This window comes from Bradyrhizobium sp. WSM4872 (assembly GCF_055811715.1).
The window spans coordinates 358,394-469,343 of record NZ_JBVVPT010000002.1 but is presented as its reverse complement, the minus strand read 5'-3'; the positions used below and the strand labels follow the sequence as shown (position 1 = coordinate 469,343).

Below are 110,950 nucleotides of genomic sequence, written 5' to 3'. Positions count from 1 at the left end.
CCCGCGCGCACACCAAGAAGAAGCTGAAATTCACCCTGCCCGGTCCGATGACCATCATCGACACGATTGCGGATCGCTACTATGGCGACCGCGTCAAGATGGCCTTTGCGTTCGCCGAACTCCTGAACGAGGAAGCCAAGGCGCTCCAGGCCGACGGCGTCGATCTCGTGCAATTCGACGAGCCCGCGTTCAACGTCTACATGGACGAGGTCAACGACTGGGGTATCAAGGCGCTGGAGCGCGCCGCGCACGGCCTGACCTGCGCCACCGCCGTGCATATCTGCTACGGCTACGGCATCAAGGCCAACACCGACTGGAAGGAAACGCTCGGCGCGCAATGGCGGCAGTACGAGCAGATCTTTCCCGCGATCGACGCCAGCCCGATCCAGCAGGTCGCGATCGAGTGCCGCAACTCGAAGGTGCCGCTCGACCTGCTCGCGCTGCTCAAGTCCAAGATCGTGCAGGCCGGCGTGATCGACGTCGCCAGCGACACGGTCGAGACCGCCGAGGATGTCGTGCAGGTGATCGACGCGGTGTCGAAATTCGTACCCAAGAGCAACATCATCGCCACCACCAATTGCGGCATGGCGCCGATGCGGCGCGAGATCGCCGAAGCCAAGCTGATGGCGCTTGGGGCCGGTGCCGCGCTGGCACGCGAGAAGCTGGGTTAAGGCGGTGGTCCGTCTGGCGTTCACCATTGCAGCGCTTGCAGCTTTCGCGCTGCCTGCGCATGCAGAGGATCGTTCCGTGCTTCTCAATTGCAAAGCAATCATGGAGCGTGCGTCGAAGGATGCGAATGCCGCGAGCGGAGCCGAGCTGACACGCTGCCGCCAAGTGATCCGCGAATGGGCGCTGCGCGATGCGCGCACGACAGTGGATGAAGACGGCAAGCCGCTGCGCTAGCTGCGCGCGGTCGGATGCAGCACAGGTTGATATCCAGCGATGATCGCGCGCAGCGTGGAAAGCGGCGTCAGCAACATCGGATGATCGAGAGCGCTCGGATGCGGGGCGTAGCCCGCGGGTGACCACGGCAGCGCCTTGCCCTGCGCGACGACGAAGCAGTCATCGCCCTGTTGCACCATCGCGCCATCCGGCAATTCCGCGAGTGGCATCGGCAACGCATGCAGCCGTTTCTTGCCACGATCGAGCCGTTCCCGATGCAGTACGGCGTCCATTGCCTTGGCGCTGATGCCGCGGGCACCGTTGCCCGTCTCCCATGCAACGCGGAAGCGCTTGGCATCGTCGCGACGGCAGAAGAAGCAGGGACGGTGGCCTGCGGCAAAGGCCGTGGCCTCGTCGAGGAAGAAGAGCTCGGTCCAGCTCCGCCGCGCCATCACCGGCCGGCGCCAACCGCGGAATTCGCACAGGCAAACGATCCAGGCCGGCGACGACCAGCGCTTTTTCAACAGCGTCTTGGTCGCGGGATCATGGATGATGCCGCGGTTGCCGGTGAACAGGCCGCGGTGCGGCGTGGCAACGATCTCGCCGGTCGGCGTGACGCGGTTTTGCAGGGGCATGGTCGCCTCCGCCCGTCATTGCGCGGAGCGAAGCGACGAAGCAATCCAGATTATTTCCGCGGACACATTTCTGGATTGCTTCGCTGCGCTCGCAATGACGGCGATGATCACGCCGCCCCGTCGCGCAGCGGAGGGTGATAGGACAGCGCGGTGTCCCAGGGGAAGAAGATCCAAGTGTCCTGCGAGACTTCCGTGATGAAGGTGTCGACCAGCGGACGCCCCTTCGGCTTGGCGTAGACCGTGGCGAAATGCGCGTCGGGCAGCATTGCGCGCACCAGCTTGCCGGTCTTGCCGGTATCCACGAGGTCGTCGACGATCAAAAGCCCCTTGCCGGTGCCGCCGCCGAGCTTCATCACGTCTTCGGAGATGCCCTTCAGCACTTTGAGGTCCCCCTGCTTGTCGTGGTCGTAGCTGGCGATGCAGACCGTATCGATCACGCGCACGCCAAGCTCGCGCGCCACGATCGCCGCCGGCACAAGGCCGCCGCGGGTGATCGCGATCACCGCATGAAATGGACCAACCTCGTTGAGCCGCCAGGTCAGTGCCCGGCAATCCCGGTGGAACTGGTCCCACGAGACCGGAAAGGGGCGGCCCGCCCGTTCTTCCGCGCTTAGTTCCGGTGCTTCACCAGCCATGGTCGTCTCCTGCTTCGTCTGCCGGCAGCTCGGTTGCTAACGGGTGATGTTCAATCCCGCCAGCATTTCCTTTACTGCCGCCATTGCGGCTGCGAGCTTGTCCGCATCGCGCGAGCGCACCACCAAATTGGTATTCGGCTTCTGCTCCTCGTCCATGAAAGGATAGCTGCCGATGATGGTGTCGGGATGTTGGGCGGCAATCGCCCGCAGCGGGCTGCCGATGTCGCCCTCCCGCGCGTTGGCGCGGACCGATTCGGAGAGCATGCGGACGCCCGATTTCAGCTTGGGCGAGACGATGTCCATCATCGCCTGCATGATCGAGGGCACGCCCGCCATCACGATGACATTGCCGATCTTGAAGCCGGGGGCGAGGATGGTCGCGCTCTGGATCAGCTCGGCACCATCGGGGATGCGGGCCATGCGCAGGCGGGCCTCGTTGAGGTCCTGCTCGCTCCAGCGCTCGCGGAAACGGGCGACCACCTCCGGGTGATGGTCGATGCCGACGCCGAACGCCTTGGCGACGCTGTCGGCGGTGATGTCGTCATGGGTCGGCCCGATGCCGCCTGTGGTGAAGACATAGGTGTAGCAATGCCGCAGTGCATCCAGCGCCGCAATGATGTCGGGCTCGTCGTCGGAGACGACCCGGACCTCCTTCAGGTCGATGCCGATATTGGTCAGGTATTCGGCGATGAAGCCGATGTTCTTGTCCTTGGTCCGGCCGGACAGGATTTCGTCCCCAATGACCAGAATGCCCGCCGTGACGATCTCGCTCATACCTCAAGTCCCTCACCTATCGGCCCGACTTTGCCGAGGTAACGCGTTGAAGTCACGCGGTTTTGCTGCCGAAATAAGCAGTCCTCAGCCATTTTTTCAGGCAAGCCGCCGGCCATCCCCGGCAAATGTCCTCTCCCCATGCTTATCGCGCTGGCCCGGCCCTTGCTACCGCATGAAAGTCATGCACTCTTGCCGCATGGCCAGGACGTTGCGGTCTTCACCAAGGCCTGGCGGCCTGTCGAATGGCGCAACGCCTTGCGGAGACAAGTCGGGATCTATGGCAGTCGCGTTTGATGAAATGAACATTCCCGGTGGGGACCTTCGCCCCGCCTATCAGGAGCTGGCGCGCTGGCTCAAGGAGACGCCTCCCGAGGCGCTCGAATATCGCCGCCAGGAGGCCGAGCTCCTGTTCCGCCGGATCGGCATCACCTTCGCCGTCTATGGCGAGGCCGAGTCCACCGAGCGCCTGATCCCCTTCGACGTGATCCCGCGGATCATGTCCGGCAAGGAATGGTCGCTGCTGGAGAAGGGCCTCAAGCAGCGCGTGCGCGCGCTCAACATGTTCCTGCGCGACATCTATCACGGCCGCGACATCCTCCGCGCCGAGATCGTGCCCGACGACCTGATCTTCCAGAACCCGGTCTTCCGTCCCGAGATGAATGGTCAGCAGGTGCCGCACGACGTCTACGTGCACATCGCCGGCATCGACATCGTCCGGGTCGATTCCGAGGACTTCATCGTGCTGGAGGACAATGCGCGCACGCCCTCGGGCGTGTCCTACATGCTGGAAAACCGCGAGATCATGATGCGGCTGTTTCCGGACCTGTTCGCCCGTCACAGGGTGGCGCCGGTCGAACGCTATCCGGACGAGCTGCTATCGGCCTTGCGCTCGGTGGCGCCGCAAAGCGCCTCCGGCGAGCCGACCGTCGCGTTGCTCACGCCGGGCGTCTACAACTCGGCCTATTACGAGCACTCCTTCCTCGCTGACAAGCTCGGTATCGAGCTGGTCGAGGGCCGCGATCTCATCGTCAAGAACAATGAAGTGTTCATGCGGACGACCGAGGGCGTGAAACGGGTCGACGTGATCTACCGCCGCGTCGACGACGACTACCTTGATCCCCTCACCTTCCGGCCCGACTCCGCGCTCGGGGTGCCCGGGCTGATGTCGGCCTATGCGGCCGGCAACATCACGCTCGCCAACGCCGTCGGCACCGGCATCGCCGACGACAAGGCGATCTACTCGTACATGCCAGATATCGTAAAATTCTACCTCGGCGAGGAGCCGATTCTGAAGAACGTGCAGACCTGGCGCTGCCGCGAGCCGAAGGATCTCGCCTATGTGCTGGATAATTTGAGCGAACTCGTCGTGAAGGAGGTTCACGGCTCCGGCGGCTACGGCATGCTGATCGGACCTGCCGCGACCAAGGCGACGATCGAAGCCTTCCGCGAAAAACTCAAGCGCGAGCCCGAAGGCTTCATTGCGCAGCCGACGCTGGCGCTCTCGACCTGCCCGACCTGCACGGCATCCGGCCTTGCGCCGCGCCACGTGGACCTGCGGCCGTTCGTGCTCACCGGCAGCAAGAGCACCACGATCGTGCCCGGCGGGTTGACACGCGTTGCCCTGAAGGAAGGCTCTCTGGTGGTGAATTCGAGCCAGGGCGGCGGCACCAAAGATACCTGGATCCTGGACGAGTAGAGAGATGCTGTCGCGTACCGCCGAAAACCTCTATTGGCTCGCCCGCTACGTCGAACGGGCCGAGTATCTCGCGCGCACCATCGATGCGACGCTGCGCGTCACCGCGCTTCCCGCCGCCTATATCGGCAAGACCAACGAATGGGACTCGGCGCTTTTGACCGCCGGCGTCGCCGCGAGCTTCTATCAGCAGTATGAAGAAGCCAACGAGCACAACGTCGTCGATTATCTCTCGTTCTCGGCTGACAATCCGTCGTCGATCAGGAATTGCATCGAGGCCGCGCGGCTGAATTCGCGCTCGGTGCGCACAGCGCTGACGAGCGAGATGTGGGACACCATCAACTCGGCCTGGATCGAATTGCAGGAGGTCTGGAGCAGAGGGACCTCCACGCGCGAGGACCTCGCAAAATTCCTGCGCTTCGTGCAGGAGACCTCGCTGCGCTTCGACGGCTCGGCCTACCGGACCATGTTGCGCAACGACGCCTACTGGTTCTCGCGGATGGGCCTGCATCTCGAACGCGCCGACAACACCGCGCGCATTCTCGACGTGAAATACCATGTGCTGCTGCCCGAAGAGGAGCACGTCGGCGGCCCGCTGGATTTCTACCAGTGGACCTCGATCCTGCGCTCGGTTTCGGCGCTGACAGCCTATCACTGGGTCTATCGCGAGACGCTGAAACCCTGGCTGATCGCGGATTTGCTCATCCTCAACGATTCGCTGCCGCGTTCGCTCGCAAGCTGCTACGGCAATCTGGTGCGCAATCTCGATCAGATCGGCGTCGCCTATGGCCGCCAGGGTCCGGCCCAGCGCCATGCCCGCGGCATCCGCAACCGGCTGGAACACAGCAATATGAACGACATTTTCCAGCATGGCGTGCATGAATTCATTCAGGAATTCATCTCGGACAATTCCAGGCTGGGCGAAATCATCACGAAGCAGTATTTGATCTGATGTCCCCCGGCTGATGAAAACGGGATATCGTCGTGGCCGGGCTTGTCCCGGCCATCCACGTTCTTGCTTTCTCGTGCGAAGAAGATCGTGGATGCCCGGGACAAGCCCGGGCATGACGAGCTTCTTCGCAGTAGGCAGTCGGGTCTAACCACTAACTTCACGGTCCACCATGCGCCTGCGAATCCTGCACACCACGACCTATCGCTACGAGCCGCAGGCCACGAGCGTGATCCAAATCCTGCGCATGACGCCCGGCAGCCATGACGGGCAATATGTGGCGGAGTGGCAGATCGATGTGTCCACCGACACCAAGCTCGACACCCACGAGGACGCGTTCGGCAACGTCACCCACGTGCTGTCCTGCGGACCGGTCGGCGATATCAAGATCACCGCCGAGGGGCTGATCGAGACCCACGACACCGGCGGCGTTCTGCGTGGCGCCGATGAACGCTTTCCGGCAGGGATGTTCTTGCGCGCCACCGACCTCACCACGGTCAATCCGGCGATGCATGCGGTCGCGCGCCAGCTGCGCAGCGAGGCCGAGAGCGACACGCTGGGCTTCCTGCATACGCTGATGACGCAAATCAGCGATCACATGACGTTCGACGAGGACCCGACCAACAGCGGCACGTCGGCGGCGGAAGCGTTCACGCTCAAGCGCGGCGTCTGCCAGGACTACGCGCACATCTTCATCGCCTGCGCCCGCAGCGGGGGCGTGCCGGCGCGCTTCGTCTCCGGCCACTTCCTGCGCTCCGACGGTACGGTGCAGCAGGACGCGGGCCATGCCTGGGCGGAGGCCCATGTCGACGGTCTCGGCTGGGTCGGCTTCGATCCCGCCAACAGCATCTGCGCCACCGACGCCCACGTCCGCGTCGCGATCGGGCTCGATTATCTCGGCGCAGCCCCCGTGCGCGGCACGCGCTATGGCGGCGGAGCGGAGACGCTGTCAGTGGCGGTCAAGGTCGAGCAGGCCGGCCGCGGCGGCCAGTCGCAATCGCAGTCCCAGCGGCAGAGCTGAACCGCGCCACGCAAGCCCCTCGCCCGCGCACTAGCTTCACCCTGCCGCCCCGCGGCAATCGGGGGTTGGAGCGGCCCTTGAAATTGGCTAGTAATTCCGCGCAAACGCGTTCGGGGACTGGAAATGACCTATTGTTGCGGAATTCTGGTTCGGGACGGTCTGGTGATGATCGCCGACACCCGCACCAATGCCGGCCTCGACAACGTCTCGACCTTCCGCAAGCTCCACATCTTCTCCAAGCCCGGCGACCGCATCATGGCGATCGCCAGCGCCGGCAACCTCGCCGTCAGCCAGTCGGTGCTCTCGACGCTGACCGAGGGCCTCGAAGACCCCAACACGGGTGAGATCGAGACGCTGATGAACGCGCCGACCATGTTCCAGGCCGCCCAGCGCATTGGCCGGGCGATCAGGGCCGTGCACGCGACCGAGGGCCCGGCGCTGAGGTCCGAGGACGTGTCGTTCGACGTCTCCTTCCTGTTCGGCGGCCAGATCAATGGCGCGCGCATGCGCCTGTTCATGGTCTATACCGCCGGCAATTTCATCGAATGCACCACCGACACACCCTATTTGCAGATCGGCGAGCACAAATACGGCAAGCCGGTGCTCGACCGCGCCATGCACTACGACGTCGAGCTCTACGAGGCGCTGAAGACCGGGCTGATCTCGATGGATTCGACCATGCGCTCGAATCTCGGCGTCGGCCTGCCGATCGACGTGCTGGTGGTGCGCGCCGACGCCTGCGAGGCCGATCTCAACCACCGCATCGAGGCGGGGGAGCCCTATTTCCACGATTTGCGCTCGCGCTGGTCGGCGGCCTTGCGCGCCGCGCATCAGAACATTCCGCGGCCGCCCTACAAGAACGAAAAAGAATCCAAAACCTGACAGCTCAAGAGAAAAGGCAGGAAACGATGAGTGAAGCGAAAAAGATCGCAGTGGTGACGGGCGCCGGCACCGGAGTCGGGCGCGCGGCTTCGCTGGCGCTGATGAACACAGGCTTCACCGTGGTGCTGGTCGGGCGCCGGCCGGACATGCTCGAGGAGACGGCCAAGCTCGGCCCCGCCGGAAAGAGCCTCTGCGTCACCGCCGACATGACCAAGCCGGACTCGATCGCCGCGCTGTTCGACAAGGTGAAGGCCACCTATGGCCGGCTCGACGTGCTCTTCAACAATGCCGGCATGGGCGCACCGCCGGTGAATTTCGAGGATCTCAGCCTCGAGCAGTGGCAGGCGGTGGTGAACACCAACCTCACCGGCCCGTTCCTGTGCACCCAGCACGCCTTCCGCATCATGAAGGACCAGAGCCCCCGCGGCGGCCGCATCATCAACAACGGCTCGATCTCGGCGCATGCGCCGCGGCCGTTCTCGGCGGCCTATACCTCGACCAAGCACGCCATTACCGGCCTCACCAAGGCGTCCAACCTCGACGGGCGCATGTACGACATCGCGGTCGGCCAGGTCGACATCGGCAACGCCGCAACGCCCATGACCGACCGCATGGTCAACGGTCCCGGCGTGCTGCAGCCCGACGGCACGTCGAAGCAGGAGCCGCGCATGGATGCGAAAGCGGTCGGCGATGCCGTCGCCTACATGGCCGGCCTGCCGCTCGATGCCAACGTGCTGACCATGACCGTCATGGCAACCAAGATGCCGTTCGTGGGACGGGGCTGAATCAAAAAACGTGAAAACAACCCCATGCACAGTAGGCGCCCTATTGATTCATCTACGGTATTTCGCAGTGGTCATTGCGCGCAAAGCTCTCTCCCTCTCCCCGTTCTCCTACGGGGAGAGGGTTGGGGTGAGGGGCTGTTTCAGCAATCACGGTAGCAACTAGACTCGCGGAGAGTCCCCCTCACCCGGAATCCACGCTACGCGCGAATTCCGGCCTCTCCCCGCAAGCGGGGAGAGGCGAAGAGTCCCTACTCCAAGCTCTCCACCCGCCGCAGGCTGGGAAACAGCTTCATCCACAACAGCGCCACCGCGACCGTGCAGACGCCGCCCAGCACGGCTGCCGGCATTGCGCCGAACAGTGCGGCGGCAACCCCGCTCTCGAACTGGCCGAGCTGGTTCGAGGCGTTGATAAAGAGGAAGTTCACCGCACCGACCCGGCCGCGCATCTCGTCGGGGGTCGCGAGCTGCACCAGCGAGAAGCGGATCACGACGCTGATCGTGTCGGCCGCGCCAAGAACGGCGAGCGCGAGCACCGACAGCCACATCCAGGACGACAAAGCGAACACGATCGTTGCGATGCCGAACACGATCACCGCCTGGAACATGCGCAGGCCCACATGCCGCGAGACGGCTTGACGTGCCAGCACCATGGTCATCAGCAGCGCGCCGACCGCGGGCGCGGCGCGCAGGATTCCGAGCCCCATCGGACCTGTCTGGAGGATGTCGCGGGCATAGATCGGCAACAGCGCGGTGACGCCGCCGAACAGCACCGCGAACAGATCGAGCGAGATGGTGCCGAGGATCGCCGGATTGCTGCGGATGAAACGGACGCCGGCGAAAATATTGTCGGCGCCCGCCATATTCTTGGCCATCGCCTGCGGGCGCGGGCGGATGAAGCCGGTCAGGATCATCCCGAAGATCCAGAACAGCAGCATCAGGACATAGGCAAGATGCGGCGCGATCGCATAGGCGAAGCCGCCGAGCGCCGGGCCGGTAATGGTCGCGATCTGCGCCGCACCGCTGGAGACGGCGGTGGCGCGCTGGAGCGAGCCCTGCGGCGCGATCGCCGGCAGCAGAGCCGCGGTGGTCGGGCTCTCGAACGCTCCGGCAATGCCGAGCACGAAGGTGGCCAGGAAAATCTGAACTTCGCTGACCACCCCGAGATAGGTGATAACGCCGAGATAGAGCGCGGTCGCGGCTTCCACGAGCTGGCAGAGCTGGACTACGCGCTTGCGCTCGTAGCGGTCGGCGGCATGGCCGGCGACGAACACCAGCAGCGCCGTGGGCAGGAATTGCACGAGGCCGACCATGCCGAGGTCGAAGGCCGAGCCGGTGAGATCGTAGATCTGCCAGCCGATCGCGACCGCCGCGATCTGGCTGGAGAAACGCGACAGGCTGCGCGAGAGCAGAAAGAACAGGAAGGCGCGATGGGAGAGGAGCGCGCGGGCACTGACCGGCGGGTTTCCCGACATTGGCTGGTCTGGCATCGCCTGTTCGGTCACGCTCGGCCTATCCGGCTCCTGATGTCGACGTGCTCCGCGTGGCTGACACGGACCTGCTTGTCAACAGCGGGACGCTCCGACAATCTCCCGGCATTGCGTTTGCAACGCAGGGGTGGCCATAATCATCGGGGTTTGGGGACATCATGCTGCGGCTGCAATCGGCACTCGGCGTTTTCGCATTGCTGTTGATCGCCTTGGTCCTGAGCGAGAACCGCCGCGCGGCCTCGCTGCGCCAGGCGGCGATCGGCCTCGTCGCCACCTTCGTCACCGCAATCGTTCTCCTGAAGGTGCCGGTCGTCGCGCGCGCCTTCGGTGCCATCAACGACGCCGTGGGCGCGATTTCGGCGGCCTCGCGCGCCGGCTCCTCCTTCGTGTTCGGCTATGTCGGCGGCGGTCCCCTGCCCTTCGACCTGAAAGCACCGGGTGCCGATTTCGTCCTGGCGTTCCAGGCGCTGCCGATCGTGCTGGTCATGAGCGTGCTGACGACGCTCTTGTTCTATTGGCGCGTGCTGCCGCCGATCGTGCGCGGCATGGCCTGGCTGCTGGAGCGGACGCTCGGCGTCGGCGGCGCGGTCGGGCTCTCGACCGCCGCTAACATCTTTCTCGGCATGGTCGAGGCGCCGCTGTTCGTGCGGCCTTATCTCGTGCAGATGACCCGCAGCGAGTTGTTCCTGGTGATGACCGGCGGCATGGCCGGCATCGCCGGCACGGTGCTGGTGCTGTATGCGACGCTCCTTGCTCCCCTCATTCCCGACGCAGCCGCGCATTTCGTCATCGCCTCGGTGCTGGGCGCGCCGGCCGCGATCCTGGTCAGCCTCATCATGGTGCCGGAGACATCCGACAAGCGCACCGGCGGCGCGCTGGAGGCTCCCGAGATGGAGGTCTCCGGCACCATGGACGCGATCGTGAAAGGGACCGGCGCGGGGATCGAACTGCTGATCAACATCGTCGCAATGCTGCTGGTGCTGGTGGCGCTGGTCTACCTCGTCAACGCCATTCTCGGCCTGCTGCCGGATATCGGCGGCGCCGCGATCTCGTTGCAGCGCCTGCTCGGCCTCGTGATGGCGCCGGTGTGCTGGCTGATGGGATTGCCGTGGGACCAGGCGATCACCGCCGGTAGCCTGATGGGCACGAAAACCGTGCTGAACGAGCTGATCGCCTATGTCGACTTCTCGAAGCTGCCGCCCGGCACGCTCGATCCGCGCTCGCGCCTGATCATGCTCTATGCGATGTGCGGCTTCGCCAATTTCGCCAGCCTCGGCATCATGATCGGCGGTCTCGGCGTGATGTCACCGGAACGGCGCGAGGAAATCAACGCGCTCGGGCTGAAGTCGATCGTGTCGGGGACGCTGACGACGTGTCTGATGGGAGCGGTGGTGGGGGCGCTGACCTAGGCGCAGTCAAAGGCGTGGTCGCCAATTGAGAAAACACTCAGTTCAGTTCGACTTGATGTGAGTGTTCGAATGATCCTTCAAGTAGTCACGGGCTACTTCATTGTAAGGATCCATTTGGATAACCGCTTGAAATTCCGCGAAAGCTTCATTCTGTCTCCCCACCGTATCTAGCGCCTTGGCGAGTCGAAGCCGCATCGCAACATTCTTCGGGTCCAGTCGGACGGCCTCTCGATATTCAACTATCGCTTCGTCATTTCTGTACAATTCCAACAAGGCATTGCCGAGATTGTTGTGGGCGCGGGCGCTATTTGGCTCAATTCTTATCGCTTGCTTGCTCTCCTCGACGGCGTCGAGGAAGTCTCCACCGGCCCCCAGCGCAATCGCCAGATTGTAATGAGCATTATAGTAGTTGGAGTCTATTCTAATCGACTCGCGATATTCGGCTATTGCTTCGTCTCGCTTTCCTGCCACGCGCAGAAGGATACCGAGATTATTGTGCGGAAGCGGATCATCCGGCTTTAGCCTTATCGCCTCGCGATATTCCCGCTCAGCCTCATTTGACTTGCCCAAATCTACCAGCGCAAGACCTAGTTGGTTGTGGGCGATCCAATAGCTTGGATCGAGATGAATTGCCCGTCTGAATTCTATAATTGCGTCAGCCGGTCTTCCAACTGCTCGCCTGATGTTGCCCAAGTTGACGTGAGCGGCAGCCAGTTTCCCATTGAGCTCGAGGGCCTTATCGAGCGCCTCTTCGGCTGCTTCAAATTCCTTGCGGAGCGTGAGGATGCTGCCCTTGAGGTTGTAGGACCAAGCAACGTTCTCGTCTTCTGGGGGCAAGCTAGAGATTATCCACTTTGCAAGGTCGAGCGCAGCATCGGGCTGCTTTTCTGCGAGCGAAACAGCGACAAGATACGGCTGTATCTTCCGCATCGCATCCGGAACGGCGGCTGAAAGCAGATCGTCGGGTTTTTCGGGATCGCCACCTTGCACGCTGTTGTAAATTTCCACTCCGTTCAACCTCAGGCGGAGCCAGAGCTGATCATGAATGATCGTGAACTCTCCACTTAACGATTGACTGCGAGTGCTCCGCAAAAGCGATCGCATAGAGGACATAACGGCATCGAGTGAAATTCCGACTGTTGGCACGACGATATTCGGCAATTCGGCGTGTAGAGCTACATCAGCCTGCCTCATTCGAGTGTTTGTCGATTTTGCAAATCTTGATAGCGCATCGCGAAAACGTTGCGCAGCGACGTCTTGCGAGTACCCGCGATCCGCCAGGACCTTGGGTACCGATATAGTTTCGATCACCGTGACGCGTTGGGTAAGACCATTATATGCGATCGTTGCAATGATCAGGCCGACCAGTGCCCACAGGCACCGTGCTACAAAGCTGGAGAAATTCTCGTAGATGAAATTGGCAGCCCACCATATGCAGCGCAAAGCAGTCGCACAGAGCCGACGTGCCAGGCTCGGCCATTTCCTAGGCTGAAGCAGGACGTGAAATATCTCTCTGAACGGTCTCTGTCGTGGAGCCGTCCCCGAAAAGGACCAAGACCGAAGGGAATCTCTCAGTCTTTCGGCCTGATCCGGCATCTCAAAACCCAATACTATCTATAATTGCAACCTGTATACCGACAATCAAATTGAGGCAATGGCCGATAAAATGCGGGCGACGCTAGCTAACGAACCCGCTGCTACAAACGCACGAGGCAACGTGAGACCCCACGTCATTAGCTCGGATAGAGCGCGGAGGTTGGGGTTCGCGCGCGCGAGAGTTCTTGCTCAGCCTCTTCTCCATCCCGGCGACGAAGGACCCATGTCACACCGGCGGATGCTCTAAACCAAAGCCGCAGCCACGGTGCGAAATGCCCTGACCGCGCGATCAATATCCGCATCATCGATATGGCGATGGGTCACACAACGCAAGCGATGCTTGCCCCAAGGCCTCGCCCTCAGGCCCGCCCTTTCGAGAGCCCCCGACCACACGGCGCTGTCGCGCCCGGAGAGAGAAACATCGACCTGCACGATATTCGTCTGCGGGATTGTCGCGCTGAGCTTTGGATGCATCCCGTTGAGCGCATCACTCAGGACTCGCGCGCGCCGGTGATCCTCCGCCAGACGCGGCCCCATGACCTGAACCGCCTCCAGGCCGGCCGCGGCCAGGACGCCGATCTGGCGCTGCGTGCCTCCCAGCATGCGGCGAAACCTGCGGCTGCTGTCGATCACTGCGCGTGGCCCGGCGAGCACGGCACCGGCGGGTGCGCTCAGGCCCTTCGAAAAACACAGAGAAACCGTGTCGCAATGTCTCGCAATTTCGGCCGGCGCCGTTTCAAGGGCGACGGCGGCGTTGAACAGCCGCGCGCCGTCGAGATGCACCGGGACACCGCGGGCCGAGGCCATGGCGTGCACGGCCTGCATATGATCCAGCGGCAATACGGCGCCGCTCGCGTTGTTGTGTGAGGTTTCCATTGCGACAAGAGCGGTCCCGAGCTTGAGCCCTTCGCCCTGCAGGGCATCCTCCAGCAAGTTCAGGTCCATTGCGCCGGCGGTGCCTGAAATTGCGAGGTAGAACTGCCCCGTAAACGTCGCCGCCCCTCGTTCCGAGGTGTACATATGGGCGTTCGATTCCAGCACGATCTGTTCGCTGCGTTGCGACTGCGCCAGCGTCGCCAGCAGATTGGCCATGGTACAGCTCGGCACAAACAGGCCGGCGTCCTTGCCCAACGCCGCAGCTGCGACGGCCTCCAGCTCCTGCACCGTGGGGTCACCGTCCAGCCCGTCATCGCCGAGCGGCGCCGAGGCCATGCGGGCATACATCGCCTCGGTCGGCTTGGTGACGGTATCGCTGCGCAGGTCGATGGGTGGCAACCCGGCGCCCGCCGGACTTGAACCGTGTTGATGTGCCATTGCGAGACCTCTAGAGCGCTTGTCGCGTCATTCGTAGACTGCCGGGTCGCCGGAATCGGTCGGGTTGGCCAGCGCTCGCTTGAGGGCGGCGCTCATCGGGAATTTCAGGTTGAGGCCATGCGGCGGGATCGGTGAATTGAAATATTTGTCGTAGAGCGCCGCAACCTGCCCGCTCTTCATCAGGTCGATCACGGCATCGTCGACCATCTTCTTGAAAGCAGGATCATCCTTGGGTTGGACGATACCATAGGGCGCCGTCTCGAGACTCTTGCTGCCGATCAGGAATTCATCGGGCGTTCTGGACGAGGCGACCGTGGCAAAGGCGAGACCGTCATCGTTGGCAGTACCGGCCACCCGGCCCGTCGACACCAACAAGAAGGTTTCGGCGGTGTCCTTCGCCGGCACCACCGTGATGCCGAGATTGTCCTTGGCGTTGATCAGCGTAATCACCTTGAAAGTCTGGCCGCCGGCCTGGGCGGCGATGGCCTTGCCGCGAAACGAAGCCGGGTCGTTGACATCGACCCCGCCATCCTTGCGCGCGACAAGGACGACCTGCGCAACGAAGGTGGTGGGAGCGAAGGCAACAAGTTTATGCCGCTCGACATTATTGGTCGTGTTGCCGCATTCGAGATCGATCGTGCCGTTGGCGAGCAGCTGAATACGTGTCGCTGAGGTTATGGGGTTGTAGCGAACCTCGAGCTTGGGAAGCTTGAGGGCCGTCTTGATCGCCTGCACCACCTGTTCACAGATTTCCACGGTGTAACCGATCGGCTTCTGGTTGCCGTCGAGATAGGCGAAGGGCACCGAGGTCTCGGGATACCCCAATGTGATCGAGCCGCTCTCACGGATCTTGTCCAGCCTGCCCGCACCCTGGGCCATGGCCTCGCTGGAAAGAAGAACACCAGCGACGGTCGCCGCGGCCAGTGCCTTGATCATCGTCGCTTTCATATGTCCCCTCTTGTCGCGAATGCCTGTGACGCCGTCCACGGGGCGGGTGAGCAACCCCAGGACGGCTCCGTGCGAACAGCTCCGTGCTCTGGACTATCGTCCAAAAGCCCGATCTGATGAAATTCCAGTTTCATACTCTCCTATACGGATTTGATATGGCCACCAGACGCATGGGCCTGAAGCATGTGGAGGCTTTTCGGGCGGTCTTCGTGACGGGATCGATGACGCAGGCGGCTCAGCGCATGCATACCTCGCAACCCCAGATCAGCCGCCTGATCGGACAGCTGGAAGCGATCACACAATTCCCCCTGTTCGATCGCAGTGGCGGCCGCCTCCGCCCGACGGTGGACGGATCGCGCTTTTTCCAGGAGGTCGAGAAGACTTTCATCGGCCTGGCGGGACTGGAGGCCAGCGCAGCCAGCATCCGCTCGTTCGGCATGGGTCGGTTAAGCGTTGCGGCGATGCCGCGCCTGGCCGGCGGGCTGCTGACACGCATCGCGGCTCGCTTCAAGGTGGACTATCCGCATGTGATGATCTCGATCCGATCCGGCACGGCGAGTGCCGTGCACGACTGGGTCAGTTCCGGGCTTTGCGACACCGCATTGGCAATGCTCTACGGCGAGGTTGCGGGGGTGCATGTCGAGCCGGTGCTCAAGACCCGTTGCGTCGCGATCATGCCGAAGGCGCATCGTCTTGCGCAGAAGAAAACGCTACGCCCTGCCGATTTCGCCGACGAGGCCTTCATCTCCTTCGCCACGGGGAGTCCACTCTACGATCGCATCGATACGATCTTCGCGCAGGCCAGCGTCACGCGCCGCATCGTTGCTGAGACCGATCTCGGCGCATCGGTCTGTGCCCTGGTCGCCGCGGGCCTCGGCATCAGCATTATCAACCCGATTGCCGCGCATGACGAAAGCTCTGGCGCGGCTCTGGTCACGCGCCCGTTCAACCCGGCTGTCCCCGTTACGATCGCACTGCTCTATCCACCTTATGCCGCGCGCGCCCGGTTGATCGATGCCTTCAGCGAATATGCTCGCAAGGTCATGAGCGCGGAACTGGGCTATCTCGAGCGGTAGCGGGGCGATCCGCCACCAAGCTTGTGTGAGGCTGGCGCCCCCGGAGCTCCGAGGGAGCGCAGCGCAATCGCGACAATCCTTCCATGTTAATCTCTTCAGGAGATTCGGGTGGACTTGATTCATGAGCAACAGCGCAGGCCAGCGGGCATTTCAAAATGCCCGGCTTCAGAAACGGCAAAAAGCCGAGGTGACGCCGTTGCTCGCGCGCGCCCTCCAGCTGCACAAGGCGGGACTTCTCCCCGAGGCCAAGACGGCCTATCGCGAACTCCTGGAGCTCGCGCCCAATCAATTCATCGCGCTGCATTTGCTGGGCGCTTTGGAGTCTGAAGCCAAAAACTATCAGCAAGCCCAGGTTCTGCTGAGCCGAGCGGTCGCCGTGGATCCGCGATCTGCCGAAGCTCATATGAGCCTGGGTGTCGCGCTCAACGGGCTAAAACGTCACAATGAGGCCCGCGAGAGCTATCGAAAAGCCCTCGCCTTGCGACCCAATTACGCCTTGGCCCTGTCCAATCTCGGCAACGCGAGCGCGGCCCTTGAACTTTACCAGGACGCCCTCGATAGCTACGACAAGGCGCTCGCAATCGACGGAGGACTTTCCGAAGCCCATAACGGCCGGGGTTGGGCGCTCTGCCGTGTGCGCGCCTACGACGAGGCCATCGCGAGCTTAAACCGCGCGCTATCGATCAAGCCCGACTATGCCTCGGCGCTGTCGACCCGCGCCGTTGCATTGCGGGAGCTTCAGCGATTTGACGAAGCCATGGCGGATTGCAATCGAGCAATCGAGCTTGCACCCGGCGACGCGAATGGGTGGCTCAGGCGGGCCAGTATCTTGCTCCTGACCCGGCAAGTTGCCGAAGCATTGTCCGATTGCGAGAAGGCTCTCGCGATCGATCCGGGCTTCTCTCAGGCCCACAGCCTGCTCGGCCAATGCCTCGCGGCACTTGGCCGGGTCGACGAAGCCCTCGCCAGTTTCGACAGAGCTCTCGACATCGAGCCTGATCAGAGCACGATCTCCAGCAAGATATTCACCCTCGATTTCATGGCCGACGCCAGCGTTGCGCAGCATCAGCAAGCGCGGCGTTTATGGTGGGAGCAGATCGGTGCGAAGATCGCTTCAGCAACGGCGGGGCCGCATGAGAACAGCCGCGATCCGGATCGCCGTCTGGTGCTGGGTTATGTCTCTTCGGATTTTCACACACATTCGGCGGCGTTCATTTTCAAGCCGGTCCTGCAGCACCATGATCGGGCACAGTTCGAGATCGTGTGTTACGCGTGTTCACCGAAAACGGATGCAACGACCCGCGAATTTCAGGGGATCGCCGATCGCTGGCGCGACGCTTCGCAATGGTCCGATGATCGCCTCGCCGCCCAGATCCGCGCCGATGGCGTCGATATCCTGATCGATCTGTCCGGCCATACCAGCGGAAACCGCCTCGGTGTGTTTGCGCGCAAGCCGGCACCAGTTCAGGTGCATGGCTGGGGCCACGGCACCGGCACCGGGCTGCCAACGATCGATTATCTGTTCTCGGACCCGGTCGCGATTCCTGTCGCGGTTCGGCATCTGTTTGCAGAGACCATCGTCGACCTGCCGTGCTTTGTGACGCTGGCGCCGCTGCCGGCCGGGATTGCGCGGGCGCCGACGCCGGCGATTGCGAACGGCTTCATCACATTCGGTGTCTTCAACCGCATCAGCAAGATTTCGAACGAGGCGGTGGGAGTCTGGTCCAGGATTCTCGAGCGGGTGCCGGGTTCGCGACTGCTGATCAAGGATACTGCGCTGGACGCTCAGCTGGTCCGCGACAATCTGCTGGCGCGGTTTGCGGCTTGCCGGTTGCCGGCCGAACGCGTCGATCTGCTCGGAGCCACGTCGCGAGACGAACATCTGGCAGCGTTCAATCGCGTCGATATTGGCCTCGACCCATTCCCGCAGAATGGCGGCGTCAGCACTTGGGAAGCCTTGCAGATGGGCGTGCCGGTAGTGGCGAAGCTCGGTCACAGTCTGCCGAGCCGTGCTGCCGGCTCCATCCTCGCCGCGCTGGGCCTGCCGGACTGGGTCGCGGAAAGCGATGAGGCCTATGTCGAGATCGCAGCCAGCCGTGGGGCCCAGATCGGCGACCTCGATAAGTTGCGCGGCGAACTGCCCGGACAGATCAGGGCTGCGGCCGCCGGCAACCCCGTCTCATACGCGCAAGCGGTTGACGATGCCTATCGCGCGATGTGGAAACGCTATTGCCACGGCGGTGGCTGATCTCCGCTTCGCCTACGCCTTCAACTCTACTGTCCTGAACTCCGCCGGCAGGATCACCTCCAGCAGCTCGACGTCGTCCGAATAGTCCAGGATCATGTGCTTGATCTTCGGCGGTTGGGTCCAGGCGCTGCCTTCTTTCATCAGCGTCTCGCCCTCTCCGTCCATATAGGTCTTCACCCAGCCCTTGAGCACGTAGACCATCTGGAATTCGACGTCGTGGAAGTGCAGCTTCGACACCTCGTCCGGATTGCAGGGGCCTTGCAGCCGGATCACGTGCGCCTGCGCGAGCCCGTGGCTCGCGGCGGCGATGCCGAGATCGCGATACTTCGCGTAGGTGCGCAGGCCGTCGGCCTTGAAGTCTTCCTCGCGGTGATGGCTGATGGCGATGCGCTGCTTGGGACGCGCCGGTTTCTTGACGGATGACTTTGCCGTTGTCGTGGGGGCTTTCACCTTCACCGCCTTGCGCGCCGAGGACCGTGCGGCGGGTTTGGCCCCGCTTCGCTTCTTCACCGCCGCCTGCGATGCGCTACGCGATTTTGCTTTCTTGGCCATGGGCGGTCTCCCCTGTCGTTATGGGGAGAGGCTAGCACAGAATGCGAAATCGCAGGGTGGGTTAGCGCTAACGTACCCACTTCTTTCCGCAACCGTTGCAGCATGCAGGGTTACGCTGACGCTAACCCACCCTACAGCACCGCGCTCGCCTTCAATGCAGCCGGAACACGCCGTCCACCGCCCGCAACTCGGCCGGCTTGATCAGCTTGGAATGCGCGACCGTGACCGAGAATAGCGGACCGTCGAGCTTCTTCTGCCAGAACGCCAGGAAATCCGTCAGCGCCGGAAATTTCGGAAACATGTCGTAGTTCTGCCAGACATAGGTCTGGAGCAGCGAGCGATGATCCGGCATCCGGTAGAGAATTTCGGCCGTCGTCAGCCCGTAACCCAGCACCTGTTTCCGGAAGTCGTCGGAAACAACCCCAACTCGCGAGACCATGCCAACCTCCTTTGCAGGAGCGCATATTCAAGGGATGGCTTTCCGGTACGCGCCCTACGAGCCACCCGGTGGAGATGCGCTCACATGAGTGAAATGTGACGCAAACTGACAATCCATCTCAAGCCCAAAAGTTTAACAAGCTGTTGAAATTCAATGCGTTAGCAGCAGATGCAGCTCCGTGCTAATACGGGCGCCGAGCGCGATTAACGATGGGAAGAGATTTTGGCAGGCGGCGCTTCCGAGTGCTATTTTTCTGCTACAAGCCCTTGCTCCCGCCAAAATCCTGCCTTATCTCAGCTGTGCCTGTGCTAGCACTCGCCGGCACAGACTGCTAACAATCCAAAATTCCCAACTCGTGCAAAAGCTTAGGAGAACTGCATGAATTTCCGTCCGCTTCACGACCGCGTCGTGGTCAAGCGCATCGACGCAGAAGAGAAGACCGCTGGCGGCATCATCATTCCCGACACGGCCAAGGAAAAGCCCTCGCAGGGCGAGATCGTCGCCGTGGGCCCGGGTGGCCGAGACGAAGCTGGCAAGCTGATCCCGATCGACCTGAAGGTCGGCGACCGCGTGCTGTTCGGCAAGTGGTCCGGCACCGAGGTCAAGATCGACAACGTCGACCTGCTGATCATGAAGGAAAGCGACATCATGGGCGTCCTCGACGTCCCCGCTTCCAAGAAGAAGGCGGCCTAAGAGCCCCTCTCTTATCCAGTTAAACACCTAAGGAAAAAATCCAGATGGCAGCTAAAGAAGTCAAATTCTCCGTCGATGCGCGCGACAAGATGCTTCGCGGCGTCGACATCCTCGCCAACGCGGTGAAGGTCACGCTCGGTCCGAAGGGCCGCAACGTCGTGCTCGACAAGTCGTTCGGCGCTCCCCGCATCACCAAGGACGGCGTCACCGTCGCCAAGGAGATCGAGCTCGAGGACAAGTTCGAGAACATGGGCGCGCAGATGGTGCGCGAAGTCGCTTCCAAGTCCGCTGACGCGGCCGGCGACGGCACCACCACCGCCACCGTGCTGGCCCAGGCGATCGTGCGCGAAGGCGCCAAGTCGGTTGCCGCCGGCATGAACCCGATGGATCTGAAGCGCGGTATCGACCTCGCGGTCGAAGCCGTCGTTGCGGACCTCGTCAAGAACTCCAAGAAGGTCACGTCGAACGACGAGATCGCCCAAGTCGGCACCATCTCGGCCAACGGTGACGCGGAGATCGGCAAGTTCCTCGCCGACGCCATGAAGAAGGTCGGCAACGAGGGTGTCATCACCGTCGAGGAAGCCAAGTCGCTCGAGACCGAGCTCGACGTCGTCGAGGGCATGCAGTTCGACCGCGGCTACATCTCGCCCTACTTCGTCACCAACGCCGACAAGATGCGCGTTGAGATGGACGACGCCTACATCCTGATCAACGAGAAGAAGCTCTCCTCGCTGAACGAGCTGCTGCCGCTGCTCGAGGCCGTGGTGCAGACCGGCAAGCCGCTGGTCATCGTCGCCGAGGACGTCGAAGGCGAAGCGCTTGCGACCCTGGTCGTGAACCGTCTCCGTGGCGGTCTGAAGGTCGCGGCCGTCAAGGCTCCGGGCTTCGGCGATCGCCGCAAGGCCATGCTGCAGGACATCGCGATCCTGACCGGCGGCCAGGCGATCTCGGAAGATCTCGGCATCAAGCTCGAGAACGTCACGCTCAACATGCTCGGTCGCGCCAAGAAGGTGATGATCGACAAGGAGAACACCACGATCGTCAACGGCGCCGGCAAGAAGGCCGACATCGAAGCGCGCGTGGCGCAGATCAAGGCGCAGATCGAGGAGACCACCTCGGACTACGACCGAGAGAAGCTCCAGGAGCGTCTTGCCAAGCTCGCTGGCGGCGTCGCGGTGATCCGCGTCGGCGGCGCGACCGAGGTCGAGGTGAAGGAGCGCAAGGATCGCGTTGATGACGCGATGCATGCGACCCGCGCGGCTGTGGAAGAAGGCATCGTCCCGGGCGGCGGCGTCGCCCTGCTCCGTGCCTCCGAGCAGCTCAAGGGCCTGCGCACCAAGAACGACGACCAGAAGACCGGCGTCGAGATCGTGCGCAAGGCGCTCTCCGCGCCCGCTCGCCAGATCGCGATCAACGCCGGTGAAGACGGCTCCGTGATCGTCGGCAAGGTCCTCGAGAACAAGTCGTACGCCTACGGCTTCGACTCCCAAACCGGCGAATATGTCGACCTCGTCAAGAAGGGTATCATCGACCCGACCAAGGTGGTCCGTACCGCGATCCAGAACGCAGCCTCGGTTGCGGCTCTCTTGATCACCACGGAAGCCATGGTCGCCGAGCTGCCCAAGAAGGGCGGCGCCGGTCCGGCGATGCCCCCGGGCGGCGGCATGGGCGGCATGGACTTCTGATCCAGCCATTCCGGCAAACGACAAAATGCGAAACCCCGGCAGCGATGCCGGGGTTTTTGTTTTTTGATGTTACACGTCAAAGTGGTAGATTGGTCTTTCCGGGGCGGCGCAAAGCGCCGAGCCCGGAATCCATTTCGCCACTTGCTCATGACCTACTACGTCTACCTCCTCGCCAGCCAGAAATACGGCACGCTCTACATCGGCGTGACGAACGACATTGTCCGCCGCATTCACGAGCATAAGAGCAAGGTCGTGGCGGGCTTCAGCAAGCGGTACGCCATCGATAGGCTGGTATGGTTCGAGATTTATGATGACCCCATCACCGCCATCGAACGCGAGAAGAAGTTGAAGAAGTGGCGGCGGGAGTGGAAAATTCGGCTTATCGAAGAACAAAATCCCGAGTGGATTGATCTGTATCCGCAAATTGCGACCTGAGATCGTGGATCAATGGATTCCGGGCTCGCGCCGAAGTGGGCGCGCCCCGGAATGACCGTGGGCCTCACCACACCTTCCCCAGCCGCTCCATGTGTGGTTCGCCCTCTTGGTCGAGCGACCAGAATATCCGCGTCACCTTGCCGACCAGATTGTCCATCGGCACGAATCCGATCGACGACATCACGCGGCTGTCGCTCGAGTTGTCGCGATTGTCGCCGAGCACGAAGAAGTGGCCCGGCGGCACGGTGTAGACGTCGGTGTTGTCGTAGTAGCCGTTGTCGACGCAGTCCTGCGTGACGTAGGAGGCGCCGTTCGGCAGCGTCTCGCGCCAGCGCTTGGCCTTCGCGCCGTCATCCGCGCCGCAGGTGGAGCCGGCAACCACCGCCTTCAGGGCAACGCGCGTCACCGGGCGGTCGTTGAGGATAAGTTGGCCCTGCCGCATCTGGATGCGATCACCGGGCAGCCCGACCACGCGCTTGACGTAGTCGACCGAGGTGTCCTTTGGCGTCCGGAACACGACGACGTCGCCATACTCGGGCTCAGTGGCCCGGACACGCCCGGAGATCCATGACGGCGCGAAAGGAAGCGAATAGCGGCCATAGCCATAGGCATATTTTGCGGCGAAGACGTAGTCGCCGACGACCAGCGTCGGCGTCATCGAGCCGGACGGGATGTTGAACGGCTGGAACAGGAAGATGCGAAACAGGAACGGCGGTGACCACAGCACCGGGATCAGAAGGATCAGGATGACGATCGCCTTCCATTCCCGCACTTTGGCCTGCGGGTGGATGGTTTCCTGAAGAGTGGTCATGCGCCTGCCCTGATCAAGCCCGTCGTCGCTGCGAGATTACGCAACCTTCGCGGGCGCGCAATCCCATAACTTGGTCGCGCCGCGCACGGATCGCGTTCACGCCGCAATCAGCCGCGCGCGAGATCGCTGAAGCAGCGGCGGATCCACTCGATGGTGAGCCGCGTCGCCGGATCCCGCTTGAGATGGTTCTGCACCAGCAGCCAGACGTCGCGGCGCCCAGGCAGCAGTGTGGCGCGCAGGCGGCGATCGCCGAGCAAGTCCGCGCAGACCTGCTCCGGCAACACGCCGGCGGCCTGATGCGCCCGGATCAGGTTATGGATGACGCGAACGTTGTCAGTGACGCAACGCGCGCGGGCTTTCTTCGTGCGCAGGAATTGCATCTCGGGAATGGCACCGAGTTCGTCCGGATAGGCGCACAGCACCGGCTCACCCTCGGTCGTCACAGGCTCGAAATAATACAGGCGGATGTCACCGAGCCTGGAGATCGCGAAGTCGCCCTTGTCGGGCTTGCGCAGCCGGATCGCGAGATCGGCTTCCCAGCGCGAGAACTTGACGTTCTCGCTCGAGGTGAGGAATTGCAGCGTCAGGCCGGGATTGGCGCGCAGGAAGTCGCTCGCGCGCGGCGACAGAACCTCCTCGGCGACCGTGTTGGTGGAGGCGATACGCAGACGTCCCACCGGGCCTGCCAGACTCTCGCCGACGCGACCGATCTCGGCGGCATGTGCGGCCATCGCCTCGACATGCGCCAGCACCGCCTCGCAATTCCGCGTCGGCCGGCGCTGGCCGTCCACCGCATCGAAAAGCGGCACGCCGAGATCGCGCTGGATGCGCGCGAGCCTGCGGCCGACGGTGGTCTCGTCGATGCGCAGCCGTGCGCTGGCGGCGGCATAGGTGCCCTCGTCCCTCACCGCGGCGATGATGCGCAGATCGTCCCAGTTCATGGCGATGAGCCTAGCAGGCACGGCGGGCTCCTGCAAATTTGCAGCCATATGCTGCAATAGTCCTGCGCATTGGCAGGCCATCGCCGCGCTACTGTCGCGCCATCCGATATTCCCCAGGAAGGCCTGCCCCGCATGACCGCCCCAAAAACCCTGCTTGAATTGTCCGGCGCCGATCTCACTCCGGCCAGGCTCGCCGATTGCTGCCTCGTCCTGATCGACATCCAGAACGAATATTGCGCCGGCCCGCTCGCCTTGCCGGATGCGGAGCCCGCGATTGCCGCCGCCGCGCGCCTGCTCGCCCGCGCGAGGGCGAGCGGCGCGGCGATCTTCCATATCGCGCACAAGGGACGTGCCGGCAGCCTGTTCGACCGCGACGCCGCGCGCGGCGCGATCGTCAGGAACGTGGCGCCGCTCGCCGGCGAAGCCGTGATCGAAAAGGCGCTGCCGAACGCTTTTGCCGGCACCGACCTGCAGGTTCGGCTGGCCGCAACCGGACGCACGAACATCGTGCTGGCCGGTTTCATGACCCATATGTGCATCAGCTCGAGCGCCCGCGCCGCGCTCGACCTCGGCCTGCGCACGACGATCGCAGCCGATGCCTGTGCCACACGCGATCTTCCCGACGGCCGCGGCGGAGCGCTCTCGGCAGGGACCATTCACGAGGTCGCCCTGGCCGAATTGTCGGACCGGTTTGCGATCATCGCGCAAACCGAGGCGCTGACCTGAAGGAGCGTGGGCGATGCTGCAACTCTATTTCTCCCCGATGGCCTGCTCGCTTGCGAGCCGCATCGCGCTGATGGAAGCGGGCCTCGACGCGCGCTATCATCCAGTCCATCTCCAGACCAAGCAGGTCGTCGACGACCACAGCGATTTTCGCGGAATTTCGCCGAAGGGTGCGGTGCCGGTCCTGGTGCTGGAGAATGGCGAACGGTTGACCGAAAGCGCGGCGGTGCTGCAATACATCGCCGATCTGAAGCCTGAGGCAGGCCTTGCACCCGCGTTCGGAGATCCCGACCGCTATCGGCTCCAGGAATGGCTGAGCTTCATCGGGGCCGAGATCCACAAGGCGTTCCTGTTTCCAACCTTCTGGTACAAGGACGACGCCTCGCTCGCCAAGCCGCGTGCAAGGATCGCGCAGACATTGTCGCTGCCTGCCACGCATCTGGCGGACCGCGAATTCCTCATCGGCAACGGCTTCACCGTGGCGGATGCCCACCTCACCTGGGCTTTGCTGCTGCTCCGTCCCGCGGGCGTCGACATCGGCCAATGGCCGTCGTTGTCGGCCTATCTCGCGCGCATGCAGGCGCGACCGGCCGTGCGGGACGCGATTGCGACCGAAATGGCCGTGCGCAAGACGATGGCGGCGAGCCCAGCGTGACAGGATGTCACGGCCGCGAAACCCGAGTGTTTTCTCTGGCAGGGCATTGATGTCGGCGCGGCATGCGCTAATCTGGAGGGATATTTTTCGACATTTCCTTGGAAGGCATTCATGCGTGCTCTTTCCAGATTTTGCCCGGCCGGACTTTGCCTCGCCCTCCTGGCCTGCTGGCTTTCCCTTGCGCCTGCATCGGCGGAAACGCGCGTCGCGCTGGTGATCGGCAACGGCGCCTATGCCAGTACGGCGCAGCTTCCCAATCCGTCTCACGACGCCGAAGACGTCGCCACCTCGCTCAAGCGCAGCGGCTTCGAGGTGCTCCAGGGCATCGACCTGCGCCAGGCCGACATGCAAGACCTGACCATCCGCTTCGCGCGCGCCGCGAGCAAAGCCGACGTCGCCATGTTTTACTACAGCGGCCATGCGATGCAGTACAACGGCGTGAACTATCTGATGCCCGTCGACGCCGTGCTGAGCGACGAAGCCGACCTGAAGCGCTTCGTGCGTGTCGACGACATCGTGAACGATCTGCAGCAGGCCAAGAACCTGCGCATCCTCATTCTCGATTCCTGCCGCGACAATCCGCTGGCCGAAACCTTGAAACGCTCCGCCGGCATGACGCGCGCCGCCTCGATCGGGCGGGGCCTGTCCAAAGTCGAAGCACCGCGCGGCACGATCGTGTCGTTCTCAACCCAGTCCGGGCAGACGGCGGCTGATGGCAACGGCCGCAACAGCCCCTATACGACGGCGTTCCTGAAGCACATCGAGGAGCCGCAGGAGATCGGCGAGGTCTTTCGCGACATCAGCAGCGACGTCTACGACAGTAGCGGCAAGACCCAGTTGCCGGAGCTGTCGCTGTCGATCATCGGCAAGTTCTATCTGAACGGACCGGTGTCGGTCACGGTGACACCAGCGGCGCCGCAAGCCGCCCCCCGGGCCGACCCTTGCGCGGCGGCAGAAGCGCACTGGAAGGCCGCGGACGGCATCGGCACGCTTGGTGCCTACGAGGACCATCTCACGAGATTTCCGAATTGCATCTTCGCCACGCTTGCCAAGGCCCGAATTGAAGGCCTGAAGCAGAAGGTGGCGCTCGCGCCGGCAACCGGCAATCCCCGTAGCACCAAGGACTTCGACGGCAATTGGGACGTGACGTTGAACTGCCCGCCGACCGGCAAGGCGCAGGGCTTCACCCGGGCCCTGTCGGCCACGGTTGCGAACGGCGTCTTTCATGCCGACGCCCAGAGCCAGGGCGCCGTCAACCGCCTGGAGATCGATGGCCAGATCCCCGCGGACGGCAAGACGACTTTGAGCGCGCGCGGAACGACGGGGGCGAGCACCTACACTCTCAACAACCTCGCGCCCGGCTCGCCCTACGCCTTTACGGTGGATGCGCAGTTCGATCGCACCCGCGGCACCGGCAAGCGCAACGAGGCACGCGCCTGCGGGCTGGTCTTCGTCAAACGCTGATCGTGAATCGTCCAGCGTTCACACGCCGGTCTGGCTGATGAACTTGGTGTTGAAGTAACCCTCCATCGCCTCGGTACCACCTTCCGAGCCGTAGCCGGAATCCTTGATGCCGCCGAACGGCACTTCGGGCAGCGCGAGACCAAAACTGTTGATCGACATCATGCCGGCTTCGATCGCCGAACCGATCGCGGCCGCCGTCTTGGCCGAGCTGGTGAAGGCGTAGGACGCCAGCCCAAAAGGCAGCCGGTTGGCCTCCTCGACCACCTCGTCGAAGGATGAGAAGCGCGAGATCAGCGCGAGGGGGCCGAACGGCTCCTCGTTCATGGCGCGTGCATCCTTCGGCACGTCGCTCACCACGGTCGGCTGGAAGAAATGGCCCTTGTTGCCGACGCGCTTGCCGCCGGTCTCGAGCTTTGCGCCTTTGCCGACGGCATCCTGCACCATGCCCTCGATGGCGGTGACGCGGCGCGGGTTGGCGAGCGAGCCCATTTTGGAGTCAGGATCGAGGCCGTTGCCGACCTTGAACGCCTTGGCGCTGTCGACAAAGGTGTCGACGAATTCACGGAACACGTCATCCTGCACCAGCATCCGCGTCGGCGAGATGCAAACCTGACCGGCATTGCGATATTTTGCTGCCGCCAGAATCTTGGCCGCCGATGCGACGTCGGCGTCCTTGAAAACGATCGCCGGCGCATGACCGCCGAGCTCCATGGTGGCACGCTTCATGTGCAGGCCCGCGAGCGCATTGAGCTGCTTGCCGACATGGGTCGAGCCGGTGAACGAAATCTTGCGGATCACCGGATGCGGAATGAGATATTCGGAGATCTCGGCAGGTACACCGTAGACCAGGTTGATGACGCCATCGGGCACGCCGGCATCCGCAAACGCGCGGATCAGTTGTGCGGGCGAGGCCGGCGTCTCCTCCGGGGCCTTGACGATGATCGAACAGCCGGCGCCGAGTGCGGCGGAAAGCTTGCGCACGACCTGATTGATCGGAAAATTCCAGGGCGTGAACGCCGCGACCGGGCCGACCGGCTCCTTGATCGCGAGCTGGTAGATGCCCGGACCGCGCGCGGGGATCAACCGGCCATAGGCGCGTTTGGCTTCTTCCGCAAACCACTCGATCACGTCGGCGGCGGCCATCGCCTCCATCTTGGCCTCGCCAAGAGTCTTGCCCTGCTCCATCGTGAGCAGCGGCGCGATCTCGTCATTGCGCTCGCGCATGATCGCGGCGGCCTTGCGCATGATCCGGCAGCGCTCGAAGGGAGCGACGTTTCGCCAGATCTTGAAGCCCGCACTGGCTGCGGCGAGTGCCTCGTCGAGGTCGGACCGTCCGGCATGGGCGACGGTGCCGATCACTTCTTCGGTCGCGGGATTGCGCACCTCGATCACCTTGCCCGAATGGGCCGGTCGCCATTTGCCGCCAATGAAAAGCTGGGTGTTCGAATAGGCCAACGGATTCTCCTTTAGGTCGAGCTGTGAACGGCACCGTGACAAATCGCGTCCGCCGCCTTTGTCATTTCCGGCCCGAGATAAGCGCGACAGCGCGGATCTGCGACGAGCGCGCCGAAATTCGCCACGGGTGTTACCCCGCCGCCGGCCACGAACAGGAATCGCCCGGCGATCTCGGCGAGGATGTCGAGGTGCCAGGCGGCCGTCGGGTGCATGCAGAGCACGACCAGCCGCCCCTCGTCGCGCAGCTTGCGGAAGAAATCGAGCATGAAGCCGATATAGCCGTCCTGCAGATTGAACTGCGGTTCATCGAACAGGTGAACCAGCGGCGTCCGGGTCGGCGAAGGCGCCAGGAAGGCGGAGGGAATGCGCTTGCGGAACCGCCTGACCTGATAGGACTGGTGATAGTGGATCGCGAGCCGGTCGCGCTCGCGATATTTGACGCCATGGATATCGGTGCCCGCGACCAGCACGCGCCCCGAGGTCGGCGCATTCGAGCCCGTCATCATCTCAAACAAGGTCGTCTTGCCTGCGCCATTCGGGCCGACGACACCGACGATATCAGGCTCGTCCAGCGACAGGTTTGCCTGCAGCGTGAATGACGGTCGGCGGATCACGCGGCCCCTTGTGTAGACCTTCCGAACGTCGTCGAGAACAAGCAGCGGTGCGGGCACTTATTGTACTCCCAGCAAGCGCTGACGAAGCCCGCGATCATCCCGCAAGGTCGCGGCCTCCCCGGTCCAGACGATCCGGCCGCGATCGATCACCGCGGCATGGTCTGCGACCGACAGCGCGATCTCGGCGTTTTGTTCCACGACCAGCGAGGCAATACCCTCATCCTTCATGCGCAGAATCGTCGCAAGCACGTCGCCGACGATTTTCGGCGCCAGTCCCTGGCTCGGCTCGTCGAACAGCACCAGTCCCGGCGAGCCGACCAGTGCGCGGGCGATCGCCACCATCTGCATTTCGCCGCCCGACAGGTTTTCGCAGTCGCGCTCCATGAGATATTCGAGCGGTGAGAAGATCGCAGCCGCCTCCTTGACGCTCCAGTGGCGAAAGCGCGTGCACTTTTGCGCGATCGACAGGTTGCGCGCGACCGTCAATGTTGGGCACAGCCGGCGGTCGTCGGGCACCCACCCGATGCCGGCGCGCGCAATCTCGTGGGTGGGATTGCTCGTGACGTCGTGACCGTCGAAGCAAACGGAGCCGCGGCGCGGACGCGTCAGCCCGAGAATCGAGCGGAGCATGGTCGTCTTGCCGGCGCCGTTGGGGCCGAGCAGCGCAAACACCTTGGCGTGCTCGATGGCGAGCGAAGCGCCGAACAGCGCCTGGGTCTCGCCGTAGAAGGTATCGATCGCGTCCACTTCGAGGATCATGCGAACTTTCCGAGATTGGAGCGCCGCACCCATTCGTTCTGCTGCAGTTCGTGTGGCGTTCCGCGCGCCACCACCTGGCCCCAATGGATGACCGAGATGCGGTCAGCCAACGAGAACAGGAACTCCATATCGTGCTCGATGGCGACGATGGTCAGCCGCCCCTTCAGGCGCGCAATCAGGGTTGCGAGCCGCTGCACCCCGTCGGAGCCGAGGCCGGAGGTCGGTTCGTCCAGGCACAGCACGCGCGGTGCCTGCGCCAGGGCGACCGCGATCTCCAGCGCGCGCCGGTCGCCATAAGACAGGTCCTTGGCGCGGATGTCGCCTTTGTCGACAAGCCCGACTGCCGCCAGCGCTTCGGAGGACTTCGCGCCAAACCGGTTGTCGCCCGCCGCGGCGTGCGCGACATCGTGGCCGCGGGCGCGAAACTCGGGCAAGCCCATCATGACGTTGTCACGCGCGGAGAATTCGTCGAACAGTGTCATGATCTGAAACGAGCGGGCGATGCCCTTAGCGGCGATGCGGTGCGGGCTGAGGCCCGTAACATCCTCGCCGGCGAGAAGGACTCGACCACGATTCGGTTTCACGCGGCCGGTGAGGACATTGAAGAATGTGGTCTTGCCGGCACCGTTCGGGCCCATCACACCGTGAAACTGGCCCTCCGCGACCGCGAGGTCGACGCTCTCCAGCACGACGCGATCGCCGAAGCGGACATGAACGGCCGCGGCCTCGATCATGTTCATCGTCCGCTCCCGAACAGCAGCCGCATCGCCGACGTACCCCTCTGCCGTAAGGCGCTAAGTGAGTGCAGCTGCACGGCAGCGGAGATCGCCCCGGCAATGCCTTCGGGACGGAACAGCACGATCGCGATGAACAGCAGACCAAAATAGAGCATCCAGGCATTGGTCAGCGCACCGATCACGTCTCGGGCGGTGAGGAAGAGAAATACGCCAATCACCGGGCCCCAGAAGCTGACGAGGCCACCGCCGACCAGCGTCATCATCACGACATAGCCGGATTGATGCAAGCTCATGACGTCGGGGAATGCGGCGAGCTGCGCCATGGCGAACAGTCCGCCGGCAAGACCCGAGACGGCGGCCGACAGGGCAAAGACCGCGACCTTGTAAAGCCATACGTTATAGCCGAGATGGCTCGCGCGAACCTCGCTCTGCCTGATCGCAGCGACCACGCGGCCATAGGGCGAATTCACCAGCCGCCACAATGCGGCGGTGCCGACCGCAAAAACCGCGAGCACGAAATAGTAGAACGCGACATTGTCGGTGAGATCGAAAGACACAAGCCCGAAATCGGCCGGCAACCGCTTGATCTTGAGAAGGCCGTCTTCGCCGCCGGTGATCCGGTGCGATTTGATCGCCAGTGTCCAGAAGATCTGGCCGAAGGCAATCGTCATGAAGGCATAATAGATGCCGCGCCTGTGCGAGATGAACAGCGCCACCAGCACGCCGGCGAGGCCCGCGACCGCGGCCGCGGCCATCAGACATATCCAGAGATTGGCAACGATTTCGAGCTGACAGAGACCGAACGCGTAGGCGCCGACGCCGAAATAGGCACCATGACCGAACGACGGGAGTCCGGCGGTGCCCAGCACCAGGTTGAACGCAAGCGCATAGAGGGACCAGATCAGGATCTCGATCCCCAGATAAGGGTAGAGCCCGACCCGCGTGATCCAGAGCGGCACCGTTGCAAGCACGAACCAAAGCACCAGCATCGTCGGCGTCACGAGGCGCGCGGCGTCGGGTAAAGATTTTGATCCCACAGTCATTCCCTTTAGGCCTCGAGCACGCTCTTCTTGCCCCACAGGCCGCGCGCGCGGAACGTCACGACGGCAACGAGCAAGATGTACATCGACAACAGCGACCATTCGGACGCGTAGGCGCCGGCGAGGCCGACACACAGTCCGACCAAGAGACCCGCCACGACCGCACCCCAAAAGCTGCCGACGCCACCGAGCACGATCACCAGGAACGCAGGAATGACCGCATCGACCCCCATATGCGGGCGAATGCCCCAGATCGGCGCGACGATGATGCCCGCGATCGCGGCCAGCATCGTGCCGAACACGAACACCAGCATCCGCAACCGCGACAGGTTGATGCCGAGCGCGCGGACGATCTCGCTGTCATGCGCGCCGGCCTTGACCGTCGCACCGAACGAGGTCTTTTCGATGAACAGCCAGACCAGGCCGATGATCCCGGCCGCGATGCCTGCCGCGTAGAAGCGATAGGTCGACCAGATCAGGTCGCCGAACAGGAAACCGCCATTGATGGCGGACGGCACCTGCAGCACGTAGTCGCGCGTGCCCCAGACCAGGCGGATCATCTCCTCGATCACCATCGCGGCGCCGAAGGTCAGGAGCAGCCCGTACAGCGGATCCTTGCCGTAAGTCCGCCGCATGCAGAGCTCGATCAGCATGCCGACCAGGCTCACGATCACGGGAGCAATGATCAACGTTGCCGCATAGCGCCAGCCGAGCGGCAGCGCGAGCCATGCTTTCGCAAGTTCCATTGGCAATGGAGGGCGCGGCCCCGTGAGCTGCATGGCGACATAAGCCCCGAGCGCAAACAGGGATCCGTGCGCGAGATTGATCTGCTCCATCAGCCCGACGATGAGCATGAAGCCGAGCGCGATCAGCGCGAACAACAGGCCGAGCGTCAGGCCGTTGAGGAGATGCGGAAGAAGGTCGAACAAGATTTTTGGCTCTCGCAACTGGCGTGTGTCACCCGGGACCCTGATGGTCCCGGTGCGCGGCGCGCGAGATGCGCGCCGCTCGTTCTGCGACGTGACGCGCCGTCTCTAGGAGTCGACGGTCGGCACCTGCTCGTAGGGCGTGAGCTTGCACTTGCCAGGTGCCGCATCGTCAGCGGCGGATTTCGGCTCCGTCCAGCTGATGATCTCGAACAGATCGGTATTGTCGGCCGGCTTGGCGTTGCGTCGCGCCAGGTAGATCGTCTGCTGCATCTGGTGCGTCATCGGATCCATGTAGGCGTCGAAATGCTGCATGCGGTCGGTCGCCGAGACCTTCAGGTTCTCGAGCTCCTTGATGATCTTGACATTGTTGGTCGACCCTGCCCGCTCGATCGCGCGGAGCAGCTCGCGCGTGGACATGTAGCCGTTGTAGGAGACATTGCCCGGCACCGGGATCGGGCCGTCCTTGTTGGCGGCCTGCCACTTCTTGACGAATTCGGCGACGCCGGGCAGCGGCAGCTTGTGATACCAGGTGGTGCCGAACACGCCGAACAGGCTGTCGGGCGCGCCCCACACGTCCGGCCAATCCTGCTGGTTGTTGATCCAGGCCGGCTTGCCGTCGAGCTTGAGCTGCGCCACCTGCTCGCGCAATGCTTTGATATCGTCGCCGCCAACCGCGGTCGCCACAACATCGGGCTTGGCCTGCTGGATCTTGAGCAGATAGGCGGTGAAGTCGCGGGTGTTCTGCGGCACCAGCAGATTGTCGATGATCTTGCCGCCGGCAGCCTCGACTTGCGTCCTTGTCGCGGCGGATGTCGTGTGACCCCAGACATAGTCGTTGGTGAGCAGCATCCAGTTCTTGCCGATGGAGTCCACCGCGTTCTTGACCGACGCCTTGGAAAAATTGGTGCCGTTGCCGTCCCAGACGAATTTCACGCGTGAGCAGTTCTCCCCGGCTTCGCTCGGCGCGGAGGAATTGGTGTTCATGTAGATCACGCCGTTTTTGCTGGCGACCTGCGTGATGGCGTTGGCGACGCCCGAATGCAGCGCGCCGATCAGGATGGTGCAGTCCTCGCGGGTGATGAAGCGTTCGGCGACGCGGCTGCCGGTGGCTGGCGTCGTCTCGGTGTCCGCCGTGATGAACGTGACCTGGCGCCCGAGCACGCCACCTTTGGCGTTGATCTCGTCGATCGCCATCTTGATGCCGCGGAAATCATCCTGGCCGCTGTTGCCGTATTGACCGCTGGCATCGCAGGTCAAGCCAAGCTTGATCGGTTTCGCGCCCTGCGCCCAGGCATGATTCTGCCGCCACGGCCCAAAGAAGCTGCCGGTGCCGCCGATGACACTCGCCATCAAGCTGCCCTTCAGAACGCTTCGCCGTGAGATCTGACGCCCTCTCATCGTGTCCTCCCGTTTTCGAAGTCTTTTGCTTCTTTATGAGATTAGAATATTCATTCCATATGGTATGTAAAGTAGAATATTTGATCCAAACGGTGAAATGCCGTTAAACAGGTGACCGATCCGGAGATCCGACTCGATGAACAAGGCGGCTGGCGCCATGAGTTATGACGAGCTGCGCGGCGCGATTGCGCAGCGGCACCGGGCGCTGTCCGGCCGGTTGCAGCAGATCGCGGAGTTCGTGCTCGATCACCCGACCGATGTCGCACTCGGCACCGTCGCGGAGGTGGCGCAGCGCTCAGGGGTGCCGCCGTCGGCAATCGTTCGCTTCGCGCATGCGCTTGGGTTCGGCGGCTTCACCGAGATGCAGCAGGTGTTCCGCTCCCGTCTCGTTGCCGGCGTCGCGCCAAGCTACAAGGCGCGCCTCGCCCGCATGAAGAGCCAGGAGAAGTCAGTGCTCGGCCGCCAACCGGCCGCGGTATTGTCGCGTTTCGTGTCCGAAGCGCAATCGTCGCTGGTCACGCTCAGCCAATCCGTCCATGCGCGCGAACTCGACACCGCAACCGCGATCCTCGCCAAGGCACGTGACATCTATCTGCTCGGCCTGGGCGGCTCGTTTCCGGTTGCGATCCACCTCGCCTACGTGCTGCGCAAGCTCGGGCGGCGCGTCGTCCTGCTCGACGGTCTTGGCGGCAGCATTCACGAGCAGTCGCACGCGGCGACATCAGACGACGCGCTGGTCGCGATCAGCTTCCGGAATTACTATCCGGATACGGCGCGGCTGTTTCCCGAACTCGTCGCGCGGGGCGTACCCACGATTTCCATCACCGACAGTCTTTTGAGCCCGATCGTCGAGGGCGCGAGCGTCGTGTTCGAGATCCAGGACATGCCTGAGCCCGCGCTGCGCACGCTTGTCGCACCAATGTGCCTCGTGCAGGCGTTGGCGATCGGCCTCGACCTCGCAGCAGACTGACGTTCACAACAGGAACAAGATCATGACATCGCATGACACCAACAAGCTTCTGGCGGGCAAAGTTGCGCTGGTGACCGGCGCGGGGCGCGGGCTCGGCCGCGCTTTTGCAGAGAAGCTTGCCGCGCTTGGCGCTGACGTCGCCATCCACGGCATGCGCGAGAACGGGCCGGCCGAATATGGCGAGGGCACCACCCTCACCGCGGTCGCCGCCGAGATCGGACGGGAATTCGGCGTTCGCAGCCAGCGCGTGCTCGGCGATCTCACCAAGGGCGAGGACATCGCGCGCGTCATCGCGGAGAGCGAAGCGGCACTCGGCCCGATCGACATTCTCGTGCACAATGCCGGGGGCGACATCGCGGCCGGCGGCGGCAAGCCCGATCCGAACGATGCGGTGAACATCAAAGAGGCGGATGTTCGTGCGGTGCTGGAGCGCAACCTGCTCTCCACTATCCTCACATGCCAGGCAGTCGCGCGCGGCATGATGGAGCGCCGACGCGGCCGCATCGTCACGCTTGGCTCCGTCGCCGCGTTCAAGGGGCGTACCCAGGGCTCGATCTATGCGGTGTCGAAGGCCGGCGTGACCCACTACACGCGATGCCTGGCCGACCAGCTCCGTCCCTACGACATCGCCGTCAATTGCATCGCGCCCGGAGATACCCGCACCGGCCGCTTTCTCGGAACGCGCGCAGTCGATCCCGACAGAATGGTCGAGATCGGCACGCTCGACCGCATCGCGACCGTTGACGAGGTCGCGCGCGTCGTCGAGTTCTTCGCCGGTCCCATGGGCGCGTTCGTTTCCGGCCAGGTGCTGCGGATCGACGGCGGCGGGCAGTGCTGGCCGGCCTAAAACGCACCCGCGAAGCGAAACAGAAAACGGCCGCTGCAAGCGGCCCTTTTGCGTGATCTCGAATTGACTGAGCCTAGTCCACGCGCGCCAGCACCGCGAGTTTGCGGATGCCCTTGTTGCGGTAGGCGTCGAGGAACGCGTAATAATCCTTGAACGACACGCAGCCGTTGGAATCGCCATTCGGCCCGAGCATGAAGGTGTGCGCGAGCAGGCCGTCGCGGCCGTAGATCGCGCTTTCACCGCCAATCGGGGTCAGGCGCAGCGCAGGCACCCCGTGAAACAGCGCCTCGCGCGGCTTCAGCGTGTAGATGTGCGGCGGCGTCACGCCGCGCATGCGGACGCGCGAGGAGCGCGGGTCGTCGAGGTTGGAGCCGAGGCCGGAATGCGCCTCGAGCTTGGTGCCGTCGGGCAAGTAAACCGCCTTGGCGGAGATGTCGTAGACCGCGGTGTCGCGCTCATAGGGCGCCGAACCGCCGAGCATGGGGTTCTGCTCCCTCGGCGCGATGGACGCGGTCACGCTGGCGTCGGCCGACGCATAGGCGAGCAGCCCGCCGGACGGCTCGCGCTTGCCCCAGAGCTTTTCCACCATCGACTGACGCGGTCCAGTGATCGACATCACCGCAGCCTTGGCGCGATCGGCAATCGATTTTGGCTTCGCCTCAGGCGCCGGCACGATCTCGGCCGGATCTGCCGAGGCCAGCTGCACCGGCGCGTCAGCGCCGCGCTTGGACTTCGCAGCGTCAGCGATCCTGGCGGCACCTGGCTTCAGGACTTCCGCGACCCTCGCGATCACGTTCGGTTTCGGCGCGTCCTTGGCTTCGGCGACCTTGGTTGCGGTCGCGGCGCTGGCCGCATTCGATGTCACGCCTTGGGTCGCAGCCGCGGCAAAGCGATCGTTGAACATTTCGCGTGAGATCGGAGCAGCCACCTGCAACCGGTCCGGCAAGAGCGCAAAGGCTTCCTTGACGGCCTCACCGGCCTCGCGCAGCGCGACCCTGGGCGCGCGCTTGATCACGGGCTCGTCGTAGCCGCTGCTGCCGACGGTCGGATAGACGCTGGCGGCAAAGATGTTGCTATAGATGGTCCAGCCGGCGCCAAGCACGAGGCAGCCAATCACGGCGGCGCCAAGCACGTTTTGGCTGGTCATTTTCCGGGAAGGCTTCCGATAAGAAGTGCTCGAGAATCCTTTGGACTTTCGTGCCGCGATGCCTTGCGCAGCGATACTCGTACTCATTCGCCTTGCGTCCAGAACAGTGTCACTCAGTCCCCCTTCGAAGCGCCGCTGGTCACGATCCGGGAACAGCATCTCGCAGAGGGTCGGAGCGTCATTAAGGCCACTTTTAGTTAAATGCGGATTAAGTTCTGGCGGATGTGAGGCAACCCGTTCAGGTCGTCCCATTTTGGGAAAAAGCCCGCAGGATTACGGACTTAGGCGCGCCTGTTAACTATAATTCTCGGCTGGATCGCTGAGGTCGGCGAACGTCTTTGGCCGCCTCTCTAAACGCACCAACCAAGTCGTTTTCGTGGTCTTCAATACCCGGACGTTAACGGGGAATCATTGCGCCAGGCTGGTGTGCAATAGCCCGCGTCCATCTCTCGTGGCTCGCCGCTTACGCGCATCGCACGGGGCGCCCTGACCGAAACTTGATCGCACCGGTCTGGAAAAGCCCGTGCTGAGAAAATAGCTCCGATCTCGGCACTTTTCGGCAGCCTCTGCGTGTGATACGGTACCGTATCAACATCGCCTTGAACTGTGCCTGGCACGCAAACGGAGGCTGGCATGAGAGGGATCGCACACGCGGGGTTTTTTGTCCTGCTGTGGTCGTCTTTGGGGATGGGGTACGCGGCCGCGCAGCCTGCCAATGCGGGGTGCACGGCATCGCTATCCGCTGCCGGCACGCAGACCTGGCGCTGCGACAACGGCATCACCATCGTTGCGGAAAACGGCGCCAGATTTGAACTTAAGGACGCCAACCGCGACGGACATATAGACTCCGTGGAGTTGAGCAGCAAAGCGCTGCTGGTCGAGGTGCCCAAGAAGCCCGGCGGCAATCCCTTCAAGGTGCTGACGCCGCAAGCGATCGCCGCGGTGCGCGGCACGAAATGGGCAGTCGATGTCGCAGAGGCCAAGACCTCCGTCTTCGTCGCCGACGGCCGTGTCGGCGTGAACCGCAGGAGCGGCGGGCGCGGCGTGGTATTAGGCCGCGGCGAAGGCGTCGACGTGGAAGCGACAGGCCCGTTGACGGTCAAGACATGGGGCCAGCCGCGCGTCGACGCGTTGATGGCGAGACTTGGTCGATAAGACTTGGCCAGTAAGGGGCTGGGTCAATAGGGCTCGGACAAAAGCATTTGGATGATAGAAAAGATTGCAAAACGACCACATGAGTAGCCGACGCATTCAGATCCTGGTGGCGCTTGCCCTCACCGCGCTGTGGGGCGCGGGCATCTATGCCGGGCACGCAAACGGCCATCTGCGCTTTCTCGATCGCCTCGAGGCGACGCTGACGGATTGGCGGACGCAGGTCCGCGGCGTACGGGTTCCGCCCGATCTCGTCACCATCGTCGCGATCGACGATACCGTCGTGAAGCGCGGCGGCAGCTATCCGCTTCCGCGCGCCGATCTCGCCCGAATCGTCGACACCATCGTGCAGTTCAAACCGAAGGTCGTCGCGATCGACCTGCTGCTGGTCGACCGCAGCGCTGCGATCGGCGACGCCACGCTGGCAAATACGCTGGCTACCGGTCCCATGGTTCTTGCCGCCGCAGCGATCTTCCCCGCCAGCGAGACCGTGGAGACCAGCGGCCAAGGTCCCCTCGCCGCCCTGCCGCAGGCCGAGCGCTTTCTGCTGCCCTTGCCGGCGTTCGCCGATCATGCCGAAGTCGGCGTCGTCAACGTTGCGACCGGACAATCGGGCTCGCCGCTCTCGGTGCCGATGCTGTTCCGGACCAGCGACAAGGTCGAGCTGTCCTTCCCGTTGCGGGTCGCGGCGCGCGCGCTCGACAGGTCGCTGACGATCGCGCCGGACCATCTGATGCTCGGCGACCGCGCGGTGCCGACCGATACCGACTTCGCGCTGCCGATCACCTATTACGGCCCGCGCCGGACCATCCGCACCGTCAGCGCACAGAGCATCTTCGACGGCACGCTCAATCGCGCGGCGATCGAGAACCGGATCGTCGTGATCGGCGCCTCGGTCGCCGGCGGCGGTGATTTCTACCCGACGCCGTTCGATTCCCTGATGCCGGGCGTCGAAGTGGTCTCCACCGCGATCACCCATCTCGTCGCCGGCGACAGCATCGTGCGCGACCGCAAGGTCCACATCGCCGACGCACTCATCGCCATCCTGTTGCCGATGCTGCTGGTGGGCCTGCTCGCCTGGCGGCGCAGCACGCTCGGCATCGTCGCCGCGGCCGCGGTGATGATCGCCTGGGCCGGCTTCAATCTGTTCGCGTTCACGCACGGCGTCTGGCTGAACGCCGCGACCACGCTCGCCGCAGCAGTGCCGCCGGTTGCGGTCTTTGCCGGCGTGCAATTGTGGGCGGGAGGCCGCCGCACGCAATATTTCGCGGCAAAGAGCCGGTCGCTCGCGCAATTCCAGGCGCCGGCCGTGCAGGAGTGGCTGGCGCGCGATCCGAATTTCCTGTCGACGCCCGTACGGCAGGACGCAGCGGTGGTCTTCATCGATCTCTCGGGCTTCACGGCGCTGAGCGAGCGGATCGATCCAAGCGAGCTCCAGGACATTCTAAAGGCGTTTCACGCACTGATCGAGAAGACCGCGGTCGATTGCGGCGGCATGATCAGCGGCTTTCTCGGAGACGGCGCCATGATCCTGTTCGGCCTGCCCGGCGCAATGCCCGACGACGCCGCACGCGCGCTAAAATGCGCGATCGACCTGCACCGCGGCGTCGAACGCTGGATCGCGTCGTTGCCGCCTGCGATCAGGGATCAGCTCGGCTTCAAGATCGGCGCGCATTTCGGCCCGATCGTGGCCTCCCGCCTCGGCGAAAGCCATCAGCACATCACGGCGACGGGCGACACCGTCAACGTCGCGAGCCGGTTGATGGAGGTCGCCGTCCAGAACGGCGCGCGAGTCGCGCTCAGCGATACGCTGCTGGACGCCGCCGACTTCCAGGGCGCTCCCGACGGCGTTCTGTCGGGTCCCCTGCTCACGCAGGTCCGCGGCCGCTCCGGCGTCGTTACCGTCTGGTTCTGGCGCGACCAAGACAGGCCAAATCAGGCCACGACCAAGGCCGAGATGATCGACTGAACCTTCGTCGCCGTTCCGAGGAAGAGCTACCGCGCTTCCGGCGGCGGCGAGCGGTCCAGCACGTCGCCCTTGGCGCCTTCGAGCAGATCGATGCTGTAAGTTTCGATCACGAGTGGGCCGCGCTTGCGCTGCAATTGTGCGACCTGCGTCACCTTCGCAAAGAGATCGTGGACGGCGGGATGGCCGTCAGAGCGCAGTTCGTCGACATAGATCAGCTTGCCTGCAAGCAGCTTTGGATCGGGCTCGGGCATGTTGGCCCAGCGGATGCGCTGATTCTGCTGCGCCACGCAGCTGCCGCGCGGCAGATAGAAGGCGAGCCAGCCCGTCGTGCCGTAGTCCGGCGCAAGCACGCAGGTCGCACCATTGCGGGCGCGCACCGCTTCGATTTCGGCAGCGAGCTCGCGCCAGCCGACGCCGACGCTGCGCACGGTCGCATCGCGACGATAGCCGGACAGCCAGCCAGTATTGGCCTGCACGATCAGCGCGGCAAACATCACGATGCCGGTGGGTGCGGCCCAGCGCAGGCAGAAATCCACCAAGCGGCGCTGGCGCGGCTTCCACTGCACGAGATTGGCGGCGGCGGCGGCGACGACGAAAGGCGGATAGACCGGCGCGAACCAGTTGGCCTCGACGCGGGCATGCAGGGAATGCCAGACGAAATAGGCGACGATGGTCCAGAACATCGTCTCGATCAGCACGCGCGAGGCGAGCGCGCCGGCCCGGCGCCAGGTCAGCGCGTGCAGCCCCATCGCGCCGAGGATGAACACCAGCGGGGTTGCGAACGCGATCTGGGTCGGGATCAGCTCGGCGATGAAGACCGGACGAAAATCCTCGATCCTGGCGCGCCCAAGCTGCTTTGCGAACGAGACCCATTGATGATCGGCATTCCAGAGGATCACCGGCGAGAACAGCGCGAGCGCAACGAAACCGCCCAGATACGGCCAAGGCGAGAGAAACCAGTGCCGCAGTTTCGGCACGGCCGCGATCCAGATCAGGATCGCTAGCCCGAAGAACATCGCGGTGTATTTCGACAGGAGTGCCGCTCCGACGGCTGCGCCGACCGCGAGCCACCAGACGCCGCGGCCGCTCTCCAGCACCTTCGCGAGAAAGAACAGCACGAAGCTGGAGGCAACCAGAAGCGGCGCATCGGGCGTGACGATCAGCGTGCCGACCGAGGCCAGCAGCGTCACGTTGAGAAGGATGGCGCTGGTCGCCGCCACCCGCGCGCCGCCGATCAGGATCGCGGCGGAGCGATAGATCGCGTAGCTCATCGGCAGCGCGAGCAGGATCGAGACCAGGCGGACGCCGAGTTCGGTGTCGCCGGCGATCAGGGTACCGGCGCGGATGACGTAGGCAACCATCGGCGGGTGGTCGTAATATCCCCCGGCGAGGTTCTGCGACCACATCCAGTAATAGGCTTCATCGAAAGTGATCGGCGTGAAGGCAGCTGCGACGAGCCGCAAGCCGACCAGCGCAAGGATTGCCAGCGCCGTATTGCGGACGATCCGCGCGTCAGCCCCGCCCATCGAGAGTTACTTCTTGCGCCAGACGAACAGTCCGGACATCGCGTAGTTCCACACCACGCCCATCAGCGCCCCGGCCGCACCCGCAAGCCACCAGATCGGCTCCTGGTCGTAGACCGAGAAGGCGACGCCGACATTGGCGAGCAGGCCGACGCTGCACACGATGTAGAACGCGATCAGGCCGCGTAGCAGCGCAAAGCCCTTCAGCCGCTGGTCGCGATAGGTGAGGAAGTTGTTGAGGACGAAATTGCTGGTCATCGCGACGATGGCGCCGGAGGCCTGCGCTTCCGCGAAGGGCTCCTTGAACAGCTCGAGTGATATGAACAGCGTCGTGAGATGCACCACGAGGCCGATCCCGCCGACCATCGCGAACAGCAAGAAGCGTAACGAGACCGCATCGTTGGTGAACTTCGCCAGCACCAGGCCGAGAAAATCCAGCGCGACCATGGAATCGAGCTTGCTTTCGCCGTGCTGGCGCTCGCCGAACGTGTAGGGAATTTCGATGGCGCGCAAGGTGCCGTTGGCGCTGGCGACGAGGTCGAGCAGGATCTTGAAGCCGTGCACGGAAAGTTTCGGCGCCAGCTGCTCGAAGCGGTCGCGGCGAACCATGAAGAAGCCGCTCATGGGGTCGGCGATCTCGACCCGCAGCATCTTCCTCGCGACCTCGGTCGCCAGTGCACTGGCGCCGGCGCGCTGCTTGTTGAAGCCTTCGCTCTTGTAGCCCTCGATGTAGCGGCTGCCGACCACGAGCTCGGCCTGCCCGCTCGCGAGCAGCGACAGCATCTTCGGCAGTTGCGTCTCGTCGTGCTGGAGGTCGGCGTCGATCACGGCCGCATAGGGCGCACTGGAGGCCAGGATGCCCTCGATGCAGGCCCCCGACAGGCCGCGGCGGCCGATACGGCGGACACAGCGCACCCGGCTGTCGCGCTGGGCCAACGCGCGCACGACGTCCCAGGTGCCATCAGGCGAATTATCGTCGACGAACACGACTTCCCAGGCGATGCCGGCCAGCGCTGCCTCCAGCCGCCGGTACAGCACCGTGACATTGTCGCGCTCGTTGAAGGTCGGTACGACGACCGACAATTCCGGCGCCGGCGAAGCCGCCTGTTGGATCTCGGAGCCCGGTCTGATCGCTTCATTCATGACGGCAGCGTATATCCGCCGCGTCCTGTGCTGCCAAGAACTTGCGCTGGCGAGCCGGGGGTTTCTCTGGGGAGCGGCCCAAAAGGGGCGCTAAAATGCCAACGACCCCGGAACGGCGGACCGCGCGTACATCCGGCGCAGCCTGTGCTATTCCAAGGTCGTTCCAGCGCCGGAGTTTCCGCTCAACGTCGCCGTTAGAACCTAAATGGGAACGGCAACGCGGCTTTACAAGGGGCGAAAGAGGCCTTTTTCACGCCCTTACTGGTTCGGGACTTCCTTGATCACCGGCCCTCGCGGCACGGGTGCGGCAGGGGCCACCGGCGCCGCAGCCCCGGCCGGCTCGGCCTTCGCGGGCTTGGGCGGCTTGCCGTACTGGCCGATCGGCCCGAAGACGACGGCGACCGCAAGCACGATCGCCGCGACGATCGCGCCCAAAATGCCCCCCACCGACTCAGACGACATGGACACCCATCCCTGTTCCAGATGCGCCCAGTGATACCATGGATGAGCGCGCTGCCGGAAGGGCTTGCCGGACGCACCGGTTCAATGGGCTATTTCTGCGGCGGCTTGTGCTTGACGAAGGCCGTCACGATGTCCTTTTGCGCGGCCTCCACCGCCCTGTTCGCGGTCGCGAGATGGGCGCCGGCATCGATAGCCGGATATTGCGTGGTGAGATAATCGAGCAGTGCCACCCGGTAGTATTGTCGCTCTGACGGACAGGCTCCGGCGACGGAGCGGCCAAAGTCCTGTTCCGACAGGCCCTGATTGCCGTCGCGCGAATATTCCCGCGCCAGGCAATGCCAATAATCGTCGCGACCCTGCATGGCGAGCTTCTGCGCACCCTTGGCATCGTCATCGTCGGCCATGACTGAAGATATCATGGCAGCAGATGTCATCATGACGAGCGCCGCTCCCACTATCAGCATCCGCATCTTGTTCTCCATTTTTTCGCAGATCCCGTCGCAAGCTTAGACGGGACGTCGAAACTGGCCAATCACAACTGGTTTGATTAGGATGGAGGCCCTCCTCCCGTCATCCGAGATCCTCCGTGGCCAAAGCAAAAACCGCGTCCAAAAAATCCGGCAACATCTTCATCGGCATCGGCGGCTGGACCTTCGAGCCCTGGCGCGGGGTGTTCTATCCGGAGAAGCTCACGCAAGCCAAGGAACTGTCCTACGCCGCCTCGAAGCTGACCTCGATCGAGATCAACGGCACCTATTACGGCTCGCAGAAACCGGAGAGCTTTCGCAAATGGGCAAGCGAGGTGCCTGATGGTTTCGTGTTCTCGGTCAAGGGGCCGCGCTTTGCCACCAACCGCCGCGTGCTCGCCGAGGCCGGGGATTCGATCAAGCGTTTCTACGATTCCGGCGTGCTGGAACTCGGCGATCGTCTTGGGCCGGTGCTGTGGCAGTTCGCGCCGACCAAGAAATTCGACGCTGCCGATTTCGGCAAGTTCCTCGAGCTGTTGCCGCGGAAGCTCGCGGGACGCGCGTTGCGCCACGTCGTCGAGGTCCGTCACGACAGTTTCTGCACGCCGGATTTCGTCGCGCTGATCCGCGAATTCGAGACGCCGGTCGTGTTCGCCGAGCACGGCAAATATCCAGCGATCGCCGACGTCGCCGGCGATTTCGTCTATGCCCGGCTGCAGAAGGGCAATGACGAGATCAAGACCTGCTATCCGCCGAAGCAGCTCGATGCCTGGGCCAAGCGCTTTCAGGACTGGGCCGAGGGAAGTGAACCCGACGACCTGCCGAAGGTCGACAAGGTCAAGCCGAAGAAGGAGCCCCGCGACGTGTTCGCCTATGTCATCCATGAGGGCAAGGTGCGCGCACCGGCCGGCGCCATGGAACTGATCGCGCGAGTGAGTTGAGGTGTTTCGCTAAAGGTGTCTCATGGCAAAGGCCAAAAAGCTCTTCACCATCGGCTATGAGCAGACGCCGCCCAAGGCAGTGCTCGACGAGTTGGAGCAATCCGGCGTCAAGCTCGTCGTCGACGTGCGCGCGGTGACGTCATCGCGCCGGCCCGGCTTTTCCAAGAAGCAGTTGTCCGCGGGCCTCGATGAACGCGGCATCGCCTATGTCCACCTCGCCGCGCTCGGAACGCCGAAGGAAGGCCGCCTCGCCGCTCGCAGCGGGCAATACGATGTGCTGGAGAAGATCTACGCGAAGCACCTTAAGACGCCGGAGGCCCGGGAGCAGATGGACGAGCTCTCGGCGCTGGTGAAGAAAGCCGGTCCCGTCTGCCTGCTCTGCTACGAGCGCGACCACACCCACTGCCACCGCCAGATGATCGCGGAGATCATCGAGGAGCGCGATGGGGTGGCAGTGAAGAATCTGGCGGGACGGCAGGCCTGAGCGACTCTCTCCGTCCTAGCCGGGAATAGAGAGCTACCCTTCTCCCGCCAGCTTAAACGTCCCTTCCATCATCTGCACGCATTGCCCGCCGACATGGGCCGAGACGATCTTGCCGTCCTGCTTGCGCACGCGCGTCTGGAGGATACTCGGGCGCCCCATGTCAAAGCCCTGGCCGACCGTGAGCTTCAACTCGCCGTCGCGCCTCGGATCGAGATCGGCGAACAGCGCGGCGGCCGCGACCGTTGCGCTCCCGGTGGCGGGGTCTTCGGCGAGGCCGCTGGCGCCGCGCATGAACATCCGCGCCTGCCGCTCGCAAGGCGCCTCCGCCGCGGGCACATCGCGCGTATAGAACCACGCCGCGAACGCGCCGTCGCACGGAAATACCTTGCCGAATGCCGCCGCGTCGGACCTCGCCCGTTTGAGCGCATCGCGCGAGTGCACCTCAATCACCAGAAACGGCGTTCCAACGCTGACGACCTGTGGAGCGTGACAGTCGACCCTAATGTCGTCTGCACTGAGTGAGATGCAGCTCGCGGCATCAGCGGCAGACAATTGCGACAGGCGGGTCAGAGGCTGCGGCGCGGTGAGCTCGGTGCTGATCACGCGCCCCTGCTCTCGCGAGATATCGACCGGCACCAGCCCCGCCTTCTCCTCGAACCGGAGACGCGGTTTCGGCTCCTTCGCGATCGAGGCCAGCACGAAGGCGGTGCCGACATTGGGATGGCCAGCGAAAGGAAGCTCCCTGACAGGCGTGAAGATGCGCACCTCGGCATCATTCGCCTTGTCGCGCGGCGGCAGCACGAAGGTCGTCTCGGAATAGTTGAACTCGGTCGCGATCGACTGCATTTGCGTGGTCGACAACCCGCCGGCATCGAGCACCACGGCGAGCTGGTTGCCGCCGAAGGCGCGGTCGGTGAACACGTCGACGGTGATGTAGCGGCGCTGCATCTTTCACTTCCTCATGCAAGGCGCGGCCGCAACCGGCCGCATCGCGCGCCAGTCTACAAGCCGATGACATCGCGCGTCATGCCCCAATATTCGGTGCAATCGGAGCAATCGCGCTGACGGGTTCGAAGCCCAGAAGCGGCTTCCACAATGCAAGACCTGAAAGCTAGCAGAGATAGTTCTTCACGCGCTTCACCGCGCGTTATCCCAATTGAAACACCGCAACCTTCTGCTCATAGCCGCGCACCTCGACCTCGCCGAGCGCGACGGCATCGCTGCCGTCCTCGCCCAGCGCCTCGCGGACGGCCGCCGAGATCAGGAGCTGCGAGCCGAACTCCTTGTTCAGCGCCTCCAGCCGGGAGGCGAAGTTCACGGTGTCTCCGATCACGGTGTACTCCTTGCGCCGGGGCGAGCCGATATTGCCAGCGACGACCTCGCCGAAATGGATGCCGATGCCGATCTTGAGCGGCCAGCTCGTCTGCGCATTGATGCGCTCCATCGCGGTCAGCATCTCGCGGCCCGCGGCAACCGCGCGGTGCGCGGCGTCGGAGGTCTCGAGCGGCGCACCGAACAGGGCGAGAAAGCCGTCGCCCAAAAACTTGTTCACGATGCCGCCCTCGCGGTCGAGAATGTCGACCAGCACGGCGAAGGCGCCGTCGAGCCGGTCGACCACCTCCTGCGGGGAGCGCGACTGCGCGCCGGCGGTGAAGCCGCGGAAATCGACGAACATCACGGCGACGCGGCGTAGGTCGCCGGCGGCGCTCGTCCCCGCCGCCATCAGCCGCTCGACCACCTGCGGCGAAACGTGCTGGCCGAACAGGTTGGTCACCCGGTCGCGCGCGGTCGCAGCCGCAATGCTCGCGGCGAACTGGCGGCGGAGCTGCGCACCGACCGCGCCTGCAAGCACGCCGCAGATCAGGATGATGGTGCTTCGTACCGCGTGAAAATAGATCTGCGGCTCGCCGCTCCCGCTGGCAGGATCGAAGATCAGCGCCACGGCGAACAGCTCGGCCGCGGCGACAAAACCGGTGAAGGTGGAGAGCCAGAAGTCCAGCCGCAGGGTCGAGAGGATGACGAAGATGAAATAGATCAGTGGCACCGCGAAGCCCAGCGCCTGATTCGCGCCCATGGTCCGGATCTGGAGGATCAGGATCACCGTGGGTACCGAGGTTTCGATCAGCGCGCCGATATAGCGCCTGACAACCGGCAGATCGCGATCTAGCTTGAGGTTCTTCCTGATCTGGGTGTGGACCCAGACCTCGAACAGGATGAAGCCGACGAGCAGGCCGTAGACCTCGGCCAGCCCTTCGGTGCCGCGCCAGACCCGGCCGACGACGGCGGGATCGACCAGGTTGATCGCAGTGAGGAACAGCATCATGACGCAGCCCGTCATGATCAGCGCCCTCACCCGCAACAGCTCGGTCCGCAGCACCTCCCGCGTCAGCTCGCGCTCGAAGTCCTCGGACATCACGGCGTGTTGCCGGGCCTTCCTGCTCGCAAAACTGACCATTCCGCCCCCTTGATTCCAGGGGCATCTTGCCTCAATCCAGCGTGCGGCGGAAGCGCGTCACGGCGATGGTCATGGCGAGCAGCATCAGGACAGCCAGGGCCAACGCATCGAAACGCAAATTTTGCATGCTCGCGCCCTTCAGCATGATGGCGCGGACGATGCGCAGATAATGCGTCAGTGGCAGGCACTCACCGACATATTGCGCCCAGGCCGGCATCCCGGCAAACGGGAACATGAAGCCGGACAGCAAGATGCTCGGCAGGAAGAACATCATCGACATCTGCATCGCCTGGAGCTGGTTCTGCACCAGCGTCGAGATCGTGTACCCGATCGCCAGGTTGGTCGTGATGAACAGCGTCGACAGCAGCGCCAGCAGGAACAGATTGCCGAGCACCGGCACGCCGAACAGGCCGACCCCGATGCCGATGATGAGGAACGCCTGCACGAACCCGACCAGCACGTAGGGAATGATCTTGCCGAACATCACCTCGACCGGCTTGATCGGCATCGACAGCAGGGCCTCCATCGTGCCGCGCTCGACCTCGCGCGTGACCGAGAGCGCGGTGAAGATCAGCATGGTCATGGTGAGGATGGTACCGACCAGGCCCGGCACGATGTTGAGACTCGACGCGGCGGCGGGGTTGTAGCGGGCATGCGCGCGGATCTCGAACGGCATCTCCGGAGGATCGCCGATGTAGAGATCGTGTTTGAGCGCGGTCTGCACGACCATGCCGAGCGAGCCGATCGCCGCGCTCGCCGCCACTGGATCGGTGGCGTCAGCCGCGACCAGCAGCGCCGGCTTGTCGCCGCGCCGTACCGCCCGCTCGAAGCCGCGCGGGATCTCGACGCCGAACAGAACCTTGCCGGATTTCAGGAGATTGTCGAAATCCTCGACGTCGTGCACTTCGTAGAGAAAGCGGAAATAGGCGGTGTTCTCCAGCGCCTTCAGGATCGAGCGTGCGAGATCGGAGTCCTCCTGGAGCAGCACCGCGCTCGGCAGATTGTGCGGCGTGGTGTTGATGGCGTAGCCGAACAAGAGCAGCTGCATCACCGGCAGCATCACGATCATCGCAAACGACACCCGGTCCCGCCTGAGCTGGATGAACTCCTTGATCAGCATCGCATAGGAGCGCCTCCAGAAGCCGAAGCGCTCCCGGATCGCGTGCCGTGGTTCGGGACGATCGACGGCGGTCATTGGAAATTGTCCTTGGAACGGCCCATCAACTCGATGAACACATCTTCCAGTGACGGCGACGATTTGTGCCAGTGCAGCCCGCTTTTCTCGCACCATGGTGCGATGCTGGCTTCGAGCGCGGCGACCTCGCGGCCGGAGACGTGCAGCGACGTGCCGAACGGCGCCACCATGTCGATTCCCGGCTTGCCGGTGAGCGCAGCCGCGAGCTCGTTCAGGTCCTCGCCCGTCACGGTGTAGGTCGTCAGCGCGGATTTCGCGATCACCTCCTCCACGGTGCCGTGCACGAGCAGATGGCCATAGGCGATATAAGCGATCTCGTGACAGCGCTCGGCCTCGTCCATGTAGTGGGTCGAGACCAGCACGGTGAGACCGTCCGCCGCCAGTGCATGAATCTCGTTCCAGAAATCGCGCCGCGCTTTGGGATCGACGCCGGCGGTCGGCTCGTCGAGCAGCAGCAGTTTTGGACTGGGCAATGTGCAGGCACCTAGCGCCAACCGCTGCTTCCAGCCGCCGGAGAGTTCGCCCGCGAGCTGTTCCTCGCGCCCCGAGAGCCCGATCCGCTTGATCATGTCGCGCGCGGCGCCGCGCGCATCGGCAAGACCATAGAGCCGCGCGACGAATTCGAGATTCTCGCGCACCGACAGGTCCTGATAGAGGCTGAAGCGCTGGGTCATGTAACCGACCTGGCGCTTGATTTTTTCGGCGTCCTTCAGGATGTCGTAGCCGAGACAGGTGCCCTCGCCACTATCGGGCGTGAGCAGGCCGCAGAGGATGCGGATGGTGGTGGTCTTGCCGGAGCCGTTCGGGCCCAGGAAGCCGTAGATCGAGCCTCGCTTCACCTGCATCGACAAATCGTGCACGACCTCGCGGCCGCCGAACGACTTGGTCAGGCCCTTGACGTCGATCGCGATGCCATTGCCGCCGCTCATCGTTTATCCGCCACCGGAGTTTTTGGATTGAGATGGACGTCGATGGGTTGTCCAACGCGCAGCGCATCGGGGCGCGACGGCCGCGCCTGGATCAGATAGACGAGCTTGTTGCGCTCCTCGAGGCTGTAGATGACAGGCGGGGTGTATTCGGCCGAAGTCGCGATGAAGTAGATCTTTGCCGTGAGATCGGCGGCGCAATTGTCGCACGCGATCCGCACCGTATCGCCGATCGCAAGCTTCGGCAGCTCGGTCTCCGGCACGAAGAAGCGCAGCTTCATGTTGCCGGGCGGCATGATCGAGAGCACGGGCCGCTGCGCCGCCACCATCTCGCCCTCGCGAAAATAGATCTGCTGGATGGTACCGGCCACGGGCGCAAAGCCCTTGCGCCGTGCCATCCGCGTCTCCGAGGTCGCCACACGCGCCTCCGCGACGCGCAAGGCGGAGACGGCCGAGTCGAGATTGGCCTGCGTGCCCGAGCCGGTCTTGCTCAGCGAGGCCGCGCGGTCATAGGTTTGCTGCGCATTCGCCAGCGTCGCCTTGTTCTGGTTGAGGTCGGCAAGCTGGAGATCGTCGTCGACGGAATAGAGGTGATCGCCGACCTTGACCTCATCGCCCTCGCGGATGTTCAGCTTCGTCACGCGGCCGGCCTCGTCCGGACTGACGAAGATCATGTCAGCCTCGACCCAGCCCTGGAAGCCGGGCTCACGCTTGTCCTTGCAGCCGGCAAGGCCGCTCGCGAGGACCGCGATCAATGCGAATACAGAAATTGCTTGCGACGACCTCATGTCGTGCTCCGTTCACCAAAAATCAAATCGAGATGAACGCGCAGCATGTCCTGCGCGTCGAGCGGCGCGTGCCGCGCAAACAGGCTCTGCCAGATCACCGCGATCATCGCGGGCGCGACCAGGATCTGCGGATAGTGCGCCAGGTTCTTCTGGCGGATCTCGCCGCGGGCAATACCGAGCTCGATCAGGGCGCGCATGGCGGCGATGCCGCGCGAGACGACCTCGCGGTAGTAAAAATCGGCCACGGAGGGAAAGCGCGGCCCTTCGGCCACGATCAGACGCACGAGATCGCCGCGCCGCGTGCCGATGACCTCCTTCAGGAAGTTGCTGGCAAACGTCTCGACGAGATCGCGCACCGAGCCCGCCGGCGGCGGCAATGCCGTCAACCGCGTCACGACAGGCACGATCACCGTCCGCACCAGCTCCTCGAACATCGATTCCTTGTCCTTGAAGTGCAGGTAGATGGTGCCCTTGGCCACACCCGCGCGCTTGGCGATGTCGTCGAGCCGCGTCGCGGCAAAGCCGCGCGCGATGAACTCCTCCATCGCAGCATCCACGATGGCCGCACGGCGTTCCGCCGCGCGCGTGGCGCGGCTCGGTGTGGGCGCCGCGTCGTTGCCAGCGCCTGCAGAGGCCTTTGCGTTGGCGCGAGCTGCGGGCGGCGTGGCGGCTTTGATGGGCTTTCTGGTCATCTTTAAATAATGACTGACCGGTCAGTCATAGTCAAGACAGCACTGCGGACCCATCCAGCCAACAAATTAGTATTGACTAATTAATTAGCGCATACTAATCTAATCTAATGATCGCAGCCGCTCCAAATCCCGTGACCACCGTGATGCGCGCCCTCGCCGATCCGACACGGCGCGCCGTGTTCGAGCGCGTCTTCGAGAGCAAGGAGATCAGCGTCGCCGAGCTCACGCGCGGAAGTGGCGTGACGCAAGGTGCGATCTCGCAACATTTGAAGTCCCTCAAGCAGGCCGGCCTCGTCGCCGAGCGTGCCGAGGGCCGCAACGTCTATTACCGTGCCGCGCCGCAAGGCCTCGAACCGCTGGTCTCCTGGATGGACCATTACGGCGTGTTCTGGCGCGAGCGCTTCCAGAACCTGCGTGACCTCTTGAAGGAGATCGATCCGTGAGTGCTGTCGAATTGAAAGCCGAGACAAAAGACATCGTCCTCGACGAGGTGCTCCCTCACGCACCGGAGACGATCTGGAAGGCGCTGACCAGCGCCCAGCTGATCGCGCGCTGGCTGATGCCGCCGACCGGTTTCGAGGCCGTCGAAGGCAACACTTTCACCTACCAGACCACGCCGGGCGGCGCATGGGATGGCGTCATCCATTGCCGCGTCTTGGAGGTCATGCCGAACCGCCGCCTCGTCTACGCTTGGAAGGGCGGGGATGAGCGCAACACCGGGTACGGCGCGCCACTCGACACTGTCGTGACGTGGTCCCTCACCCCGGTCGAGGCCGGCACGCGGATCCGTCTGGTTCATGCGGGCTTCGTCATACCCAGGAACGAGTCGGCCTACACGGGGATGAGCGGCGGCTGGAAGAAGGTCGTCCGCCAGCTCGATGAGATCAGCGGCGAAGACAAGTAAGGAGTTATCGCAATGACCAAGCCGTTTACCGGCGGCTGCGCCTGCGGCGCGATCCGCTATTCGATCGCCAGTGAGCCCCTGTTCAGCAATCACTGCCAGTGCCGGGACTACCAGCGCGAAAGCGGTAGCGGCCACGGCTCGTACATGACCTTCGCGCGCGCCGGCGTCACCGTGACGGGCGAAGCGAAGCACTGGGAGATGGTCGGCGACAGCGGCAACGTGAAAACACGCGGTTTCTGCGCCCACTGCGGCTTGCCTGTTTATCTGACCTTCGCGGCCATGCCCGACATCTTCACCATCCGCGCCGCAAGCCTCGACGAACCCGCCCGGTACGAGCCGCAAGTAGTGACTTACGCCGCACGCGGACATGCCTGGGATCGCCTCGACCCGGACCTTCCGAAGTTCGCGGGCATGCCGCCGGGGTGATAGCTGCCGCGCAAACGGTGCGCTCCCTCCCCCGCTTGCGGAGGGTTGGGGAGAGGGTGTCGTCGCAGCGGGACAATCCCCAAGCGGAGAGAGCCCTCACCCGCGCCTTCGGCGCGACCTCTCCCGCAAGCGGGAGAGGTGAAACAAAAAGCACCTGCCTCAACTATGAAACTTCAACCCGTCGACGATCTTATCGATCACCTTGCGCTCGGCGCGCACAGCGAGACCGACGAGGTTGAGATCGGCCCGCGCCACCGCCCTCACCGCTTCGCGATTGGCGGCATCATGTGTGGTCTTGAACATGTCCTCGGTATAGACCGCCGGCTTGACGTTGCGCGTCAGAGCCCGATCGAGCGCGCGCGTCAATGCGGAACCGTCGGCACCATAGATCAGGATGGGCTGGCCGATGAGCGCGTGATAGTTCGTGCCCGACGCGTCTTCATAGGGTTCGCCAATGCAATCGGGAAACGCAGCCGCGATGCCGCTGGTGAGGAAGGCCGCGACGTTGAGCTTCTGCCAGGTTTGAAGATCGGTGCGGATCACGATGGCGATCTTGGTATCGAACTGCATGCAACTCCTCGACTGTCATTCCGGATTCGATGCTACGCACCATCCGGATGACTGCAACAGGAATCAACCCTTCGCGTCGCAGGCCCAGGCGCGGATCACGCATTCCTTGCCGCCGTATTTGTAGCATTCGCGCGTGGCGGCATTGAGCGTGGCCGAGATCTTCGGCTTGACGGCATAGCCGTAGGCGCCGCAGGGATTGGAAAGATCGACCGACATCGCGGCGCAGGCGCGCTTCATCGTCACGGTCGTGCAGTCGCCCTTGCATTGCTTCTGCGCCGCCGCGCGCGCTTCGTGCTCGGCGCCATAATCGAAGGCCTGACCATAGGCACCGCACTTGCCGACCGCAAATGCACCGGCGGCATGTGCGTCCGTGATGTGGCGAGCGCCCGCGACGCAGACGGACAGCGCAAAGAAAAACATCGCGCAACGGCGCGCGACGACGTTCGAAGCCATGGAAAAGCCCCTTCCCCCAAGGCAGGTGAAGTGGACTGTAAGCGCCGGTCGTTTCCAGATGGTGAACGGGGCGTTGAAATTGAGGCGTGCCACCAATTTCGGATCGCAGTCTGGGCAATGGTGGGCATGGCGCTACGCGCCTTAGTCCACCCTAGGTCAGCGTCATCCCCGCCGTGCCGCTTCTAGCGCCTGCGGTGTGTCGATGTCGAGGAAGGCGCTCTCGCCGTCGACCGGCACTTCGGCGACCGCCTCGGTGTGCTTCGCGATCAAGTGACGCGCGCCGACATCGCCGTCGAGCGTCATCAACTCCTTGAAGAAGCGGCGCGACCACAGCACGGGATTGCCGCGGCGGCCCTCGCTGACCGGCACGACGATGAGATTGCCGCGGTCCGGTGCGAACGCGTCGATGAGACGGTCGATCAGACCGGCATCGATCAGCGGCATGTCGCCGAGGCACACCACAGCGCCGTCGGACGTCTCGGGCACGGCCGCAATGCCGGCCTTGACCGAGCTTGCGATGCCGCCGGCGAAATCCGGATTCCGAGCGAAACGCACCTTCAGGCCTTGCAAGGCTTGCTCGATCAGCTCGGTCTGGTGGCCGGTGACGACGATCACCTCGGACGCCTTGGAGGCCAGCGCCTGCTCGGTCGCAATCCGCACCAGCTTCTTGCCGTCGAGCTCGGCGAGAAGCTTGTTCGGTCCGCCCATCCGGGTCGAGCGGCCTGCTGCGAGCACGATGACCACGACCTGTCTGTTGTCCTCGATCTCCGGTTTTGCGCGCGGCTGCGGGCGCGTGACGATCTCCATCAGGAGGCCGCCGACCCCCATGCCCATCAGCTCGGACCGCGTCACCTTGATGCCGGCCAGGAGCCGCATCAGCACCCAGTCAAAGCCGTTCTCGACCGGCGAGCGCGCGCAGCCGGGCGCGCCCAGCACCGGCACGGTGCCGGCCCGGGCGATCAGCAGCAGATTGCCGGGATCGACCGGCATGCCGAAATGCTCGATCTCGCCGCCGATGCCGGTCACGGCCGCCGGGATCACGTCGCGGCGGTCGGCGATCGCGGATGCCCCGAACACGATCACGAGCTCGGCGCCAAGTCCCAGCAATTCCTTGATCGCAGCCGACAGCGCCTGCTCCTCATGCGGGACCCGCCGCTCGGCGATGATGGCGGCGCCGGCTGGCGCAAGCCGCTCGGCGGTGACGCGCAGGGTCTTGTCGATCACTTTGGAGGACAGGCCGGGCAGCAGGGTCGAGACCACGCCGACACGCTTGATGACGTAAGGCGCGATCTTCAGAACGTCGCGGCCCGCGGCCTTCACCGCGGCATCACGCAAATTTCCTTCGACGCCGAACGGGATGATTTTGACGGTGCCGACCATCTCGCCCTCGACCACCGGCTTGAAGGCGGAGAGCGTGGCAAAGGTTATGGCCTCGTCGATATTGTTGATGCGGTCAACCGCGGCGCGATCGATCACCAGCACGCCGGGGCGCGCGGCGAACAAATTGGCGCGACCGGTGAAGGCGCGCTCGACATGGATGCCATCGCCGCCGACGGCAAGCGCGATGCTGGCGGCAGCGATGTCCTCGGAGACATCGCCCTCCTCCATCCGCACCACCACGACGTCCTTGATGCCGGCGCGCTCCAGCGCCGCGACCTCGGTGGGCCCGATCGTCGTGCCCTTCTTCAGCACCAGCGGACCCTGGCGCAGGGTGTGGACGGTCACCCCGCCGATCGCATCCCTGGGGCTCGCCGGGCCGAACTTCATGCGGCTTCTTCTTTTTCTTTGGGCGGCAGGCGAAGCACCGCCGTGATCTCGGCCATGATCGACACCGCGATCTCGGACGGCGAGACCGCGCCGATCGCAAGCCCGATCGGCGCGTGGATGCGCGCGATGTCAGCCTCCTTGGCGCCCTGGGCCCGCAGCCGGTCGCCGCGCTTGGCGTGCGTCTTCCGCGATCCGAGCGCGCCGACATAGAAGCAGTTACGTTCGAAGGCGTGCAGCAGCGCGGGGTCGTCGATCTTCGGATCGTGCGTCACCGCGACGAAGGCCGTGTAGGCATCGACGTTGAGCGGAGGCAGCGCCGTGTCGGGCCATTCCGCGACCAGCGGGACGTCGGGGAAGCGCTCGGGGCTCGCAAAGGCCGTGCGCGGATCGACCACGGTGACGTCGTATCCGAGCGAGCGCGCCAGCGGTGCTAGGGCCTGGCTGATATGGACGGCGCCGACGATGACGAGCTTGGCGGTCGGCGCATAGACGTTGAGGAAGAGCTTCTTGCCGCCGGCTTCGACACTGGCGCTCTTGCCCATGCGAAGCTGCTTGTCGAGTTCGGCGCGCAGGGGATCCTTACCGAAGTCCTCGGCCTTCACCAGGCGCTGCTCGCCGCTTTCGGTGTCGGTCACCAGGATCACCGGGCGGCGGGCGGCGCGTTCGGCATTGAGTTCGTGCAGGATTGCGAGCTTCACGGCTAGCCGACCTTCTCGACGAAGACGCGGATGGTGCCGCCGCAGGACAGCCCAACATTCCAGGCAGTCTCGTCGGCAACGCCAAACTCCAGCATCCTGGGCTTGCCGCTCTGGATCACATCCATGGCCTCGGTGACCACGGCGCCCTCGACGCAGCCGCCGGAGACGGACCCCAGGAACGTGCCCTCGTCGTTGATGACGAGGCTCGAGCCTGCCGGGCGCGGTGCCGAGCCCCAAGTCTCCACCACTGTGGCGAGCGCGACGCCACGGCCGGCCTTCTGCCAGTCCTCCGCCGCCTTCAGAATATCCTCGTCGCGATCGAGCATGGCTACCTCTCAGGCTGCGGAGCGGATCAAGCTGCGGTGATGCGGCGGCAGCGGCCCGGAGAGCGTGATGATCAGCTCCTGGATCGAGCTCAAATTATGTACCGGGCGGAATTCGTCAACGTGCGGGAGCATCATTTTGATGCCCTGCGCCTTGGCCTCGAAGCCGCCGAACCGCAGCAGCGGGTTGAGCCAGATCAGCCGCCGGCAGGAACGGTGCAGCCGGTCCATCTCGAAGGCGAGCTTGGAATCGGCTTCCCGCTCCAGCCCGTCGGAGATCAGCAGCACGATGGCGCCCTGGCTCAGCACGCGCCGCGCCCACAATTTGTTGAAATTGTGCAGGGAGGCCGAGATCCGGGTGCCGCCGGCCCAGTCCTCGACCGAGGCCGAGCAGCTCGCCAGCGCCTCATCAGGGTCGCGCTGGCGGAGCGCCCGGGTCACGTTGGTGAGCCGGGTGCCGAACAGGAACACCGAGACACGCTTTCGCGCGTCCCCTATGGCATGCAGGAAATGCAGGAACAGGCGGGTGTACTCACTCATCGAACCCGAGATGTCGAGCAGCGCGACGATCGGCGCCGGTTTCTCGATCCGCCCGAGGCGATGGATGTCGATGATGTCGCCGCCGGTGCGCAACGAGGCACGCAGCGTGCGGCGGAGATCGAGGCGCAGGCCGCGGGAATCGGGCCGGTGCCGGCGCGTCAGAAGCTCGGCCTGCGGCAACCGCATTCGCTCCACGGCGCGGAGCGCTTCGGTGATCTCGGCCGCGCTCATCTGCGCAAAATCCTTCTTCTGAAGGATTTCCTTGTCCGAGACCGACAGGCGCAAATCCTGCTCCTGGTGCTGCGGCGTCTCCGTCATGCGCGGCTGCGACATCGCCTCCTGGACGCGGCGGGAGCCTGCCTGCGGCTTCTTCTTGGCCTGCTCCGGCAACGGCACCGAATCCAGCATGTGCTTCCACTCTTCCGAGGCGCGGAAGAACAGATTGAAGGCTTGCTTGAAGATCAGCGCATGCTCGTGGCGCTTGACGAAGATCGCCTCCAGTGTGGTGAAGACGTCGGCGCGTTTGCCGATGTCGATCACCTCAAGCGCGTTCATAGCATCGATGACCGCACCCGGCCCGACCGGCATGCCCGCCGCGCGCAGCGCGCGGGCGAAGCCGACGATGTTGTCGGCGAATTGCTCGGTTTGCTCAGGCGCAAGGTGGTTGATGGCCATGGTCTGCTGTCTCTGCCGTCATTCCGGAGCACGCGAAGCGTGAACCCGGAATCCATTTATCCACAATCCCCGCCGCACAATGGATTCGGGCTCGCGACTTCGGCGTACCCGGAATGACAAGCTAGTCGCTCGTCGCGTCCTTCAGTACCTTCTGCAAAGTGTCGCCCTGCATCCGCGTGATGTCGTCCTGGTATTTGAGCAGCGCGCCCAGCGTGTCGCCAACCACTTGCGGGGTCAGCGAGCGGGCGTCGAGCTCCGACAGCGCGGTGGCCCAATCGATGGTCTCGGCGACGCCCGGCGACTTGTAGAAATCCTGATTGCGCAGTGCCTGGACGAAGCGCACGACCTGCTGCGACAATTTTGCGGAGATGCCCGGCACGCGCGACTTGACGATCGCGAGCTCGCGATCGGCGTCGGGATAATCGACCCAGTGATAGAGACAGCGACGCTTCAGCGCGTCATGGATCTCGCGGGTGCGGTTGGAGGTGATGATGACGATCGGCGGGCTCGGCGCCTTCACGGTGCCGAATTCGGGGATCGTCACCTGGAAGTCGCTGAGGATTTCGAGCAGATACGCTTCGAACGCCTCGTCGGCGCGGTCGAGCTCGTCGATCAGCAGCACCGGCGGCCCGGCGACGTCGGGCTCCAGCGCCTGGAGCAGCGGTCGCTTGATCATGTAGCGATCGGCGAAGATGTCGGACGACAATTGATCGCGATCGGTATCTCCGGCGGCTTCGGCCATGCGGATCGCGATCATCTGCGCGGCGCTATTCCACTCGTAGACCGCCGAGGAGACGTCGAGGCCTTCGTAACATTGCAGGCGAATCAGCTTCCGCCCCAGGGCCGCCGACAGCACCTTCGCGATCTCGGTCTTGCCGACGCCGGCCTCGCCTTCCAGAAACAGCGGCCGGCCCATGCGCAGCGACAGGTAGGTCACCGTGGCCAGCGATCGCTCGGCGAGATAGCCGCGCGAGGTCAGGAGTTCGAGCATTGAATCGACCGATGCCGGCAATACAACTGAAGTATTGGCACCGGACGTATTGGCCGCTGAGGTCATGAAAAAGCCAGTCTCGCTACGCCCTCACGGGGGACAAGTTTGGGCCGATGCGTGAGGATCACTCACTCCTTGGCGTTGGCGGCGTCGAGGGCACGCCGCGTCAGCACGCCGATGAGGTGCGCGCGGTATTCGGCGCTGCCATGGATATCGCTGTTGAGGCCGTCCGCCGGCACCTCGATGCCGTCAAGCGCCTTCGCGGCGAAGCGCTTCTTCAGAGCTTCCTCGAATGCGGTGACACGGAACACGCCTTCGGAGCCGGCGCCGGTGACCGCGACCCGCACGTCGGAGGGACGCCGCGCCACGAACACGCCGACCAGCGCGTAACGCGAGGCCTGATTGCGGAACTTGATATAGGCCGCCTTCTTCGGCAGCGGGAACATCACCTTGGTGATGATCTCGTCGGCTTCGAGCGCCGTCGTGAACAGGCCCTGGAAAAACTCTTCCGCCTTGAGGCGGCGCTTGTTGGTCACGATGGTGGCGCCCAGCGCCAGCACGGCAGCCGGATAGTCCGCGGTCGGGTCGTTGTTGGCGAGCGAGCCGCCGATCGTGCCCTTGTGACGCACGGCGGGATCGCCGATCTGGCCGGCAAGGTTCGCGAGCGCCGGGATCGCCTCGCCGACGATGGCCGAGGTTGCGACCTCGGCATGCCTGGCGGTGGCACCGATCACGAGCGCGCGGCCCTTCATCTCGATCGTGTTGAGCCCATCGATATGGGAGAGGTCGACCAGATGCGGCGGGCTGGCGAGCCGCTGTTTCATGACGGGAATCAGCGTGTGGCCGCCGGCGATCACCTTGGCGTCTTCGTTCTTCACCAGGAGATTGGCAGCCTGCCGAACGGTCCCGGGGCGATGGTATTTGAAATCGTACATCTGAATGTCCTGATCGCAGAGTGCGCGCGCGGTTTACGCGAGATCGGATTTCGCCATCGCCTTGGCGCCGGCGGAGATCGAGGTGACGATGTTCTGGTAGCCGGTGCAGCGGCAGAGATTGCCTTCCAGCTCCTCGCGGATGGTGTGGTCGTCGAGCTCGTTGCCCTTGCGATGGACGATGTCGATCGCGGTCATGATCATGCCCGGCGTGCAGAAGCCGCACTGCAGGCCGTGGTGTTCGCGGAAGGCCTCTTGCATCGGGTGCAGCGGCGCGCCGTCGGCGGCCAGGCCCTCGATCGTCTTGACCTCGTGGCCGTCGGCCATCACGGCGAGCGTGGTGCAGGACTTCACGGCCTTGCCGTCCAGATGCACGACGCAGGCGCCGCACTGCGAGGTGTCGCAGCCGACATGGGTGCCGGTGAGCCGCAGATTCTCGCGCAGGAACTGCACCAGCAGGGTGCGGGGATCGACATTGGCCGTGACAGGATTGCCGTTCACGATGAGGGAGATTTTTGCCATAAGCACTCTCTATCAGCGCCCCGACGGGTCCCGTCGAAGCGGTTCTTATAATTATTCCAACCCATCATATGGGCCATTATGCCCCGGGGCAACATCACCCGGAATGCAAGGCGCCATGACAAAACGCGATATGCCGGAAGGCGCAATGCTTGAGGTATCGGCCTTCAGCCCTGTACCGCCTTGGCGAAGTTCGCGAAAAATTCGTCGGCCAGTTTCTTGGCGGCGCCGTTGATCAGGCGCTGGCCGAGCTGCGCCAACTTGCCGCCGATCTGCGCCTCGACCTCGTAGGACAAAAGCGTGCCGCCGTCCTTCTCCGCAAGCTTGACCACGGCGCCACCCTTCGCGAAGCCGGCCACCCCGCCCTCGCCTTCGCCGGAGATCTTGTAGCCGTTCGGCGGGTCGAGATCGGACAGCGTAACCTTGCCCTTGAAGCGCGCCGACACCGGGCCGACCTTCATTTTCGCCGTCGCACGAAAGCCGCCATCCTCGGTCTTCTCCAACTCCTCGCAGCCGGGGATGCAGGCCTTCAGCACCTCGGCATCGTTGAGCTTGGCCCACACGGCCTCGCGCGGCGCCGCAAGCTGGACTTCGCCGTTCATCGTCATGGCCATTGGGTGCCTCCCGGGATACCGAACTATCGCGCAACTATAGTGCTGCTCAAGTACCGCAGGGAGGCGGCAAAAGAAAGGGTGGCCCCTGGTCACGTGCAATGCATATTCGCAACTGCAAAAAGCTTGCGCCGCCGGTTTGGGATTGGCACAGGCGGGCCATGGTGGTTAGGTCCCGCACAATATGAGCACATCCCTCTCCCCCCTGCTCGCGCCGATGCTGTCGAGCGTGGCCATGCGCGCGGTCTGCGACGACCGGTCGACCCTCCAGAACATGCTCGATTTCGAGGCAGCCCTGGCCCGAGCCGAGGCGGCAACGGGTGTGATTCCCGCGTCAGCGGTGGGCCCGATCGAAGCCGCGTGCAAGGCCGATACCTTCGACACGGCTGCGCTGGCGGAGGCCGCGACACGATCCGGCAATCTCGCGATCCCCCTGGTCAAGACGCTGACCGCCAATGTCGGCAAGGCCGACGCCGAGGCCGCCCGCTACGTGCATTGGGGCGCGACCAGCCAGGACGTCATCGACACCGCGACCATGCTCACGCTTCGCGCCGGCATCGATGCATTGGACGCCGATCTCAGCCGCGCCATCAAGGGCTTTGCCGCGCTGGCACGAGCCCACCGCAACACGGCAATGGTGGCGCGGACCTGGCTCCAGCACGCGCTGCCGATGCCGTTCGGGCTGAAGGCCGCCGAATACGCCGCAAGCCTTGCCCGCGCCCGCTGCCGCTTGAGGCGGCTCTCCCGCGAGGGCCTCGCACTGCAATTCGGCGGTGCGGTCGGCACGCTCGCCGCGCTCGGCGACAAGGGGCTCGCGGTCGCCGAGCGATTGGCGCAGGAGCTCAACCTGCCGCTGCCAGAAGCCCCCTGGCACACCCACCGCGACCGCATCGCGGAAGCCGCGTCGAGCTTTGCGATTCTCGCCGGAAGCTGCGGCAAGATCGCGCGCGACGTCTCGCTGCTGATGCAGACCGACGTGGCCGAGGCGTTCGAGCCTGCCGGCGAAGGCCGCGGCGGCTCCTCGACCATGCCGCACAAGCGCAACCCTGTGGCCGCAGCAAGCGCCCTGGGCTGCGCAACCATGGCACCCCAGCTCGCCGCGACTATTTTTGCCGCACAGGTGCAGGACCATGAGCGCAGCGCCGGCCCGTGGCACGCGGAATGGCCGACGCTGCCGCAATTGATGCTGGTCACCTCCGGTGCCCTCGCGGCGATCGTCGATATCGCCGAGGGCCTCGATGTCGATGCGGCGCGCATGCGCAGCAATCTCGATGCGACGCACGGCCTGATCATGGCGGAAGCGGTCACCTTTGCGCTAGCCGAGACGATCGGCAAGAGCGATGCGCATCATCTCGTTGAAGCCGCGAGCAAGCGCGCGGTCGCCGAGAAGAAGCATCTGCGGGAAGTGTTGTTGGTTGATTCGCAGGTCACCGCGCATCTTACGGCACAGAAAATTGCGGCGTTGTTCGAACCGATGGCCTATCAAGGCGCTTCCCAAACCCTGATCGACCGCCTGCTCGACAGCCTCGAACGCGAATGAAGCAGTCCTGAGCGCAAATAAAACGGAGACGCCCGCATGCCCATGATCGATGCCGACGGTTGCCTGATCAACGTCTCCGTCGAGGGCCGCGACGGCGGGCCGACGCTGATGCTCTCGAACTCGCTCGGCTGCACGCTGCAGATGTGGGAGCCGCAGATGAAGGCACTGACGCAGATATTCCGCGTCATCCGCTACGACCGCCGCGGACACGGCAAGTCCAATGTTCCGCCCGGCCCCTATACGATGGAGCGCTTCGGCCGCGACGTGCTGGCGATCCTCGACGACCTCAATATCGAGAAAGTGCACTGGTGCGGCCTGTCGATGGGCGGCATGGTCGGGCAATGGCTCGGCGCGAACGCGCCGGAGCGCTTCGGCAAGCTCATCCTCGCCAACACCTCCTGCTACTATGCCGAGCCGACCAAATGGCTGGAGCGCATCGACGCCGTGAAGAAGGGCGGCATCGCCGCCGTCGCCGATGCCGTTATTGCCGGCTGGCTCACCCAGGATTTCCGCGAGCGCGCGCCCGACATCACCGCCAGGATGAAGGCGATGCTGCTGGCCTCGCCGGTCGAAGGCTATCTCGCCTGCTGCGAAGCGCTGTCGACGCTCGACCAGCGCGCGCTGCTGCCGAAGATCAAGAGCCCGACGCTGGTGATCGCCGGCCGCCACGACATGGCGACGCCGATTTCGGCGGGTGAATTGATCCGCTCAAACATTCCCGGCGCGAGCATGACCATCATCGACGCCGCCCACATTTCCAATGTCGAGCAGCCACACGCGTTCACCGACGCGGTCGTGGGCTTTTTGACGCAACGCTGATTTCATAACGCCGTCATTGCGAGCGCAGCGAAGCAATCCAGAATCCCTCCGCGGCCACACTCTGGATTGTTTCGCTACGCTCGCAATGACGGAGTGGAGGATAGAGAATGGACGACCAGAAACGCCGCGACGCCGGCATGAACGTGCGCCGAAAAGTGCTGGGCAATGCCTGGGTCGACAAGTCGATCGCGGGTCGCAATGCATTCAACACCGATTTCCAGGACATGATCACCCGCTACGCCTGGGGCGAGATATGGACGCGGCCGCATTTCGACGAGCGCACGCGGCGCGTGCTGGTGATCGGCACCATGGTTGCGCTTGGCCAATGGGACGAATTCCGCCTGCATGTGCGCGCGGCCCTCGCTGAGGGTGGCTTCACGCCCGACGACATCAAGGAAATCCTGCTGCAGCAGGCGATCTATTGCGGCGTGCCGGCGACGAACCACGCCGTCAAGGAAGCCTCAGCGATTGTGCAGGAGCTCGGCCTGCTCAAGACCTAGCGGCGGGGTGGCCTCGACGGGCTGCTGAACGATCTTGGGCGCAGCCACGGGCCGTTCGATCACCACCACGATGGCGGCACCGAGCAAGATCAGGAGCTCGGTGGCGTGCAGCCGCAGCGCGGCCATCTCGCCGACCTTCGAAGCCATGATCATACTCGCAAACGAGATCAGGCTACCGATCGCAAGCGCGATGCCGAGCGCTTCGTCGCTGCCGCCGTTCTTGCGGATGCGGGGGATGCAGAGCAGCGCAAGGTAGATCGCAAAGAACGCCACCACCGTCAGTCGCCCCAGTGCCAGCAGCCAGGCGGCGCGGACCGTGTCCATCCCCGCCATCTGGAGATGGTCGCTGAGGAAAAGCGCCACTGCGACGCTCGGCCGCTCATAGAGGCCGTGCACCGGCGCCACCATGATGTTGAAGGCAACGAGGGTCCAGGCCGGGATGAAATAGGCTGCCAGAAGTGCGCCATTGACCGAACCGATCCGCCAGTTTCCGAACATGCCGCTTCCCGCTTCGTTTGGCCCGCGCCTTCGATGGAAGGCCTTGCCGGGAGCTAACTCGCATCAGACTGTGGCGGCAATTTAAACCCTTTGTTTACCTTAACTGCCTCTCGACAGGCATCCCATTGGGCGCTGGTGGAACTGGTTCCGCCCCTTGCATGGGAACCGGAGGCCCAAATGATCTCTGTAAAAGCCTTGATGCGGAGGCGGGGCCGGTTGCAGCCGCCAGTTCCCTCCTGTTACAAAAACGAGAATGCTTAAGGGCTGCCGGGGCCCGAGAAGAAACCAGCACTCTCTCTCGAAGAGCTTCCTTTGAGCCGCGTCAGATTTGGGTACGGCAGCCTATGGATTATTTCGCCCAGCAGCTCATCAACGGCCTCGTGCTCGGCTCGATCTACGGGCTGATCGCGATCGGCTACACGATGGTCTATGGCATCGTCGGCATGATCAACTTCGCCCATGGCGATGTCTTCATGATCGGCGGCTTCATCGCGCTGATCACCTTCCTTCTCCTGGTCTCGACCGGCCTGACTGCGGTCCCGGTGATCCTTTTGATCGTGATCCTGGTCTCGATGGCGGTCACCGCCCTGTATGGCTGGACCATCGAGCGCATCGCCTACCGTCCGCTGCGCCACTCCTTCCGTCTGGCGCCGATGCTGTCGGCGATCGGCATGTCCTTCGTGCTGACCAACTATTCGCAGGTGGCGCAAGGCGCACGGGTGAAGCCAGTGCCGCCAGTGATCACCGGCGGATATACGCTGCACGAGAGCGCCGATGGCTTCGTCATCCAGCTCTCCAACATCCAGATCGTGGTGGTCATCACCACCATCGTGCTGCTGGCGATCTTCACCTGGCTGGTGTCGCGCACACGGCTCGGGCGCGACATGCGCGCCTGCGAGCAGGACCAGACCATGGCGGCGCTGCTCGGCGTCAACGTCGACCGCACCATCTCCATGACCTTCGTGATTGGCGCTGCGCTCGCCGCAGTGGCCGGCCTGATGTACCTGCTCTACTACGGCCTGGTCGATTTCTTCATGGGCTTCGTCGCCGGCATCAAGGCGTTCACGGCGGCCGTGCTCGGCGGCATCGGCTCGCTGCCCGGCGCCATGCTCGGGGGGCTCGCGATCGGGCTGATCGAGACGTTCTGGTCGGCCTATTTCTCGGTCGAGTACAAGGACGTCGCCGCGTTCTCGATCCTGATCGTCGTGCTGATCTTCATGCCGACCGGCCTGCTCGGCCGCCCCGAAGTCGAAAAAGTCTGACGGTCGCGCGCGTGAAAACTCCCTCGAGCAATACGGCCAAAGCTGCATCGGGCATCCCCGCTCTCCTGAAGACCGCCTGCGTCAACGCCCTGATCGCGCTGGTGCTGTTCTCGCTGATGGTCGGCGTCCGCACCGAAGCCGGTTCCGACGGTCAGCTCACCTATTGGACGCGCTTCGGCGAGGTCGCCTCCCTCGTCGCCGCGGTATTCGGCGGCTCGATCGTGCTCGAGCTGCTCAAGCAATGGATCGGCCCGACCGGCGCCGAGAAGCTGGTGCCCCCGGCGCTGCAGAGCGGAATGTCGTTCCTCGGCCGCTATCTCGCACCGGCGCTCCTGATCTTCACGCTGCTGGTGCCCGTGATCTTCTATGACCAGCGCTACATCCTCGACCTCGCAATTCTCGTGCTCACCTATGTGATGCTGGGCTGGGGATTGAACGTCGTGGTTGGCCTCGCCGGCCTGCTCGATCTCGGCTACGTCGCCTTCTATGCGGTCGGCGCCTATTCCTACGCGCTGCTTGCGACCAATTTCGGCTGGTCATTCTGGATCTGCCTGCCACTGGCGGGCGTCCTCGCCGCCTTCTGGGGCGTGCTGCTCGGGTTTCCCGTGCTGCGCCTGCGCGGCGACTATCTCGCCATCGTGACGCTCGCCTTCGGCGAGATCATCCGCCTCGTCATCATCAACTGGCAGGATCTGACCGGCGGGCCCAACGGCGTCTCCAGCATTCCCCGCCCCTCCTTCTTCGGCATCCCGCTCGACAATAGCGACAACGGGCTCGCCGCCAGGCTCGGCATCGAATATTCGCCGACCCACCGCATCGTCTTCCTGTTCTACCTGATCCTGGCGCTCGCGCTGCTCACCAACTGGGTGACGATCCGGCTGCGCCGCCTGCCCATCGGCCGCGCCTGGGAAGCCCTGCGTGAGGACGAGGTCGCCTGCCGCGCGCTCGGCATCAACACCACGACCACCAAGCTCACGGCATTCGCCACCGGTGCGATGTTCGGCGGCTTTGCCGGCGCGTTCTTCGCGACCCGCCAGGGCTTCATCAGTCCGGAATCCTTCACCTTCCAGGAATCGGCGCTGGTGCTCGCCATCGTCGTGCTTGGCGGCATGGGCTCGCAGCTTGGCGTCGCGCTCGCAGCGCTCGCCATGATCGGCGGTTTCGAGCTGTTCCGCAGCCTTGAGAGCTATCGCATGCTGGTGTTCGGCATGGCCATGGTGCTGATCATGATCTGGCGGCCGCGCGGCCTGATCGGCCATCGCGCGCCGACCGTGTATCTGACCAAGGCCCACGCGATCTCATCCGACCTCGTCAAGGAGGGACACGGATGAGCCGCGACCAGATTCTCGAGGTCGACCGGCTCACCATGCGCTTCGGCGGCATCGTCGCGGTGCAGGAGCTGTCGTTTGCTGCCGAGCGGAACAAGATCACCGCGCTGATCGGACCCAACGGCGCCGGTAAGACGACGGTGTTCAACTGCATCACCGGGTTCTACAAGCCGAGCGACGGCGCCATCCGCCTCAGCCATGACGACGGCAAGGTGATCGCGCTGGAGCGGCTGAACGATTTCCGCATCGCCAAGCAGGCCAAGGTCGCCCGCACCTTCCAGAACATCCGTCTGTTTCCCGGCATGACCGCGCTGGAAAACCTGATGGTGGCGCAGCACAACGCGCTGATGCGCGCCTCCGGCTTCACCTTGCTCGGGCTCATTGGCGCGCCTGTCTACCGCGACGCCGAGAAGCGCGCGATCGATCTCGCCACCGACTGGCTCAAGCGGGTCAATTTGCTCGATCGCGCCGACGATGCCGCCGGTAATTTTGCCTATGGCGACCAGCGACGACTCGAGATCGCACGCGCGATGTGCACCGAGCCCGCGCTCTTGTGCCTGGACGAACCCGCCGCCGGCCTCAATGCGCGCGAGAGTGCCGCCCTGAGCGAGCTGCTGCTGTCGATCCGCAACGAGCTCGGGACCTCGATCCTGCTGATCGAGCACGACATGTCTGTGGTGATGGAGATCTCCGACCATATCGTGGTGATGGACCACGGGGTGAAGATCTCTGAAGGCTCCCCGCGAGAGGTTCGCGACGACCCAAAGGTGATCGCCGCCTATCTCGGCACCGATGAGGAAGAGGCGGCGGCCGTGATGGAGGGCGGGTCGTGACCTCGCCCACTGCCCTGCTCGCGATCCGCAGCCTTCGCGCCGCCTACGGCAAGATCGAGGCGCTGAAGGGCGTCGACCTCGAGATCAATGCCGGCGAGATCGTGGCGCTGATCGGCGCCAACGGTGCCGGCAAGTCGACGCTGATGATGACGATCTTCGGCAAGCCCCGCGCCCGCGCCGGCCAGATCCTGTACGAAGGCCGCGACATCACCGAAGTGCCCACCCACGAGATCGCGCATTTGCGCATCGCGCAATCGCCGGAAGGCCGCCGCATCTTCCCGCGCATGAGCGTGGCGGAAAATCTCCAGATGGGGGCGGACGCCACCGAATGCACCGACGCCGAACGCGAGGCGACGCTACAACGCGTGTTCACGCTGTTTCCGCGGCTGAAGGAACGCTACGCCCAGCGTGGCGGAACCCTGTCCGGCGGCGAGCAGCAGATGCTGGCCATCGGCCGCGCACTGATGAGCCGTCCTCGCCTGCTCCTGCTCGACGAGCCCTCGCTCGGTCTGGCGCCGCTGATCGCGCGCCAGATTTTCGATGCGATCCGCACCCTGAACCGCCAGGACGGCCTGACCGTGCTGATCGTCGAGCAGAACGCCAACCATGCGCTCAAGCTCGCCCATCGCGGCTATGTCATGGTCAATGGCCTGATCACGCTGGCCGGGACCGGCGCCGAGTTGTTGCAGCGCCCCGAGATTCGCGCCGCCTACCTGGAAGGCGGCCGGCACGGCTGAGACCCCAACGGCGAACCCATGCTGCCGAATGTGGCGAGATATCTCTGCCGATGCCCGTATTTTGCCGGTGACTTCTCCTCGAATTCATTCAAGAATGGCGGCGGTTTGAACCGGGCCTGCCCGGTAACTTCCACAGGCGACCACCCTCGAGGTATCTCATGAAATCACTGAAGCTCATCGGTCTGGCATTCGGCGCATCGATTGCGCTGTCGAGCGCGGCATTCGCGCAGGATGTCACCGTCGCAGTCGCAGGTCCGATGACCGGCGGCGAGTCCGCCTTCGGCCGCCAGATGAAGAACGGCGCCGAGATGGCCGTAGCCGACATCAACGCCGCCGGCGGCCTCAACGGCAAGAAGCTCGCGCTGTCCGTCGAGGACGACGCTTGCGATCCCAAGCAGGCGCGCTCGATCGCCGAGAAAATCGCCGGCGCGAAGATTCCCTTCGTGGCCGGGCATTATTGCTCGTCGTCGTCGATCCCGGCTTCGGAAGCCTATGCCGACGGCAACGTGCTGCAGATTACCCCCGCCTCCACCAATCCGAAGTTCACCGATAGCGGACTGTGGAATGTGGCGCGCGTCTGCGGCCGTGACGACCAGCAGGGCTTGGTCGCCGCCCAGTACATCGCCAAGAACTACAAGGGCAAGAACATCGCCATCCTCAACGACAAGACCACCTACGGCAAGGGTCTTGCGGACGAGACCAAGAAGGCGCTCAACAAGGCCGGCGTCACCGAGAAGATGTACGAGTCCTACAACAAGGGCGACAAGGACTTCAACGCGATCGTCTCGCGGCTGAAGCGCGACAACATCGATCTCGTCTATGTCGGGGGCTACCATCAGGAGAGCGGCCTGATCCTGCGCCAGATGCGCGACCAGGGCCTCAAGACCGTGCTGATGGCCGGCGACGCGCTCGCCGACAAGGAATACGCCTCGATCACCGGCCCGGCCGGCGAAGGCACGCTGTTCACCTTCGGCCCCGATCCGCGCAACAAGCCGACCGCGAAGAAGATCGTCGAGGCCTTCAAGGCCAAGAACATCGACCCCGAGGGCTACACGCTCTACACCTACGCGGCGATGCAGGTCTGGTCGCAGGCGGCCAAGAAGGCCGGCACCACCGATGCCAAGAAGGTCATGGCGGCCATCAAGGCCGGCAAGTGGGACACCGTGATCGGGCCGATCGAGTATGACGCCAAGGGCGACATCAAGCAGCTCGACTACGTCGTCTACAAATGGGACGCCAAGGGCGGCTACGCCGCGATCAGCGGCAACGGAACCTGAGCACGGTTGCCGGGGGGCCTGAAGGCCTCATCCCATCATCAACGCGCCCCGGTTTGCCCGGGGCGTTTCTTCCTGCGTCAGGGTCAGACGGCTGCAGGCAGCGCGCCGTCCGCCGCGGCTTGGGCCTTCCGTAGGGCTTGAAGAAGATCGTTCGGCCGAAACGGCTTTTGCAGGCAGACCACGTTGGCGAGGTGGGGCGATTGTTCCATGAAGTCCAGCGCCGTCATCCCCGACACGGCAACGACCGGGAGGCTCGGTGCAAGCTCGCGCAGGGTCGTGATGACCTCGACGCCGCTGGTATCGCCGAGGAAAATGTCCACGATTGCCGCGTCGAAGCAGGCCTCGGTGAAGGCTTTCACCCCGGCTGCGCCGCTATCGGCCTCAACGACGTCGTAACGGTTGACGCGCAGCACAATCGCGACCATCGCCCGGACGTCCTTCTGGTCGTCGATGATGAGAACGCGGGGCATAGGGAACAACTCCCGGATCCTGAATTCAAAATGCCTGATTCAAACCTGGAACCCGTAGCAGCGGGAGAGCATTATGGCACCGTCCAGTAAAGCGCATCTTACCCGATCCCCCGTGCGCGTTCCCTATAAAATTAAGTAAGCTGTAACCTTCGGTTGAGTCGCGACCGGTTTTGTCATGATGCGTGCCCAGAACCCGCTACCATGGACGGAAATTGATTGGGCCAAATGAGATTGGCAAAGATGCTCAAGACGGATCTGCGAGAGCTTCACGTGTCCGCGCCGACCGATCGGAGCACATTCCTTTCGACGCTGCCGGCCACCCCGAAAGACCGCACCGCAGCATTGGCGATCGTCGGCGTCTCGTCGATCCTGTTCGCAGTGGCCGTGCCCTTCGCAGGTCTCCCGCTGCTCCCCGTGCCGGCCTTTGTCGCGAGCTATCAATCCGCCCTTGTGGTCGCGGACATTGTCACCGCGGTCCTGCTGTTGTCGCAGTTTGCGGTGCTCAGGACCAGCGCGCTGCTCGCGCTCGCGACGGGCTATCTGTTCACCGCCGCCGCGGCCGTAGTCCATGCCCTCACCTTCCCCGGACTTTTCTCGCCGACCGGGCTGCTGGGGGCCAACCAGCAGACCACGGTCTGGCTCTACATGATCTGGCACGGCGGCTTTCCGCTCTGCGTGCTGGCCTACGCCTGGCTGAAGGAGGCCGACGGCGGCGCCCGGATCGCCGGCTCGGCAAGCAAGGCGATCTACGCCAGCGTGGTCGGCGTCGTCGCGGTCATGATCGTCTTGACCTGGATCGTCACTGCCCAGCACGACCTGCTTCCGGTCCTGCTGCGCGATGGGCGTTACACGCAGATCATGATCGGGGTGGTGTCCTTTGTCTGGTCGTTGAGCTTCGCGGCGCTGGTCTCGCTGTGGTTCCGCCGTCCACATTCGGTCATCGATGTCTGGCTCATGGTTGTGATGTGCGCGTGGCTGTTCGACATCGCGCTGTCGGCGATCGTCAACGTCGCGCGCTTCGATCTCGGCTTCTACGCCGGTCGTGTCTACGGCCTCTGCGCGGCGACCTTCGTGCTTGCGGTGCTCCTGATCGAAAATGTCCGCCTCCAAGCGCATACGCTGGGCCTCGTCGGCAGGCTGCGCCAGCAGTCGGCATTGGATCGCGACTATTATGGCAAGCGCCTTGCCCTGTACGGCGCCGTTGTCGAATCCGCCAATGACGCCATCATCACGAAGACGCTCGACGGTGTCATCACGGGCTGGAACAAGGCCGCCGAACAGCTGTTCGGCTATGCCGCCGCTGAGGCCGTCGGCCAGCCGATCGACATCATCGTGCCTGAGGATCGCAAGGCCGAGGTCAGGGGTATCCTGAACCGGGTCGGCGGCAACGAAACGATCGCCCAGCACGAGACGGTCCGGATCCGAAAGGACGGCCGGCGGGTCGACGTCGTCCTCAATGTTTCTCCGCTGAAATCAGCCAACGGACAGATCATCGGCGCTTCCAAGATCGCCCACGACATCACGGAAGAGAAGCAGGCACGAGAAAAACTGCGCCGCGAGGTCGAGGAGCGGCAACGGATCTTCGAGACTTCGCAGGACCTGATCCTGGTCACCGACGGTTTCGGCAATTTCATCCAGGTCAGCCCCAGCGTGAAGACCATTCTGGGCTTGAGTCCGGACGACATGATCGGGCACAGCGCCACCGAGTTCATTCATCCCGATGACCTCCAGAAGACGCGCGACGAGATGCGCGCGGCGCGGCGTGGCGCGGTCAAGCGCAGCTTCGAGGCGCGCTACTACCACTACGACGGTCACGAGGTCACGCTGAACTGGATGGGCACCTGGTCCGAGCCGGTCAAGCGCCATTTCTTCATCGGCCGCGACCTCACCGAGAAGCAGGCCGCCGAGGCGCAGTTCAGGCACGTCCAGAAGATGGATTCCATCGGTCAATTGACCGGCGGTGTCGCGCACGACTTCAACAATGTGCTGACTGTCATCACCGGCACGATCGGAATTCTGGCGGACGCGGTCGCTGACCGTCCTGAACTCGCCGCCATTACCAAGCTGATCGACGACGCCGCCGAGCGCGGCGCGCAACTAACCAAGCATCTGCTCGCCTTCGCCCGCAAGCAGCCGCTCCAGCCGCGCGAAATCGACGTCAACGCATTGACGCTCGAGGCCGCAAAGCTCCTACATCCTACGCTCGGCGAGCAGATCACCATCATGCCGCAGCTCACCGAGGATGCGTGGCCGGCGCTGATCGACCCGGGCCAGCTTTCCACCGCGATCCTCAATCTCGCGCTGAACGCGCGCGATGCCATGCCCGACGGCGGCACGCTGGTGCTGGAGACGCGCAACATCTTCCTCGACGACGGTTATGCCAGCATGAATCCCGACGTGGTGGCTGGCAATTACGTCATGATCGCCGTCAGCGACACCGGCTCCGGAATCCCGCCGGAGTTGATCGACCGGGTTTTCGATCCCTTCTTCACCACCAAGGAGGTCGGCAAGGGCACCGGCCTCGGGCTCAGCATGGTGTTCGGCTTCGTCAAGCAGTCCGGCGGACACATCAAGATCTACAGCGAGGAAGGCCACGGCACGAGCGTGAAGATCTACCTGCCGCGTTCGAGCGGCGTGCAGGAGACCGAATTCGAGGCGCTCCAGAACGCACCCGTCACCGGCGGCCACGAAAAAATCCTGATCGTCGAGGACGACGCGCTGGTGCGCCAATATGTCGTGACCCAGATCAAGAGCCTCGGCTATGCAGCCCTCGAAGCCGGCAACGCGGCCGAGGCCCTCGTTATCATCGACGCCGACAAGGACATCGACCTGCTGTTCACGGACGTCATCATGCCGGGCAGCATGAATGGCCGCCAGCTCGCCGACGAGGCGGCTCGCCGCCGCCCCGACCTGAAGACGCTGTTCACCTCGGGCTACACCGAGAACGCCATCGTCCATCACGGGCGGCTCGATTCCGGCGTGCTGCTGCTGGCGAAGCCCTACCGCAAGTCCGAGCTCGCCAAGATGCTGAGGACCGCGCTGGCGAGTTGAGGATCGCAGCGGCTAGTCGCCCAACACGGCTCTGTGGCCCGAGTGGTATTTCAGAACCAAGAAGACTGCGCCGGCCGTCAGGGAGGCGGCGTTTGTCACGAACTTGATCCGCGTCAGTTGACAGGCGATCCAAGCCTCACCCGGAGCGATCTGGGCCTGGACGAAAAGCCGGGCGAGCATCACGTCTTCTGCCACGTCGGAAAGGACGTACAGCACGGCACTTGTGGTAAGCGCAATGAGCAGATAGCGCGCCGCCCCCGAGGGCTCCAGCAGTCCGAGAACCCAGAGCCAAAGCGCCGCTGAGAAAATCGCCAGCGCAATCGCAAATACTATGTCGTTCCAGTAGAGGACCGGTCGAACATAGATCTCGAGCTGCGTGCGCCCATCCGCCGCGGCGGCCGACCGCAGCCGTTCGGTGATCTCTTGCAGATTGCCCGCCTTGTAGCCTTGAAGCATGCGCTCGGGGACCTGAAGCTTTCCAAGCGCGCGGTTGATGCCAGCCCGATATGGTTCGTTTCGACTGAAGACCGCGCACGCAATGATCAGCCCGGCCAGACTCATCACAAGCCACAGATGCCACATCGGCTTACCCCTGTCGCAATCGTCAGCGACCGCAAACCTTATTGACTGAGCACCGTGGAATCTTGAAGCCCGGGCGAATGATGTCCAGTCCGGTGGGTTGCGCTTCCTCGATGACCGTCAGGCCAGGGTCGGCCGCCGTTGCGTCGATACTCGGGCCGACGCAGGCATCACTAAAGAGCTTCTCGTTCAGCCCTTTTGCGCCCTTGAAGTTCGCCCGGCTCAGATCGGCCCGACAAAAATTCGCCCCCGTCAGATCCGCCTCCCGAAAATCCGCGCCAGCGACAATCGCGCCTTCGAAATTGACGTTGTTCAGATGTGCGGTGCGAAAATCCGTCGTCCAGCATCGATAGCGCTGCCACTCCGTCGGGCCGCCGTCTTTTTCCTCAAGATAAAGCTTATTCCCAATCGTCATCGTCGGGAATCCCGGCGTCTGAAAGTCTTCCAAATGTACACCGCGCATGTCGGCTCCCCTCATGTCGGCACCGTAAAACGAACTGCGGTGAAACTGGGATTGCGACAGCTGGGCGCAGGAGAAATCACGCCTGGACAGGTCCAGATTGTCGAGCGCCATGTGTTCGAGCGCCAGCGCGTTTCGGCGGACAGTAACCTGCCGAAGATCGCATTTATCAGTCGAATAATTCAACCGGCGAGCGGCGAATTCGGGGTCGCCGAGTGCCTGCATCGCGACTCTCAATGGCGACGGAGCTTCATTCCTCTTGTACTCGATTCGCTTCCCATCACCTTGCGAGTCCGGAAACTTTCCAGTCACGTCCCGGCATTCGCCTGATTCCGTCATCACATTCTTGGAATTCCCATCCGCAATGAACGCCGTCAGCACTTCGCTGGCAAGACGATGATATTGGATGGGACCATGTGAGCCCAGCAACTGTAGGCTCGTCAGACCCGCGATCTGCGTCGACGTCGACGCTTCCTTGCTGATCGTCTTGATGGCCTCAGTGTACTGCGTCAGCTGCGACTGCTCGTTCTTGAGTTCGAAATCCGCTGACCATTGCCGAGTCGTGAGCCCGAACTGCACCATCGTTGCGAGAAACGTGCCGCCCAGCCCCACCGCAGTCAGGAGTTGGTAGCTGGTCTGGCGTAGCCGATCCTGAACCTCCAGCCGCTTCAGCTCAGCCTCAGTGAAATGCGGCGGGACCTGATTGCGAGGGACCGCCCACCAGAACCAGAAAAAGACGGCAAGTCCAACAAAAACAGCAAACGCAGCCAGACTGAATAGAATAGTCATGAAGCCCTCGAATTTCAGCTGAGCTTATAATTAAGTGTTTCCAATCGAGTTCTGGCGTCGGCCGCGAAGGCTAGAGCTTCTTGGGGAGCGAGGCGCTTCCCGTCCCAGCCGACGATTCCGATACAGGAACCGGGGCCGTCGTGCTCGATCAGAGGCAGCGCAGCGATCAGGTTTCTTGGCACGTAAGGCCGGTACGAGCGCTGGAAACTGACTCGCTGGCCGAGCCGCAACAGGGCACTGAGATGGATCATCTCCCGGACGGGGTTATTGTGCCGGTCGTAGCAAACGTCTGTCTCCCACCGCCAACGCCGCGCGTTGCCGTATTGATTGCCTATGGTCCGATAAGAGAACGGTCGGGCCGAAAAAATGCTGCGCCTCGCCTCGTGATGAGGCGCCAGATATCCATTCTCAATCGCAGCCGTGGAGACATCCACGGGGAAGTCATCGTAATGCGCCAACAGGCGCTTCTTCATCCAGTCGAGCGTAATGTCGTCGAGCGCAGGCTGCGGCAACTTGTTTCGGTTACGCTCGTCGATATACCCTCCCCCGATGTCCGAGTGTGCCCCTACGAACCACACTTGCTCGGTGTTGTCCGCGCTGATCGTCTCGAATTTAGGCTGACGCCAGAGCGTCGCTTCGAATGCCTCGCGATGCTCATCTATCGCCAGCGCCTGCACGTTGACGTCGCACCACGGCGAAAGCCCGACGTCGTGAAACTCGAACAGATCTCTGTTTTCCCGCTTGAACCACGAGATCGGAACCCCCAAGGCTCCCACAGTGTCGAACACGCCGAGAAATTTAAGCGCAACGTCGCTCATCGGGTAAGCGTAGCGTCGGATCTCGGACCCTTCGGTCGGAAGACGGTCGAACGGGCTCTTGCGATAGTAATACCAGCCACGCGATTCGTTGACCTCCGAACAATTGGACGAACGCAACAGTCCGACGGTGCCGATGTATCCAACCAAAGAACGCGCAGTGTAGGAGCCGCGCGAAAACCCAAAGATAAAGATCTCGTCTCCCGGCTCATAGTTGCGCGATAGGAAGGAGTAGGCCCTGCGAACATTGCGGCTCAAGCCTGCCCCGAAAGCACCGCCCCGGATATTGTCAAGAAAGCCGCCGGTCCCGACGCCACGCTCGTAAAAGACGATGTAGGGCGTCTTCTTTCCGTCCTTCGTGTATGTACGATAACTGACAGACGTCCGAGTCGAAGATGCGGCCGACGTGGCAATCGCGGGCTTAACAGGGTCGGGGTCGAGACAGGCTGCTATGTCTTCGCGCAGCCTGACGATGTTGGTGTCGGTCATGCCGACGTCGGCATCGTTCCACGTGCCGTCAAGCAGCAGGACAATACGCTTCAAAGTCATTATCCTTTAAAAAACATCTGGAGATTGTATGAGCATTTTGCTTTCGTCAAGGAGCCACCCGTCGAGGGCGTTGACGCCAACGCGGCGGACGGGATAACTCGGCGGAGCGTTCATTAAGGATCATCCAGAGATACCGATGCTCAGATCGTGAAAAATCTCTTGACCGACATCGCCGGCGTCCGCGTCGGCCATGCCGAGGATGCGAAAGTCGCCACTGGCACGACCGCGATCATCTTCGACACCCCCGCGGTCGCGGCCATCGATGTTCGCGGCGGCGGCCCCGGCACGCGCGAAGACGCGCTGCTCGACCTCGCCAGCACCGTCGATCGCGTTGACGCGATTGCGCTGTCCGGCGGCTCCGCCTTTGGAATCGACGCCGGCGGCGGCATCCAGGCCTGGCTCGCCGAACAAGGCCGCGGCTTGCGGATTCGCGAGGCGGTGATTCCGATCGTCCCCGGCGCGATCGTTTTCGACCTCCTCAACGGTGGCGACAAGGCCTGGGGACGCTTCGCGCCCTATCGCGATCTCGGCTACGCCGCAGCGTTGGCCGCCAGCGACGATTTCGCACTGGGCAGTGTCGGCGCCGGCCTCGGTGCTACCACCGCGACCTTCAAGGGGGGACTGGGGTCGGCCTCCGCGGTCCTGGCCAATGGTATCAAGGTCGCCGCGATCATGGTCGTCAACGCGGTCGGCAGCACAACCGTTGGCGAAGGGCCTTGGTTCTGGGCTGCGCCGTTCGAGGAGAACGGCGAGTTCGGCGGGCGCGGCCTGCCGTCCGCGTTCACGCCGGACATGCTGGCGATGCGCATCAAGGGCGGCCCCGCCGCGAGCGCGCGTGAGAACACCACGATCGGCCTCGTCGTCACCGACGCGATGCTGACCAAGGCCCAGGCCAAGCGGCTTGCGATGATCGCGCATACCGGGTTTGCCCGTGCGATCTATCCGGTGCATGCGCCGACCGACGGCGACGTGCTGTTCGCTGCCGCAACGGGCGAGAAGCCGATCGAGCCGCTGGTCGGCCTTACCGAGCTTGGAACAGTCGCCGCCAACGTGGTCGCACGCGCGATCGCTCGCGGCGTCTACAATGCAACGGCCCTGCCGTTTGCCGGCGCAATTCCGGCGTGGAAGGATCGGTTCGGCTAGAAACGAAACGGCGGACAGCGCGTTACCCTGGCGGAGCAAGGTGCACCGCCATGCCGTCTTCCGTGATCCGGTTTTTCCGCTATGCGCCCGAGACGCGCGAACTGAAGGTGACTTTCGTCAGCGGACGGCTCTATGTCTACGAGGACGTCCCGCCCGAGGTCGCCGCCGCATTCAAGGCCGCGCGCTCAAAGGGCACGTTCTTCAACCACGAGATCCGCGATCGGTATGTCTACCGTGACATCACTCACGAATATGCAAGCTAGCCGTGAGCAAGGTTACACGCTCATCGACGTCGATGAACCGACGGTCGCTGAGGCGCCTTGTCCCTGCCCGCCTTGCCGCTGCATCAACTGCGCGAACAGATCGTACGCCGAATTACGGGAGCTGGAGGCGCCCGGGACCGTCGTCGACATCTTGAAGCCGTCGGCATAGGTGACGGTGGTGGTGGTCGAACCGTCGGCACCGGTCGTCGAAGTCGAGGTCGAGCCGCCCTTGGCCTGGGAGGAGGAATCCGAACCGCCGCCGGAGGCATCGCCCGCACCTTGCGCGTGATGGTGGCCGACATGGCCGCTCTTCAGCGCCTTCGACATCTCATCGAGGCTGACGCTGCCGTCGGAATTCGAATCCAGCTTCGAGAGGACGTTGTCCGCCTGCGCGAGGTTGGTGCCGCCGGCGCCGAGCGCATTCTCGAATTCCGACTTGGTGATCTTGCCGTCGCCGTCGCCATCGATCTGCGAGAACAGATCCTTCAGAGCGGCGTCGCGGCGCGTCGAGGACGAGGATGTCGAACTCGACGAGGTCGAGCTTGCGGCGCTGCTGGTGCTGCCCGAGGATTGGCTCTGCGCGGCGAACAGCGCGTTCATCGTCTCCGGCGAGATCTGCGGGTTTTTGCCCGCATTGACCGACGAGGTCGCGCCGGTCGTGCTGTTGCTGCCGTTGTCGATCGCGAACGGATTCGTCGCCGGCTTTTGCGAGGACCCCGTCTTCTGCGTCGACGAGGATGATTTCGAATTCGTCAGCGACTGGATCGCGTCGAGCGCGCTCGATACGGCCCCAAGAGCGAACAACATTGCACAACTCCAACCGGTGCGGCATGCCGCGGCCAATGTTCTGTTCAGGTGAGGTCAGCAAGCGCCGTGCCAGCGCAAAAAGCTCAATGAAATCCGCTTTCACCGCACTTTGCACGGCCCGGGAACACCGGCAATTCATGCCGGTCGCGGCAGAAATTTCCGCCCACAGGAAGCACGCCGCCCCTGCATTGCCCGGCTGAGAGGCCCATGTTAGGCGAGTCCATCTTTCACGGCCGCCACGGGAAACCGCCATGACCCAAGCCTTCGCTCCCCGCCCCCTGGCAATCGCGCCCTCGATCCTGGCCTCGGATTTCTCCAGGCTCGGCGAGGAGGTGCGCGCCGTGGACGCCGCGGGAGCCGACTGGATCCATCTCGACGTCATGGACGGGCACTTCGTTCCCAACATCTCGTATGGTCCCGACGTCATCAAGGCGATGCGCCCGCACACCAAGAAGATCTTCGACGCGCATCTGATGATCTCGCCCTGCGATCCCTATCTGGAGGCCTTCGCGAAAGCCGGCTGCGACCACATCACCGTGCATGCCGAGGCCGGTCCCCATCTGCACCGCTCGCTTCAGGCGATCCGCGCACTCGGCAAGAAGGCCGGCGTTTCGCTCAATCCGGGCACGCCGATCAGCGCCCTCGAATACGTCCTGGACCTGGTCGACCTCGTGCTGGTGATGTCGGTCAATCCCGGCTTCGGCGGCCAGGCCTTCATCCCCTCCGCGATCGGCAAGATCCGCGACATCCGCGCCATGACAGCGGGCCGCCCGATCGACATCGAGGTCGATGGCGGCGTCGGCGCCGACGTCGCAGGTCCCCTGGCTGCGGCCGGGGCCAACGCCTTCGTCGCCGGCACGTCCGTGTTCAGGGGCGGCACGCAGGACGCCTACAAGACCAACATCGCCGCGATCCGCAACGCCGCCGCGGGTGCACGTGGCGAGGCGATCTGAGGGCTCGCACAGCTCCGCAGACGTGCGGCTTCTACGGGTGTTGCGGCGCGCAATGCCTAAATTTGCAACCTTGATCCGTACTCCTCCGGGCTTCCCTGATTCGCGCAAATCACCGCTAGTGATTCTTGCCTGTTTCGCGGGAGCACATCATGACGACGACCCTGGTTTGGACTGGCGTGGCGTTGTGGCTTGGTTTTTGTGCGTTTGTTGTGTTTGGTCCATCGGCCGGACCGGTGAAGGTCTCGCTACACTCGGCCCGCATCGCCCGTCGCGACTGGTATCGGGCCTGACCCCATGCAGATCGCGCTTGTGAAACGTCAGCCGAAGCGCCGGTGCCGCATCCCGCGGCGCCCGCACCCTGACCTCGATTTTTTCTTCGGTCGGCTCGAACGCACCGAAGGCGAGATGCGCGACGACACCGGGCCCGAGATGGACCTGGATCACCCGCTCCGGTCACCGCGCCGGCATTGAATTCTTTTCTGGACCAAGCTCATGAAGCCGCATTGCCCGAACTGCCTGAAGGAAATGACCAAGGCGTCCGCGTCGCGTAACCTGTTCAACTGTGAGCCCTGCCGCGAGATCATCCAGTTCTTCGGCGGCAGCGCGGATCACGGCGAGCCCGGCCCGCAATTCTCCTGGCCGATCCGCCGCAAGCGCTCCGTCCACACCGCTCACGCGGCCTGAACCTCCAGGATCCAGAGCGCGGCCCTATCCGGCCTCCTCGCCCGCATCCGCAGCCATTCGCGGCGGCCGTACCACGGTGACGGTGCAGGCCGCTTCCGAGGCCACCTTGGCCGAGACGCTGCCGAGCAGCGTGCGCCTGAACGAGCCCTGCCGCGCGCCGATGATGACGTGGTCGACGTGGTTGACCTCGCAAAATTCCAGAATGGCCGCCGCGGGGTCGACGGCTTCCAGCACGTGAGCCGACAGCCGGCTTTCATCGAGCTTGAGCGGCGTGGCCCAGTGTCTGAGCGCCACCAACCGATCGATATGCTTGTTGGAGCCCTGCTCATCCAGCGTCCTGTCAATCGCGATGCGGTTGAGCTTCAGCACGTTGAGGCAGGCGAGCCGCGCCGAGGGCAGCGTGGCGAGAATGCGTTCCGTCGTCATGCGCAAGGCCTCGTTCAACTCCGGCTCGCCTTCCGCCGTATCGAGCGCGACCGCGAGGATCGGGCTTGATGCGATCTGGGCTGCGACATCCGATTTCGCGCGCGGCTGCATGACGCCCGGGTTGAAGCGGCGCCGCCAGGCGACGCTGAGCGGATCGCGCTTCAGCCGCTCAGAGCGTGTGGTGAGCCTGACCTGGTCCGGGTGGGTGAGATCGAAGGCGAGCTGGGACGCGGTCGGATAGCGCCGCACCGGCTCGATCTCGAGGCATCGCAGCACCACCTCCTGGAGCCAGGGCGGATAGTCGGCGCGAAGCGAGCGCGGCGGGTGCGGATCGCGCCATAGCCGGCGCCGCATCGCACGCAGCGTCTCGCCCTCGCCGAACGGCCGTTCGCCGGTCGTGAAGAAATAGAGCAGCACGCCCAGCGAGAACAGATCGCTGCGCGGATCGTCGCGCACCCCTGACAACCGTTCCGGCGCCATATAGGGCGCGGTGCCGTAAGGCAGGCGGAACTCCTCCTGCAACAGGTCCGGCAGATGGTTGTGATGCGACAGGCCATAGTCGATCAGCACCGCCTCGCCGCTCTCGCGGAACATGATGCTGCTCGGCTTGATGTCGTGATGGATCACGTTCTGCCGGTGCAAATCCGCGAGCCCCGTCGCGATCCTGGCGACGAGCTGCCGCGCCTCGTCATACGGCAACGGCAGGTCGGGCAACCGCTTGTAGAGCGTGGTCCCGGAGATGCGCTCGATGACGACATAGGCCTGGTGGGCGAAATCGCCGGTGCCGAAACATGAGGGCACGTGCGGCCCGGCCAGCCGCGGCAGGATCATCATCTCCATCTCGAAGGAGACGATCGCCGCGGGGTCCTCGCCCTCCGACACTCGCGGAATCTTCATCAGCAGCGGCAGGTCGATGCCGGGATGGGTGACCGTCCAAAGCGTCGCCATGCCGCCGGCATGGACGCATTCGCCGATCGTGTAGCCGTCGATCTCTGCACCTGATTTGACGAGGGGTTTCGGCATCGGCCTCTAGCGCCCCTGCGACAGCCGGTCGGCGAGCCAATGCGGCAGGCCGTTCTCGCGGATCCGGTTCGCGGCCGTCTCGACATCGTAGGGCGCGCGGCAATAGGTGATCAGGCATGAGACGGTGTCGAACAGCACGAAAGCCGCGGATGGATCGTTATCGCGGGGCTGGCCGACCGAGCCGAGCACCGCAAGCCATTGCCGCCCGCGCAACAGCGGTACGGAGACATCGGTCTTGGGCACGAGTCCCGACATCTTCGCCGTCACCGACATTGAATAGATCGCCGGGCGGTGGATGTGGCCGCAGAAGGTGACATGAGCCGGCGTCGCGATCAGGCTTTTGGCAGCGTCCGCCGTCGATCGGACATAGTGCCAGCTCCGGGGGCTGGAGGCTTCCGAATGCACGAACAGGCGATCGCCGTCCTCCACCAGCATCGGCAATTCCGCCAGGAACCGCCGCTGCGCGGTGTCGAGCCGGCCGCGGGTCCATTCGATCGCGATTTGCGCCTCGGCATTCATGGTCTCGGCGGAGGAATTCACCGCCTGGTCATGATTGCCGCGCACGGCGACGGCGCCTTGGGCAACGAGCTCCATCGCGGTATCCACCACCCATTCCGGATCGGCGCCATAGCCGACGAAGTCGCCAAGCAGGATGAAGCGCTCGGCGCCACGTGCCCGCGCGACTTTCAGGCACGCCTCGAACGCCTGCCGGTTGCCGTGGATATCCGAGAAGACAGCGAGAAGCACGCACCCTCCACCCCTCGAACCTTATTGGGAGCCGATAAGGCCAAATTGAGGGAGGTCAAGAACATGCGCCAGCGGCGCGCGGTTTGCCAGCGCTGCCCTGTCGCGATGGTGAAGAGCCTATTGCTCGTCCTTCGGCGGCATCCGGGGCGGCGGAATCGGAGTGAACACGGCGCCCTGCGCGCCGGCCGGTGGGGCCAGGAATTCGCCGGTCGAGGAATCGCCTCCGCTCGTCTCCAGGATCGTCTTGGGCGTCACATATTCCCTGACCATGTCGATGAGGCTGCCATCGCCGCCGCCGAAATCAGCGGCCCGGCCGCCTTGCGGATGTCCCAGCGCGATCTCGTTCTCCGCCGCATGGGTCTTGTCGGCCAGCCTGTCATTGTAGGGCACACGAAAGGCGCGCGGTATGCCGCTCGGGCGATTGTCCTCGTCGAGCTGCTCGACCCAGAGATAGATCGAGCCGGGATCGCCTTCCAGCGAATGCGGCTCGACGATGCGGGCCTTCAGCAGCTTGAAGGAGGCCGGCAGCCGGTCGGCGCTGGCCCAGCCGAGCAGTCCGCGCATTTCCGTGAAGCTGACGACATAGAAGGCGCTGGTCACGACCACCGCGACGGCCTTGATCGACCAGTGCAGCCGCGCATAGACGAGCACGACCAGCAGTAGCGCGCCGATCACGGCGTAGGCTATCGATAGGGTGAGGATGACCGTCTGCAGGCTAGTCACGGCGCACCCTCACAGCATTCCTGCTCACGCCGGTGTTCGGGTCGAGATCGGCGCCGTTGCGCCAGCCGCTGCGGAACGTCTCCAGCAGCGATTTCGGCCGCTGGTCTACATTGACGACCTTGCCTTCGGCGTCGAGCCGGAACCGCACCGCGGTCTTCTCGTCGCCGGTGTGATCGACCGTGAACTTGTTGTCGAAGATCACCTGCGCCGTCGGATTGAGTTTTTGCACCTTCACATTGGCCGTCACAGGCTCGCCGGTCGTAGCCACGAAATGTGAGACATTGACGGTATATTCGCCGGGAACGATGCCGCGCACCGTGACGATCTCCTCGCGGATCGGCGAGGCAATCTTCTTACCGTTGACCACGATGAAATCGTTGGCTCCGCCGCGGTCGTCGCGGTCGAGCGTGAGGAAACCGGCCTCGCGGTGGCGATACCAGGCGATGTTGCCCACGGGATCCTGCACGAACAGGTCGAGATCGTCGGGGTGGCTGTCCGGCCAGTCCAGCGTGATCATGAACTCGGCCTTGGAATCGATCTTGCCGTCCTTGGCGTCGGGCGAGACCGCGAGCAGCGCGAGGAAGAACAGGAAAGCGATCACCTGGAGCGCCTTGAACAGCATCACGCCCAGGGGATCGAACGGCTCCTCGCGCGGATAGAGACCGAAATCATCCATCATGGCGCGATTCCAGAACCCTTGCGCTCCAGCACCGGCGTCACATAGGTCTCGGTCAGCACCACCGCATCCGAGAACACCTTCTGGGTCGCGGCATCCAGCATGTAATACTGGATGCGGACCAGGATCGAACCGACCAGGCCCGCCAGCGTCGTGTACATCGCGACCGCCATGCCGTCGCTCATCAGCCCCATCGAGGATCGCATCGCGACCTTGTCGGCGGCATCCAGCCCCGCGATCGGCGCCAGCATGATGATGAAGCCGACGATGGTGCCGAGCAGGCCGAGCTTCATCAGCGTGTCCGAGACGAAGGCGCCGAAACCGTTGGAGCCGCGCAGGCGGTCGGCGAGCGTGCGCAGCAATAGCGTCTGGTCCACCGGGCGATAGTCCTGCGCCGCGGCCTTGGTCACGAGGCTCTCGATGTGGTCTCGCACCAGCCCGCGTGGCAGCGCGGTTGCGCCGGCGTCGAGCGCCCTGCCGCCCTCGGGCGCCGCAAGCACCGCGCGGCAGCGCCGGGCTGCCGCGCCCTCACGGGCAATGGCCCGCGTGCGCAGGAAGCAGTGACCGCAAGTTACGACATAGAGCAGCGCGATTACGCTGGAAATGTAGGTCCGGTCCGAGGTCAGCATCAGGCGGATCAGGCCGAACCGCCACAGCAGCACCACGGCGAAGACCGAAAGCCCGGTGAAGATCATCCAGAACAGGAGCGCGCTGCGCTCGGATGGGTCGGCAGCAGGCCCCGCGATCGGCCCAATCGTCATCGAACTCATGCTGCACCGCTCCTGGCCGTGAATTCCGCCCATTAGATCAAAGCCGCCGCGCCCGGTCCAAAGAGCCATGCCCAATCCGGCTTGGGAAATTTGCCCGAGCTGCCATCTTGCCGTGCCTCGCAATTGGCAAGGCGCGGCGGCGTTGTTAGGCTGACCTTACCAAACTTTGGGGTGATCGCATGCGCCTTGTGCTTCAGCTTGTCGCCCGTCTGTTTCTCATCGTCGTGCTCTGCCTTGGCGCGGCGACCATCTGGGCCACGTTCGACGCCTATCGCAGCGTCGACCGGGCGACTGCGGCCTCGGCGCAGCGGGTCGCCCAGGCGCTTCAGGCCCTGTACTGGCACGAATTCTTGTTGCGTAGCAGCAGAACACGCGAGCAGCTTCTGCCGGTTCCGGAGTGGCGCACGCTGGAGACGATGAAGCTGATCTCACCCGGCGTCTGCGTCGAATTCCAACCGGCCATCGCATTCGAAAAGCCGCTGTGCGGCCAGAGCGAGGGGCTAGGCAAGACGCCGCCGCGCTGGTTCGCGTCGATTGTGCCGACCTTCCTCGGCAGCCATGCCGAAGTGATACGGCCCGTCAGTCCCCGCGCGGCGACCGCCGGAACGGTGGTCGCGACGCCGGATGAAACGGCCGCCATCTCGCTCGCCTGGGAGTACATCCTCAACGTGATCGACGTCGCGCTTTTGATGGCGGCAGCGATCGCGCTCCTGGCTTCGCTCGCGATTGCGCATGCGCTGGCGCCGGCGCGCACCATCGTGACCGCCTTGCAGCGCATGGCCCGCGGTCAGTATCGCACGAAATTGCCGCGCTTCCGCTCGATGGAGCTGGCGATGATCGGCAGCGCCGTCGGCCAGCTCGGCGGCCGGTTGGAGGAAGCGACCGAGCAACGCGCGGCGCTGACGCGGCGCCTGATCGAGATCCGCGACGACGAACGCCGCGCGCTCGCCCGCGAGCTGCACGACGAGTTCGGGCAAAATCTCTCGGCCATCCTCGCCTTCGCGAACACCATCGAGACGGCGAGCACGAAGGCAGACAAGAACAACGATATCGCGCAGGACGCGCGGATGATCTCGCAGGCCACGCATCATCTGATGGCCTCGCTGCGCGACGCGCTGAAGCGCCTGCGCAATCCCCTGCCCGCCGAGCTCGGACTGGAGGCGAGCCTCGTGAATTTGGTGGATAGCTGGCGCTCGCAGAGCTCGGCGCGGCCGACGATTCAGCTCGATCTCAAGGGTGACCTCACCGACATCAGCGGCCCGGCCGCGACCACCGCCTATCGCGTCGCGCAGGAATGCCTGACCAACGCGTTGCGCCACGGTGCGGCACGCGAGATTTCGCTCAGCGTGGAACGGCGCGCGGGCGACGACGATGCATTGCTGATCCGTGTCGACGACGATGGCGGCGGCGACGCAGCACGCGTCAAGCAGTCGGCCGGTTTCGGCCTCACCGGCATCCGCGAGCGCGTCGCAGCGGCCGGCGGCTCATTCTCGATCCTTCCCGCCCGAGGCGGACTCAGCGTCGCCGCCACCATCCCGCTCGCCGCGTGAGGCCGGGATGAACGAGATTACGGCAACAGGCATCTCCGTGCTGCTGGTCGACGACCATCCGATCGTGCGGCAAGGCTATCGGCGCGTGCTGGAAAGCCAGGGTGATCTGCATGTCGTTGCGGAAGCCGACAACGCCGCGGACGCCTACAGCGCCTTCAAGGCGCGCGATCCCGATGTCGTGGTGCTTGATATCTCGATGCCCGGCGCGAGCGGACTGGAAGCCATCCGCAACATCCGCGCGCGGAGCCCGCGGGCGCGGATCCTCGTTTTCACCATGCACAACGAGGCCGTGCTGGTGAAGGCAGCCTTCAATGCGGGCGCCAGCGGCTTCGTCACCAAGAGCAGCGAGCCGTCCGCGGTCGTGTCGGCGATCCGCAGCGTTGCGCGCGGCGAACGCGCCATGAGCGACGACATCGCGCACATCCTGGCCGAGGACAGCCTGTCGGCGGGCTCGGCGCTGGATCAACTGGGCGAACGCGAGATCGAGATCCTGCGCCAGTTCGCCGGCGGCGCCACCACCGAACAGATCGCGGCGCACCTCAATCTCAGCGTCAAGACCGTGCAGAACTATCACTATTTGATCAAGACCAAGACCGGCGCGCGCACGGATGCGCAGCTTGTGCGGTTGGCGGCAACTTGCGGGCTGACCAAGATCTAGAGCCTGACGGCGAGCCGTTTGCTGCGACCAGAATAACTGGTTCCCGACTGGCCACCCCCAACGAAGGTCTCCAAGTCTCTCTCAGGTTGTGCTAGGATCCACCACAGGCACCGCATCCAGCACCAAGCGGCCAATGGATGTGTGTCCGGCTCCGATCTTTCGTCGAGAGCCAATTCGGACGGCTTTCGAAGCCGCCCTCGTTCCCGTTGTATGTCTTGCACGACAACAGGAGACGCTTCCATGAACATCAGGGACAGTCTTCTTGCAGCACTGATCGCCTTCAGCGTTTTCACGACCGGGCTCACGGAAAGCACGGCAGTTGAGGCGAAAGACCAGATCACCATTCTCTATGACGCCTTCGGCACCAATGACGCGATGACAAAGGACTGGGGTTTCTCCGCCCTTGTCGAAATCGCGGGAAAACGCATCCTGTTCGATACGGGTAACGATCCCGAAATCTTCGCGGCGAACGTGAAGGCCAAGGGAGTTGATCTCTCGGACCTCGACTTTGTCGTTCTGTCGCACCGCCACTCCGATCATATGGCGGGCTTGTCCTACCTCCTGAGCATCAATCCGACCGTCAAGATCTACGCGCCAAAGGAAGGATTTGGCATCTACGGCTCGTCTCTGCCGTCCGGCTTCTACCGCAAGGACGAGGCCTTGCCGCCTGAGATGCGGTACTATGCAGGCAACCCGCCCGCGACGATGAAGTTCGGCAACGCGTGGGCCCACGCGAACTTCGAACTGATTGATCAGACCACCGAGATTGCTCCCGGTATCACACTCATCTCGCTGATTTCCGACGCACCCGGGACGAGAGAACTCAAAGAGCTGTCCTTGGCCGTCAACACGGCCGACGGCATGGTCCTTCTGGTCGGTTGCTCGCACCCCGGAATCGAGCGCATCGTCGAAGCGGCGACGGCTATCAATCCCAGGATTCATCTCGTCGCGGGAGGATTTCATCTGGTCGTCGCACCTGACGAAGCTATCGCGAAAGTCGTGACCGCCCTGAAGGACAGGTTCAAGGTCGACAGCGTAGCCCCGGGACATTGCACCGGTGAGCCGACTTTTGCCGCGCTCAGGAAGGCGTTCGGCGATAACTATCTCTACGCAGGCCTCGGCACGTCGATTCCGGTTGCGACGGTTGCGGGCGCGAATGTCAGACGCGGGGAAGGTCCGACGCTTGACGACCTTGCGACCTATCGCAAACTCGCGGGGCGCGAAGACCCGTTCGGCATATTGCGCTTGCGCAGCTCGCGGTTGACACCCGCGCTTTAGGGCGCTGGCGCGCGGCTCGCACTTTTAGATAGATCATACTGTGGCCGGGTAGGATTGGAACTGATGCCGTCGCGCCGTGGTTAGTAGCGGAGCGAGGGAGTTGCGCCATGAGTAAGGCTATCCGCGAAGCCATCCATCATCCCCCGATCATCACTGTCGGCGAGCTCATCGATGAACTCTGCCGTCTGCCAGACACAGCGACGATCCAATTCCACTGCCCCGTTCTCGAACAGGAACTTGCGTTCTACCGCCTTCGAAAGCGGTCAAAGGACGTCGTCGAAATTGAAGTCAATACCTATCCGGAAAGCCCGTCGGTCGTGCCATCGGCCAACGCCGCCTTACGTGCGCGAAAAAAGCCCCATCATCCGCGCTCGCTCGGCAATGGCAGCGTTGCCCATAAGGTCTGAGATAGAACCGCGACAGGTCACGTCAGGTGTGACGGCTTTGGAACGCGTGAAGGAAGTTGGCTTACGCCTTCAGCCCGCGTAGCGCAGGCGTCGCATTGACACGCGCCGAGAGATCGGCGTCCTTCTCGTCAGCGTGGGCCGGACGGTGGTAGCGGACGGTCGCATCGAAGATGGCGCGCGCGGTAGACTTGACGTCGGTCGAGTTCCGTACCCGCGCCGAAGTTCCTCCGGCCGCAATGAAATCCAACCCGAAGCAAATCTCCGCCATCAACTCCGAGCAGATTCAACGTCAAGCGCGGCCACAGCGCGTCTCGCAAAGACCTCCGCTGCTTTCAGGCCCCGCGACTGAAATGAAATCGGAGTGAAGCGACATGCACCAACTGCCAAACGACACTATCGCAGTCACCCTGCCGGACTTCGGTCAATCCATGACCGTGCTCGGAGATCCCGGGTTGGCAACCGACGACTGGGGCGGCAACGATGCGCTGACGGCAGCCATATCGAGTCTCAACTCGAACGTGACGCTCGTTGGGGAAGACCTGGCGGCCATGCATGGCAATTCGCACGGAGGGAACGACAGTCTCGTGGTGAGCGTGGATGGCGGCTGGGATAATGCCGTTGCCGTTGGCGATGCCCAATCCATGGCGGACAACACCCAAGGCGGCAACGACACCCTCAATGTCGATGCCCACAACTCGCTCTACACCAATGTTTATCTCTATGGCGATGTCCAAGGTGACATGTCGGGCAACGCGGGAGGCGGAAATGACACACTGACGGCGTCGACCGGATGGAGATCGTTCGGATCGCTCAGCGGGGACGCTGGTGGTGCCATGAGCGGCAATGCGCACGGTGGGAATGATACGCTGAGCGCGACGGACTATGGGATAAATGGCGGCGGCGACGCACTCAGCGGCGATGCCACTGGCGCCATGACCGACAACGCGGTCGGCGGAAACGACATCCTGACCTTTGCGGCGAGCAGCGACGCCCAGCTCGGAGGAGGAAGCCTGTCGGGGGATTCGGCAACGTCCATGTCCGACAATGCCCAGGGCGGGAACGATATCCTCACCGCCGTCGTCGATGGCGAGCGAGCTGCTTTCAGCACGACGTTGTACGGCGACGCTCCCACAATGTCGGGCAATGCTCACGGCGGGAACGACAGCCTCACCGGGGGATCGAGCCCCGATCGCCTGGCGGGCGATGCGATGAGCTACGCTCCTTCCTCACCCGGCTCGATCACCGGAGGCACGGATACCCTCAACGGTGGCGGCGGCAATGATCTCCTGTGGGGCGGCCCGAACAACGACACGTTCGTCTTCAACACGGGCTCCGGCCAGGACATCATCAACGACTTCAATCAAGGCAACCAGGCTGTCGGCAGCACCACCAGCGAACACGACGTGATCAACCTCCATGACTACGGCTTCGCAGACTGGGCAGCCGTCTCCAGCCTCATCGGCGACAATAGCGCCGGCGATGCCGTGATCCACCTCACCGCCAACGATACGATCACGTTGGACGGCGTGCACACGGCGGCCCTTCACCCAACGGACTTCGTCATCTGACGGCTCACAGCCAAGCAGGATGATGGGATGGTGGTCACGAGAGAATCGTCGAGGCTAGGCCCGTCATCCTGCCAAAGGCATGAGCAGGAGCGGATCAAGGCCCAAGCTGCGATACGCGTTGGCCTCGCAACCTCACGCCGCCTTCAGCCCGCGCAATACCAGCGCGAGCGTCGCATCGACGCGCGCCGAGAGATCGGCTTCCTTCCATTCGTCGGCGTGGGCCGGATGGTGGAAGCGGACGGTGGCATCGAAGATCGCGCGCGCGGTGGCTTTGACGTCGCCCACCTCGAACACGCCCTGCTTCACGCCGTCGGTCAGGATCGCCGCGATCTGGTCGATCATGGTGTCCTTGTGACACTTGACGGCTGCACAGGCCTCGCGCGCCAGGGTCAGATAAGTCTCGAACATCTCGGGATCGTCGAGCACGCGCGAACGCTTGGCGGCGAAAAGGGTGCGCAGCCAGCGATCGAGCCGCGCCGGAGCCGGGCCCTGCTCTTCGGCGAGCTGGCGTAAGGGCGCGTCGATGCGGTCCAGCCACCGTTTGGCGACGGCCTCGCGCAGCGAAGCCTTGCTCGGGAAATGGCGGTAGACGCTGCCGTGGCTCACATCGAGCGCACGGGCCACGTCGACCACGGTGGCTTTGGCGAGTCCGTAACGCCGCAGCACGTCCTCGGTGACTTCGAGGATCCGCTCCGGCGTCAAGATAACGGCTTCGTTCATGCCAGCACCATGTTCCCGTTGAGGGCTCAGTTACCCGGCGACGGAGCTGCTTCCGAAGCGCCCGTGCCGGTCGTTTCGGAAAGCTCTCGCCTTAATGAGGCAGTTTTGCAGCCTGCGCCGCGATCTGGCGCGCCACCAGTAAATTGAGCCAGTGCCCAATCGTCCCGGTCAAATTGATGATTTCGGTCGTCATTGTCGTAAGTCTCCAATCAATTGGCGGTCCCGATTGTTCAATGCGACCCTCAATCCCCCATTTGTTTGGGACGTCGGGCTCCCGGGATGCCGCCAGACGCCCAACCGGAGCGTCTGAGAACGGATATACATGTCCCGCTGACAGATTTCAATATCTGTCAGTCAATGATCCGTGATTGACAGTTAATATCTGCGAGCTTCCCCCCTGAGGCCGGCCGCCGATCGCCGCGGCCAGGCCGATGACCCCGCCAGCCCAATCATCCCCCGCTACCTTGCCGGCGCCGTTTGTTTCGCCCTCCCCGCTCTGCTAGATCACGGCGTAAAAAACATTTTGGCAGGTCGCCCCTCCTGGGTCGCGCGCCCACCTTCCTGGAGCAGTCCAATGATCCCCCGCTATACCCGCCCGGAAATGGCCTCGATCTGGGAGCCGCAGACCCGGTTCAAGATCTGGTTCGAGATCGAGGCGCATGCGGCTGACGCCCTTGCCGAGCTCGGCACGATTCCCAAGGAGGCCGCCAAAACGGTCTGGGCCAAGGCCAAGGACGCCACTTTCGACGTCGCCCGCATCGACGAGATCGAGCGCGAGACCAAGCACGACGTCATCGCCTTCCTCACCCACCTCGCCGAGATCGTTGGCCCCGAAGCGCGCTTCGTGCATCAGGGCATGACGTCCTCCGACGTGCTCGACACCTGCCTCAACGTCCAGCTCACCCGCGCCGCCGACCTGCTGCTCGCCGACCTCGACAAGGTGCTAGCGGCGCTGAAGAAGCGCGCCCTCGAGCACAAGATGACGCCGACCATCGGCCGCAGCCACGGCATCCACGCCGAACCTGTGACCTTCGGCCTCAAGCTCGCTTATGCCTATGCGGAGTTCTCGCGCGCTAGGGAGCGCCTGATCGCGGCGCGGAAGGAAGTCGCGACCTGCGCCATCTCCGGCGCGGTCGGCACTTTTGCCCAGATCGATCCGCGCGTCGAACAGCATGTTGCCAAGGCCATGGGCCTCGTCCCCGAGCCGATCTCGACGCAGGTCATCCCCCGCGACCGCCACGCGATGTATTTCTCGACGCTCGGTGTGATCGCGTCCTCGGTCGAGCGTTTCGCGGTCGAAATCCGCCACATGCAGCGCACCGAAGTGCTGGAAGCCGAGGAGTTCTTCTCCGAAGGGCAGAAGGGTTCGTCCGCGATGCCGCACAAGCGTAATCCGGTGCTCTCGGAAAACCTCACCGGGCTGTCGCGCATGGTGCGCGCCTATGTGACGCCGGCGCTGGAGAACGTCGTACTCTGGCACGAGCGCGACATCTCGCACTCCTCCGCCGAGCGCATGATGGGCCCGGACGCGACGGTGACGCTCGACTTCGCGCTGGTGCGCCTCGCCGGCCTGATCGACAAGCTGCTGGTGTACCCCGCCAACATGCAGAAGAACCTCGACCGCCTCGGCGGCCTCGTGCATTCGCAGCGCGTGCTGCTGGCGCTGACGCAGAAGGGCGCAAGCCGCGAGGACGCCTACAAGCTCGTGCAGCGCAACGCCATGCCGGTCTGGCGCGGCGAAGGCGACTTCCTCCAGCTCCTGAAGAAGGACGCTGAAGTGAAGAAGTATCTGACCGACGCCGAGATCGAGGAGCAATTCGACCTCGGCTATCATTTCAAGCACGTCGATACGATCTTCAAGCGCGTGTTCGGCGAAAGCTGAACGTCATTCGTAGCCCGGGTGAGCGCAGCGACACCCGGGACTTCCCTCACAAAGATCCCCGATGTCGCTTCGCTCATCCGGGCTACAAATCAAGGCGGATCCTCCCCATGCCCATCGTCAACCGCGTCGCCGCCCTCTCCGACGAAATGGCCGCCTGGCGCCATGACTTCCATGAGAACCCGGAGCTGCAATACGACGTCCACCGCACCGCCGGCATCGTCGCCGATCGCTTGCGGGAGTTCGGCTGCGACGAGGTGGTGACGGGCATCGGCCGCAGCGGCGTCGTCGGTGTGATCCGCGGCCGCAAATCCGCCTCGGGCAAAACCATTGGCCTGCGCGCCGACATGGACGCGCTGCCGATCATGGAGACGTCGGGCGTCGCCTACGCCTCCAAGGTCCCCGGCAAGATGCACGCCTGCGGTCATGACGGCCACACGGCCATGCTGCTCGGCGCCGCCAAATATCTCGCCGAGACGCGCAATTTCGACGGCACGGCCGTCGTGATCTTCCAGCCCGCGGAAGAAGGCGGCGGCGGCGGCAAGGCGATGGTCGAGGACGGGCTGATGACGCGCTGGAACATCCAGGAGGTCTATGGCATGCACAATATGCCGGGCCTGCCCGAAGGACATTTCGCGACCACGCCCGGCGCGATGCTCGCCTCCTCCGACAACATCCAGATCACGGTCCACGGCAAGGGCGGCCACGCCGGCGCGGGTCCGCACAAGTCCATCGACAGCGTGCTGATCGGCGCCCAGATCGTCAACGCGCTGCAATCGATCGTCGCGCGCAACGTCGATCCGCTGAAGTCCGCCGTCATCTCGATCACGCAATTCCATTCCGGCACGGCCTTCAACATCATCCCGGAGATCGCCGAGCTCGGCGGCACCGTGCGCACGCTCGACCCTGAAGTGCGCGATCTCGTCGAGCGCCGCATCGGCGAAGTCGCCGACAGCGTCGCCCGCGCCTATGGCGGCTCGGCGGAGACGAAGTACACGCGCATGTACCCGGTGACGATGAACCATGCGCGCGAGGCCGGCCTTGCCGCCGACGTCGCCCGCGACATCGTCGGTGCCGAGCGCGTCAACGACAAGTTCATTCCCATGATGGGCGCCGAGGACTTCTCCTTCATGCTGGAAGCCCGCCCCGGCGCGATGATCCTGGTCGGCATGGGCGACGGCAACGAGTGCCACCACCCGGCCTACGTCTTCAACGACAACATCCTAGGCCACGGCGCGTCTTATTGGGCGCGACTTGTCGAAACGCGGATGCCGGCGGGTTAGCGCAGGTCTCGTACGGTGGGCAAAGCGAAAGCGTGCCCACCACAGCCTTCTTCGCTGCGAATGGTGGGCACGGCGACACCGCTCATCCCTGATATTGCAGCACGTGCATGCCGGCGTTCCAGTCGGAGACGAACATCAGTCCGTCCGGCCGGACATAGGCGTCACAGGTCTTGGCCGCGAGCGCGACGTTCGGGCGGGGGTCGATGAGCTTTTTCGGTGTCGGCGGCACCCAATACGCGATCTCCTTCGGTGCGAAGGCGTCCCTGACGTCGAACACCCTGACGCCGGCATTGTTGTAGGTCGCGAAGATCGTCTCCTCGCTCTGGAACGAGCCCGGGCGGTTCTCGTGCAGATTATGTGGCCCGAAGGTGCCGTTCGTGCAGAAATCGCGGTCGCGCGGGGTCGGCAGGGTTGCGATCGGCACCGGATTTCCAGGCGCGCGCACGTCGAGGACGAATGTATGGAACAGGCCCTTGGCGCATTGATCCGCATTGGCTTCGTCCGCGACGATCGCAAGCTGTCGCTTGGGCAGCGGCAGCGGCGTATGCGTGCCGCCAGCGAAGGGCGGCGACCAGTTGATGTGGGACAGCAGCTTTGGATTGGTGGGATCGCTGATGTCATGAATGGTGAAGCCGCCATCGCGCCACGCGGCATAACCGCGATCGCCCGCCGTGATCATGTGATGGAGCGCAAAGCGCTTGCCCTTCGGCGTCGCCGGCTCGCCGGCCGCGCGGTTCATGCCCGGCAGCCACCATTTCACGACGATCTCCGGCTTGGTGATGGTCTTGAGATCGACCACGCAAAGGATGTGGTCGGTGAAGCCGTCGAGATGCGCCGACACATAGGCATAGCGGCCGCCTGGCCACCACAGCCGGTTGATGCCGAAGCCAGGCATTTCGAGGAACGCGATCTCGCGCATCTCATTCGGTTTCGATATGTCGTGGATCGAGAGGCCGCAGCGGAATTTCTTGGCCCTGGTGATGCTGTCGACCAGCGTGTTCTCGAAATAGCCGCGCATGTTGTCGTAGGACTGCATCGCGACGATGTTGGCGCCGTTCGCAAGCAGCAGAAAATCTTCCGCCACCTGTAAATGGTGGGTGCGGGTGTATTGCCCTGCGGTGAAGAAATTGACCGGCTTCAGCGCACGCGGATCGGATGCGTCTAGGATCGTCACGCCGTCGCTGAACATGTGTCCGACATAGACGTGCTGCCGGTTGAACATCACCTGCACACTGTCGGGCCGTCCGCCGATATCGCTATAGGAGACGTGCTTGATGCCCTTGCCGATGCCCTCGGGAGGAATGTCTACCTCCGAAGCCGATGCGGACCTCGACCACCCGAAAAGCGCTGCGGATCCGAACACGGCCGACAATTGCTGAAGGTGGCCGCGGCGAGAGAATTGTGGCATCGGTTTCCCCCATTTTCTTGGGATGATGCTCGCTCGCGGCAAGGCATGCAAGCTGAGAAGTTCGCGCCCCTGATGAGCGCCGAGGGCATCAGTGCATGCTCACCTTCCCGGCGCGCATTGAATGCGCCGGATGGTCCAAGCACTCGAGCAATCCGCAAGAGCTCGAGACGAGGATGCTGTGCTCAGCGATGCACGACTAATTGCACACTTCCGCTTGTGACATGCCCGCGCTACCCGGCCTCGGATCTCGCACAATGCGACACCCTTTCGCCACCGGCCTGCATCCAGCACTCGTGCAGATTATCTGTCCTGAGGCTTGCGATTTTGGGGCAGCAGATTCCGCTTCTCTCCTATCCGTGTCCCGCCGCTTCGAATCCTCGCGCGTCGCGACCGGCTTCTTCTCTGGCAGTTTCTCGCATTCGTTGTCGTCGCCGACATGATAGCCGGCCCGGCAGGTGATCTTCGCGCATTGATCGCCATCGGCTTTGAAGCCGAAATTGCACACCAGCGGACAGACCCGGCCCGGCTTTGCCTTCAGCGCATCGAGCGCGTCGACACTCGCAAGCTTCGCGTCGAAGTGGGTGCCTGCATATTTGTTGAACAGCGTTAGCGAGCGCTGCGACGCGGCGTTCCAGTCGCCGTCGGCGGTAGACGAAAGGCAGCCGACGCGGCGCAGTTCGCTCTGCAAGGATTTCGCGAGATCGCCGGGCGGCGGAGCACTGGGCGGCGGCGCCAGCGCAGCGACCTTCCTGCTCTCGGCGTCAGCCGCCTGCTTGTCCGCTGCCTGCTTCGCTGCCGCCTCAGCTGCCGCCTTCTCCATCGCCCGCTTCTCCGCGAGCGACTTGGCCGCGGCAGCTTCGGCCGCCTTGCGATCTCGTTCGGCCGCCTCCGCCTTGGCTTGCTCGACCTGCTTGGCTTTCTCGGCCGCGATCCGCGCCTCTTCCGCGGCTTTCGCAGCAGCGGCCGCTTTCTCCTGCTCGGCCTTCTGGGCTCGTTCGGTCGCGAGCCTCGTCTTCTCCTGTTCGGCTAGACGCGCCTTCTCCGTCGCCGCCGTGCGATCCTCCTCGGCGGCAATCTTCTTCAACTGCACGCGGGCGAGGTTGGCGTAAAAGCCGTCCGGATAGGTCTGGAGGAATGCTTCCCAGGCCTCGCGCAGGCCGGCCTGAAGGGCAAGCTCGTAGTCTTTGCGCACACTGTCCTGCGGATTTGCCTGCGGACCGGCTGCGGCGGCCGGCCTTGCCGGCACCAGCGGCACATCGCTGCCACCCAGAGAGCCATAGACATACGGCTCCTGCTTGTTGCCGGTTTTCTTCAAGACGTCGTCACGGACAAACCCGAACGCCTTGCGCAAATCGAGCCCAGGCTTCGGCAGATGATCGGTCAACGCGACCGCGAACGGGCTATTGCGGGAGTCGCCATCGGACGCTGTCGATCCCGCCTTGGCCGCAAACGCGATCATCGTGTTCGGACTGGTTGGCTCAACCTTGGCAAGTCCGCCACCAATCGCGCGCGAGGCCAGGGTGCGCTTCATCGTCTTGGCAAAAGGATTGTCACGACAGGCATCGAGGATGACGAGACGGAGTTGTTTGGCCGGTTCGACCGCATACAGCGCGCGATCCAGCGCGACGGTCTCGTCGAGGACGTCGCCGTCGGTTTCCAGCATGGCATCGGTTGGAACGAGGTAGTTGTTGCCGTCCAGCTCGATGCCGTGGCCCGCATAGTAGATCACCGCCATGTCGGCATCGCGCGTCCTGGCCGCGAACTCGCGTAGCGATCGCCGCATTTCGCTGGCATTGAGGTCCAGCCTGATCTCGACCGAATCGAAACCCGCATTCCTGAACATGCCGCCGACCAGCCCGGCGTCGTTCACCGGGTTCGCGAGCCGCGGCGCGTTCTTGTAGGCAGAATTGCCGATGACGAGCGCAACGCGCTTGTCGGCGAGGGCCGGGCTGCAGCTCGCCAGAACAAGAAGAACAAGAACTTTGAGCCCGAGGGCGCAATCTCGGAAGGCAGGCATCGCCATCAGTTACACACCTCACCGGTGATCTTGACGCTGGCGTTGCTAGGATGGGGAACCAACGCGAGCCGACATCCCTTAGCAATCGGCCTGCATCCTGCGTTGTTGCAGATCATCTGCCCGGACGCTTGCGATTTCGGTGCCGCAGATTCTGCGTCCTTCCGGTCTTGGTCGCGCCTTCTCGGCTCGTCGCGGGCGGTAGGCGCTGGCTTCTTCTCCTGAATCTTCTCGCATTCGTTGTCGTCACCGACGCGATAGCCGGCGCGGCATGTAATTTTTACGCATTGATCCCCGTCGGCCTTGGAGCCGAAATTGCAAATGAGCGGGCAGACCCGTCCGGGCTTCGCTTTCAGTGCATCGAGCGCGTCGACGCTTGCCAGCTTGGCGTCGAATTGGGTGCCGGCATATTTGTTGAACAGGGCCAGAGAACGCTGCGATGCGGCGCTCCAGTCGCCGTCGGCGGTGGCGGACAGACAGCCGACGCGGCGCAATTCACTCTGCACGGATTTTGTCAGATCAGCCGCCGACAATGTGGATGCCGGCGCTGGCGCAAGGGCTGCAACTTTCTGCTCGGCCTCAGGCATCTGCCGATCGGCCACAGGCTTGGCGGCCCGCTCCGCCTTCTCGGCGGCCTGCCTGGCAACAAGCTCGGCCTTGGCCTGCTCCGCCGCCTGCTTTTCCGCCTGTGCTTTTGCCGCGGCAGCTTCGGCCAGCTTGCGCTGGTGCTCCGCTGCCTCCGTCCTCGCCTGCTCGATCTGCTTCTGTTTCTCCGCCGCGATCCGGGCCTCTTCGGCCGCCTTCGCCGCCGCGGCCGCCTTGTCCTGCTCGGCCTTCTGGGCGCGTTCGGCAATAAGCCTTGCCTTCTGCTGCTCGGCCGCATTCGCTTTTTGCTCGGCCGACGCGCGCGTCTCTTCGGCGGCGATCTTATTCATCTGGCCCTTGGCCAGATTGGCATAAAAACCTTCGGGATATTGCGCCAGGAAGGCTTCCCAACCGTCGCGCGTGGCAAGCTGCAGCGCGAGCTCGTAATCCCTGCGAATAGAATCCTGCGGGTTGGCCTGCGGCCCGGTCGCTGCCGGCTTGGTCGCGACCAGCGGCACATCGTCGCCTCCGAGCGAGCCATAGACATAGGGCTCCTGCTTGTAGCCGGTGCTCTTGAGCACGTCATCGCGCACGAAGCCGAACGCCTTGCGCAAATCAAGGCCTGGCTTGGGCAGGTGCTCGACCAAAGCGACGGCAAACGGGCTGTTCCTGGAGTCGCCGTCGGACGCTGTCGAACCGGCCTTTGCCGCGAACGCAATCATGGTGTTGGGGCTGGTCGGCTCGACCTTGGCGAGGCCGCGTCCGATCGCGCGCGAGGCCAGCGTCCGCTTCATAGTCTTGGAAAACGGATTGTCACGGCACGCGTCCAGGATGATCAGGCGCAGCTGCTTGGCCGGCTCCACCGCAAACAGCGCACGCTCGACCGGGATGGTTTCGTCGAGCACGTCGCCATCGGTCTCCAGCGTCGCGTCAATCGGAATGAGATAGTTGGTGCCTTCCAGCTCGATGCCGTGGCCGGCGTAATAGATCACCGCCATATCGGCATCGCGGGTCCTGCCGGCGAACTCACGCAACATGCGCCGCATCTCGCTCGCACTGAGATCCAGCCTGACGTCGACGGAATCAAATCCCGCCTTCTTGAACATGCCGCCGACCAGAGTGGCATCGTTGACGGGGTTGCCGAGCTTGGGCGCGCTCTTGTAGGCGGAATTGCCGATGACAAGCGCAACCCGCCGGTCCGCATGGGCCGGTCCGCAGGCGAGGCCAATGGCCAAAATCAACAAAGCAAATATCCGAAACGGAATCACTTGCGTCCCCCCGGATGCAATTCCACGAGACTATTCGGACCATCGCTCAATTACCAATTCTTCCTATGTGATATTTGTCACATAAGAGGCTCTCTCAGGGGTATGGATAATGCGACGAAGCGTCGCCCTGCTTTCGAGCTGACGCCAAAGCCATCTGTTGAGTCCGTTACATTTGCACCACTTCGTGGCGCATCACGAACGGTGCAAGCAGTGCGTGCACCTCGCTTGCAACCGCCTCGCGCTGGGCCGCCGGCAGCCCGGCCAGCGTCACGGTGGCGATCGAACCGTGGCTGCCGTGAGCGCCGACCCTGACGTTGCAGTCGATGCCGCGCTCGGCAAGCGGTGTCAGCACCTTCGTGAAGACGCGCTCGGCTGCGTCCCAGCGCAGCTGCGGCTTGAACACTTTGCCGACGCCCGTCACCGGCATCGGATCTATCGGGATGACCTGCACCGGGACAGCCGCGCGCTCCGGCGTACGCTCGCGCACCCATGTCTCCAGCTCGCCGGGTTCGACGGTCGCGCCCGGCTTCAGTTGCACATACCCCACCGGCAGCTCGCCGGCATAGGCGTCGGGCTGGCCGACCACCGCGGCGAAGCCGACGGCGGGATGGCGGAACATGATCTCCTCGATCGGCGCCGGATCGATGTTGTGGCCGCCGCGGATCACGAGATCCTTGGCGCGGCCGGTGATCCAGAGATAACCGTCGGCATCGAGCCGGCCAAGATCGCCGGAATTGACCCAGACTTCGTCGACGAAGGCACCCTTGTTGTGCTCGTCGTTCAGATAGCCGCCGAACACGCCTGGGCCCGCCATGATGACGACGCCGATCTCGTCCGGCGCGCAGTCGCGGATCAGCTTGCCCTCGGCATCGAGCTGAACGATGCGGACCCGCGCGTAAGGCATGGGAAGGCCGACCGAACCGAGCCGGATCGGCCGCGACCGGTAGGCCAGCGTGTGCACGCTCGAGGTCTCGGTCATGCCGTAGACCTCGACGACCGGCAGCTTGAGCTTGTCCTGGATCGCAGACCCGACCGCGACCGGGATCGCGGAGCCGCCACCGGCTGCATATTTCAGGCTGGAGATGTCGGCACTGCCAGGCGGCACCGCGAGCGTCGCGGCGAGTACAGTCGGCACGCTCGACAGCGCCTCCGGCTTGAAGCGCTCGACCAGTTGCCAGATGTTCTTCACCGCATTCGGATTGCGCCATCCGCTCGGCGACAGCACGACCAGCGAACCGCCTGCCGACAGCGTCGTCAGCACCTGCGTCAACGAGCCCCCGACGTGAAACAGCGGCATGCCAAACAGCATGTTGGCGCCCGGCTTCGACTTCAGCAGCAGATTGAGTGCCCAGGCCTGATAGACTTGGTTGGCATGCGTGTGCCGCACCAGCTTTGGCGTGCCGGTGGTGCCGCCGGTGTGGAAATAGGCGGCGATGTCGCGGCCCAAAATCTTTCGCCCACTGATCAGGCGGTCCGAAGGCTGCTGCTTGATCAGGTCGCTGAAGGCATAGATGCCGTTCGCCGGATCGCCACCGCCGAACACCTGCACGATCGCCTTGAGGTGCTTGAGTTGCGGCCTGATCTGCTCGACTTTCTGCCAGATGTCGGTGCCCGGCATCGGCCCGAGCGCCACCAGGATTTTCGTATTCGCGGCCTCGAGGATCTCCGCGATCTGGTGCGGCTCCAGCAGCGGATTGACGGGATTGGCGATGCCGGCGGCCTCCGCGCCGAACAGCGTTACAAAGGCGTCCGGCACCAGCGGCAGCATGAAGCTGACGACGTCGCCCTTCTCGACGTCAAGCGCGTGAAACATGTTGGCGGCCTGCGTGACGCGCGCGATGAAGTCGCGGTACGTGACCACGACCGGCGTGTCGGCCGGATCGGCATTTTGCAGGAACTGGATCGCCGGGCCGTCGGGGTTGCGGACCGCACCCAGCCTGATGGCGTCGTAGGTGCTCTCGGCCGCGACGCGATCGGCGTAAGGGACCTGCTCGAAGGCTCGAACCTCGGCGTCCGTCGCCAAGTCCGGATAGTCGCTGCCGATGAGCCGATCGAGCGCATGGATGCCCGCCATGGAACTCCGTCCTCCCTCAGATGCATTTCCCCGCGCCCTGTCTTTTTGACTTTTGGGGTTGGCGAGGCCTCGACCGATTGGCCGGCCGAGCACGGGCAGAATGATGGATGATTTGGCGTTCGTCCATGACCTAACGTCGGCGACAATGGACTCTGGCACAGGCCTTTGAACCTGCGCGCCCGATCCGGGGACCAAGAACTGGCATCGGACTCACATTGCAGCGCCCTTGCCAGCGCCCTGCCGCAAGACTCGAGGTGATCATGACTACGCCACCGCGGGATTGCGCCACCCGGCTGTTCATCGCGTTCGCCGTGACAGCGGAAATCATGACATCGGTGATCGCCCTGCCCCGCGCGGCACTCGCCGAGGACGGCCAGCTCGACAAGATGCGCGCCAAGATCTCGGCCTTCATCAGCGACAAGATGGAGAAGCTCGGCGGGTCACGCATCGTCTACAGGGTAGACACCGATGGCCTGCGTGAGAGCGTCGTCACGGATTTGCGCGACGACGTCTACAAGAACCTGCGCGATGGCAAGATCGCCTTCTCCGGTCTTGCGATCCGCGACGGCGGCGTCGAGTTGAAGATTGCCGACGTCAAGGGCCGCGAGCAACTCGCACGCAAGCTCGCGTCGGCCGCAAAAGGATTGCCGTCGCATGCACTCGCCGTGACCGACGGCAGCGACGGACTGGTCAGGCTCGCGCCGACCAATGCGGCATCCGCCGCGCGGTTGCACGAACTCGTCGAAGATGCCATCGCCATGATCGAGCAGCGTCTGAAGGAGGCCGGCGTCCAGCTCGCCAGCGTCCAGCCCGATGGCACCGACCGCATCCGAATCTTCCTGCCCGGTGTGATGGAGCCCGAGCGCGTCACCGCGGTCTTCGCCCGAAGGGTCAAGGTCGGCTTCCGCCTGATCGACCTCTCCATGCCGCCTGAGCAGGCGCAATCCGGCACGCCCCCGGCAGGCACGGAAGTCCTGCCCGGCTTCAAGGACAAGAGCCTTTATCTGGTCGCCAAGGACAGCGTGCTCGACGGCGACGACATCAGCTATGCGGGCCCGGGGTTTGCGAGCGCCACGAACGAGCCGATCGCCTCGTTCCGCTTCAACGGCCGCGGCACGCGACGCTTTGCCCACATCACCGAGGAGAATATCGCAAAGCCCTTCGCCATCGTGCTCGACGGCAAGGTGATCTCCGCCCCCGTGATCCGCGAGCCCATCACCGGCGGCTCGGGCCAGATCTCCGGCAATTTCACTCTGGAGGAAGCAAACAGCGTCGCCATGCTGCTGCGCGCCGGTTCGCTGCCAGGGCATCTCGGCCTGGTCGAGCAGCAGGTCGTGCCGCCCGCCAAGCCCTGAGGCGGGGGATCGCCCCACGCCCTCGCCTGGTCCCGCCCCGCCCCCTCGGCCGCCGAGGTCCACCAAGCCGAGGCTCGGACCCGGTAGCCCCCGAATCGCGGGCGCGCCACGGCCATACGCACCGCCAAACAGGCAATTGCCGAAACGCCCGATCAGGCTAAAATTTGCCCCTTGCGGCACGGCGGCCGAAAGCTTCATTCAAGCGGTCGTCGTTCGATTTCGGCTATGGTGTCGAGAATACGACCGTGACTGAAGGCCTTACCCGGGGATAGTACCATGCCGTCCGGCAGCGCAGACATTTCGTCGATCCTCGACCGCATTCTCGAGGCGGCGACGGATAACCTCAGGATCGCGAAGATCCTGGTCCAGATGGGCCTCGATCCGAACAACGTCACCTATGACTCGATCTTCAATCGGATGCTGGAGATCTTCGTCCAGAACATCACGCTGGCCAATATGTTCGCCGCGGTCGGGGCCGGTTTCTTCGTCGCAACTCTTCTGATGCGGACCATGGTGCCGTTGCGCGTCGCCAACATGGTCGGCTGCGCGTTCTTCGCCGTCTTCGGCGCGCTCTCCGCCAACGTCTCGACCTTCCTGCTCTATCTCCTGCTGCTACCGATCAACGCCCTGCGCCTGCGGCAGATGCTCAAGCTGGTCAAGAAGGCGCGCCATGCGGCCGAAGGCGACATGTCGATCGAATGGCTCAAGCCGTTCATGACCGAACGCAAATATCGCCGCGGCGACACGCTGTTCAAGCTGCGCGATCCGGCCAACGAGATGTTCCTCACCGTCACCGGCAAGTTCCTGGTCAAAGAGATCAACATCGAGATCCTGCCCGGAACGCTCATGGGCGAGCTCGGCTTCCTCACGCCGGACAACCGGCGCACCGGAACGGTCGAGTGCATCGAGGACGGCCAGGTGCTGACGATCACCTACGACCGGCTGCTCGAGATCTACTTCCAGGATCCGCAGTTCGGCTATTACTTCCTGGTGCTGACCAGCCAGCGCCTGCTGCAAAACATCGAGCGCCTGCAGAAGCAGCTGGCAACAGAAAGGGCCGCCACCACGAACAGGATCGCGTGATCGATCGCCTCACCACTCAGTTCAAGAGCAGCGCCATGCCCGGGTCGCCCTTCTCCATCGCACGCCGATAGCCCGCCCGCGCGCCGATGCGGCCGAGATATTTGACCACGTTGGGACAGCGCGACACGTCATAGGGCTGGAAGTAGCGCATGGTCGTGAGCGAGAAAACTGTCATGATGTCGGCGGTCGTGAAGGCGCTGCCTGCAAGATATTCGGCCTCGCGAAGCCTTGCGTCGAGAAGATCGTAAGCCCGATCGAGACGCCCCTCCATCGCGAGCAGGGTCGGATTGTCCTTGGCGAGATCGAGCCGGCTCAGGATCATCATCCGCCCCATGCCGGGTTGCAGGGTGCCATTGGCGAAATGAAGCCAATACAGAAACTGCGCGAAGGCGGGATCAGTGGGACCGAGCACGAGTCGGCCGTTGCCATATTTCGCAAGGATGTAGTCGACGACGGCGGCGGATTCCGCGAGCACCAGCTCGCCGTCGGTGATCACAGGGGCCGTGCCAGCCGGATGCAGCGCCTTGTACTCGGCCGGAGCCAGCATGGTGACAGGATCACGCGTATAGCGCTTCAGCTCGTAGGGAATCCCCAGCTCCTCGCACAGCCAGACGATTCGCTCGGACTGCGACTTGCCGAGATGATGGACGGTGAACATGAGGCCTCCTAAAGACATGAAGCAGAACGTGGGATGCGCCACGAGAACGCATGGGTGTGCTTGCGACTAGGCCTCGTCCGTCACCATCCGCGCCACGACGCGGTCGCGGCGGATGAAATGGTGCCACAGGGCGGCGATCACGTGAATCGCGATCAACGCGAGCAGCACATAGGCAAAGAGGATGTGGCGGTCTTCATAGGCGCCCGCCGCCGCGCGGTCGGAAGCGGTGAATTGCGGCACGTGAAACAGGCCGAAAAAGTCCGAATAATCAGGTGCGTGCGCACCGGAATGCGCCCAGCCGAGCATGGCGACGACGATGGCGGCGAGATAGAGCGCGCCGTGACTGACATGGGCCGCGACCTTCTGCCAGCGCGAGGTCTCGGCCGGCATGGTCGGCGTCGGGTTGACGAGGCGCCAGACCAGGCGCAGCACCGTGAGCAGCAGGATCACATAGCCGATATCGGCGTGGATCGAGCGGTAGAAGAAGCGGTCGGGACGCGCCGGGATGTGGTTCATCCACCACCCGAAGCCGATCATGCCGATGATGGTCAGCGCCAGAATCCAGTGCAACCATCGGGAAATGCTGCCCCAGCCGTTGCTGGTATTTCTGATCATGTCGGCTCTCCGGAGTTTTGCGGGCCTGTCCCTCCCCGCACCGCAGTACGACAGCTGATACCGGGACCATGCGGCAATCGCGAAATTGAATCCATCCAAATTGGCCCTCAACGCCCCTGCCGCAAAACCGCCTCAAAAACCGAATGGTAACCACGTCGGGATAGAGTGTTCACGTGACCAATTCTCCGACGATTCTGGTGTTCGATTCCGGCCTTGGCGGGCTCACGGTTCTGCGTGAGGTCGTGGCTGCGCGCTCCGACGCGCATTACGTCTACGTCGCGGACGACGCCTTCTTCCCCTACGGCCACCACAGCGAGGACGCGATCATCGCCCGCGTGGTGCCGCTGATGGGGGAATTGGTCGGCACGCACGATCCTGACCTCGTCGTCATCGCCTGCAACACGGCGTCCACTTTGGTCCTATCGCATCTGCGCGCCGCTTATTCCCTGCCCTTCGTCGGCACGGTGCCGGCGATCAAGCCGGCCTGCGCGCAGTCGAGGAGCCGGCGGGTGTCGGTGCTCGGCACCAAGGGCACGGTGAAGCGCGAATACACCAAGGCGCTGATCCGCGATTTCGCGCAAGGCTGCGAGGTGACACTGGTCGGCTCGCCCGAGCTGGCCGCGCTGGCTGAAGCCGAGCTCAGCGGCTCTCCCGTCAGCGACGACTCCATCCTCGCCGAGCTCGCCCCGTGTTTCGTCGGCGATGCCGGGGACGCAGGCGCACGCACCGACACGGTGGTGCTCGCCTGCACGCATTATCCGCTGCTGCTCGACCGGCTGAAAAAGCTCGCGCCCTGGCCGGTCGACTGGATCGATCCGGCGCCCGCGATCGCCCGCCGCGTCTCGGAGCTGCTCGGCCCGCACACCGGTGGCATCGCGCAATCCGGTGCCGAGATGATCTTCACCTCGAACCGCGTGCATGACCTTTCGGCCATGCTGACGCCGTTCTTCGGCGGCCGCATTCCGGCCTGACCTTGCGCCTCGATGGCGCGCTGCTAGGCTCCGCCGTCGTCGTTATCGCCAAGATGATCGCAAGGCTCTCCATGTCGCTCCCCGCAACGCCGCTCAATCGTCTCCGCCAGCTCTGGCGCGAGGGTCGTCCCGCCTTCGGCGCGATCGCGACGATCCCGAGCGTGCAGACCGTGCAGATCATGGCGCGCTCCCTCGACTGGATCATCGTCGATCTCGAGCACGGGCCGATTGGACTGACCGAAGCACATGCGATGATCGCGGCCACCACCGGCACACCATGTACACCGCTGGTGCGGATCGCAGCGAACGAGCCATGGCTTGCGAAGGCACCGATGGACATCGGCGCCTTCGGCATCAATTTCCCGATGATCACCAATTGCACTGAAGCCGAGAAAGCGGTGCGCAGCGTGCGCTATCCGCCGCGCGGCGATCGGCTCTGGGGTCCGTTCCATGCACCATTCCGCTGGGGCCAGTCGATGCCGGACTACATGGCCAGCGCCGACGACGAGATGATCTGCATGATCACCATCGAGCACGTCGACGCCGTCAATCGCATCGACGAGATCATGGCCACGCCCGGCATCGACGTCGCCGTAATCGGCCCCGGCGATCTCGCTACCTCCATCAACAAGCGCGGCCAGATGGACGATCCGGAATTGCTGGAGCTGGTGGCGCGGGCCGAGGCCGGCATCCTCAGAAGCGGCGTGCCGATCGGCGGCGTGGCGCGGACCGCAGACCAGGCCAACGCCCTGGTCGACCGCGGCTACCGCGCGATCGCGCTCGGCTTCGACTGGTCGCTCTTCCAGCGCGGCATCATGGCGGCGTTCGATGGGATCAGGCGCTGAACAGGCCGATTGCCACCTTGCCGGGATAAGCGGCGCTGCTAGGCTCAGTCGTTCCAGGGAGGAAAAAACATGCTCAAAAAGACTTTGCTCGCTTTCGCCTTCACCGGCCTCGCTGTTGCGGCCTTCGCCCAGCAGCCCGGCATCAAACGCACCCCGCTCCAGAAGGTCGAATTTCCCGATGGCTACAACACCATCACGGCCATTGCGGAGGTTCCGGCGGGCGGCGCGGCCGGTCGCCATACCCATCCGGGCATCGAGACCGGCTACGTGCTCGAAGGCGAGCTCAATCTCCTCATCGACGGGCAGCCGGAAAAGACGCTGAAAGCCGGCGATTCCTACCAGATCCCGGCAGGCGGCGTGCACGACGCCAAAGCCCACGGCGATAAGGCTATGAAAGTGCTTGGAGTTTACATCGTCGACAAGACCAAGCCGCTGGCCTCGCCGGCACCCTGATGCGGCGAACCGACCGGCCCCACGCGGGTTGGTTCGTGCTAGAGCAGGCGGCGAGCGGGAACCCCGTTCGCTGCACAAACTTTAATCAGGGGAAACCAAAGAGCGATGCGCGGGACGCCCAAGACCATTTCGCTGCCGCGTCGCCTGATCATCGACCTCATGCACGCCTCGATGGGCGTGCCTTTCGTGTCCCTTTCCCGATCGCTCGATATTGGCCCCCTGCTGGAGGCCCGCGCGGGCGCGATCGCGCCAGCCGGCTGGGCGGCCATGTTCGTCAAGGCTTTTGCCCTGGTCGCCAGGGACGAGCCGGTCCTGCGTACCGTGCATGTCAAACGGCCCTGGCCATCGCTCTACGAGCTGCCGAAGAGCGTGGCGTCGGTGGCCATTGCCCGGGTCGAGGGCGGCGAGGAATGCGTGATCCCGCAGCGAATCGTTGCTCCCGAGGCCATGACGCTGGCCGCGGTCGATGCCGAGATCCGGCGCGCCAAGACCGCCCCGATCGACGAAATTCCCATGTTCCGCAAGATCATGCGGGTGACCCGCCTGCCGCTGCCACTGCGGCGGCTGTCCTGGGCGATCGGGCTGAATTTCGGCCGGCAGCGCGGCAATTGGTTCGGCAGCTTCGCGGTGAGCTCGGTGGCCGCCTATGGTGGCGGCGAGCTTCACCCCATCACGCCCGGCCCCTTCATCGTCAGCTATGGGGTGGTCGGGCCCGACCAGACCATTCATGTCGTGATCCGCTGGGATCATCGGGTCACCGACGCCGCCCCGATCGCCCGGGTCCTGACCCGGCTGGAACAGGTCCTGAACACTGAAATCGCTGCCGAATTACGTGCGGCCGGGTCGAAGCCGATCCGAGCGGTCGGGACGTGAGTCCGGGCCATTCGCATTGACAGCGAGCCCCAAATCCTCCTAAAAGCCGCTTGCTCGCGGGCCGATTTCGGCCCGCGAAGCGTTTCGCGACCCGTGGTCCTGTCCCTTAAGCTTTGGGATCGGACCTGTCAGTGCCGGGCTAGCCCGTCACACAGGAGGGCGCGTTTCCTCAAACCATGTACCTGAAGAGGACGCGATGACTAAGCGCAGTGAGGCGAAGTACAAGCTCGATCGCCGTATGGGCCAGAACATCTGGGGCCGCCCGAAGAGCCCCGTGAACCGCCGCGAATACGGCCCCGGCCAGCACGGCCAGCGCCGCAAGGGCAAGCTCTCCGACTTCGGCGTGCAGCTGCGCGCCAAGCAGAAGCTGAAGGGTTACTACGCCAACATCTCCGAGCGTCAGTTCCACAGCATCTATGTCGAGGCCAGCCGCCTCAAGGGTGACACCGGCGAGAACCTGATCGGCCTGCTCGAGCGCCGTCTCGACGCGGTCGTGTACCGCGCCAAGTTCGTCTCGACGATCTTCGCCGCGCGCCAGTTCATCAACCACGGCCACGTCAAGGTGAACGGCCGCAAGGTCAACATCTCGAGCTATCTGGTCAAGCTCGGCGATGTGATCGAGGTCAAGGAATCCTCCAAGCAGCTCGCTCACGTCCTCGAAGCCAGCCAGCTCTCCGAGCGTGACACCCCCGACTATCTCGAAGTCGACCATGGCAAGATGACCGCGAAATACATTCGCATCCCGCACCTCTCCGACGTGCCGTTCCCGGTGCAGATGGAGCCGCATCTGGTCGTCGAATTCTATTCGCGCTAAGATCTGGATATCGAAAGGCCCCGGTTCGCCGGGGCCTTTTTGCTTAAAGAGCCACACTTCAGTGGCCGTTTACTTTCAGGAGGCGTCGCATGCTCTACACCCCTCCCCCGATCGATCCCAAAGCGCCGCCAGTGCGCATCAATCTGCTCTCGGACACGCAGACCAAGCCGACACCCGCGATGCGCGAGGCGATGGCGCGGGCGGAGGTCGGCGACGAGCAGGTCGGCGACGATCCGACCGTGAACGCGCTGTGCGAGCGCGTCGCCGAGCTGCTCGGCAAGGAAGCCGCGGTGTACATGCCGTCAGGCACGATGTGCAACGTCACCGCGACGCTGGTGCATTGCCGCCCCGGCGACGAGATCCTCGCGCATGAAAGCGCGCACATCATCGCGCGCGAAGGCGGGGCGCATGCCGCAATCGGCGGCTTTCAGGTCACGCAATTGAAGGGGCCCGACGGCCAGTTCACGCCGGAGACCTTTCGCAGAGCGCTGCATCCGCGCACCCGCTACCAGCCGCCGCAGACGGTGGTCAGCGTCGAGCAGACCGCCAATATCGGCGGCGGCACGATCTGGAAGAAAGCCGCGCTCGACGAGATCGTCGCGATCGCGAAACAACATGGCCTCGTCACCCACATGGACGGCGCACGCCTGCTCAACGCCACTGTCGCGAGCGGCATCTCCCCGCGCGACATGACCGCGGGGTGGGATTCGGCCTGGATCGACTTCTCGAAGGGCTTGGGCGCGCCGATCGGCGGCGTGCTGGCGGGCTCGCGCGCCTTCATCGATGCGGTCTGGCAGTGGAAGCAGCGACTCGGCGGCTCGATGCGACAGGCCGGAATCTGCGCGGCGGCTTGCATCTACGCGCTCGACCATCATGTCGAGCGGCTCGCCGACGATCACGCCAATGCGCGCGCGCTCGCTCGCGGACTGTCCCAGATCGCAGGCGTCGAGGTGCAGGAGCCCGAGACCAATCTGGTGTTCTTCAAGCCCGATGGTGCCGGCATTCCCGGCGACAAGATGGTCGCGGCGCTGCGCCAGCGCGGTGTGACGCTTGCGATGATGGACGGCCGCATCCGCGCCTGCACCCATCTCGACGTCAATGCGAGCCAGGTCGAGGAGACGATCGGATATATCCGCGAGATCGTGCGCGGAGCGTAAGTCCTGTAGCCCCGTAGCCCGGATGGAGCGGAGCGAAATCCGGGGCGACATCGGCAGCGGTCCCGGATTGCGCTTCGCTCCATCCGGACTACGACAGCGGGGCTAGACGAAAAGCTACCGGCCCATCGCCTGGTAGATCAGTGTCTTCAGCGTCAGTTGAATCCGGCCGCGCTGCGTCGGGGTCTGCACCATGAAGATCCCGAACAGATCGTCCTCGGGATCGATGAAGAAAAACGTGCCGCCGACGCCGTCCCAGCGATATTCCCCGAGCGGCCACGCCGTTCCAGGGGGCACCGAGGTGCGCACGGCAAAGCCGAGACCGAAGCCCGAAGACCCGCCCGGATAATAGTTCTGATCGCGCGCGATCTTCGTTTCCGGCCCGATATGATCCGAGGCCATCAGCGCGATGGTTTCTGGCTTGAGATAGCGCCGGCCCTGATAAGTGCCGCCGTTGAGCAGCATCTGGGCGAAGCGGGCATAGTCACCGACCGTGCCGACCATGCCGCCGCCGCCCGATTCCCAGATCGCGGGCCGCCTGATGTCACGGACCTGCGTCGTCGGATTGATGTTGCGATCCTCCGGCATCGGCTCGGCGATGAGCGGGAATTTGGCGGGATCTGCGACGAAGAAAGCCGTCTCGGTCATGCCGAGCGGATCGAGCAGCCGCTCCTTCTCGAATTGCAGCAGCGTCTTTCCGGCAATGATTTCGACAACGCGGCCGAGCACGTCGGTGGAATAGCCGTAATCCCACACCGTGCCGGGCTGCTCGACCAGCGGCAATGTGGCGATCTTGGCGGCGAATTCGGCGTTGGTCAGATTGCTGTTGAAGAGATTGGCGTCCGCGTAGAGCTCGCGGACCATACCGCCGCCGTAATAGCCGTAAGGCAGCCCTGAGGTGTGGCGCAGCAGATCCTTGATCGTGATGGGTCGCTCCAGCGGCTCCAGCGCCAGGGCGACTTTGCCGTCCTCGGCCTTCCTCTCGATGCCGACCTTCATGCCGGCAAAGGCCGGAATGTATTTCGAGACGGGATGGTCGAGCGAAAGCCTGCCCTCCTCAACCAGCATCATCGCCATGACTGAGGTGACCGGCTTCGACATTGAGTAGAGGCGGAAGATTGTGTCGGCGCTCATCGAGAGTTCGGTCGCGACGTCGCGGACGCCGAAATTCTGGTAATACACCGGCTTGCCGTGCTGCTGAAGCAGCAGGATGGCGCCGGGGATCTTGCCGGTGGCGACCTCGTTGCGGATGTAGTCGGAAACCTTCGTCAGCCCCGCGGGCGAGAGCGGGCGGGCCGCAGGTCTCTCCGAGCCCGCCTTCGCAACGATGCCGCCGGCGAGAAGGACGAGCGCCGCGACCAATGCGCGGCGCCCGAACATGTCAATTCTCCATCGCTTCATAAACCAGCTGCTTCAATGTCCGCTGCACGCGCTGGCGCTCGGTCGGGGTCTGCTCCAGCAGAACGAAGAACATGTCCTGC

General features: G+C 63.9%; 115 protein-coding genes (2 of these 115 cut by a window edge). 55 read left to right on the top strand and 60 right to left on the bottom strand.

The annotated features are described in order from the left end of the window. On the top strand, positions 1-671 hold the 3' portion of the coding sequence (locus AC0L3C_RS05400; RefSeq protein ID WP_473258882.1) for a methionine synthase. It extends 352 nt beyond the left edge of the window; the window shows 671 of its 1,023 coding nt (coding positions 353-1,023); the start codon falls outside the window, past its left edge; the stop codon is at positions 669-671. Then, positions 640-903, top strand: coding sequence for a hypothetical protein (locus tag AC0L3C_RS05395; protein ID WP_473407356.1), 264 nt, complete (start codon positions 640-642; stop codon positions 901-903). Before AC0L3C_RS05400 ends, AC0L3C_RS05395 begins: the two co-directional genes overlap by 32 nt. On the opposite strand, the gene AC0L3C_RS05390 is transcribed toward AC0L3C_RS05395, so the two are convergent. The 3 genes from AC0L3C_RS05390 to AC0L3C_RS05380 form a co-directional block, all read right to left on the bottom strand. After that, on the bottom strand, positions 900-1,517 hold the full coding sequence (locus tag AC0L3C_RS05390; RefSeq protein WP_473258886.1) for a hypothetical protein: 618 nt from the start codon (positions 1,515-1,517) through the stop codon (positions 900-902). The genes AC0L3C_RS05395 and AC0L3C_RS05390 overlap by 4 nt on opposite strands. A gap of 107 nt (positions 1,518-1,624) precedes the next feature. Next, positions 1,625-2,152, bottom strand: coding sequence for a xanthine phosphoribosyltransferase (gpt, locus tag AC0L3C_RS05385; RefSeq protein WP_007602504.1), 528 nt, complete (start codon positions 2,150-2,152; stop codon positions 1,625-1,627). A 36-nt stretch (positions 2,153-2,188) separates the two neighbouring features. Further along, on the bottom strand, positions 2,189-2,926 hold the full coding sequence (locus AC0L3C_RS05380) for a competence/damage-inducible protein A (RefSeq protein WP_473407355.1): 738 nt from the start codon (positions 2,924-2,926) through the stop codon (positions 2,189-2,191). Positions 2,927-3,203: 277 nt separating this feature from the next. Here AC0L3C_RS05380 and AC0L3C_RS05375 point away from each other — a divergent pair, with 277 nt between their 5' ends. The 5 genes from AC0L3C_RS05375 to AC0L3C_RS05355 all read left to right on the top strand — a co-directional run bounded on the left by AC0L3C_RS05375 (position 3,204) and on the right by AC0L3C_RS05355 (position 8,256). Continuing rightward, complete coding sequence (locus AC0L3C_RS05375) at positions 3,204-4,622, top strand: circularly permuted type 2 ATP-grasp protein (RefSeq protein ID WP_473258890.1); 1,419 nt, start codon at positions 3,204-3,206, stop codon at positions 4,620-4,622. Positions 4,623-4,626: 4 nt separating this feature from the next. Beyond that, complete coding sequence (locus AC0L3C_RS05370) at positions 4,627-5,571, top strand: alpha-E domain-containing protein (protein WP_027567757.1); 945 nt, start codon at positions 4,627-4,629, stop codon at positions 5,569-5,571. A 169-nt stretch (positions 5,572-5,740) separates the two neighbouring features. Continuing rightward, the gene (locus AC0L3C_RS05365; protein WP_473258893.1) at positions 5,741-6,589 is read left to right on the top strand and encodes a transglutaminase family protein; all 849 of its coding nucleotides are present in this window, start codon (positions 5,741-5,743) and stop codon (positions 6,587-6,589) included. Positions 6,590-6,712: 123 nt separating this feature from the next. After that, entirely contained in the window at positions 6,713-7,471 is a 759-nt protein-coding gene (locus AC0L3C_RS05360; RefSeq protein WP_473279634.1) for a proteasome-type protease, read from the top strand. 26 nt (positions 7,472-7,497) lie between these two features. After that, the gene (locus AC0L3C_RS05355; protein ID WP_007602492.1) at positions 7,498-8,256 is read left to right on the top strand and encodes an SDR family oxidoreductase; all 759 of its coding nucleotides are present in this window, start codon (positions 7,498-7,500) and stop codon (positions 8,254-8,256) included. A 248-nt stretch (positions 8,257-8,504) separates the two neighbouring features. On the opposite strand, the gene AC0L3C_RS05350 is transcribed toward AC0L3C_RS05355, so the two are convergent. After that, positions 8,505-9,743: an MFS transporter gene (locus AC0L3C_RS05350; protein WP_473407354.1), complete on the bottom strand. Its 1,239-nt coding sequence runs from the start codon at positions 9,741-9,743 to the stop codon at positions 8,505-8,507. 158 nt (positions 9,744-9,901) lie between these two features. On the opposite strand from AC0L3C_RS05350, the gene AC0L3C_RS05345 reads away from it, so the two are divergent. Beyond that, positions 9,902-11,152 (top strand): NupC/NupG family nucleoside CNT transporter, encoded by a 1,251-nt coding sequence (locus AC0L3C_RS05345; protein ID WP_473407353.1) that lies wholly within the window; start codon positions 9,902-9,904, stop codon positions 11,150-11,152. Positions 11,153-11,194: 42 nt separating this feature from the next. Here the strand turns inward: AC0L3C_RS05345 and AC0L3C_RS05340 are convergent, their stop codons facing one another. The 3 genes from AC0L3C_RS05340 to AC0L3C_RS05330 form a co-directional block, all read right to left on the bottom strand. Continuing rightward, entirely contained in the window at positions 11,195-12,595 is a 1,401-nt protein-coding gene (locus AC0L3C_RS05340; RefSeq protein ID WP_473407352.1) for a tetratricopeptide repeat protein, read from the bottom strand. 396 nt (positions 12,596-12,991) lie between these two features. Continuing rightward, complete coding sequence (locus AC0L3C_RS05335; protein ID WP_473407351.1) at positions 12,992-14,062, bottom strand: threonine aldolase family protein; 1,071 nt, start codon at positions 14,060-14,062, stop codon at positions 12,992-12,994. A gap of 27 nt (positions 14,063-14,089) precedes the next feature. Further along, complete coding sequence (locus AC0L3C_RS05330) at positions 14,090-15,010, bottom strand: amino acid ABC transporter substrate-binding protein (protein WP_473279631.1); 921 nt, start codon at positions 15,008-15,010, stop codon at positions 14,090-14,092. A 116-nt stretch (positions 15,011-15,126) separates the two neighbouring features. On the opposite strand from AC0L3C_RS05330, the gene AC0L3C_RS05325 reads away from it, so the two are divergent. Together AC0L3C_RS05325 and AC0L3C_RS05320 are read left to right on the top strand one after the other, a co-directional pair. Continuing rightward, entirely contained in the window at positions 15,127-16,086 is a 960-nt protein-coding gene (locus tag AC0L3C_RS05325) for a LysR substrate-binding domain-containing protein (RefSeq protein WP_473407350.1), read from the top strand. Between the two features lie 121 nt (positions 16,087-16,207). Next, on the top strand, positions 16,208-18,334 hold the full coding sequence (locus AC0L3C_RS05320; protein WP_473407349.1) for an O-linked N-acetylglucosamine transferase, SPINDLY family protein: 2,127 nt from the start codon (positions 16,208-16,210) through the stop codon (positions 18,332-18,334). Between the two features lie 12 nt (positions 18,335-18,346). Here AC0L3C_RS05320 and AC0L3C_RS05315 read toward each other — a convergent pair whose 3' ends face one another. Then, positions 18,347-18,886, bottom strand: a complete 540-nt coding sequence (locus AC0L3C_RS05315) for a cupin domain-containing protein (protein WP_473407348.1) — start codon at positions 18,884-18,886, stop codon at positions 18,347-18,349. Positions 18,887-19,037: 151 nt separating this feature from the next. After that, positions 19,038-19,325, bottom strand: a complete 288-nt coding sequence (locus tag AC0L3C_RS05310) for an usg protein (protein ID WP_007602477.1) — start codon at positions 19,323-19,325, stop codon at positions 19,038-19,040. 378 nt (positions 19,326-19,703) lie between these two features. Here AC0L3C_RS05310 and AC0L3C_RS05305 point away from each other — a divergent pair, with 378 nt between their 5' ends. The 3 genes from AC0L3C_RS05305 (at position 19,704) to AC0L3C_RS05295 (ending at position 22,138) form a co-directional block, all read left to right on the top strand. Beyond that, entirely contained in the window at positions 19,704-20,018 is a 315-nt protein-coding gene (locus AC0L3C_RS05305; RefSeq protein WP_007611913.1) for a co-chaperone GroES, read from the top strand. A 44-nt stretch (positions 20,019-20,062) separates the two neighbouring features. Further along, entirely contained in the window at positions 20,063-21,703 is a 1,641-nt protein-coding gene (groL, locus tag AC0L3C_RS05300; protein ID WP_007602475.1) for a chaperonin GroEL, read from the top strand. Positions 21,704-21,850: 147 nt separating this feature from the next. After that, positions 21,851-22,138, top strand: a complete 288-nt coding sequence (locus tag AC0L3C_RS05295) for a GIY-YIG nuclease family protein (protein ID WP_473407347.1) — start codon at positions 21,851-21,853, stop codon at positions 22,136-22,138. A 64-nt stretch (positions 22,139-22,202) separates the two neighbouring features. Here AC0L3C_RS05295 and lepB read toward each other — a convergent pair whose 3' ends face one another. Together lepB and AC0L3C_RS05285 are read right to left on the bottom strand one after the other, a co-directional pair. After that, entirely contained in the window at positions 22,203-22,949 is a 747-nt protein-coding gene (gene lepB / locus AC0L3C_RS05290; RefSeq protein WP_473407346.1) for a signal peptidase I, read from the bottom strand. A gap of 107 nt (positions 22,950-23,056) precedes the next feature. Then, positions 23,057-23,890 carry a LysR family transcriptional regulator gene (locus tag AC0L3C_RS05285; protein WP_473407388.1) on the bottom strand — a complete coding sequence of 278 codons (834 nt, stop codon included), beginning with the start codon at positions 23,888-23,890 and terminating at the stop codon, positions 23,057-23,059. A 132-nt stretch (positions 23,891-24,022) separates the two neighbouring features. Here AC0L3C_RS05285 and AC0L3C_RS05280 point away from each other — a divergent pair, with 132 nt between their 5' ends. From AC0L3C_RS05280 to AC0L3C_RS05270, 3 genes are all read left to right on the top strand, one after another. Beyond that, positions 24,023-24,616, top strand: coding sequence for a cysteine hydrolase family protein (locus tag AC0L3C_RS05280; RefSeq protein ID WP_473407345.1), 594 nt, complete (start codon positions 24,023-24,025; stop codon positions 24,614-24,616). A gap of 13 nt (positions 24,617-24,629) precedes the next feature. Further along, on the top strand, positions 24,630-25,268 hold the full coding sequence (locus AC0L3C_RS05275) for a glutathione S-transferase N-terminal domain-containing protein (RefSeq protein ID WP_473407344.1): 639 nt from the start codon (positions 24,630-24,632) through the stop codon (positions 25,266-25,268). A 111-nt stretch (positions 25,269-25,379) separates the two neighbouring features. Then, entirely contained in the window at positions 25,380-26,732 is a 1,353-nt protein-coding gene (locus tag AC0L3C_RS05270) for a caspase family protein (protein WP_473258921.1), read from the top strand. An 18-nt stretch (positions 26,733-26,750) separates the two neighbouring features. Here AC0L3C_RS05270 and AC0L3C_RS05265 read toward each other — a convergent pair whose 3' ends face one another. The 7 genes from AC0L3C_RS05265 to AC0L3C_RS05235 all read right to left on the bottom strand — a co-directional run bounded on the left by AC0L3C_RS05265 (position 26,751) and on the right by AC0L3C_RS05235 (position 33,664). Beyond that, positions 26,751-28,187: an NAD-dependent succinate-semialdehyde dehydrogenase gene (locus tag AC0L3C_RS05265; protein ID WP_473407343.1), complete on the bottom strand. Its 1,437-nt coding sequence runs from the start codon at positions 28,185-28,187 to the stop codon at positions 26,751-26,753. Between the two features lie 11 nt (positions 28,188-28,198). After that, positions 28,199-28,858, bottom strand: coding sequence for an ATP-binding cassette domain-containing protein (locus AC0L3C_RS05260; RefSeq protein WP_473407342.1), 660 nt, complete (start codon positions 28,856-28,858; stop codon positions 28,199-28,201). Then, on the bottom strand, positions 28,859-29,560 hold the full coding sequence (locus AC0L3C_RS05255; RefSeq protein WP_473407341.1) for an ABC transporter ATP-binding protein: 702 nt from the start codon (positions 29,558-29,560) through the stop codon (positions 28,859-28,861). Continuing rightward, positions 29,557-30,300: an ABC transporter ATP-binding protein gene (locus AC0L3C_RS05250; protein ID WP_473407340.1), complete on the bottom strand. Its 744-nt coding sequence runs from the start codon at positions 30,298-30,300 to the stop codon at positions 29,557-29,559. The genes AC0L3C_RS05255 and AC0L3C_RS05250 overlap by 4 nt, the downstream gene beginning before the upstream one ends. After that, entirely contained in the window at positions 30,297-31,340 is a 1,044-nt protein-coding gene (locus AC0L3C_RS05245; protein WP_473407339.1) for a branched-chain amino acid ABC transporter permease, read from the bottom strand. Before AC0L3C_RS05245 ends, AC0L3C_RS05250 begins: the two co-directional genes overlap by 4 nt. A 5-nt stretch (positions 31,341-31,345) precedes the next feature. Beyond that, on the bottom strand, positions 31,346-32,266 hold the full coding sequence (locus AC0L3C_RS05240) for a branched-chain amino acid ABC transporter permease (protein ID WP_473407338.1): 921 nt from the start codon (positions 32,264-32,266) through the stop codon (positions 31,346-31,348). A gap of 105 nt (positions 32,267-32,371) precedes the next feature. Then, positions 32,372-33,664, bottom strand: a complete 1,293-nt coding sequence (locus tag AC0L3C_RS05235) for an ABC transporter substrate-binding protein (protein WP_473279617.1) — start codon at positions 33,662-33,664, stop codon at positions 32,372-32,374. Between the two features lie 136 nt (positions 33,665-33,800). On the opposite strand from AC0L3C_RS05235, the gene AC0L3C_RS05230 reads away from it, so the two are divergent. Together AC0L3C_RS05230 and AC0L3C_RS05225 are read left to right on the top strand one after the other, a co-directional pair. Next, entirely contained in the window at positions 33,801-34,634 is an 834-nt protein-coding gene (locus tag AC0L3C_RS05230) for a MurR/RpiR family transcriptional regulator (protein ID WP_473258938.1), read from the top strand. A gap of 22 nt (positions 34,635-34,656) precedes the next feature. Beyond that, on the top strand, positions 34,657-35,481 hold the full coding sequence (locus AC0L3C_RS05225) for an SDR family NAD(P)-dependent oxidoreductase (RefSeq protein ID WP_473258941.1): 825 nt from the start codon (positions 34,657-34,659) through the stop codon (positions 35,479-35,481). Positions 35,482-35,554: 73 nt separating this feature from the next. Here AC0L3C_RS05225 and AC0L3C_RS05220 read toward each other — a convergent pair whose 3' ends face one another. Beyond that, positions 35,555-36,628, bottom strand: coding sequence for a DUF2778 domain-containing protein (locus tag AC0L3C_RS05220; protein ID WP_473258944.1), 1,074 nt, complete (start codon positions 36,626-36,628; stop codon positions 35,555-35,557). Positions 36,629-37,261: 633 nt separating this feature from the next. On the opposite strand from AC0L3C_RS05220, the gene AC0L3C_RS05215 reads away from it, so the two are divergent. Both AC0L3C_RS05215 and AC0L3C_RS05210 read left to right on the top strand, forming a co-directional pair. Next, positions 37,262-37,783: a FecR domain-containing protein gene (locus AC0L3C_RS05215; RefSeq protein WP_473258946.1), complete on the top strand. Its 522-nt coding sequence runs from the start codon at positions 37,262-37,264 to the stop codon at positions 37,781-37,783. Positions 37,784-37,862: 79 nt separating this feature from the next. Further along, positions 37,863-39,749, top strand: coding sequence for a CHASE2 domain-containing protein (locus AC0L3C_RS05210; RefSeq protein WP_473407337.1), 1,887 nt, complete (start codon positions 37,863-37,865; stop codon positions 39,747-39,749). Between the two features lie 26 nt (positions 39,750-39,775). Here AC0L3C_RS05210 and AC0L3C_RS05205 read toward each other — a convergent pair whose 3' ends face one another. From AC0L3C_RS05205 to AC0L3C_RS05190, 4 genes are all read right to left on the bottom strand, one after another. Then, complete coding sequence (locus tag AC0L3C_RS05205; protein WP_473407336.1) at positions 39,776-41,275, bottom strand: glycosyltransferase family 39 protein; 1,500 nt, start codon at positions 41,273-41,275, stop codon at positions 39,776-39,778. A 6-nt stretch (positions 41,276-41,281) separates the two neighbouring features. After that, entirely contained in the window at positions 41,282-42,415 is a 1,134-nt protein-coding gene (locus AC0L3C_RS05200) for a glycosyltransferase family 2 protein (protein WP_473258953.1), read from the bottom strand. A gap of 258 nt (positions 42,416-42,673) precedes the next feature. Beyond that, positions 42,674-42,877 (bottom strand): hypothetical protein, encoded by a 204-nt coding sequence (locus AC0L3C_RS05195; RefSeq protein ID WP_473258955.1) that lies wholly within the window; start codon positions 42,875-42,877, stop codon positions 42,674-42,676. A gap of 89 nt (positions 42,878-42,966) precedes the next feature. After that, positions 42,967-43,347: a hypothetical protein gene (locus AC0L3C_RS05190; protein WP_473407335.1), complete on the bottom strand. Its 381-nt coding sequence runs from the start codon at positions 43,345-43,347 to the stop codon at positions 42,967-42,969. 116 nt (positions 43,348-43,463) lie between these two features. On the opposite strand from AC0L3C_RS05190, the gene AC0L3C_RS05185 reads away from it, so the two are divergent. Together AC0L3C_RS05185 and AC0L3C_RS05180 are read left to right on the top strand one after the other, a co-directional pair. Then, the gene (locus AC0L3C_RS05185) at positions 43,464-44,285 is read left to right on the top strand and encodes a DUF72 domain-containing protein (RefSeq protein WP_473407334.1); all 822 of its coding nucleotides are present in this window, start codon (positions 43,464-43,466) and stop codon (positions 44,283-44,285) included. 22 nt (positions 44,286-44,307) lie between these two features. Then, a complete protein-coding gene (locus AC0L3C_RS05180) occupies positions 44,308-44,769 on the top strand; it encodes a DUF488 domain-containing protein (protein WP_473407333.1) in 462 nt (153 codons plus the stop codon). 33 nt (positions 44,770-44,802) lie between these two features. On the opposite strand, the gene AC0L3C_RS05175 is transcribed toward AC0L3C_RS05180, so the two are convergent. From AC0L3C_RS05175 to AC0L3C_RS05150, 6 genes are all read right to left on the bottom strand, one after another. After that, positions 44,803-45,717, bottom strand: coding sequence for a PhzF family phenazine biosynthesis protein (locus AC0L3C_RS05175; RefSeq protein ID WP_473407332.1), 915 nt, complete (start codon positions 45,715-45,717; stop codon positions 44,803-44,805). A 199-nt stretch (positions 45,718-45,916) separates the two neighbouring features. Then, positions 45,917-47,224, bottom strand: coding sequence for an adenylate/guanylate cyclase domain-containing protein (locus AC0L3C_RS05170; RefSeq protein WP_473407331.1), 1,308 nt, complete (start codon positions 47,222-47,224; stop codon positions 45,917-45,919). A gap of 31 nt (positions 47,225-47,255) precedes the next feature. After that, positions 47,256-48,419, bottom strand: a complete 1,164-nt coding sequence (locus AC0L3C_RS05165) for an ABC transporter permease (protein ID WP_007611973.1) — start codon at positions 48,417-48,419, stop codon at positions 47,256-47,258. After that, on the bottom strand, positions 48,416-49,348 hold the full coding sequence (locus AC0L3C_RS05160; protein WP_473258966.1) for an ABC transporter ATP-binding protein: 933 nt from the start codon (positions 49,346-49,348) through the stop codon (positions 48,416-48,418). The genes AC0L3C_RS05165 and AC0L3C_RS05160 overlap by 4 nt, the downstream gene beginning before the upstream one ends. Next, a complete protein-coding gene (locus AC0L3C_RS05155; RefSeq protein WP_473407330.1) occupies positions 49,345-50,133 on the bottom strand; it encodes an HlyD family secretion protein in 789 nt (262 codons plus the stop codon). Before AC0L3C_RS05155 ends, AC0L3C_RS05160 begins: the two co-directional genes overlap by 4 nt. Then, a complete protein-coding gene (locus tag AC0L3C_RS05150; protein ID WP_473407329.1) occupies positions 50,130-50,825 on the bottom strand; it encodes a TetR/AcrR family transcriptional regulator in 696 nt (231 codons plus the stop codon). The genes AC0L3C_RS05155 and AC0L3C_RS05150 overlap by 4 nt, the downstream gene beginning before the upstream one ends. A 107-nt stretch (positions 50,826-50,932) precedes the next feature. Here AC0L3C_RS05150 and AC0L3C_RS05145 point away from each other — a divergent pair, with 107 nt between their 5' ends. From AC0L3C_RS05145 to AC0L3C_RS05135, 3 genes are read left to right on the top strand one after another with little or no spacing between them, the layout of a single operon-like run. After that, entirely contained in the window at positions 50,933-51,268 is a 336-nt protein-coding gene (locus AC0L3C_RS05145) for an ArsR/SmtB family transcription factor (RefSeq protein WP_473407328.1), read from the top strand. Next, positions 51,265-51,729: an SRPBCC family protein gene (locus AC0L3C_RS05140; RefSeq protein ID WP_007611987.1), complete on the top strand. Its 465-nt coding sequence runs from the start codon at positions 51,265-51,267 to the stop codon at positions 51,727-51,729. The genes AC0L3C_RS05145 and AC0L3C_RS05140 overlap by 4 nt, the downstream gene beginning before the upstream one ends. A gap of 12 nt (positions 51,730-51,741) precedes the next feature. Then, the gene (locus tag AC0L3C_RS05135) at positions 51,742-52,155 is read left to right on the top strand and encodes a GFA family protein (RefSeq protein WP_473407327.1); all 414 of its coding nucleotides are present in this window, start codon (positions 51,742-51,744) and stop codon (positions 52,153-52,155) included. Positions 52,156-52,314: 159 nt separating this feature from the next. Here the strand turns inward: AC0L3C_RS05135 and AC0L3C_RS05130 are convergent, their stop codons facing one another. From AC0L3C_RS05130 to AC0L3C_RS05085, 10 genes are all read right to left on the bottom strand, one after another. After that, positions 52,315-52,725, bottom strand: a complete 411-nt coding sequence (locus AC0L3C_RS05130) for a DUF2000 family protein (RefSeq protein ID WP_473258976.1) — start codon at positions 52,723-52,725, stop codon at positions 52,315-52,317. Between the two features lie 63 nt (positions 52,726-52,788). Then, complete coding sequence (locus AC0L3C_RS05125) at positions 52,789-53,178, bottom strand: DUF4189 domain-containing protein (protein WP_007611990.1); 390 nt, start codon at positions 53,176-53,178, stop codon at positions 52,789-52,791. Positions 53,179-53,340: 162 nt separating this feature from the next. Further along, positions 53,341-54,945 (bottom strand): NTP transferase domain-containing protein, encoded by a 1,605-nt coding sequence (locus AC0L3C_RS05120; protein ID WP_473407326.1) that lies wholly within the window; start codon positions 54,943-54,945, stop codon positions 53,341-53,343. Further along, complete coding sequence (locus AC0L3C_RS05115) at positions 54,942-55,643, bottom strand: XdhC family protein (RefSeq protein ID WP_473258980.1); 702 nt, start codon at positions 55,641-55,643, stop codon at positions 54,942-54,944. The genes AC0L3C_RS05120 and AC0L3C_RS05115 overlap by 4 nt, the downstream gene beginning before the upstream one ends. A gap of 2 nt (positions 55,644-55,645) precedes the next feature. Further along, complete coding sequence (locus tag AC0L3C_RS05110; RefSeq protein WP_007602422.1) at positions 55,646-55,969, bottom strand: XdhC family protein; 324 nt, start codon at positions 55,967-55,969, stop codon at positions 55,646-55,648. 9 nt (positions 55,970-55,978) lie between these two features. Next, positions 55,979-57,181 carry a vWA domain-containing protein gene (locus tag AC0L3C_RS05105; RefSeq protein WP_473258983.1) on the bottom strand — a complete coding sequence of 401 codons (1,203 nt, stop codon included), beginning with the start codon at positions 57,179-57,181 and terminating at the stop codon, positions 55,979-55,981. Between the two features lie 121 nt (positions 57,182-57,302). Further along, complete coding sequence (locus AC0L3C_RS05100) at positions 57,303-58,238, bottom strand: AAA family ATPase (protein WP_247287225.1); 936 nt, start codon at positions 58,236-58,238, stop codon at positions 57,303-57,305. Positions 58,239-58,300: 62 nt separating this feature from the next. Then, positions 58,301-59,107, bottom strand: coding sequence for an FAD binding domain-containing protein (locus AC0L3C_RS05095; RefSeq protein ID WP_473279606.1), 807 nt, complete (start codon positions 59,105-59,107; stop codon positions 58,301-58,303). Between the two features lie 33 nt (positions 59,108-59,140). Further along, positions 59,141-59,626, bottom strand: a complete 486-nt coding sequence (locus AC0L3C_RS05090) for a (2Fe-2S)-binding protein (protein ID WP_007602418.1) — start codon at positions 59,624-59,626, stop codon at positions 59,141-59,143. A gap of 164 nt (positions 59,627-59,790) precedes the next feature. Then, positions 59,791-60,237, bottom strand: a complete 447-nt coding sequence (locus AC0L3C_RS05085; RefSeq protein WP_007602417.1) for an SRPBCC family protein — start codon at positions 60,235-60,237, stop codon at positions 59,791-59,793. A 181-nt stretch (positions 60,238-60,418) separates the two neighbouring features. On the opposite strand from AC0L3C_RS05085, the gene AC0L3C_RS05080 reads away from it, so the two are divergent. The 3 genes from AC0L3C_RS05080 to AC0L3C_RS05070 all read left to right on the top strand — a co-directional run bounded on the left by AC0L3C_RS05080 (position 60,419) and on the right by AC0L3C_RS05070 (position 63,093). Then, positions 60,419-61,774, top strand: coding sequence for a 3-carboxy-cis,cis-muconate cycloisomerase (locus AC0L3C_RS05080; protein ID WP_473407325.1), 1,356 nt, complete (start codon positions 60,419-60,421; stop codon positions 61,772-61,774). Between the two features lie 36 nt (positions 61,775-61,810). Continuing rightward, positions 61,811-62,593: a 3-oxoadipate enol-lactonase gene (pcaD, locus tag AC0L3C_RS05075; RefSeq protein ID WP_473407324.1), complete on the top strand. Its 783-nt coding sequence runs from the start codon at positions 61,811-61,813 to the stop codon at positions 62,591-62,593. Between the two features lie 107 nt (positions 62,594-62,700). Continuing rightward, positions 62,701-63,093, top strand: a complete 393-nt coding sequence (locus AC0L3C_RS05070) for a carboxymuconolactone decarboxylase family protein (protein ID WP_247444501.1) — start codon at positions 62,701-62,703, stop codon at positions 63,091-63,093. On the opposite strand, the gene AC0L3C_RS05065 is transcribed toward AC0L3C_RS05070, so the two are convergent. Continuing rightward, entirely contained in the window at positions 63,055-63,591 is a 537-nt protein-coding gene (locus AC0L3C_RS05065; RefSeq protein WP_473407323.1) for a hypothetical protein, read from the bottom strand. The genes AC0L3C_RS05070 and AC0L3C_RS05065 overlap by 39 nt on opposite strands. Before the next feature lie 344 nt (positions 63,592-63,935). Here AC0L3C_RS05065 and AC0L3C_RS05060 point away from each other — a divergent pair, with 344 nt between their 5' ends. The 5 genes from AC0L3C_RS05060 to AC0L3C_RS05040 all read left to right on the top strand — a co-directional run bounded on the left by AC0L3C_RS05060 (position 63,936) and on the right by AC0L3C_RS05040 (position 69,028). Further along, positions 63,936-64,853, top strand: a complete 918-nt coding sequence (locus AC0L3C_RS05060; protein WP_007602412.1) for an ABC transporter permease subunit — start codon at positions 63,936-63,938, stop codon at positions 64,851-64,853. A gap of 11 nt (positions 64,854-64,864) precedes the next feature. Beyond that, positions 64,865-66,184: a high-affinity branched-chain amino acid ABC transporter permease LivM gene (gene livM, locus AC0L3C_RS05055; protein WP_473279601.1), complete on the top strand. Its 1,320-nt coding sequence runs from the start codon at positions 64,865-64,867 to the stop codon at positions 66,182-66,184. Next, positions 66,181-67,014, top strand: a complete 834-nt coding sequence (locus AC0L3C_RS05050; RefSeq protein ID WP_473258998.1) for an ABC transporter ATP-binding protein — start codon at positions 66,181-66,183, stop codon at positions 67,012-67,014. The genes livM and AC0L3C_RS05050 overlap by 4 nt, the downstream gene beginning before the upstream one ends. Then, a complete protein-coding gene (locus tag AC0L3C_RS05045; protein WP_473279599.1) occupies positions 67,011-67,751 on the top strand; it encodes an ABC transporter ATP-binding protein in 741 nt (246 codons plus the stop codon). The genes AC0L3C_RS05050 and AC0L3C_RS05045 overlap by 4 nt, the downstream gene beginning before the upstream one ends. Positions 67,752-67,909: 158 nt before the next feature. Beyond that, positions 67,910-69,028 carry a branched-chain amino acid ABC transporter substrate-binding protein gene (locus AC0L3C_RS05040; protein ID WP_007602405.1) on the top strand — a complete coding sequence of 373 codons (1,119 nt, stop codon included), beginning with the start codon at positions 67,910-67,912 and terminating at the stop codon, positions 69,026-69,028. Between the two features lie 83 nt (positions 69,029-69,111). Here the strand turns inward: AC0L3C_RS05040 and AC0L3C_RS05035 are convergent, their stop codons facing one another. Further along, a complete protein-coding gene (locus tag AC0L3C_RS05035; RefSeq protein WP_473259004.1) occupies positions 69,112-69,498 on the bottom strand; it encodes a response regulator in 387 nt (128 codons plus the stop codon). A 240-nt stretch (positions 69,499-69,738) separates the two neighbouring features. Here AC0L3C_RS05035 and AC0L3C_RS05030 point away from each other — a divergent pair, with 240 nt between their 5' ends. Next, on the top strand, positions 69,739-72,549 hold the full coding sequence (locus AC0L3C_RS05030) for a PAS domain S-box protein (RefSeq protein ID WP_473407322.1): 2,811 nt from the start codon (positions 69,739-69,741) through the stop codon (positions 72,547-72,549). A gap of 12 nt (positions 72,550-72,561) precedes the next feature. Here the strand turns inward: AC0L3C_RS05030 and AC0L3C_RS05025 are convergent, their stop codons facing one another. Genes AC0L3C_RS05025 through AC0L3C_RS05015 form a run of 3 tightly spaced genes read right to left on the bottom strand, consistent with a single transcriptional unit; the run spans position 72,562 to position 75,735 of the window. Then, entirely contained in the window at positions 72,562-73,131 is a 570-nt protein-coding gene (locus tag AC0L3C_RS05025; protein ID WP_473407321.1) for a hypothetical protein, read from the bottom strand. A 22-nt stretch (positions 73,132-73,153) separates the two neighbouring features. Continuing rightward, the gene (locus AC0L3C_RS05020; RefSeq protein WP_473279596.1) at positions 73,154-74,377 is read right to left on the bottom strand and encodes a pentapeptide repeat-containing protein; all 1,224 of its coding nucleotides are present in this window, start codon (positions 74,375-74,377) and stop codon (positions 73,154-73,156) included. 14 nt (positions 74,378-74,391) lie between these two features. Further along, positions 74,392-75,735, bottom strand: a complete 1,344-nt coding sequence (locus tag AC0L3C_RS05015; RefSeq protein WP_473407320.1) for a DUF2235 domain-containing protein — start codon at positions 75,733-75,735, stop codon at positions 74,392-74,394. 153 nt (positions 75,736-75,888) lie between these two features. Between AC0L3C_RS05015 and AC0L3C_RS05010 the strand changes: the two genes are divergently transcribed. Together AC0L3C_RS05010 and AC0L3C_RS05005 are read left to right on the top strand one after the other, a co-directional pair. After that, a complete protein-coding gene (locus AC0L3C_RS05010; RefSeq protein WP_473279594.1) occupies positions 75,889-76,884 on the top strand; it encodes a P1 family peptidase in 996 nt (331 codons plus the stop codon). 50 nt (positions 76,885-76,934) lie between these two features. Further along, positions 76,935-77,147 (top strand): KTSC domain-containing protein, encoded by a 213-nt coding sequence (locus AC0L3C_RS05005; protein ID WP_473259010.1) that lies wholly within the window; start codon positions 76,935-76,937, stop codon positions 77,145-77,147. A 12-nt stretch (positions 77,148-77,159) separates the two neighbouring features. Here AC0L3C_RS05005 and AC0L3C_RS05000 read toward each other — a convergent pair whose 3' ends face one another. Continuing rightward, positions 77,160-77,954 carry an EF-hand domain-containing protein gene (locus AC0L3C_RS05000; RefSeq protein ID WP_473407319.1) on the bottom strand — a complete coding sequence of 265 codons (795 nt, stop codon included), beginning with the start codon at positions 77,952-77,954 and terminating at the stop codon, positions 77,160-77,162. Positions 77,955-78,205: 251 nt separating this feature from the next. Here AC0L3C_RS05000 and rpe point away from each other — a divergent pair, with 251 nt between their 5' ends. The 4 genes from rpe (at position 78,206) to AC0L3C_RS04980 (ending at position 79,591) form a co-directional block, all read left to right on the top strand. After that, positions 78,206-78,907, top strand: coding sequence for a ribulose-phosphate 3-epimerase (rpe, locus tag AC0L3C_RS04995; RefSeq protein ID WP_354128092.1), 702 nt, complete (start codon positions 78,206-78,208; stop codon positions 78,905-78,907). 149 nt (positions 78,908-79,056) lie between these two features. Further along, positions 79,057-79,197 (top strand): hypothetical protein, encoded by a 141-nt coding sequence (locus AC0L3C_RS04990; RefSeq protein WP_473279592.1) that lies wholly within the window; start codon positions 79,057-79,059, stop codon positions 79,195-79,197. A gap of 4 nt (positions 79,198-79,201) precedes the next feature. Continuing rightward, positions 79,202-79,378, top strand: a complete 177-nt coding sequence (locus tag AC0L3C_RS04985; protein ID WP_162847283.1) for a hypothetical protein — start codon at positions 79,202-79,204, stop codon at positions 79,376-79,378. A 21-nt stretch (positions 79,379-79,399) separates the two neighbouring features. Further along, complete coding sequence (locus AC0L3C_RS04980) at positions 79,400-79,591, top strand: hypothetical protein (RefSeq protein ID WP_007602380.1); 192 nt, start codon at positions 79,400-79,402, stop codon at positions 79,589-79,591. Positions 79,592-79,615: 24 nt separating this feature from the next. Here AC0L3C_RS04980 and AC0L3C_RS04975 read toward each other — a convergent pair whose 3' ends face one another. The 5 genes from AC0L3C_RS04975 to AC0L3C_RS04955 all read right to left on the bottom strand — a co-directional run bounded on the left by AC0L3C_RS04975 (position 79,616) and on the right by AC0L3C_RS04955 (position 83,956). After that, on the bottom strand, positions 79,616-81,040 hold the full coding sequence (locus AC0L3C_RS04975; protein WP_473407318.1) for a protein kinase domain-containing protein: 1,425 nt from the start codon (positions 81,038-81,040) through the stop codon (positions 79,616-79,618). A 6-nt stretch (positions 81,041-81,046) separates the two neighbouring features. Then, the gene (locus tag AC0L3C_RS04970) at positions 81,047-81,787 is read right to left on the bottom strand and encodes a metallophosphoesterase family protein (protein ID WP_473259018.1); all 741 of its coding nucleotides are present in this window, start codon (positions 81,785-81,787) and stop codon (positions 81,047-81,049) included. Between the two features lie 117 nt (positions 81,788-81,904). Then, complete coding sequence (locus AC0L3C_RS04965; RefSeq protein WP_027567695.1) at positions 81,905-82,510, bottom strand: hypothetical protein; 606 nt, start codon at positions 82,508-82,510, stop codon at positions 81,905-81,907. Next, positions 82,503-83,189: a hypothetical protein gene (locus AC0L3C_RS04960; RefSeq protein WP_007612052.1), complete on the bottom strand. Its 687-nt coding sequence runs from the start codon at positions 83,187-83,189 to the stop codon at positions 82,503-82,505. The genes AC0L3C_RS04965 and AC0L3C_RS04960 overlap by 8 nt, the downstream gene beginning before the upstream one ends. Then, positions 83,186-83,956 carry a MotA/TolQ/ExbB proton channel family protein gene (locus AC0L3C_RS04955; protein WP_473407317.1) on the bottom strand — a complete coding sequence of 257 codons (771 nt, stop codon included), beginning with the start codon at positions 83,954-83,956 and terminating at the stop codon, positions 83,186-83,188. Before AC0L3C_RS04955 ends, AC0L3C_RS04960 begins: the two co-directional genes overlap by 4 nt. 179 nt (positions 83,957-84,135) lie before the next feature. Here AC0L3C_RS04955 and AC0L3C_RS04950 point away from each other — a divergent pair, with 179 nt between their 5' ends. The 4 genes from AC0L3C_RS04950 to AC0L3C_RS04935 all read left to right on the top strand — a co-directional run bounded on the left by AC0L3C_RS04950 (position 84,136) and on the right by AC0L3C_RS04935 (position 87,849). After that, on the top strand, positions 84,136-85,506 hold the full coding sequence (locus AC0L3C_RS04950) for a sensor histidine kinase (RefSeq protein ID WP_473259024.1): 1,371 nt from the start codon (positions 84,136-84,138) through the stop codon (positions 85,504-85,506). Positions 85,507-85,513: 7 nt separating this feature from the next. Next, positions 85,514-86,164, top strand: coding sequence for a response regulator (locus AC0L3C_RS04945; protein ID WP_473259026.1), 651 nt, complete (start codon positions 85,514-85,516; stop codon positions 86,162-86,164). Positions 86,165-86,404: 240 nt separating this feature from the next. Beyond that, on the top strand, positions 86,405-87,442 hold the full coding sequence (locus AC0L3C_RS04940) for an MBL fold metallo-hydrolase (RefSeq protein WP_473407387.1): 1,038 nt from the start codon (positions 86,405-86,407) through the stop codon (positions 87,440-87,442). Between the two features lie 107 nt (positions 87,443-87,549). Next, positions 87,550-87,849, top strand: a complete 300-nt coding sequence (locus tag AC0L3C_RS04935) for a hypothetical protein (RefSeq protein WP_473259030.1) — start codon at positions 87,550-87,552, stop codon at positions 87,847-87,849. Positions 87,850-87,910: 61 nt separating this feature from the next. Here AC0L3C_RS04935 and AC0L3C_RS04930 read toward each other — a convergent pair whose 3' ends face one another. Continuing rightward, positions 87,911-88,117, bottom strand: a complete 207-nt coding sequence (locus AC0L3C_RS04930; RefSeq protein ID WP_473407316.1) for a hypothetical protein — start codon at positions 88,115-88,117, stop codon at positions 87,911-87,913. A gap of 103 nt (positions 88,118-88,220) precedes the next feature. Between AC0L3C_RS04930 and AC0L3C_RS04925 the strand changes: the two genes are divergently transcribed. Continuing rightward, positions 88,221-89,417 (top strand): hypothetical protein, encoded by a 1,197-nt coding sequence (locus AC0L3C_RS04925; protein ID WP_473407315.1) that lies wholly within the window; start codon positions 88,221-88,223, stop codon positions 89,415-89,417. Positions 89,418-89,549: 132 nt separating this feature from the next. Here AC0L3C_RS04925 and AC0L3C_RS04920 read toward each other — a convergent pair whose 3' ends face one another. After that, a complete protein-coding gene (locus AC0L3C_RS04920; protein ID WP_473407314.1) occupies positions 89,550-90,137 on the bottom strand; it encodes a TetR/AcrR family transcriptional regulator in 588 nt (195 codons plus the stop codon). Positions 90,138-90,711: 574 nt separating this feature from the next. Here AC0L3C_RS04920 and purB point away from each other — a divergent pair. Continuing rightward, positions 90,712-92,019 carry an adenylosuccinate lyase gene (purB, locus tag AC0L3C_RS04915; RefSeq protein WP_473248598.1) on the top strand — a complete coding sequence of 436 codons (1,308 nt, stop codon included), beginning with the start codon at positions 90,712-90,714 and terminating at the stop codon, positions 92,017-92,019. Between the two features lie 107 nt (positions 92,020-92,126). Further along, entirely contained in the window at positions 92,127-93,299 is a 1,173-nt protein-coding gene (locus tag AC0L3C_RS04910) for a M20 aminoacylase family protein (RefSeq protein WP_473407313.1), read from the top strand. A gap of 82 nt (positions 93,300-93,381) precedes the next feature. On the opposite strand, the gene AC0L3C_RS04905 is transcribed toward AC0L3C_RS04910, so the two are convergent. The 4 genes from AC0L3C_RS04905 to AC0L3C_RS04890 form a co-directional block, all read right to left on the bottom strand. Continuing rightward, the gene (locus AC0L3C_RS04905; protein ID WP_473407312.1) at positions 93,382-94,707 is read right to left on the bottom strand and encodes an LVIVD repeat-containing protein; all 1,326 of its coding nucleotides are present in this window, start codon (positions 94,705-94,707) and stop codon (positions 93,382-93,384) included. A gap of 196 nt (positions 94,708-94,903) precedes the next feature. Then, entirely contained in the window at positions 94,904-96,724 is a 1,821-nt protein-coding gene (locus AC0L3C_RS04900) for a caspase family protein (RefSeq protein WP_473407386.1), read from the bottom strand. 5 nt (positions 96,725-96,729) lie between these two features. Continuing rightward, positions 96,730-98,574, bottom strand: coding sequence for a caspase family protein (locus AC0L3C_RS04895; RefSeq protein ID WP_473279584.1), 1,845 nt, complete (start codon positions 98,572-98,574; stop codon positions 96,730-96,732). 166 nt (positions 98,575-98,740) lie between these two features. After that, positions 98,741-100,648 carry an acyl-CoA synthetase gene (locus tag AC0L3C_RS04890; protein ID WP_473259053.1) on the bottom strand — a complete coding sequence of 636 codons (1,908 nt, stop codon included), beginning with the start codon at positions 100,646-100,648 and terminating at the stop codon, positions 98,741-98,743. 260 nt (positions 100,649-100,908) lie between these two features. Here AC0L3C_RS04890 and AC0L3C_RS04885 point away from each other — a divergent pair, with 260 nt between their 5' ends. Both AC0L3C_RS04885 and AC0L3C_RS04880 read left to right on the top strand, forming a co-directional pair. Beyond that, the gene (locus tag AC0L3C_RS04885) at positions 100,909-102,003 is read left to right on the top strand and encodes a SecDF P1 head subdomain-containing protein (RefSeq protein WP_473407311.1); all 1,095 of its coding nucleotides are present in this window, start codon (positions 100,909-100,911) and stop codon (positions 102,001-102,003) included. Between the two features lie 276 nt (positions 102,004-102,279). After that, positions 102,280-103,086, top strand: coding sequence for a Crp/Fnr family transcriptional regulator (locus tag AC0L3C_RS04880; RefSeq protein WP_027518831.1), 807 nt, complete (start codon positions 102,280-102,282; stop codon positions 103,084-103,086). Positions 103,087-103,102: 16 nt separating this feature from the next. On the opposite strand, the gene AC0L3C_RS04875 is transcribed toward AC0L3C_RS04880, so the two are convergent. Continuing rightward, entirely contained in the window at positions 103,103-103,744 is a 642-nt protein-coding gene (locus AC0L3C_RS04875; protein ID WP_473407310.1) for a glutathione S-transferase family protein, read from the bottom strand. Between the two features lie 66 nt (positions 103,745-103,810). Beyond that, a complete protein-coding gene (locus tag AC0L3C_RS04870) occupies positions 103,811-104,359 on the bottom strand; it encodes a cytochrome b (protein WP_473407309.1) in 549 nt (182 codons plus the stop codon). A 173-nt stretch (positions 104,360-104,532) separates the two neighbouring features. Between AC0L3C_RS04870 and murI the strand changes: the two genes are divergently transcribed. The 6 genes from murI to AC0L3C_RS04840 all read left to right on the top strand — a co-directional run bounded on the left by murI (position 104,533) and on the right by AC0L3C_RS04840 (position 109,472). Further along, entirely contained in the window at positions 104,533-105,330 is a 798-nt protein-coding gene (gene murI, locus AC0L3C_RS04865; protein ID WP_473259065.1) for a glutamate racemase, read from the top strand. A 71-nt stretch (positions 105,331-105,401) separates the two neighbouring features. After that, positions 105,402-106,175 (top strand): HpcH/HpaI aldolase family protein, encoded by a 774-nt coding sequence (locus AC0L3C_RS04860; RefSeq protein WP_473259068.1) that lies wholly within the window; start codon positions 105,402-105,404, stop codon positions 106,173-106,175. Between the two features lie 69 nt (positions 106,176-106,244). After that, positions 106,245-106,628: a cupin domain-containing protein gene (locus AC0L3C_RS04855; protein WP_473407308.1), complete on the top strand. Its 384-nt coding sequence runs from the start codon at positions 106,245-106,247 to the stop codon at positions 106,626-106,628. 105 nt (positions 106,629-106,733) lie between these two features. Then, positions 106,734-107,501 carry an acyltransferase gene (locus tag AC0L3C_RS04850; protein ID WP_473407307.1) on the top strand — a complete coding sequence of 256 codons (768 nt, stop codon included), beginning with the start codon at positions 106,734-106,736 and terminating at the stop codon, positions 107,499-107,501. Between the two features lie 196 nt (positions 107,502-107,697). Next, entirely contained in the window at positions 107,698-108,315 is a 618-nt protein-coding gene (gene rpsD / locus AC0L3C_RS04845) for a 30S ribosomal protein S4 (protein ID WP_007602315.1), read from the top strand. Positions 108,316-108,404: 89 nt separating this feature from the next. Beyond that, complete coding sequence (locus tag AC0L3C_RS04840) at positions 108,405-109,472, top strand: threonine aldolase family protein (RefSeq protein WP_473279578.1); 1,068 nt, start codon at positions 108,405-108,407, stop codon at positions 109,470-109,472. A 114-nt stretch (positions 109,473-109,586) separates the two neighbouring features. Here AC0L3C_RS04840 and AC0L3C_RS04835 read toward each other — a convergent pair whose 3' ends face one another. Then, entirely contained in the window at positions 109,587-110,849 is a 1,263-nt protein-coding gene (locus AC0L3C_RS04835; RefSeq protein WP_473407306.1) for a serine hydrolase domain-containing protein, read from the bottom strand. Between the two features lies 1 nt (position 110,850). Next, positions 110,851-110,950, bottom strand: partial view of a serine hydrolase domain-containing protein gene (locus AC0L3C_RS04830; RefSeq protein WP_473407305.1) — the 3' portion only. It continues 1,187 nt past the right edge of the window; only the last 100 of its 1,287 coding nucleotides appear in the window; the start codon falls outside the window, past its right edge; it ends in the stop codon at positions 110,851-110,853.

Coding starts and splice junctions, on each gene's coding strand:
- AC0L3C_RS05105 (WP_473258983.1), bottom strand. CDS start 57,181: ATGGCCATCAACCACCTTGCGCCTGAGCAAACCGAGCAATTCGCCGAC.
- AC0L3C_RS04905 (WP_473407312.1), bottom strand. CDS start 94,707: ATGCCACAATTCTCTCGCCGCGGCCACCTTCAGCAATTGTCGGCCGTG.
- AC0L3C_RS05325 (WP_473407350.1), top strand. CDS start 15,127: ATGAAATTCCAGTTTCATACTCTCCTATACGGATTTGATATGGCCACC.
- AC0L3C_RS04990 (WP_473279592.1), top strand. CDS start 79,057: ATGACGACGACCCTGGTTTGGACTGGCGTGGCGTTGTGGCTTGGTTTT.
- AC0L3C_RS04885 (WP_473407311.1), top strand. CDS start 100,909: ATGACTACGCCACCGCGGGATTGCGCCACCCGGCTGTTCATCGCGTTC.
- AC0L3C_RS05180 (WP_473407333.1), top strand. CDS start 44,308: ATGGCAAAGGCCAAAAAGCTCTTCACCATCGGCTATGAGCAGACGCCG.
- AC0L3C_RS05245 (WP_473407339.1), bottom strand. CDS start 31,340: ATGACTGTGGGATCAAAATCTTTACCCGACGCCGCGCGCCTCGTGACG.
- AC0L3C_RS05230 (WP_473258938.1), top strand. CDS start 33,801: ATGAACAAGGCGGCTGGCGCCATGAGTTATGACGAGCTGCGCGGCGCG.
- AC0L3C_RS04860 (WP_473259068.1), top strand. CDS start 105,402: ATGTCGCTCCCCGCAACGCCGCTCAATCGTCTCCGCCAGCTCTGGCGC.
- AC0L3C_RS05235 (WP_473279617.1), bottom strand. CDS start 33,664: ATGAGAGGGCGTCAGATCTCACGGCGAAGCGTTCTGAAGGGCAGCTTG.
- AC0L3C_RS05310 (WP_007602477.1), bottom strand. CDS start 19,325: ATGGTCTCGCGAGTTGGGGTTGTTTCCGACGACTTCCGGAAACAGGTG.
- AC0L3C_RS05355 (WP_007602492.1), top strand. CDS start 7,498: ATGAGTGAAGCGAAAAAGATCGCAGTGGTGACGGGCGCCGGCACCGGA.
- AC0L3C_RS04870 (WP_473407309.1), bottom strand. CDS start 104,359: ATGATCAGAAATACCAGCAACGGCTGGGGCAGCATTTCCCGATGGTTG.
- AC0L3C_RS05305 (WP_007611913.1), top strand. CDS start 19,704: ATGAATTTCCGTCCGCTTCACGACCGCGTCGTGGTCAAGCGCATCGAC.
- AC0L3C_RS04925 (WP_473407315.1), top strand. CDS start 88,221: ATGCACCAACTGCCAAACGACACTATCGCAGTCACCCTGCCGGACTTC.
- AC0L3C_RS05160 (WP_473258966.1), bottom strand. CDS start 49,348: ATGAGCGGCGGCAATGGCATCGCGATCGACGTCAAGGGCCTGACCAAG.
- AC0L3C_RS05250 (WP_473407340.1), bottom strand. CDS start 30,300: ATGAACATGATCGAGGCCGCGGCCGTTCATGTCCGCTTCGGCGATCGC.
- AC0L3C_RS05080 (WP_473407325.1), top strand. CDS start 60,419: ATGAGCACATCCCTCTCCCCCCTGCTCGCGCCGATGCTGTCGAGCGTG.
- AC0L3C_RS05165 (WP_007611973.1), bottom strand. CDS start 48,419: ATGACCGCCGTCGATCGTCCCGAACCACGGCACGCGATCCGGGAGCGC.
- AC0L3C_RS05225 (WP_473258941.1), top strand. CDS start 34,657: ATGACATCGCATGACACCAACAAGCTTCTGGCGGGCAAAGTTGCGCTG.
- AC0L3C_RS05065 (WP_473407323.1), bottom strand. CDS start 63,591: ATGTTCGGAAACTGGCGGATCGGTTCGGTCAATGGCGCACTTCTGGCA.
- groL (WP_007602475.1), top strand. CDS start 20,063: ATGGCAGCTAAAGAAGTCAAATTCTCCGTCGATGCGCGCGACAAGATG.
- AC0L3C_RS05125 (WP_007611990.1), bottom strand. CDS start 53,178: ATGGCTTCGAACGTCGTCGCGCGCCGTTGCGCGATGTTTTTCTTTGCG.
- AC0L3C_RS04945 (WP_473259026.1), top strand. CDS start 85,514: ATGAACGAGATTACGGCAACAGGCATCTCCGTGCTGCTGGTCGACGAC.
- AC0L3C_RS04950 (WP_473259024.1), top strand. CDS start 84,136: ATGCGCCTTGTGCTTCAGCTTGTCGCCCGTCTGTTTCTCATCGTCGTG.
- AC0L3C_RS05035 (WP_473259004.1), bottom strand. CDS start 69,498: ATGCCCCGCGTTCTCATCATCGACGACCAGAAGGACGTCCGGGCGATG.
- AC0L3C_RS04935 (WP_473259030.1), top strand. CDS start 87,550: ATGAGTAAGGCTATCCGCGAAGCCATCCATCATCCCCCGATCATCACT.
- AC0L3C_RS05090 (WP_007602418.1), bottom strand. CDS start 59,626: ATGGCAAAAATCTCCCTCATCGTGAACGGCAATCCTGTCACGGCCAAT.
- AC0L3C_RS04900 (WP_473407386.1), bottom strand. CDS start 96,724: ATGCCTGCCTTCCGAGATTGCGCCCTCGGGCTCAAAGTTCTTGTTCTT.
- AC0L3C_RS05215 (WP_473258946.1), top strand. CDS start 37,262: ATGAGAGGGATCGCACACGCGGGGTTTTTTGTCCTGCTGTGGTCGTCT.
- AC0L3C_RS05070 (WP_247444501.1), top strand. CDS start 62,701: ATGGACGACCAGAAACGCCGCGACGCCGGCATGAACGTGCGCCGAAAA.
- AC0L3C_RS05275 (WP_473407344.1), top strand. CDS start 24,630: ATGCTGCAACTCTATTTCTCCCCGATGGCCTGCTCGCTTGCGAGCCGC.
- lepB (WP_473407346.1), bottom strand. CDS start 22,949: ATGACCACTCTTCAGGAAACCATCCACCCGCAGGCCAAAGTGCGGGAA.
- AC0L3C_RS05085 (WP_007602417.1), bottom strand. CDS start 60,237: ATGGCCATGACGATGAACGGCGAAGTCCAGCTTGCGGCGCCGCGCGAG.
- AC0L3C_RS05050 (WP_473258998.1), top strand. CDS start 66,181: ATGAGCCGCGACCAGATTCTCGAGGTCGACCGGCTCACCATGCGCTTC.
- AC0L3C_RS04835 (WP_473407306.1), bottom strand. CDS start 110,849: ATGTTCGGGCGCCGCGCATTGGTCGCGGCGCTCGTCCTTCTCGCCGGC.
- AC0L3C_RS05280 (WP_473407345.1), top strand. CDS start 24,023: ATGACCGCCCCAAAAACCCTGCTTGAATTGTCCGGCGCCGATCTCACT.
- AC0L3C_RS04875 (WP_473407310.1), bottom strand. CDS start 103,744: ATGTTCACCGTCCATCATCTCGGCAAGTCGCAGTCCGAGCGAATCGTC.
- AC0L3C_RS05220 (WP_473258944.1), bottom strand. CDS start 36,628: ATGACCAGCCAAAACGTGCTTGGCGCCGCCGTGATTGGCTGCCTCGTG.
- AC0L3C_RS05350 (WP_473407354.1), bottom strand. CDS start 9,743: ATGCCAGACCAGCCAATGTCGGGAAACCCGCCGGTCAGTGCCCGCGCG.
- AC0L3C_RS05120 (WP_473407326.1), bottom strand. CDS start 54,945: ATGAAGTTCGGCCCGGCGAGCCCCAGGGATGCGATCGGCGGGGTGACC.
- AC0L3C_RS05190 (WP_473407335.1), bottom strand. CDS start 43,347: ATGCGGATGCTGATAGTGGGAGCGGCGCTCGTCATGATGACATCTGCT.
- AC0L3C_RS04890 (WP_473259053.1), bottom strand. CDS start 100,648: ATGGCGGGCATCCATGCGCTCGATCGGCTCATCGGCAGCGACTATCCG.
- AC0L3C_RS04920 (WP_473407314.1), bottom strand. CDS start 90,137: ATGAACGAAGCCGTTATCTTGACGCCGGAGCGGATCCTCGAAGTCACC.
- AC0L3C_RS05170 (WP_473407331.1), bottom strand. CDS start 47,224: ATGGTCAGTTTTGCGAGCAGGAAGGCCCGGCAACACGCCGTGATGTCC.
- AC0L3C_RS05130 (WP_473258976.1), bottom strand. CDS start 52,725: ATGCAGTTCGATACCAAGATCGCCATCGTGATCCGCACCGATCTTCAA.
- AC0L3C_RS04880 (WP_027518831.1), top strand. CDS start 102,280: ATGCCGTCCGGCAGCGCAGACATTTCGTCGATCCTCGACCGCATTCTC.
- AC0L3C_RS05020 (WP_473279596.1), bottom strand. CDS start 74,377: ATGACTATTCTATTCAGTCTGGCTGCGTTTGCTGTTTTTGTTGGACTT.
- AC0L3C_RS05360 (WP_473279634.1), top strand. CDS start 6,713: ATGACCTATTGTTGCGGAATTCTGGTTCGGGACGGTCTGGTGATGATC.
- AC0L3C_RS05380 (WP_473407355.1), bottom strand. CDS start 2,926: ATGAGCGAGATCGTCACGGCGGGCATTCTGGTCATTGGGGACGAAATC.
- AC0L3C_RS05295 (WP_473407347.1), top strand. CDS start 21,851: ATGACCTACTACGTCTACCTCCTCGCCAGCCAGAAATACGGCACGCTC.
- AC0L3C_RS04840 (WP_473279578.1), top strand. CDS start 108,405: ATGCTCTACACCCCTCCCCCGATCGATCCCAAAGCGCCGCCAGTGCGC.
- AC0L3C_RS05195 (WP_473258955.1), bottom strand. CDS start 42,877: ATGTCGTCTGAGTCGGTGGGGGGCATTTTGGGCGCGATCGTCGCGGCG.
- AC0L3C_RS05155 (WP_473407330.1), bottom strand. CDS start 50,133: ATGAGGTCGTCGCAAGCAATTTCTGTATTCGCATTGATCGCGGTCCTC.
- AC0L3C_RS04910 (WP_473407313.1), top strand. CDS start 92,127: ATGCCCATCGTCAACCGCGTCGCCGCCCTCTCCGACGAAATGGCCGCC.
- AC0L3C_RS05060 (WP_007602412.1), top strand. CDS start 63,936: ATGGATTATTTCGCCCAGCAGCTCATCAACGGCCTCGTGCTCGGCTCG.
- AC0L3C_RS05210 (WP_473407337.1), top strand. CDS start 37,863: ATGAGTAGCCGACGCATTCAGATCCTGGTGGCGCTTGCCCTCACCGCG.
- AC0L3C_RS04980 (WP_007602380.1), top strand. CDS start 79,400: ATGAAGCCGCATTGCCCGAACTGCCTGAAGGAAATGACCAAGGCGTCC.
- AC0L3C_RS05150 (WP_473407329.1), bottom strand. CDS start 50,825: ATGACCAGAAAGCCCATCAAAGCCGCCACGCCGCCCGCAGCTCGCGCC.
- pcaD (WP_473407324.1), top strand. CDS start 61,811: ATGCCCATGATCGATGCCGACGGTTGCCTGATCAACGTCTCCGTCGAG.
- AC0L3C_RS04930 (WP_473407316.1), bottom strand. CDS start 88,117: ATGGCGGAGATTTGCTTCGGGTTGGATTTCATTGCGGCCGGAGGAACT.
- AC0L3C_RS04955 (WP_473407317.1), bottom strand. CDS start 83,956: ATGAGTTCGATGACGATTGGGCCGATCGCGGGGCCTGCTGCCGACCCA.
- AC0L3C_RS05040 (WP_007602405.1), top strand. CDS start 67,910: ATGAAATCACTGAAGCTCATCGGTCTGGCATTCGGCGCATCGATTGCG.
- AC0L3C_RS05335 (WP_473407351.1), bottom strand. CDS start 14,062: ATGGCACATCAACACGGTTCAAGTCCGGCGGGCGCCGGGTTGCCACCC.
- AC0L3C_RS05320 (WP_473407349.1), top strand. CDS start 16,208: ATGAGCAACAGCGCAGGCCAGCGGGCATTTCAAAATGCCCGGCTTCAG.
- AC0L3C_RS04940 (WP_473407387.1), top strand. CDS start 86,405: ATGAACATCAGGGACAGTCTTCTTGCAGCACTGATCGCCTTCAGCGTT.
- AC0L3C_RS04985 (WP_162847283.1), top strand. CDS start 79,202: ATGCAGATCGCGCTTGTGAAACGTCAGCCGAAGCGCCGGTGCCGCATC.
- AC0L3C_RS05390 (WP_473258886.1), bottom strand. CDS start 1,517: ATGCCCCTGCAAAACCGCGTCACGCCGACCGGCGAGATCGTTGCCACG.
- AC0L3C_RS05145 (WP_473407328.1), top strand. CDS start 50,933: ATGATCGCAGCCGCTCCAAATCCCGTGACCACCGTGATGCGCGCCCTC.
- AC0L3C_RS05205 (WP_473407336.1), bottom strand. CDS start 41,275: ATGGGCGGGGCTGACGCGCGGATCGTCCGCAATACGGCGCTGGCAATC.
- AC0L3C_RS05175 (WP_473407332.1), bottom strand. CDS start 45,717: ATGCAGCGCCGCTACATCACCGTCGACGTGTTCACCGACCGCGCCTTC.
- AC0L3C_RS05135 (WP_473407327.1), top strand. CDS start 51,742: ATGACCAAGCCGTTTACCGGCGGCTGCGCCTGCGGCGCGATCCGCTAT.
- AC0L3C_RS05255 (WP_473407341.1), bottom strand. CDS start 29,560: ATGATCCTCGAAGTGGACGCGATCGATACCTTCTACGGCGAGACCCAG.
- AC0L3C_RS05030 (WP_473407322.1), top strand. CDS start 69,739: ATGCTCAAGACGGATCTGCGAGAGCTTCACGTGTCCGCGCCGACCGAT.
- AC0L3C_RS05110 (WP_007602422.1), bottom strand. CDS start 55,969: ATGCTCGATCGCGACGAGGATATTCTGAAGGCGGCGGAGGACTGGCAG.
- AC0L3C_RS05375 (WP_473258890.1), top strand. CDS start 3,204: ATGGCAGTCGCGTTTGATGAAATGAACATTCCCGGTGGGGACCTTCGC.
- rpsD (WP_007602315.1), top strand. CDS start 107,698: ATGACTAAGCGCAGTGAGGCGAAGTACAAGCTCGATCGCCGTATGGGC.
- AC0L3C_RS05025 (WP_473407321.1), bottom strand. CDS start 73,131: ATGTGGCATCTGTGGCTTGTGATGAGTCTGGCCGGGCTGATCATTGCG.
- AC0L3C_RS05000 (WP_473407319.1), bottom strand. CDS start 77,954: ATGTTGTTCGCTCTTGGGGCCGTATCGAGCGCGCTCGACGCGATCCAG.
- AC0L3C_RS05330 (WP_473279631.1), bottom strand. CDS start 15,010: ATGAAAGCGACGATGATCAAGGCACTGGCCGCGGCGACCGTCGCTGGT.
- AC0L3C_RS04975 (WP_473407318.1), bottom strand. CDS start 81,040: ATGCCGAAACCCCTCGTCAAATCAGGTGCAGAGATCGACGGCTACACG.
- AC0L3C_RS04855 (WP_473407308.1), top strand. CDS start 106,245: ATGCTCAAAAAGACTTTGCTCGCTTTCGCCTTCACCGGCCTCGCTGTT.
- AC0L3C_RS05315 (WP_473407348.1), bottom strand. CDS start 18,886: ATGGCCAAGAAAGCAAAATCGCGTAGCGCATCGCAGGCGGCGGTGAAG.
- AC0L3C_RS05200 (WP_473258953.1), bottom strand. CDS start 42,415: ATGAATGAAGCGATCAGACCGGGCTCCGAGATCCAACAGGCGGCTTCG.
- AC0L3C_RS05370 (WP_027567757.1), top strand. CDS start 4,627: ATGCTGTCGCGTACCGCCGAAAACCTCTATTGGCTCGCCCGCTACGTC.
- AC0L3C_RS05100 (WP_247287225.1), bottom strand. CDS start 58,238: ATGACCTCAGCGGCCAATACGTCCGGTGCCAATACTTCAGTTGTATTG.
- AC0L3C_RS05095 (WP_473279606.1), bottom strand. CDS start 59,107: ATGTACGATTTCAAATACCATCGCCCCGGGACCGTTCGGCAGGCTGCC.
- AC0L3C_RS04850 (WP_473407307.1), top strand. CDS start 106,734: ATGCGCGGGACGCCCAAGACCATTTCGCTGCCGCGTCGCCTGATCATC.
- gpt (WP_007602504.1), bottom strand. CDS start 2,152: ATGGCTGGTGAAGCACCGGAACTAAGCGCGGAAGAACGGGCGGGCCGC.
- AC0L3C_RS05345 (WP_473407353.1), top strand. CDS start 9,902: ATGCTGCGGCTGCAATCGGCACTCGGCGTTTTCGCATTGCTGTTGATC.
- AC0L3C_RS05005 (WP_473259010.1), top strand. CDS start 76,935: ATGCCGTCTTCCGTGATCCGGTTTTTCCGCTATGCGCCCGAGACGCGC.
- AC0L3C_RS05270 (WP_473258921.1), top strand. CDS start 25,380: ATGCGTGCTCTTTCCAGATTTTGCCCGGCCGGACTTTGCCTCGCCCTC.
- rpe (WP_354128092.1), top strand. CDS start 78,206: ATGACCCAAGCCTTCGCTCCCCGCCCCCTGGCAATCGCGCCCTCGATC.
- purB (WP_473248598.1), top strand. CDS start 90,712: ATGATCCCCCGCTATACCCGCCCGGAAATGGCCTCGATCTGGGAGCCG.
- AC0L3C_RS04960 (WP_007612052.1), bottom strand. CDS start 83,189: ATGATGGATGATTTCGGTCTCTATCCGCGCGAGGAGCCGTTCGATCCC.
- AC0L3C_RS05285 (WP_473407388.1), bottom strand. CDS start 23,890: ATGAACTGGGACGATCTGCGCATCATCGCCGCGGTGAGGGACGAGGGC.
- AC0L3C_RS05365 (WP_473258893.1), top strand. CDS start 5,741: ATGCGCCTGCGAATCCTGCACACCACGACCTATCGCTACGAGCCGCAG.